This window comes from Pseudarthrobacter sp. O4 (genome assembly GCF_050157025.1).
In the GTDB taxonomy this organism is placed as follows: domain Bacteria; phylum Actinomycetota; class Actinomycetes; order Actinomycetales; family Micrococcaceae; genus Arthrobacter.
Map to the genome: position 1 here is coordinate 1988042 of NZ_CP189591.1, position 113577 is coordinate 2101618.

Below are 113577 nucleotides of genomic sequence, written 5' to 3' on the forward strand. Positions count from 1 at the left end.
CGCTTCCAGGGGAGCCGATGTTTCGCGTACCGTCATGACGTATTCCTCCTTTGTTTCTAGGGAAATCTGGGGAAATGCAGTGTTTCTAGCGCTGTTCGGCGATTGCGGCGGGGCGCGGCACCATAGTTCTGCCGCGGGGCCGTGGGCCTTGGATCAATCAGGTTGGCGCGCTGGCCATCCCCCGCCGCCCCGCCGTCGGGCCATTTCTCCGTTGAAATGGCCCACCTTGCAGACGTCGGCGGCTACCCGGGCGTTGCTCCTACAGCGAGCGGTATTCCGTCAGAGCGTTGATAGCCGTGTCGATGTCGGCGTCGGAGTTGTAGTAGTGAAGGGACATGCGCAAAAGTTCGCCTCGTGGGGCCGTCATGATGCGCCGTTCATGCAACCATGCGCCCAGCGCGACCGGGTCATCATCAAAAACGGCCACCTGCGGGCCGTGGCGGTCGCTGTTCTCGGATCGGCTGACCTTGAATCCGGCGGCCACGGCACCGGCAGCCAACTTGTCGGCAAGGCGCATGACGTGGGCGAAACCGGCAACCTGGTCAACCCGCTCCAACAGCCCCAGGCCGGCGACAGCGGCGTAGGCGGCCGGAATGGCAGGAGTCCCGGCTTCGAATCGGCGCGCATCCTTAGGGTAGTCCACCAATTCCGGGTCAAATGCAAAGGGATTTACGCGTCCGAACCAGCCCGTGAGTTCCGGATCCCGTTCTGAGTCAACGCCGTCCTTGACGTACAGGAAGGCTATGCCGGCCAGGCCCAGCATGTATTTGAGCGAGCCGGCCACAAGGTAGTCGCAATCCATTGCCTTGACATCGATCGGGACCACGCCAGCACCCTGATATGCGTCAACAAACATGCGGGCACCGCGCTGGTGGGCCAGCGCGGTGATTTCGGCGAGCGGCGGCCGCGCGCCGTCATGGTAGCTAATCAAGGGGGCTGAAACCAGGGCAGTTGACTCGTCGATGACGTTGTCCCAAGCTTCAACTTCCAAGGACTCAAAACGGTCGGAGACCATCTTGATTTTGGCGCCCTGGGCCTGCTGGGCCCGGAGCACGTGGCCCACGGACGGGAATTCCAGGGCGGACGTAACGATATCCGTCCTGTTGTTCCAGGCGAAGCTCGAGGCTACCTGGTAGGCGCCCTCGGATGCCGAACTGACGATGGCAATCTCACTGGGGTCTGCATTTATGAAACGTGCAAAGCGGGCCCGAGCCTCTTCCACCTTGTTCATCCACAGTTCCCACGGGGCTCCGGAGTTCTGTAGTGAGCCGGCGATGTCGAGCAGGCTGTAAGTTAGTTGGGCCGACAGAGCGCCCTGGCTGCAGCTGGCCAGGTGCGTCATGTTGGCCAGTGGCGGGAACTCCCGACGGAAGTCGGCGGGATCGAAGTCCACGCGATCATGTACCGTGAATTTATTCGTCGTCATGGTAAGACCATATGCACGAAGTTTAGTGTGGTCAATGGTTATTTAGTGCCACTGAATATGGCTCTGGCTTCAGCGATCCCGAAAGGAACACAATGGATGGCCTGCGCATACGCGAGTTGCGGAAGGAACAAGGGATGACGCTGGCCCAGCTGGCCAGTCAATCCGGCCTTTCCGAGGGGATGATCAGCCAGGTTGAGCGTGACCTAACCGACCCGAGTCTCGAAACGCTGCGAAAAATCTCCCGCGTCCTGAACCTGCCGCTCTTCCAGCTTTTCAATCAGGATGACGCCGCCCCCAGCAGGCTGGCCGTGCTCAGGAAGGGCCGTCAAGTCCAAATAACATCCCCGGCCACGAACATTACGTATCTCCGGCAGTCGGCGGGTTACGGTCAGCTCGAAGTCCTTCGCGGAACCCTCGCCCCGGGTGGCGCGTCGAGCGCGGAGCCGTGGAGCCATCCCGCAGAAGAGTGTGTCGTCGTCATATCTGGGTTGCTGGAAATCGAGATCCAGGGCGAACGCATCTCATTGGAGCCCGGTGACAGCTGCCACTTTGATTCGACCCTTCCCCACCGGCTGGTCAACACCAGCGACGAGCCCACGGTGTTCATTACCGCCGTGACGCCGCCGAGCTACTAGCGGCCGCAAGACGTACTGCGTCCATTGACGGGGAGGCCGCTGGGTAGTGTGGGCAAAATCGTGGCGTGGCACTTTGGTGACGATCGTCAAAATTTGGTTCAACAGAAGGGCAATCCTCGTGACTACGACAGGTACGACTCGGCTGGCTGAGGCTTTGCAGGCTATGGTGCGTGGAGACATTGAAATCATTGATCTCACGGCTCCGCTGAGCAGCAGCACGCCCGCATTGCGTCTTCCGGCACCGTTTGCAAACCTCATTGACTTCAGCCTCGATGAGGTCAGCGCGTACAACCAGCCCGGCCCCTATTGGCGCCACAACAACATTCATACCGGCGAGCACATTGGCACCCACCTCGACGCGCCCATTCATTGGGTGACCGGCTGGGACGGCCTTGATGTGTCTGAAATTCCGGTGCAGCGACTCATTGGACCCGCCGTCGTATTGGACTTCACTGAGGAAGCTGCCAACGATCCCGATTTCCTGATGGAAATCTCCCACGTCAAGGCCTGGGAAACCCGGCACGGCGCCCTTCCCGACCAGGCCTGGGTGCTCTTCAGGACCGGGTGGGACAAATACTCACGGACCGAAGAACAGTTCCTGAATGTCGATGAGTCGGGATCGCACACGCCCGGCGTATCCGCCGAGTGCGCCCAGTGGCTCGCCGAGGAAACCAACATCACCGGCTTCGGCGTCGAAACCGTGGGAATCGACGCCGGCAACGCCGTGGCCCTGGACCCGCCCTTCCCAGCGCATCACTTCCTGCTCGGCAACGACAAGTACGGCATCACGTCGCTTCAGAACCTGGACAAGCTGCCCGCCGTCGGCGCCGTCCTGATCGTGTGCCCGTTGCCAATCGTGGGCGGGACCGGAAGCCCGACTCGAGTGCTGGCGCTCGTGGACAAGACAGCCGCGGCCTAGGTCGCCCCGTCATATGCCCGGTTCTTCTTCCTCCGCCAGTCTGATCATGCGCAGTTCGTCCTCCACCGCGTGGGAAGGCCAATAGTCCTTCGCCAGCGTACTTGCCCGGACCTTGTCTGCTGCCGGTACGAGCTTGCCTAGCAGTCCGGCCGCCTGAAGCAGGGCGATCAGCGCTGTGGTCCTGGCATCGGGCTTCGCGGCATCAGGCTTCGCGGGAGCGGGCGCCCCTGCATCGGGTGTCCCGGCATCCAACCCTCCGGCATCGGTCGCCGTGGCATCAGACGCCCCGGGATCGGCTGGCGCACCGCTGAGTGCGGCCTGGATCTTTTTCAGGAGCGCCGCCTCCGGAGCGTGGTCCTTCTCCGGGTACCGCACGCTCCGGAACAGACCCACATGTTTTTCGCCGACATGTTCCACGATGCCCAGTGCCGCCATCCCCTCGTAGACCCGCTGCACTGCGGCGCGGCCCTCCAGCATGGAGACCCACCGCTTGGGAGTGTGGGGCCGAGACTTGCCCCGGATGAGCTCCAGCTCGTGCTGGAAGTCCGTTTGCGGGGCGGTGCCGGTAGCCCTGACGCGCTTCCCCTGCAGCCCGATTGCCCCGATCAGGTCCAGCTCGGCCAATACTGCCCGTGCGTACACCGGCACTTCAGGTGTGCCGTCTTTGTCGTTCGTTGCCAGAAGGAGGAAGGCCTGGGGAAGGTTCAGCTCCGCCGCCTGCGGCGTTTCAGCGTTCATACGAACATCGTGGCGCGGTTGGGCGGCCGCCACAATGAGGATTTACCAGCGTCGACGTCGGCGTCTGCGTTGCCCTGCCGCTGGCCAACCGCTTCCAAAAGTTTGCGGCCCCGGTGAACGGACGACGGCGGGAGCTTCCCGCCGTCGTCCGTTTGCGGCTGCCGTGGGGCAGCGTGGACCCTGGTCCTATGGCTGCTGGGCTTTGAGGAAGCTTTCCAGTGCTGCGAGGTCGTCGGTGTTGATGTGGTCAACACTTGCCCGGTGAAGCTCGGTCCAAAGAGCTTCGCGTGCCTCGCCCGGCTGGTCCGGAGTCGCCCAGAAGCGGACCCGGTGTCCCTTGGCGTGTGCGTCCGCGACGTAGGCGTGGAGTTTGGCGCGTTCCGCCTCGGGCATCGGGCCAACGCCCTGCCACGTGAACAGCTTGGTCCAGTTGTCACTGACCAGCGGCATGAGCGTTGAGGGCATCCCGGAGGCAAGGTCGGATGAGCGTCCGTCGAAGAACCCGTAGCGTTTGTCTTCCGCCTGCATGGTGGTCAGCGGCCTGTTGCCGCTGATCACGGCGGTCACCGGGCCCGTGCTGACTTTGCCCTTGCTGTAACGGGTCATGAGGGCCGGGTGCTTGCTCAGTTCCTGCTCGATCGCAGCGTAGGTGCTTTCGCCGTCGCTCTTGATGTCGATCAGCAGCTGCAGGCTGCCGTCCCAGCCCGGATAGACGCTGTGGCCTTCCTGCTGGACGAGGTTGTCCAGCGGTTCCAGGTACAGGCTCGCCAGGGTCTTTCCAGGCTGTGCGTTCTCCCGGTCGTGTGCGACGAGAAGTTCGCCGTCAACCAGCCAAACGTCCGCCTCGAGGCTGGTGAACCCATGCTCCAAGGCGTCAATCAGCGGACGGCCGTGCTCGTAGTCGTTGTGTGCATGGGCCTCCAGCAGCGGCTGGCCCAGCACAACATCCCGGGATGAGGTGGCGGCAGTTGAAGGAACGGCGATTCCGGTCAGGGACGTGAGGGCCACCAGCGCGGCGACAGCACTTTTGATAAGCACGGGGTTCTCCTTGGTGCGGTTCAGGGGGCATAGTTCAGCTCGACCGATCAGGCGCGCCGATGCCTCAAACAGGCTCCCCGATCCGTACCAACAGGGAAGGGCCACGCGGTGGAGGGCCGGTAAACAGCAGTGAACGGCCACGCTGCAGCGGTGACCCGCAGGCGCGGCGACGTGCACAGCGTTCAGCCCGCCGTTGTCAGCCTGACCCAGGCCACCGAAACCGGCAGCGTCTACACCCTCGACGAGCTGGCCGAACTGGCGGCGATCGCGCACGACGCCGGCCTTCGCGTCCACATGGATGGTGCCAGGTTCGCCAACGCTCTGGTCGCCCTCGACGCAACCCCGGCCGAGATGAGCTGGAAGCTCGGGGTGGACGTACTCTCCTTCGGCGCGACCAAAAACGGGGCGATGACCGCCGACGCCATCGTGTCCTTCGATCCTGCCCTGGCCACCGAACTCGCCTACCGTCACAAGCACGGCGGGCAGCTCACCTCCAAGATGCGGTTCCAAACCGCACAGCTCGACGCCTACCTCAGCGACGACCTGTGGCTGAACAACGCACGCCATGCCAACCAGACGGCCGCCCGCCTGCGCGAAGGAATGACCGGCGTCCCGGGCGTCTCGGTGCTGGGAGACGCGACCGCAAACATACTCTTCTGCCGGTTCCCGCAGCCCCTTTCAGACGCACTCCACGCGGCCGGGTTCGACTTCTACGACGACCGCTGGGAACCCGGCATTGCCCGCTTCGTGACCTCCTTCGCCCACACCGAAACCGACATTGACACGCTGCTGGCCGCAATCCGGGAACGCACCAGCACGCCGTGACAAGCACAAGCGGCCGGCACCACCGATTTCCGGTGGAGCTTCAGGAGTAGGTCAAGCTCAGCAGCAGTGCCTTCCGCTGCGCGTACTGCTCCGTGGCCATCCAGGCTTTCGCGGCGCCGGAGGACTGTCTTATGGGACACCGAGTGGACGGGGAAGAAGGCATTGATGAAAGTTTCTTCATGACCGTTTCATCCGTGCCTCATTGTTGTACTTCATTCTGGACGCACGGAACGGCTTGCGCCGGAAGAGCCTGCGTGTCGGGAAGAGGGGCATGGATGGACGGAGCATGGCTGTCTACTGTTGGGGGGCGGCACGGGACGCCTGGAACGCGTCACTCCACCGCGTCCTACCACTGGCTGGCGCCTCCACCGGATCCTGGAATTGATTCCATGGACTGGCCCTCCCCCGTTCCGACGTCTGCCGACGACGATACCGGCACATCCTGGCTGGTTCAGCGGGCGTGGCCAGACAAGACGCCAGGAGAATTTGTACTGGAGGTCCTTACACCGGGACGGCCCGGCGTCCGGGGAGCCCATCTGCGTCACGGGCACTTCGAGCTGATCCCGTTGGACGATCCGGGGCTGCCCGCCTTGCGGGGGGAAGCGCAGAAGGGGGAATTGATTTCGTACTGGCCCTACTGCCAGGCGGTCGTCCGGGCGGATGGCCGCTACATAAAGGTCTTCGAGCCCGGCGGCGCCGTCGTGCCGGCCGAGCGCTGCGCACAAATGGACGTCCTACTGGACGCCGGCAACTTCACAACACCCAGAATCCTCCGTAAGAGCTCCCAGGAAGACGTCATCGTTTTCAGCGCCATCGCGGGACCGACTCTGAACGAGCTGGGCAGGGAGCAGGGCGCCGTCAGCGATGAAGCGTTCGCCAGGGCGTGGGAGAAATGGTCGCGCGCCTGGGTCGCCGAACTGAACGGCTCTTATAATCCCGCAGCACAAATCGTTCTCGACAGCCTTCCGCTCCGTCCAGCAGAGTGGGAAGCCACGAAGATGTGGCGACGGGTGAACGACTGGTTGCGGCACAATGAAAACGTCCCGGAGTTGTCGTCTCAGCGCGATGCCTTGCGCGCCGCTGCAGAGCAAGTGGCCACGAACCTGCTTCGGACGGCACCGGATCCGCTGGTATGGTCCCACGGAGACCTTTACGACAAGCAAATCATCGTTCCTGACGGCGACATCCCGCCCGGCTTGCTGGACTTCGACAGTACGGCCCGGGCCGAGGCCGCTCGGGACCTGGCCGGCGTGGACGTTCGCCTGGAGCTTCATCTACGTCATAACCGCATGACGCCCGCACGATATCTGACGGCTCACACGCAGGTGCTGGCCGCCGCCGAGGAACTGCACGTCAGTCCGGTCCGGTTCGATGCGTATTCGGACGCCTTCTGGCTCCGTCTGGCACTTTCTCCGTTACCTGGCCGCTTCTCCCTGGCCATCGCCGTCGTCACGGAACGGGCAGCGCAGGAGTTGAGACAGTGAGCCGGCTACTTCTCCAGCAAGGCCGAGCTCATCTGGGGCGGCATGGAGCCGGTGATCGAGGCCTCGGGGCGGGTCCTGGATTCAGCCCGAGTCCAGGGCGGCTCCGGCGGCGACGTCCTGGCGGGACTGCGGGAGGCGGCGGTTGCCGGGGTTGCCGTTCTGCCGGACCTGGCGGTCACGCGCGGCCGGCTGCGGCTGATCGCCTAGCACCCCGAACCGGCCAGCCGGAGCTAAGTCCCTGTCGCCGCAGCGCGAACGGGCCCGGGCGTACCTGAGCAGCCGCTAGCCCGCTCACCACCGGCACATGGAAGTATTCACTTATGACTATCGAGAATGATACTGCCAACCTTCCGGCGTTAACTGACTCTCAGGGCATAGACGCCTCGACTGAAGTGAGCCGTAGCTGGGACCACATCGGGGCCATCATTGTCGATGCCACGCTGCAGCGCCGGCAGAACTACCACGCGACCGTCAAGCCGCGCGTTGTGGCTCTGGTTGCGGCATGGCCAGAAGCCGCCACGACTAGCGGACTCCGCCGGCGCCTCGCTACGGGCAAGCTCGCGGAAGTTATCAGCTGGCCCTCGCCTGGCCGTCTCGCCCAGGTAGAGGACATCATGTGCGTGTTCGAGCGTCAGGGCATCGAGACGGTATTGGAACTCCGAGGCGCACTCGATGACCCGGCCAGGAGAACCGTTCTCCGGGAGGCCCTTGCGGGCGTGCGGCATGTCAGTCCCAAAACGCTGGACTACATCGACACCCTGAGCGGAATCTCCACGGGTTCGGCCGCGACCTCCCTTGGGGACGACGCAAAACACCCAGTCTCTCCCCCGGGCGTGGCCGGCTGACCTCACCCGGGCCGACAAACCCGGCACCACCGGTTCGGGCATCGTCTACTTGATGCCGGTGGTGGCCACGCCCTTGAGCAAAAACTTCTGTCCGAACAAGAACACCAGGAACACGGGCAGCAGGGACACGACGGACATGGCGAACATCGGCCCCCAGTCCGAGGAACTCTGGGCATCGACAAACTGGCGCAGAGCGACGGGGACGGTGAACATGTCCGGGGAGGTCAAGTAGATCCGCTGGGTGAAGAAGTCGTTCCAGGTCCATATGAAGGTGAAGATGGCCGTGGTCGCCAGCGCCGGGACCATGAGCGGCAGGATGATTTTCAGGAAGATCCGCGGATGCCCGGCGCCGAAGCTTCCGCACCCTCGTCCCTCAGCGCGAGCCTTTCATTGGCGAGGGCCAATGACGCTCGAACCCATGCATCGTGAAATTGAACGCTTCACAAAGCCAGCACACCATCTAGATGCAGTGAGCGCATACGCATCCTTGTCGCTGCATGAATGCATCAGCAACGCTCTGTCGTGGCAGCCCACCTGGCTAAAGATCCTGTTCCTCGCGCGTGGAGGGCTTGCGCGCCTCATGCGCCTCGAGCACCCTTCAAGCCGTCCAGGCCGCCCGCTCCGGCCGGAGGAGATCAGCTTCCACCCTGGTGACAGATTCGGCTTCTTCACTGTTTCGGCCGGCAAGGAAGACGCATTCATAGTGCTCACGGCCGAGGACACGCATCTGGTCGGCCATTTAATCGTCGAAGGAGACCCGACGGATACGGGAACCGAGCACAGATTCCGGATCATCACTGCCGTCCACTACCGCCGCTGGACGGGGATGCTTTATTTCAACATCATCCGACCTTTCCACCACATCATCATGCATCGCATGATCGCCGCAGTAAGCAGGCCCGACCAACCCGTCCGGTGAGTCGAGATTGACCGGGTCTGTGATAGGCGGGGGGACAGTGGCCTGAATCGCGCTGGTCCTGGCCGATCCGGCCTTTCAGGGTCACGTCGGAGGCAGGGGCGCAGGCCAATAGCCGGCACATCCTTCGAACCTTTCATTGGACGGGGAGGGGAACATGGAGCGCCGATCCTACGCCGCGATGAACAGTGCCCAGTCAGGAAAGGGATCACCGGTAATGGCGGCCCGGTCTCTCCGGGTCCGACGGCGCCGGCAAGTACGTCGAGCCGGTCGGGCGGTTCCAACTCCCGGCCTTCACCCGCGTGGCCGCGGTGCTGCGGCCAGTGTGATGGTTCCAAGTCTTGTTGTTCGCTGGGATAGGAGCGTCCCGCAGGTGAGATCCAGCCGGGTGGCTGGTCCCGGGTCGCGTCAACCGGCCTCCACGCTGTGGTGTGTCTGAGTCGGTGGTCCCGCCGGCATGGCTGGCCCAGGTTGGTGACGCCGGTGCCGCCTCCCTCGGACCAAGCCAACAGATGATCCGCTTCGTTATCCAGGGAATGGTTATTACAGCCCGGAAAAGGGCACCGGCCGTCCCGAAGCCGCAACCATTGGCGCATCGCCTTCGGGACCCGGTAGCTGGTCCGTCCGATCTCCAGCGGCGCTCCGCTGCGCGGATCGGTCAGCACACGCAGGAACGATCCGGCGCCATCCCCCACAAGCCGGCGGGCGATGCTCGGCGGAACGGGACCATACCCGTCCAGCGTGGCCGGTTCCGTCACGGCGCCCAAAAGAGACAGCACCGGCACGGTCACCAGGACCTGCGCCTTGGGTGACGGAGTTCCTTCCGCCACCCCCGCCAGCAGCCAGTCAGCGGCGACGTCCGCACGGAGCTGGGTCAGGGTCCGGGATTCATTCGGCTCCTGCAGGGCACGGGCCGCTTCCGTGGCACGGGACCATCCAGCCACCGCCACATCCGCAGTCACATAGGCCGAGAGCCAGGCCATGCCGTCCCGGTCCGGCACATATTCCAGCCGACGGTCCTCGACACCCTTGCGGTGGCGCGTTTCGATGCTTACGGGATGGTGCAGCTCACGCCACTGCGCGCTTTGGCCCGGAACCTGCCCGGCACGAGCTCCCCCGCCGGGCAGCCACGCGCGGCAAAGGGAGCTTCGACGTCCAGGAAATGAGCCTCCAAAGCAGCCGCCGCAGCGGGGTCCAGACCGGACGTTTCATCACACATCACCCGCGCGTGTTGCCATGAAAAGCTCCCTGCCTGCAGCGCAGACAGCGTCAGGGGCAACCCAGTGGTCAGGGTGGCTGACTCCGCCAGGAGCGCCGCCGCCGATCTTTCACTCACGGTCAGAACACAGGCCACCTCTGCTGTCACCGCCATTTCCTGGGCGGTGCGCTCCTACGGGGAAACGGCTGGGCCCGCCATGGCGACGGCAGCGCGGGCATATCCGGCGGCGAAGTGCACTTTCAGCGCGGCCAGCCTGGCTTCCATGCTGCCCACCTCAGCCATACCGTCCAAGCACGCGTCCGCTTCGTCCCGAAGAGGGTCAGCGCCAGTCGAGGCCGCGTTCCCGGCTCCGCGACCGGCAAATACAGCCAACCTAGCAAGGGAGGCCTCCATGGCCTCCAACGTCTCCGCAGCTGCTCTGCCTTCCATACCCACAGCATGACAGGAGCCACTGACAATAACGCCGGCGTCAGAGTTGCAGGCGAAGTCCGTCATCCAGGATCTGCCTGATCCCGAACTTTCCTACGGCGAACATCCGCGGATTATCGTCGGAGTTGCTCAGCATGGCGGTGGACAGGATGAGGGCCCAACCGCGGGCCCTCATCCAGGTGTTCCCTTCCACTGCGGAGCCAAAGGCGCCCATGAAGCGGTGGCGAGTGCCGGCGTCGAACATCAGCCACCCCACCGCAAGATCGACAGCCGGGTCCCCTGCCCCGACGTCGCCGAAATCGATGACGCCGGCCAGGGAGCCGTCGTCCGCCAGCAGGATGTTGCCGGGGTGGAGGTCCCCGTGGAGCATCATCGCCGGACCATCCCAGGCTTTGGCGGCACAGGCCTGCGCCCACACTGCTCTCAGCGCTGCTGCCTGCGGGTAGCGTTCGTGGTCCCCGAGCCGTTCCACCAGCACAGCGTCACGGTCTGTCAGCGGCACGCCTCGGAAGGGGTTCACCGGGACGTCGGTTTCGGCGGGCATGTGAAGGGACAGTAGGAAATCGGCCAGGCCTTCAGCCGCCGGCCCGCGGCCTGCCGGGCCGACGTCGGCCGCAGCGGCTCCGGGGACCCACGGCACGATGCTCCACGGCCATGGAAAGTCCGACGTCGGCCGGCCGGCGTGGACGGGGACAGGAACAGCAACCGGGGAGCGGCGTGCTATGTCGGGAAGGTAGCGCTGCTCATGAAGTATCAGCGAAACGGCCTCCGCCCTGCGCGGCAGCCGGACGGCCAGGCCGTCACCGAGCCGGAAGGTCGCGTTGTCCCAGCCGTTCGCAACCCGCGCTATCGGACAATCGCCGAGGTCGGGCCGCTGGGCCCGGACGAGGCGCTGGACCACCGCGTTACTCACTTCCACCGTGGCTGGCGGCATTTCCGCCATTCAGAAATCCGCCTTCCTTTGTGCCCGCAATGCAGTCCGATCCTTTCCCCTGTCCGAACATAGTTCAAGACCCCAACAGCGGACGGGGCGCGGAACGACGTCAGCGTCGAAGGGTCCAAGGTGACCGCGACGCGGGGTCTGTGACTGACACGGTGTTGCGACGCAAGGAGTCCCGGCATGATCCAGCCCGCTGCAGGACATGGAAGCGGACGACGGCGGGACTCCCTGCCGTCGACCTGGGACAGCATGAAGTTGCGGCCAACTCATCCGGCGGGGACCACCGGATTCTCAGCGGTCAGCCCGCGCCCTGGCCCTCGCGGGCCACCTCTTCCAAAATCCTGGCTGTCGGCGCTGCCGTCATCAGCTGCCCAATCACCTCAGGTTTGTCCCACACCTGGCTGCGCAACTTTTCCAGAAAGCCGGTCGCGGCGTCCCTGGTGTCGAAGTCAAGGAGCACGGCCACGCTGTTCTGGTCCTCGGTATCCCGGAACAAGCGGACAGACCGGGCGCCCGAGGCGGCGCGGCCTGCGGGATCCGTGTCGAAGACCTTCTTGAAAGCCTCGTAGTCCCGGACCGGATAGCTAATCTGCAGGGTGAACATCGTCGTTCCTTTCCCTCGGGCTGTGGCAGGGACCACGATAGGCCGTCCAGCGTCTTTCCGGTAGGGCCGGAGGGCGGACTTGATCCGTCGCTGCGCTGCCCTCCTGAACGACCAGTTAACGAGGGACACCAGCGGACGACGGCGAGACCTCCCGCCGTCGTCCGGTTGGCCTTAGTGCCGCTCCCCCTACAGCGCCGACCAGCCGCCGTCGGACGCGAGGATGGCGCCGTTGACGTTGGTGCCGTCGTCGCTGAGCAGGAAGGTGATGGAGGCGGCGAGCTGGGCCGCGGTGTCGGGCGTCGGGACGGTGGCCTGCATCAGCGGGCCGAGGCGTTCGGCCGCGAGCTGGGATCCCCAGTTGGCCACGATGTTGGTGATGGTGGGGCCCGGGGGCTACGGCGTTGAAGCGCAGACCTCTGGGCCCGTACATCACGGCCGAGTTCTTGGTCAGGCCGACGACGGCGTGCTTGGACGCGGTGTAGGCGGCGCCGGCGGCGGACCCGCGCAGGCCGGCCTCGGAGGCGACGTTGACCACGGAGCCGGTGCCGGCGTCCAGCATCAACGGCACCACGGCGCGGGTGAGGCGCATGAGGGCGGTGACGTTGATCCGGAAGACGCGGTCCCAGAGGTCGTCGTCCACCTCGTGGATCGGGGCGAAGTTGTCCATGATGCCGGCGACGTTCGCCAGGGCGTCGACCCGCCTGCCGGCGGCAGCGACGACGGCGGCGACGGTCTCTTCGGTGGAGATCTCGCCGGCCACGGGGACCAGGTCCAGCCCGGCGTTCTCGGCAACCAGGTCGTCCAGGCGTTCCTTGCTGATGTCGGCGGCGATGACGCGGCCGCCTTCCTTGGCGATGCGCAGGGCGGTGGCCTGGCCGATGCCCGAGGCCGCGCCGGTGACGATGACGGTCTTGCCGGCAAAGCGGCCGGTGGTGGCGGCTTCCTGCCATGTAGCTTCGTTGCCCATGATGTCCTTCCAGACGTTGCTGACGGTGATGCGGTACACCTTATGACACCCTGTGTCATTATGTAAGGGTGAATACTGGTGGGATGCCTTCGGATGCCTTTACGACCACCGTTCCGCGCTCCACCGGGCGCCCGGTGACGATTGATCCCGACGCCGTGGCCGCGATCGCGCTGCGGCTGTTCGCCGAGCGCGGCTACGAGCAGACCTCCATGGAGGACATCGCGCGCGAGGCGGGCATCGGGCGCAAGAGCCTGTATCGCTACTTCGCCAGCAAGGCCGATCTCATCTGGGGCGGCATGGAGCCGGTGATCGAGGCCTCCGGCAGGGTACTCGATTCAGCCCGCGGTCAGGGCGCTTCCGACGGCGGCGTCCTGGCGGGGCTGCGCGAGGCGGCGGTCGCGGGGGTTGCCGTCCTGCCCGATCTCGCGGTCACCCGCGGGCGGCTGCGGCTGATCGCCGACCACCCTGAGCTGGCCAGCCGGAGCTACGAGTCCCTGGCGCCGCAGCGGGAGCGGACCCGGGCGTATCTGGTTTCGGCCGGCGTCGGCGAGGATGTGGCCCGGTATCTGTGTGCCGCGTTGATCGGCGCGACGTTCGAGGCCTGGATGCAGTGGGCTGCCGGAACGGATCCGGATCCTGTGCCGTATTTGGTGGCGGCTGTTGGGGGTTCTGCGGGCGCCGGAGGCTTAGATCGTCGGACCACACAAGAGAGTTACCTCTAGGTCCCAGAAGAGGGCTGCACTCTTGACGATTCAGGGAACGTGAGGCGCTTACTGGAGCCGAACGAACCGCTTCTCAAGATGGATCGCAAGAGGGTCCCATACCTTCCGATCACTCCCCCGTCGCGAAAGATCCATGCACATGCTGAAATCTGGGCATTGCGTATACCCGTCCCGCAAAACCGTCGCGCTTCGGTGACTCAACCGCGACAGCTGCACATCACCGCCTGGGCCCGAATCTCGACCAACAAACGACATCTGAACGCTGAGCGGAACGGGATCGGGGGCTCGGGGTGCCCAAGGACCGGATTTAAGTCGACCACGGATTGCCTGGGAGGAACAACGAACGGCCGGGCCTGCGGGAAGCTCGCCGCTGCGCGTGCCGACGACGCCCCGGTCGTCACCAATCTAGACCGGCCGCCCTATCGGCCGGATGCGGGGAGATCCAGCCGAGATGGCCGACCTGTTCAAGGTGGCCCGGAGCGCGATGTACAAGATTGTTGGGCGCGCATCTCCTTGGGTGCCACTGATTGGGCCCCCGTTAGCAGTCCAGCGCCTATGCGAGAGCTAATTGGTTCTTTCGGTCCAGTTGTCCCAGTAGCGTTTCGGCGTCATGCCGTTCAGGGATCCGTGGGGCCGTTCATGATTGTAGATAGCTTTCCATTCCTCGGCCAAATACTTGGCTTCGGCCATGGTGTCGATGATTTCTCCGGAGAGTTGCTCCCTTCTGAACTGGGCGTTGAATGATTCGATGAAGCCGTTCTGCCAAGGTGATCCCGGGTCGATGAACGCAGTATCCACCCCGGCGGTGTCGCACCAGTCGATCAGTGCCGCGGGGGTGAATTCTGGCCCGTTGTCACACCTGACGTAGGCCGGTGCGGCGCCGGTTTCTGCGATGATGTTCTCCATTACCGCGACGACGTCCGAGGCTTTAAACGACCGGCGCGGGACGACCGCCAACGCCGTGCGCGTGTATTCGTCGATGACGTTGGCCACGGCGCACAGCTGCGTGCGGAGCTCGGCTTCCTCGAAGCCCATGTCGGGTTTCTTCTTGCGGAACGCGGACCGGTTCTGCCCTATGACTTTGCACGCGAAGCGCTCGGATGCCCCGAACTTCTCCACCGCCATGCGCACGGCACGGCGGCGGGGTTCGGGGCTCAGAATTTTCCCTTCGCCACCTCGTTAAGGATGTCGATGGCCAGTTCCTTCTCCGCCAGCAGGCGCTTGAGCCGGGCGTTCTCCTTCTCCAGCTCTTTAGTTCGTTTTGACGCCTCGGCGTTCTTCTCGGACCCGTACTGGTTCAGCCACCGGTACCAGGTCGCCTCGGTGACCTGAAGCTCTTTGATGACCTCGACCATCGGGCGGCCGTCGTTGAGCATTTTCTGGCCCTGCCGGACTTTGGCGATAACCTGCTCGGGGTGTCTCTGCGTGCCATGATTCGTGAATTTCCTCCTGCGTCCATTCTCGGACACGAAACTCACACAAACACTGGACTTCTACCTGGGGACCCAACCAAAATGGCATGATCGGTGCGGCTGAGGGTGCCGTGGTACCGTTCCCGAGTTTGTGTGGCTGAACCAGACCGGCAGCGACGAAACTCCATCGATCGTCCGTGCCAAGGCGCCATTTGGGAGGCGAACCGTGAAGAGCCTTAAACATCCTCGAACACTACAAAGGAGTCTCGGGTGTTCCATCTCGGTGCTCCCTCTTGATCACCAGTGCGGCACGCAGCGCTGCTTGGGCGGGACCGGGAAGAAGGGGTCCATGAGGGTTCCTTAATGACCCTTTCATCGGCGCCTCATTGTTGTAGTTCATGCTGGGCGCACGAACCGGCTTGTGCCGGAAGAGACTGCGTAGGGGAGGACAGCAGGGTGAACATGTACGGACAGAGCTCGACTGCGCCACTTGTCTTGGCGGAACGGACCGCCAAGACTCCCACACTCTATGGCGTGGTACCGCTAGTTGGCATATCCGCCGGGTCCTGGAGCTGATCACATGGACTGGACCTCTCCCGTCCCCTTGTCCACCGACGACGATACCGGCACAACCTGGCAGGTCCGCCGGGCGTGGCCTGATAAGACGCCAGGATGCTACGTACTGGAGGTCCTGACACCCGGACGGGCCGGCGTCCGGGGAGCCCGCCTGCGTCAGGGGCACTTCGAACTCATCCCGCCGGACGATCCGAGGCTGCCCGCCTTGCGAGCGGAAGCGCAGCAGGGGGAAATCTTTGCGTATCGGCCCTACCGCCGGGCGGTCGTCCGGGCGGAGGGCCGCTACATAAAGATCTTCCGGCCCGGCAGCGCCGTCGTACCGGCCGAGCGCTGCGCACAAATGGACATCCTGCTGGACGCCGGCACCTTCACAACGCCCAGAATCGTTTCTCGGAAATCCCAGGACGTCCTCGTTTTCAGCGCCATCCCGGGACCTACTCTGTCGGAGCTGGGTACGAAGGGGGCCGCCGTCTCCGATGAAACGTTCGCCAACGCGTGGGAGAAGTGGTCGCGCGCCTGGGTGGCACAACTGACCGGCACACATGGGCCCGCAGCACAAAGCGTCCTCGACACCCTTCCACCCCATTTGGCAGGGCTGGAAGCAGCGGAGGTGGAGCGGTTGCTGAACCGCTGGTTGCGTCACCATGAAAACGTTCCGGAGTTGTCGTTTCAACGCGACGCTTTGCGCGCCGCTGCAGAGCAAGTGACGATGAACCTGCTTCGGACGGCACCGGATCCCTTGGTCTGGGCCCACGGAGGCCTACACGCCAAGCAAATCATCGTCACTGACAGCGATACCCCGCTGGGGTTGCTGGACTTCGACAGTACGGCCCGGGCCGAGGCCGCCCGCGACCTGGCCGACCTGGACGTCCATCTGGAGCTTCGCCTACGAGAAAACCGCATGCCGCCTGAACGTTACATCACGGCTCACTCACAGGTGTTGGCCGTCGCCGAGGAACTGCACGTCAGCCCGGGTCGGTTCGCTGCGTACTCGGACGCTAGATGGCTCCGTCTGGCATTCTCTCCGTTACCGGGCCGCTTGTCTCTGGCCGTCGCCGTTATCGCGGATCGGGCGAAGCAGCATCGGAGTATGCGGTGACCACCATGGCGGCCATCGGTCACGGCCTCACCTGGCCTTACTCCTGGCTCCCGCCGAGCGGCCAAGCGTAGAACCCGCTAAACCTCCGCCACCGGCGCCGCGAACTGCGCGGCATACAGCGCCGCGTACGCCCCGCCCGCCGCCAGCAGCTCGGCATGCGTGCCCTGCTCCACGATCTGCCCGGATTCCATCACCAGGATGAGGTCGGCGTCGCGGATGGTAGAGAGCCGGTGGGCGATCACGAAGCTGGTCCGGTCGGAGCGCAGCGCGCTCATCGCCTTCTGCACCAGCACCTCGGTGCGGGTGTCCACCGAACTCGTCGCCTCGTCCAGGATCAGCACGGACGGCCGGGCCAGGAACGCCCGGGCAATCGTCAGCAACTGCTTCTCGCCGGCGGAAACGTTGGCGCCCTCGTCGTCGAGCACGGTGTCGTAGCCCTCCGGCAGGGACCGCACGAACCGGTCCACGTACGTCGCCCGGGCGGCCTCCAGAATCTCATCCTCCGATGCAGCTGGCCGGCCGTAGGCGATGTTGTCCCGGATGCTCCCGCCGAACAGCCACGTGTCCTGCAACACCATGCCCATCCGCGAGCGCAGCTCGTTGCGGGTCATCGCGGTGACGTCCACGCCGTCGAGCGTGATCCGCCCCGCATCCAGCTCGTAGAAGCGCATCATGAGGTTCACCAGCGTCGTCTTGCCCGCGCCCGTCGGGCCCACGATCGCCACGGTCTGCCCGGGCTCCGCCACGAGACTCAGCGAAGAAATCAGCGGCTTGTCCGGCGAATAGGAGAACGAGACGTCCTCGAACACCAGCCGCCCCCGGCCACCCGGAGGAGACACCCCAGGAGCCGGATCCGGCGACTGCTCGTCGGTATCCAGCAGCTCGAACACCCGCTCGGCCGAGGCCACCCCGGACTGGAGCAGGTTCGCCATCGAGCCCAGCTGGGCCAGCGGCTGGGTGAACTGCCGCGAGTACTGGATGAACGCCTGCACATCGCCGAGCTGCATGGCCCCGGAGGCCACCTGCAGCCCGCCCACCACGGCGATCCCCACATAAACCAGGTTCCCAATGAACGTCATGGCCGGCATGATCAGCCCGGAAATGAACTGCGCGCCGAAACTGGCCTGGTACAGCTCCGCGTTCTTCTGCCGGAACCGCTCCTCCACCTCCCGCTGCCGGCCGAAGACCTTCACCAGCGCGTGCCCGGTGTACGTCTCCTCGATCTGCCCGTTCAGCTCGCCGGTGTGCTTCCACTGCGCCACGAACAGCTTCTGCGAGCGCTTGGCGATCATGGCCGTGGTCACGAGCGTCAGCGGAATGGTCACCAGCGCAATCAGGGCCAGCGTGGGCGAGAGGATGACCATCATCACCAGCACCCCCGCCACGGTCAGCACCGAAGTGACCGCCTGGCTGATCGACTGCTGCAGGCTCTGCGAGATATTGTCGACGTCGTTCGTCACCCGGCTGAGCAGCTCGCCACGCTGGATCGAGTCGAAGTAGCGCAGCGGCAGCCCGTTGATCTTCGCCTCGATCCGTTCGCGCAGCCGGAAGACCGTCCGTTGCACGACGCCGTTGAGCACGTATGCCTGCACCCAGCTGAACGCCGAGGCCAGCACGTACAGCGCCAGCGCCCACAGCAGCACGGCGGACAGGGCGGTGAAGTCGATTCCGGTGCCGGGCGTCAGCGCCATCGCGCTGAGCATGTCCGCCTTTTGGTTCTCCCCCGCGGCACGCAGCTGGGCGATCAGCTGGGCCTGGCTGACCCCGGCGGGCAGCTGCTTGGACACGACGCCGGCGAAGATCCGGTTGGTCCCCTCGCCCAGCAGCCGGGGCCCGATCACCGAGAACGCCACACTCACGACGGCGAACACCAGGACCAGCACCAGCCACAGCCGCTCCGGACGCAGCTGGCCCAGCAGCCGCTTCGCGGACACCCCGAAGTTCATCGCCTTCTCCGCCGGGATGTTCATCCCGGCGAAGGGTCCCCCGCGGCCGGGCCCGCCCGCGGGCCGCGGAATCCGCTCGACGGCGGGCGCCCCGCCGGGCGCCCCGGCAGGTCGCCCGGAAGCGGCCGGCGCCGGCGATGCCTTGTCCGTGGTGCTCATGCCGCCTCCTCCGCCGCGAGCTGCGAATTCACAATCTCCTGGTACGTCACCGAGGTCTCCAGCAGCTCCCCGTGCGTGCCCTGCCCGACGATCCGGCCGGCGTCGAGCACCAGGATCTGCTCGGCGTCGATGATGCTGGACACCCGCTGGGCGATGATCACCAGGGTGGCGCCGGCCGTGTGCTGCTTGAGGGCCTGCCGGAGCCGGGCATCCGTGGCGGTGTCCAGCGAGGAGAACGAATCGTCAAAAATGTAGAGCTCGGGCCGCTTGACCAGCGCCCGGGCAATCGCGATCCGCTGCCGCTGACCGCCGGAGACGTTGGTGCCGCCCTGCGAGATCGGCGCATCCAGCCCGCCCTCCATCTCCCGGACAAAGTCCTCCGCCTGCGCAATCCGCAGCGCCCGCCAGAGTTCGTCCTCGGTGGCGTCCGGTTTGCCGTAGAGCAGGTTGCTGCGGACGGTGCCGGAGAACAGGTACGGCTTCTGCGGCACCAGGCCGATGTGCCCCCAGAGCAGGTCCGGGTGCAGCTCCCGGACGTCGACGCCGTCGATCCGCACCGAGCCGGCCGTCGCGTCGAAGAGCCGCGGCATCAGGTTCACCAGGGTGGTCTTGCCGGAGCCGGTGCTGCCGATGATCGCCGTCGTCTCCCCAGCGCGGGCGGTGAAGCTGATCCCGCTCAGCACCGGCGCCTCCGCGCCCGGGTAGGTGAAGCCGACGCCGCGCATCTGAAGCTCGCCCCGGCCGGTGCGGCCGGAAAAGCCGACCGGGTGCTCCGGCGGCCGGACGCTGGATTCGGTGCCGAGCACCTCGCCGATCCGGTCCGCCGAGACGGCCGCGCGCGGGATCATGATCGCCATGAAGGTGGCCATCATGACGGACATCAGGATCTGCATAAGGTAGCTCAGGAACGCGATCAGGGTGCCCACCTGCATGGAGCCGTCCTGGATCCGGAAGGAGCCGAACCAGATCACGGCCACGCTGGAGACGTTGAGCACCAGCATCACGGTGGGGAACGCGAGCGCCATCAGCCGCCCGGCGCGCAGGGCCGTATCCGTGACGTCCTCGTTGGCCTTCCCGAAGCGGGCGGTCTCGATGTCCTCCCGGACGAAGGCGCGGACCACGCGGATGCCGGTGAGCTGTTCGCGGAGCACCCGGTTGACGGTGTCGATCCGGGTCTGCATCTTGCGGAACAGCGGGACCATCCGGGTGATGATCAGCCCGATCCCGATCAGCAGCACGGGCACGCTCACCGCGATCAGCCAGGACAGCTGCACGTCCTGCCGGACGGCCATGATCACGCCGCCGATGCTGAGCATGGGCGCCGCGACCATCATCGTGGCGGACATCAGCACCAGCTGCTGGACCTGCTGGACGTCGTTGGTGGAGCGGGTGATCAGGCTCGGGGCGCCGAAGCGGGTGACCTCCTGCTCGGAGAACTCCGCCACCCGGCTGAAGATCGAGCCGCGCAGGTCCCGGCCCAGGCCCATCGCGGCCTTCGCCCCGAAGTACACGGCGGCGATGGTGCAGGCGATCTGCAGCAGCGTCACCAGCAGCATCACGCCGCCGGTGCCGAGGATGTAGTCCGTGTTGCCCTTCGCGACGCCTTCATCGATGATGTCCGCGTTCAGGGTGGGCAGGTACAGCGAGGCGATGGACTGCGCCAGCTGGAGTACGACGACGGCGAGCAGCAGCCGCCGCTGCGGCCGCAGGTATTCGACGAGCAGTTTCCAGAGCATCCGTACTCCCAGCCACGTGTCACACGAAGTGATTCGAAGGTCAGTTTACGTCCGCTTGAGGGCGGCGGTTGGAGGCGGTTGCTGGGAGTTTGCCCATAGCTCCGGCGGACGCCCGGCTGGCAGCCGGAATGATCTCGTCAGCCGCTCACCCGCAGCGAATGTTCGGTTTTGACCATTGACGTTCTCAATTGATCGATTATGATACTTAATTATGTGAGCCGATTCACACCGTCCGTGTTTTTCAAAGGAGAAATCATGACAATGCATGAAGACGCTCTGCGCAGGGCCTCGAGCCAGGGTGGATGGGACCGCCGGACCCTGCTGAAGACGCTGGGTGTGGGTGCGGTTGCAATGGCCGGAGTTCCACTGCTTGCGGCCTGCACGGGCGGCAGCGCACCGTCCGGCAGCAGCGGCGCCAAGGTTCTCAGCTTCGGCTCCGGCTCCTCGGACGACGTGCCCAAGGCTGCCTACAAGGCGGTCACCGATGCGTTTGAGAAGAAGTCCGGCGTGAAGGTCAACACCAACGTCGTCCCCCACAACGACTTCCAGAACAAGATCAACACGTACCTGCAGGGCAGCCCGGACGACACTTTCACATGGTTCGCCGGCTACCGGATGCAGTATTACGCGGGAAAGGGCCTGCTGGCACCGATTGACGATGTCTGGGAGAAGGTCGGCGCAAACTACTCGGACGCCCTCAGGAAGGCCTCCACAGGCGCCGACGGAAAGATGTATCTGATCCCGAACTACAACTACCCGTGGGGCTTCTTCTACCGGAAGAGCCTCTGGGCCGAAAAGGGCTACGCCGTCCCCCAGACCTTTGACGAGCTGAAGACCCTCTGCGCGAAGATGAAGGGTGACGGCTTGATCCCGATCGAGTTCGCGGACAAGGACGGGTGGCCGGCCATGGGCACCTTCGACTACTTGAACATGCGGCTCAACGGATACCAGTTCCACATGGACCTCACCGCGCACAAGGAGAGCTGGGACCAGAAGAAAGTCAGCGATGTCTTCGACACCTGGAAGGCTTTGCTGCCCTTCCAGAATCCCAACGCCCTCGGCATGACCTGGCAGGACTCCGCGAAGTCGCTCGGGGACAAAAAGTCCGGCATGTACCTGCTCGGATCCTTCCTCACCCAGCAATACACCGATAAGACCGTTGCCGACGACATCGATTTCTTCCCGTTCCCGGAGATCGCGATGGAGGGCCAGGACTCGATCGAGGCCCCCATCGACGGCCTCCTGCTGTCCAAGAAGGGCGGCCAGAACCAGGCCGCGAAGGACTTCCTCGCCTACCTCGGAACGCCGGAGGGCCAGGACGTGTATGCCTCGGTGGATTCCTCGAACATCGCCACGGCGAAGGGTGCCGACACCTCGAAATTCACGCCGCTGACCAAGAAACTGGCGGATTCCATCAGCGGCGCCAAGAACATCAGCCAGTTCTTCGACCGGGATGCGCTGCCGGCCATGGCCAACAACGTGATGATCCCGGCCCTACAGTCCTTCATCAAGGACGGAAACATCGATGTGAAGAACCTGGAAGCCCAGGCCAAGTCGCTGTACGCCTCCCAGTAGCCACGACATGTTGCAGAGCAAGGAATGCCCATGAGCGTCTCGACCCATGCGCCCACCGACCGCGGGCGGGACTCACGGCCCGCCCCCGCCCGGCGGGTACGGCGGCTGTCACGCCGCGACAAGATCGTCCTCAGCATCATGGTGGGCATCCCCACCCTGATCCAGCTGGTGCTGGTCTGGATCCCCACCCTGCTGTCTGTCGGGCTGTCCTTCACCCGCTGGAACGGACTCGAGCTGACGGACATCAAACCCGCCGGCGTCGAAAACTACCAGTTCATCGCACAGGACTACCCGCCGTTCTGGCCCGCCGTCCAGCACAATGTGCTGTGGCTGGTCTTCCTGGCGCTGATCGCCACGCCCCTCGGGCTCCTGCTGGCGGTCCTGCTGGATCAGCAGATCCGCGGCAGTCGGATCTATCAGAGCATCTTCTTCACACCGGTGATGCTCTCGTTGGCCCTGATCGGCGTGATCTGGCAGCTGTTCTACAACCGTGACAGCGGGCTGCTCAACTTCCTGCTGGGAACGGCGGGAACCCCCCGGGCCGTGGACTGGTTCGGGGATTCCAGCGTCAACATCTGGGCGGCCCTCATCGCCGCCACCTGGCGCCACGCCGGCTACGTCATGATCCTGTATCTGGCCGGACTCAAGGGCGTGGACCCGACGCTGCGGGAGGCGGCCCAGATCGACGGGGCCAATGCCGTCCAGACCTTCTTCCGCGTGATTTTCCCTGCCATGCGCCCGGTGAACGTCGTCATCATCGTGATCACCGTGATCGAGTCCCTGCGGGCGTTCGACATCGTCTATGTGATCAACCGCGGCACCAACGGCCTGGAACTCATCAGCGCCCTGGTCATCCAGAACCTCGTCGGCGAGGGGCAGGTGATCGGCGTCGGCTCGGCCCTGGCCGTCATCCTGCTGGTCATTTCGCTGGTTCCCATCACGTTCTACCTGTCCCGCGCCTTCGGAAAGGACAAAGAGGCATGAGCATCGCACATCCCACCGACGCAGCGCCGGCGGGCACCGAAGCAGCAGCCAACGGCCGGGGCAGGGTCCGGCTGCAGCTGCGCGGAGGGCCCAACAACAAGCAGGGCAAACGGCACTACGGAACCCACATCTTCCTCAGCGTCATGGCCGCCATCTGGCTGGTTCCGCTGGTCTGGACGATTTTCACGGCGCTCCGGCCCAAGGCGGACACGGACAAGTACGGCTACTTCAGCGTCAACGGCACGTTCAATTTCGACAACTTCGCGCAGGCCTGGAACCAGGGCGGCTTCGCCAAGTTGTTCTGGAACTCCGTGCTGATCACGGTTCCTTCCGTGATCCTGATCCTGCTGTTCGCCTCCATGATGGCGTTCGCCGTCAGCCGGGTGAACTGGAAGTTCAACATCACGCTGCTGATCATGTTCACCGCCGGCAACCTGCTCCCGCCCCAGGTCCTCGCGGCGCCGCTCTTCGAGATGTTCAAGCACTTCGAGCTTCCCTACGCGGTCAGCGACTCCGGGAACCTGCTCAACACCTACATCAGCGTGATCGCGGTGGACACTGCATTCCAGATCGGCTTTGTCACTTTCGTGCTCTCCAACTACATGAAGGCGCTCTCGTCCGAACTGACGGAAGCGGCCCTCGTGGATGGCGCCGGCATCTGGCGCCAGTACTGGGATATCATCCTGCCCCTGTGCCGCCCGGCCCTGGCCGCCATGGGCACCCTCGAGGTGATCTTCATCTACAACGATTTCTTCTTCCCCCTGCTCTTCATCCAGAGCGGCGACCGCCTCCCGGTGACGACAGCTGTCAACAACCTCCAGGGCCAGTTCCTCTCGAACTACAACCTGATCGCGGCCGGCGCCATGATCACGGCCGTTCCCGCCCTGATCATCTACCTGCTCCTCCAGCGCCACTTCGTGGCCGGCCTGACTCTCGGCTCCAGCAAAGGATAAATGTGGACAGCACCAACACCGCCGCCATGGACTACATCACCGCGCGCCTCGGCTCCGAGGGTTCCCCGATGCTGGCGTTCGGCGGAGACTACAACCCGGAGCAGTGGCCCGAGGAGACGTGGGATGAAGATGTCCGGCTGATGCGCGAAGCAGGCGTCAACCTGGTTAGCGTCGGGATCTTCAGCTGGTCGCTGCTGGAACCGTCCGAGGGCGTCTACGAATTCGGCTGGCTGGACCGGGTCCTGGACCTGCTGCACGCCAACGGCATCCGGGTGGACCTGGCCAACGCCACGGCCTCGCCGCCGCCGTGGTTCAGCCACAAATACCCGCAGTCCCTTCCGGTGACAGCCGACGGCGTGCGGCACAGCTACGGTTCCCGGCAGGCCTTTGCCGCCTCCAGCCCCGAGTACCGGCGGGCCGCGGCGGCCCTGACCGAGAAGATCACCGCCCGGTACGCGGACCATCCCGCCGTCGTGATGTGGCATGTCCACAACGAGTACGGCTGCCACAACCAGCCGGACTACTCGGACGGAGCCGCCGCGGGCTTCCGGTCCTGGTTGGAACGACGCTACGGAACACTCGATGGCCTGAACGCCGCCTGGGGCACTGCATTTTGGTCCCAGCGGTACTCGGCGTGGGAGGAGATCCTGCCGCCGCGGACCTCCGGAACGTGGGTCAACCCCACCCAGCAGCTGGATTTCGCCCGGTATTCCTCTGATGAACTGCTGGAGTGCTACAAGGCCGAGGCGGCGGTCATCCGCTCGCATTCCCGGCATCCGGTCACCACCAATTTCATGGGCTTCAACATGGGCCTGCACCAGCCGGTGGACTACTGGCGCTGGGCAGAACAGATGGACGTGGTCTCCAACGACCACTATCTGATTGCCGAAGACCAGCGGAACTTCCAGGAGCTGGCGGCCACCGCGGACCTCACCCGCGGCTGGGCGCAGGGCAAACCGTGGCTGCTCATGGAGCACTCCACCTCTGCCGTCAATTGGCAGCCCCGCAACATCGCCAAGGCGCCCGGCGAAATGCTTCGCAACTCGCTCCAGCATGTCGCCCGCGGCGCGGACGGCGCACTCTTCTTCCAATGGCGGGCATCCCGGGCCGGCGCGGAGAAGTTCCACTCCGGGATGCTCCCGCATGCGGGGACTGACACCAAGGCGTGGCGGGAGGTCGTCCGGCTGGGGCAAGCGCTGCGCCGCCTGGCCGAGGTCACCGGTTCGGTGGTGACCGGTGCGTCCGGCAGCGTCGACGTCGCCATCATCCACGACACCGACGCCCGCTGGGCGTCGGAACTGGATTCGCACCCGAGCGTGGATGCGTCAAACATCGCGGAAACCCGGCGCTGGCACGATGCCTTCTTCCGTGCCGGAATCCCGACGGACTTCCGCCAAAGCACGGATGACCTTTCCGGCTACCGGCTCGTGGTGGCCCCGATGCAGTACCTCGTGACGGACGCCGGAGCAGCCAATCTGGATGGTTATGTGAGGTCCGGCGGCCACCTGGTGGTCACGTATTTTTCCGGTGTCGTCGACGAGAACGACCACATCAGGCTCGGCAGCTACCCCGGGGCGTTCAGTGAACTGCTGGGCGTACAGATGGAAGAGTTCTTCCCTCTGCGCGCCGGCGAATCCGTGCCGCTGAACAGTTTCGGACCGGGTTCCTGCTGGAGCGAGCTGGGCAGGGCAAGCACCGCCGAGGTGCTTGCCGCGGTGACCGAGGGGCCGGCCGCCGGATCCCCCGCCGTTACCCGAAACCACGCCGGAAACGGCCGGGCCTACTACGTCGCCACCACCTTGCCCCCGGAAGGCCTCGCGGAACTCCTGCCCGTCATGTGCGCCGACGCGGCGGTGGCGCCCCTTGTCCCGGATCTTCCGGCCAAGGTGGAAGTGGTCCGGCGCAGCAAGGACGGCACGGACTGGACGTTCTGCATCAACCATGGGACGGACGACGTGCGGCTGCCGCTGGCGGGTGTAGAAGTCATCAGCGGTGAGGAGCTCGACGGCGGTCTCTTCCTGGAAGCCGGCGCAGTCGCCGTCGTCCGTTCCCGCAACGCCCATTCACATCGCCAGTAATTCACCACGCCAGTAAGGACAAGAAATGCTTGCCGCAGCCCGCCACTCAGCCATCGTCGCGGAGGTCCAGCGCGAGCGGATCGTCCGCGTCGCGGACCTCGCCCGGCTGCTGGGCGTGTCCCTCATGACCGTCCGGCGGGACATCGAGGCCCTGGACGCGGCCGGCGCCGTGGAAAAGATCCACGGCGGGGCCAAGCTCCCCGGCGGCGTGAGCACCCACGAGCCCGGCTTCGAGCTGAAGGTGACCCAGCTGCAGGAGGAAAAAACCGCGATCGCGCACGAGGCCGCCGGCCAGGTCCGCGAAGGAATGGCGGTGGGGCTCAGCGCCGGCACCACCACCTGGGCGCTGGCCCGGCTGCTGGCCGCCGGGCCCCGGATCACCGTGGTCACCAACTCCGTACGGATCGCCGACGTCTTCCACCAGAGCACCTCCCCGTCCACCGTGATCCTCACCGGCGGCGAACGCACCCCCTCCGACGCCCTGGTGGGGCCGCTGGCCACGGCCGCCCTCAAACAACTGCACCTCGACGTGCTGTTCCTCGGCGTCCACGGCGTCGACGCCGACGCCGGATTCACCACCCCGAACGTGCTCGAAGCCGAAACGGACCGCGCCTTCGTCGCGGCGGCCCGCCGGGTGGTGGTGCTGGCAGACCACACGAAGTGGGGCATCCTGGGCATCAGCACCATCGCCGGCCTGGACGACGCCGACGAGCTCATCAGCGACGACGGGCTGCCCGGCGAAGCCCGCCGGATCCTCAGCGAACGCGTCGGCCGGCTGCGGCTGGCCATAACCGGCCCCGCCCGCACAGACGCCACCGCCACGCTGGAGCTGCCGTGAACCACCTGACTTCGACCACTGCATCCGAGGAGAACCCGCCTCTGGGACGGAGGTACGGACCGCTGCACTTGCGGCGCTCCGGCACCTCACTGCTCCTCGACTTCAGCACCGGGGAGCCGGCTGTGCTGCACTTCGGCGCCGACCTTGGCCCGGGGCTCCCTGACCTTTCGCTGCTGGCCGATCCTGTTCCGCGCTCAGCCCTGGACATCCCGGTGACGCTGGGCCTGATCCCGCAGGCGTCCTCCGGCTGGCGGGGACGGCCCGGCCTCCGCGGCCACCGGAACGGACAGTCGTTCTCTGCCCGGCTCCGCGTGGTGTCCGTAACGGTGCAGAACGGCAGCGTGCAGGACGGCAGCGAGCAGAGCGGCAAGGAGGGCTGCTCCGCCGTCATCACGCAGTCGGACCCCGCCGCCGGGATCACGGTGGACACCGAGATCCGGATCAACGACGGCGGACTGCTGCAGCTCCGGCACGGACTGCGCAACGACGGTCCGGACAGCTACTGGGTCGAGGAGCTGGCGGCGGTGCTGCCCGTGGGGCGTGCCGCAACCGAAATCCTGGACCTGACCGGCCGCTGGTGCCGCGAGTCCCACCCCCAGCGCCTGCCGATGCGGCAGGGCACCTGGGTACGTTCCGGCCGTCACGGACGAACGGGTCACGATTCCTCGCTGCTGCTGGCCGCGGGAACCCCGGGGTTCGGCAACCGGCACGGACGGGTCTGGGCCGTGCACCTGGGCTGGAGCGGCAACCACGAGAGCTTCGTCGAGACGATCGGCGACGGCCGTTCCGTCATCGGTGCCTCGGAACTGCTTGGCTCCGCCGAGGTCATCTTGGACCCGGGAAGCAGCTACGAGACGCCGTGGCTGTTTGCCGCCTACTCGGACGCCGGGCTGGACGGCATCAGCGAGGCGTTCTACGCCTGGTTCCGCGGACGGCCGCACCACCCCGGGGCACGGTCCGGGAAACCCCGCCCCGTGGTGCTGAATGTGTGGGAGGCGGTCTACTTCGACCACCGCCTCGCCACGCTGCTGGAGCTTGCCGAATCCGCCGCCGCGCTCGGCGTCGAACGTTACGTGCTCGACGACGGCTGGTTCCGGGGCCGCCGCGACGATCACGCCGGCCTGGGCGACTGGTACGTGGACGAACAGCTCTGGCCGGAGGGGCTTAGCCCGCTGATCGACGCCGTCACCGCGCAGGGCATGGAATTCGGCCTGTGGGTCGAGCCGGAGATGGTCAACGAGGACTCGGACCTTGCCCGCGCCCACCCGGACTGGATCTCCGGGCCGCGTCCGCACTCCCCCGGGGCCGCCACACCCGGGCGCCTGCCGGAGCGCTGGCGGCACCAGCAGGTGCTGGACTTGGTCAACCCGGAGGCGTGGCAGTACGTCTTTGACCGGCTGGACTCACTCCTGGGCGAGTACCGGATCAGCTACCTCAAATGGGACCAGAACAGGGATCTGGCCGAAATGGGCCACGAGGGGAGCCCCTCGGTCCATGCCCAGACGCTGGCCGTGTACAGGCTGCTGGACGAGCTGCGGGAGGCCCATCCGGAGGTCGAAATTGAGAGCTGCTCCTCCGGCGGCGCCCGCGTGGATCTGGGCATCCTGGAACGCACAGACCGGGTCTGGGCCTCGGACTGCAACGATGCCCTGGAACGCCAGACCATCCAGCGGTGGACCGGGGTGGTGGTGCCGCCGGAGCTGGTGGGATCGCACATCGGGCCCACCACCTCGCACACCACGGCACGGACCCACGAGCTGTCCTTCCGCGCCATCACCGCCATGTTCGGCCACTTCGGCCTGGAATGGGACGTGCGCCAAGTCCAAGGCGCTGAACGGAACGAGCTCGCAGCCGCCGTCGCGCTCTACAAGGAACACCGGGCGCTCCTCCACAGCGGGCGCATGGTGCGGGCCGATGAGCCGGACCCCTCGCTGATGCTGCACGGCGTCGTCTCCCACGACGGCTCCGAGGCGCTGTTTGCGCTGGTGTCGGTGGCGACGTCGTTTTCCGAAGTCCCCGGACGCGTGGCCTTGCCCGGGCTGCGGCCCGACGAAAAGTACCGGGTGCGGCTTGCCTATCCGGGCGCGGGGAGCGGGCGTACTTTCAGCCAGACGCGCCCGCCGGCCTGGCTGGCCGCCGGAGTCGAGGCCAGCGGCCGCTTCCTGGCCGAGTCCGGGCTGCCGATGCCAGTCCTGAATCCGGAACACGGCCTGCTCCTGAGCGTGCGGGCCGTTGTTGACGACGGCCCGCCGCGGTAATACTCCGAAATGCTTACGGCCAGGGGTAGCGCCAGCACCGATGCAGGAGCAGGATAGGGCTACCGGGTCCCACGCAAATAACGGACGCCGGAAAAACTCGCGCACGGACACTTGCGGTGTCCGCTCAACGCCCGAAGTCAGGGCGCGTCGAGGCCGCTGGGGCCTCCGATTACCTCCCAGCTCACGTGCAGGAGACGCCGCAGTTTTGGAGTAGGCCTGAAGTCCGGGAAATAGTGCCAGAAGCGCGGACGTGCGCTCCACTGGACAGTTCCGGTCCCGGGCTTTTCCAGGGGGTCACCGTGATCCGCATACTCATTGCCGAAGACGAAGAGCGCATCTACCGATTCATCGAGAAGGGGTTGCGGGCGGCTGGCTACGCCCCCACGGTCGTCGCGGACGGCGTCAAAGCCGTGGACTACGCGTCCAGCGGCGAGTTCGATCTCCTGCTCCTCGACGTCGGGCTCCCCCGCCTGGACGGCTTCACGGTCCTGTCAACGCTGCGCCGGGCGCAGATTGGCATCCCGGTCATTTTCCTGACGGCCCGGGGCTCGGCCGCGGACACCGTGGCCGCGCTGGAGGGCGGCGCGGACGACTACATGGTCAAGCCGTTCCGCTTCGAGGAACTTGTGGCCCGTATCAGGGCCCGGCTCCGCCCAGCGGAGAACGGCGATCCGTCCCCGGGCAACGTCCTGCACTACGGCGTCCTGGAACTGAACCTCCTCACGCGCACGGTGAGCGTCGGGGACAAGACCGTCGAGCTCTCGGCCCGCGAGTTCGCACTGGTCGAGATGTTCCTGCTCCACCCGGGGCAGGTCCTGAGCCGGCAACAACTCCTCAGCCACGTGTGGGGTTACGACTTTGACGGTACGTCCAACGTCGTGGATGTGTATGTGCGCCAGTTGCGGCTGAAGCTCGGCGCGGACCACATCGTCACCACCCGCGGCGCCGGATACAGCCTGGGCTAGGAAGGACAAGCCGTGACCGCCACCCTTGGCCGACTGCGCGAAAGCGCCCGGGCCGCGCGCGCTACGCCTCCGGTGCCTCCCGCCGGCTCCGATCCGGACCGGCCCGGTTGGAGCGCCAAGGCACATTCGGTGCGCTTCCGCGTGGTGGCCGCCATGCTGCTCATGATGCTCGCAGGGCTGGTGACCGCGGGAATCATCACGTTCGCGGTCCAAATCCAGGACTCCGACGCCAGAATGGACCAGGCCCTCCTGGACAAGGCCCACGCCGTGGTCAAACTGGTGCCGAGCGACAAGAAGACGGAGCGGGAGGCCCTCGAGCGTGGGCTCCATGAGGCCGCCGAGGACATCGAGCCGCGCAGCAACGAAGTGATGGCCGGCATCACCGAAGAGAAGGTCGACTGGACGGTGGACGGCAGCCCAGAGCAGAACCTCCTCGACAAGGACATGTACCCCGCGGCCGCCGCCCTGGCCGATGCTTCCGGCGCGGCCTTCGGCGACCTCGCCGCCCAGGGGCGCCCCTTCCGGGCTGTCGTCGTGCCGGTGAAGGGGCCGCCCGGACCGACGAGCTATCTCCTGGTCGGACGGGACACCGCAGACCTTCAGGAACATCTCGTGTCCACAGTCCAGACCTTCGTCCTGGTGTCCGCCTGTACGCTGCTCGCTGCCGCCGCACTCGGTAGCATGGTGGCCGGCAGACTGCTGTATCCCCTGCGCCGGCTGCGCGAAGCCACCCAGGTGGTCAGCCCCGAGGACATGACACAGCGGGTGGAAGTTCGGAAAGGCGCGGACGACGTCACGATGCTCGCGAAGACGTTTAACACCATGCTGGAAAGACTCGATGAGGGCGCGCAGGAGCAGCAGAAGTTCCTCGACGACGCCGGCCATGAGCTGCGGACCCCGCTGACGATTCTCCGCGGACATCTGGAACTCGTGTCGGTGGACGACCCCGCCGATGTGACCACCACGCGGGACATGCTGCTCGAGGAAGTGGACCGGATGCAGCGCCTCGTGGACGACCTGCTGCTGCTGGCCAACGCAGGCCACCCTGATTTCCTCAGGAGGGAGCCCATCCGGGTCCCCGAATTCCTCCATCAGGTGATGGAAAAGGTCCATGTCCTCGCGGACCGCCGCTGGCAGCTGGACGAGACGGCCGATTCCGTGCTGGAAGCGGACCCGCAGCGGCTCACCCAGGCCCTCGTCCAACTGGCCGCCAACGCAGTCAAATATACCGGGCCGTCCTCCACGATCGCCCTCGGCAGCCGGGTGGAGAGTTCGACGGCGCCGGACGGCTCGCCGCTGCCGGGTTCGGACACGCTGCAGCTGTGGGTGCGGGACACCGGGACCGGAATCGCTTCGGAGGACCAGCACCGGATCTTCGAGCGGTTCGGCCGGGCCCACCCCGGCCGGGGACAGGAGGGCTCCGGACTCGGCCTGGCAATCGTCTCCGCCATCGCCGAAGCGCATGGCGGGACCGCCGGCGTCGAATCCGAATACGGCGCCGGGTCCCGCTTCATGATCCGGATCCCGCTGCAGTCAATCGGGGCCGGCACTGAACCCCTGCCTGGCCTGTTCATGAAGAATCATTAATCTTCCCCTCATCCATTCCTCACGCTGCGGCCGCAGGCTGGTAGCAAAGGACAGGGCGGGGAGGATGGCCGTGGAGCCACTGCGGATAGTGCTGTACTCACATGATTCAGTGGGCTTGGGGCATGTGCGCCGCAATCTGGCACTGGCCCACGCACTCGCCAATCAGCTCCCGGGGCTGACTGGCCGCCCCGTCACCGGTATCCTCATCACCGGCACCTCGCACGCCCCCGGCTTCCCGGCCCCGAAGGGCTGGGACTGGGTACTGCTACCCGGCGTCGGTAAAGGCCCCGAGGGTTACCTGCCGCGGAACCTCAACCTGCCCATGGCCGAGCTCGTATCCCTGCGTTCCAGGCTGCTTCAGGGGGTGCTGGCTGGCTTCTGCCCGGACCTGCTGATTGTGGACCGCCACGCCACCGGGGTGCACCGGGAGCTGGAAAGCGCTCTGCGGCATGCCCGCGCGGACGGCCCCGTGCGCGTGGTGCTGGGCCTGCGTGAAGTCCTCGACGCCCCGGACGTCGCCTTCACCGAATGGGCCCGCTTCGGCGGACCACGGGTGGTCAAGACCCTGTTCGACGCGATCTGGGTCTACGGCGACCAGGCCATCCACGACCCGGTGGCGTCCGGCGAGATCCCGTTCTCGCTGCGCAAGCTCATCCGCTACACCGGCTACCTCGCCGCCGGGCGCCCTTCGGTCTCCGGCCTGAGTTGCATGGACGGCCCCTATGTGATGACCACCGTGGGCGGCGGCTCGGACGGACACGCCCTGGCGCGGCTCGCCGCAGCCACGCCGGTCCCGGCCGGGCTGGGCCACCTGGTCGTGGCCGGCCCGCAGATGCCCGCCGAGGAGTTCCAGGACCTCGAGCGCCACGCCCGCCCAGGGGTCAGGGTGGTCACGGCACTGGACGACATCGTCTTCCACCTCCGACACGCGGCGGCTGTGGTCGCGATGGGTGGGTACAACACGGTCTGCGAGATCATGAGCACCAACGTCCCCGCCCTCATTGTGCCCCGTACGCAGTCGCGGGCTGAGCAGCGCATCCGGGCCGCCTCCCTCGCCGAGGCCGGCTACCTTGAACAGCACGAGATCGGCACGCTGACCCCGGAGATCCTGGCCGACTGGCTGGCCGAACGGATCGGCACCACGGTGGACCGCCGGCGCGCTGTCCTGGACGGGCTGATCCGGGTCCCGCAGCTGGCCGCCGAGCTGCTGCAGCCCGCCGTCGCGGCCGGCGTCGCCGCGGACGACGCGGACGACGCGGACGACGCGGAGGTTCCCGCAGCCGCGAAGGGAAGTGCCGCCCGTGTTGCCGTCTGAACCGGGGACGGCCTACGTCCTCAAGATGTATCCACGCTTCTCGGAGACGTTCATCGTCTCCGAGATCCTTGCACGCGAAGCCGCAGGGGACCGGATCGAAATATTCTCACTGCGGCCTACGACCGATCCCCGGTTCCACGCCGAACTCGCCCGCGTGCAGGCCCCTGTGACCTACATCGACCGGCCCATCAAAACTGTGGCCCTGTGGGAGTGCCTCCAAACGGCCGTGGCAGCCGGCCTCACGCCAGCCCTGGGCCGGAACCTTGGCGAACTCGCCGCGGCCACAGCAGACGACGCCGTCCAGGCCATCAACCTGGCCACCGCCCTGCAGAGCCGGAACATCCGGCACATGCACGTCCACTTCGCCTCCGGCGCCACCACCGTGGCGCGGCTGGCCTCGGCCATCACCGGCATCCCCTTCTCCTTCACCGCCCACGCCGTGGACATCTTCCACGAGTCCGTCCGCGATGACGACCTCCAGCTGAAGCTCGAACAGGCCCACCACGCCGTGACAATCAGCCGCTTCAACCTTCGCTACCTGCGCCGCCGCTTCCCGACCTCCACCTCCCGGCTGCACCTGGTCCGCAACGGACTGGAGCTGGAGCGTTTCCCGTACCGGGATCCGCGCCCGCTCGAGACCCCGCTGCGCCTCGCCGCGGTGGGACGGCTGGTGGAGAAGAAAGGGTTCCAGCATCTGCTGCCGGCCGCCGCCGAACTACTGGGCCAGGGGGTCAAGCTGGAGCTGCGCATCGCCGGCACCGGCATCCTGGCCGAGGAGCTGGAGGCCAGCATCGGGCAGCTTCAGCTGCAGGACAACGTCCGCTTGCTCGGGCCCCAGACCCAGGACCAGATCCACGAACTGCTCGACTCCGCCGATGTCTTCGTGGCCCCCTGCGTCGTGGGCGCCGACGGCAACGCTGACGGCATGCCCACCGTCCTGCTCGAAGCCATGGCCACGGGAGTCCCCTGCGTCAGCACATCAGTCACCGGGATTCCGGAAGCCATCCGCAACGGCTCCACCGGCGTCCTGGTCCGGCCGGGAAATCCCCACGCGCTTGCCCGCGCCGTCCACACCCTCGCTTCGCCCGGCACCGACAGGGTGGCCTTGGCCCGCAACGCCCGCGCACTGGTCGAGGAGGACTACGACGTCCGCCGCCAGGCCGAGCTTCTGAGGGCACTTTCCCGCCCAGAGAGGCAAGTCGCATGACACGCGTGGCCTATCTCTGTGCAGACCCTGGAGTGCCCGTCTTCGGCACCAAGGGCTCCTCGGTCCATGTCCAGGAGATCGTCCGGGCGTGGCGGGGCACCGGTTCCGACGTCACGGTCTACTGCGCCCGCTGCGGCACGGACCGGCCCGCCGACCTGGTCGATCTCGACGTCGTGGAGGTCCCACCGAAGTCCGCCACGGCCGGCGCCGCCCGCGAACAGGCCAACGAGGACGCCGCGCTGGCCCTCGTGGATGAGGTACTCCACCGCGGCTGCGGCCTGGTCTACGAACGCTATTCGCTGTTCAGTCCGGCGCTCTCCGTGCTTGCCCCCGTGCTGGACATCCCGTCGGTGCTCGAGGTCAACGCCCCGCTGATCGAGGAGCAGCAACGCTACCGCCAGCTGGTGGACGTCAAGAAAGCCGAGACCGTGCTGCGGCGCAACGCCGGAACTGCCGACGTCGTCGCCTGCGTCTCCGAGCCGGTGGTCCGCTGGGTGCGGGAAAGGGTGCCGACCGCGCGGGCGGTGCTGGTGCCGAACGGCGTCAACGTCCACCGGATCACGCCCCGCCAGCCCGGCCGGCGCAACCCGAACCACCTCACCGTCGCCTTTGTCGGCACGCTCAAGCCCTGGCACGGGGTCCCGGGCCTGCTGCACGGCGTGGCCCTGGCCAACGCCCAAACTGCGGACCCCACGCGCCGCTGGCGGGTGCTGGTGATCGGTGACGGCCCCGGCCGCGAGGACCTCGAACGGCTCGCCGCCTCGCTCGGGGTCGAGGCCGAATTCACCGGCGCGGTGCCACCCGACGCCGTGCCCCGGCTCCTTGACCGCGCCGACGCCGCGGCCGCCCCCTACCCGGCCGACGTCGCGGGCGAGGACGACTACTTTTCCCCGCTCAAGGTCTACGAATACATGGCGGCCGCGCTGCCGATCATCGCGAGCGCCGTGGGCCAGATCCCGTCCATCCTCGAGCCGGGACGGACCGGGATCCTGGTGCCGCCCGGTGAACCGGCGGCGGTGGCCGAAGCCCTCACCCGGCTCGCCGAGGATCCCGCCCTGCGCGAACGGCTCGGCGCGTCCGCCCGGGCGGACGCGGTGCAGCGGTTCAGCTGGGACGGCGTGCTCACGCGCATCACCCGTTCGCTGCCACCGGTCCGGAGGGTCGCCGCCCAATGAGCACACGAACGAGGCAATCACCACGGCGGAGCTGGCGGACCTTCTGGCGGAGGCCTGCCGCCAAAGCGCCGGCGGCGCCGTCACCGTTGCGGCGGACCTTGCGGTGCGTCCGTCCGCACTTGCGCGGGCACAGGCTGCTGATCACGTGGGGCTTCATTGCCATGGCCGCAGAGGTCCTCCTCCGGCTTCTTGAACCGTGGCCGGTGAAGATCGTCCTCGACGCCGTCTCGCGCTCGCTTGGCGCCAGCCTACGCCGGTCTCCGTTCAGCGCTGAGGCGAGCGCAGAACTGCTCTTCCTCTGTGCCGGCGCGGTGGTCGCCATCAGTATCGTCCGGGCCATCGCGAGCTACTTCTCCGCGATCTCGTTCGCCCTCGTGGGGACGCGGATCTCGTCCGAGTTGCGCGCCCGGACCTTCCGGCATCTGCAGAGCCTGTCGATGCGGCACCACAGCCATGCCTCCACCGGGGACACCGTCCAGCGGCTGGTAGGAGACGTGTCGCGACTGCAGGAAGTGGCTGTCACCGCCGGCCTCCCCCTCATCGGCAACACCGTGTCTCTGATGGCCATGACCATCATCATGATCTGGCTCGATCCCCTGATCGCCCTCGTGACCTTCCTTGGCATCGGCATTTTCTTCCTGCTTTCGCGCAAGAGCTCGGGCTCAATCACCTCCGCCGCCCGCAAGTCCCGGAAAGGTGAGAGCGCACTGGCCACCACGGCCGCAGAGACCCTGGGGGCCATCCGGGAAGTCCAGGCATACGGGCTTGAAGACACCATCAGCTCCGGTTTCCGCAGCAGCAACCAGGCAGCCCTTGGGTCCGGCGTCGCCGCACTCCGGCTGTCCGCCAGCCTGCAGCGGAAAACCGACGTGCTGACGGGGATCGCGACGGCGGTGGTCCTGGCCGCCGGCGGGTGGCGGGTCATGCAGCACGCGATCACGCCAGGGGACCTCGTCGTTTTCCTCTTCTACCTGAAAACCGGAATGAGGCCGCTCAAGGATGTCGCCAGGTATACGAGCCGGGTGGCCCGCGCGACGGCCTCCGGGGAACGCGTCGCGGACCTGCTGGAGGCCCAGAGCGACCTGCCCGAAGCACCCCACGCCGTCGCACTCAAGAGCCCCCACCCGGACATCGTGTTTGACAACGTCTGGGCAGGCCACCTGGACGGGACCATGGTACTGAAGGGGATCAACCTGACCATACCGGCGGGCCAGCACTGCGCCCTGCTGGGGCCCTCGGGTGCCGGAAAGTCAACGCTGGCAAGCATGGTCCTTCGCATGGTGGACCCGTGGGAGGGGAGCGTCAGCTTGGGCGGCGAAGACCTGCGGGATGTCACGATCGCTTCGGTCCGCTCCCATGTCTCGATCCTGCTCCAGGACTCCGTGCTGTTCGGCACCACGGTCCGGGAAAACATCAGGTTCGGCCGCCTCGACGCCACGGACGAGGAGATCGAGGATGTCGCGGCCCTTGCCCAGGCCGACAGTTTCATCCGGGCACTGCCCCAAGGCTACGACACGGTCCTCGGCGAGTCGGCCAACGATCTCTCCGGGGGCCAGCGCCAGCGGCTGGCCGTCGCCCGCGCCATGCTCCGCAAGGCCCCAATCGTGATTCTGGACGAGGCCACCGCCGGCCTTGACCCTGCCTCCCGCGATTCAGTCCTCAGCGCCCTCGACCAACTCACCGAGGGCCGTACCTCCATCACGATTACCCACGACATCAACTCGGCGCGGTCGTGCGACCGGTTGATCTGGCTCGAAGACGGCGAAATCGTCGAAGAAGGGCCGCCGCTGTCGCTGCTGGCCAACCCCAGTTCCCGGTTCGCCGGGTGGGTCCGGCGGCAACAGACCAAGCAACCGGATGAGCTGTTCGAGGTGCCAACATGAGTAGCGCGCTGCAAGGGCAAGGTCAGGAGGGACAAGGGCTGCAAGCCCAGCGGCGCGAAGCGGACCGCGCCCTGGCGGCCAGGGACACCCGGATCCCGGCACTGAACTGGGTGCTCGACGACGAGCTGCTCTCGGAGCTGCTCGGCGAACAGGTCCGCATCACCAGGACCCGCTACAAGCCTGGAACTTCCGTTCTGGTCGCCTTCCGCCGTAGCGGCGGCGACGGGGCGGAAACATTCGGCTGGGCCTCAACCACAGCCGCCGAGCACGCCGGAAAACTGCACCGGAGGGCGGCAAGCACGCGGGGTCACGGCGGCGGGATCCGGCTGGTCCAGCCCGACCATCTCGACCCCGACGTCGTCGTCGCGGCCGGCCGCATCGAGGAAGACTGGCCGTTGCGCGCCAACCTGCGCTGGCTCCGGGATCACGGGCTCGGACGACTTGGAGCATTCCCCACGACACCGGGGCGATTCCTGGATCCCCCGGCCAGCGTGCTCAGATACAACCCGGAGCGCAGGCTCGTTGTCAGGCTCCCCTCCGGCACGCGTTCTGTCGTCGTCAAAACTGCCGCCCAACCCGACGACGAGGCCACCGGACTCCGGCTGCGGCAGCGGCTGCAGCGCCACGGCGTCCCGGTCCTTCCCGAACTCGCCGACGCCGAATGCACTCGGCACGGGGTCAGCGCCTCCCCCGGTTGGGGCGACGGAGACCTCAGCGGCATGAACAACGATGCGGCCGCCTTCCCCGCAGGCGAAGCCCTGGCGGTGCTCCACCGGATCCAGCCAGGACCCGACGCCGATCCCGCGGAGGAAGTGGGAAATCTGGTCCGCCAGCTCGCGGCGACCCGGTCCATGCTCGCCCAGTTGCTTCCTGACCTCGAGGTTCCGGTCAGCGAGCTCGCAAACCGGCTGCTGGCAAAAACGTGCAGCCCACGCGGCCACCAGAGCGTGCTGGTACACGGCGACTTCTCGGCGGACCAGGTCCTGGTGAATGGCGCGGCCATCCGCATCATCGATTTTGACCGTGTCAGGACGGCCGACGCGGCAATGGACCTTGGCTCCTTCGCTGCCGTGGAGGAAATCGCCGAGGCCTCCGGGGCGGGAGCACAGGCGGGTACCCCGGTAGGAGGCCGCAAGACGGCCCGGCTTATCGAGGGCTACCGCCAGGCTGGCGGTAGCGTCTCGCAGCCCGGGGTGGATACCTGGGCAGCCTTCCGGCTGTTCCTGAACAGCGTGGACCCGTTCCGGAACCGGGCTAGCGACTGGCCGGCCGACACTTCCTGGCACGTCCGCCGAGCGTTAGAGCTGATCGCATGAACTGGCACCCGCCGCTTTGGAATTACACCGACGACGCCGGCGCCGCGTGGCGCGTCCTCAAGGCGTGGCACGACAAAGAACCCGGAGAGTACCTGCTGGAGGTCGTGGCTGCGGAACGGCCCTGCGTCCGGGGAGCCCATCTCAGCCATGGCCACTTTGAGCTCCTGCCGGAGGACGATCCGGAGCTGCCAGCCCTTCGGACCGAAAGACAGCGCGGGGAAATCATCTCCCACTGGCCCTACAAGCGGGCGATCATCCGGGCGGAGGGCTGCTACATCAAGGTCTTCCGGCCAGGCAGCGCCCTCGTCCCCGCCGAGCGGTGCGCTCAGATGAACATCCTGCTGGACGCCGGCGCCTTCACGGCGCCCAAGGTGCTTCAGAGCTCCCCGGACATCCTCGTTTTCAGCACTCTCTCCGGACCAACGCTGGGCCAAATCGGCGAGGACTACGTCACGATCGGCGAAAAAGAGTTCGCCGGCGCATGGGAAAAATGGTCCCGCGCCTGGCTCGCCCAGCTGAGCGCGGCGTCTGACGCCAGCAGACGAACCGTTTTGAGCACCCTTCCGGTCCATTCCCCGGAGGTGGAAGCGAAGGCCGTGTCCCGTTGGTTGAAACGATGGCTGCGCCACGCGGAGGATGTCCCCGAGCTGGCGTCCCAACGCGAGACGTTACGCGCCAGGGCAGATTTCATCACGGCGAACCTGCTCGGCTCGGCACCGGACCCGCTTGTATGGGCCCACGGAGACCTGCACGACCGGCAGATCATCGCCGGCGACGGCCGATCCCCGTTCGGGTTGCTGGACTTCGACGATGCAGCCCAGGCCGAGGCCGCCCGCGACCTCGCCTACCTGGATTTCCATCTGGAGCGGCGCCTGTGGCGCAATAACCTGACGCCGGCGCGATACCTTAAGGCCCACACGGAGGTGCTGGCCGTCGCCGAGCAATTGCAGGTTAGCCCGGATCGACTCGATGCCTACGCGGACGCACGCTGGCTGCGCTTGGCCTGCTCTCCGCTCCCTTCGGGCTCATCGCTGGCGACCCGCGTTCTCGAGCAACGCGTGAAGCATCGTCAGTCCTTCGGATCCACCACACTGGTCGCCAGCCGGTCCCTCGGGTCCTGGAGCTGACCATGGGCTGGCACCCGCCCATCCCGGCCAGCATCCGGGACGTGGAGGACACCCGATGGCAGGTCATCAGGGCCTGGCCCGGCCTCACAGCGGAGGACTACATCCTGGAGCTTCTGGCACCGGACCGGCCAGGCGTCCGGGCAGCCCACCTCCGTTCCGGAGCGCTGGAATTGCTACCGGCGGGCCGGGACCGCCGTCTTCCCGCGCTCAGGCACATGGCGAAGCACGGTGAAGTGTTGGTGCACCGGGCGTACCGCCGTGCCGTGGTCCGCTCCGGGGACCAGTACGTCAAGATCTTCCGGCTCCGCCAGGCCGCCGACGCCACAGACAGGCATGCTTTGATGAACGGGCTTCTCGGCGCCGAGGACTTCCTCACCCCGGACATTGTGTCCTACACGCCGGGCTGCCTCACCCTCACCGGCCTGCCCGGACGTTCCCTGTTCGAACTCGGCAAGGATCCCGCGGTCAGCGACGACGTGTTCGAGAAGGCCTGGCAAAAATGGTCCGAGGGGTGGGTCCGGCAGCAATCGCTCGCCCGGGCCCTTCCACAGCGTCTCACCCTCGAGGCGCTCCCGCCCCGGCCCGCCGCCGTCGAACTGGCGAACCTTCGCCGCATCGTGAACCTGTGGATGCTGCACGCCCACGACGTTCCTGCGGCCGAAGGGCAGCGTTCCGCCGTCCGCACGGCAGCCACGCGGGTCGCCCAGGGGCTGCTGGGGACCGAGGCTGATCCCTTGGTGTGGTCGCACGGGGACCTCCACGACAAACAGATCTTCGTTCACAATCCCGACGATTCGTTGGGGCTGCTGGATTTCGACGAGTCCGGGCGGGCCGAAGCCGCGGCAGACCTGGCAAACCTTGCCGTGCACCTTCAGCTGCGGCTGCGGCAACAGCGGCTGAGCGTACAGCGGTACCAGACAGCCCGGCGGCACGTCATCGCGGCCGCCCAGGAACTGCGGGTGACGCCGGCGCGCTTCGACGCTTACGCCAACGCGACCCGCCTGCGGCTGGGGTGCCTCTATTCCTTCCGGCCCGAGTGGGCGGCCCTGGCCGAGGACTTCCTGTATCCGCCGGCCGCACCGGATACAGCCATATCCCCGGCCGGCCACTCGGCGGGCCGGGCCTGACCGGACGGCCAAGCGGGGGCGAAGCCGGGCCGACATGGCCGGGCCCAACCGGGAACACCGCCCCGGGCGGAGGCGTTGGCCCCTGTAGCGGCACCCACCGCTGGGACGCTCCTGCACGTACTGACTGCACACCGTACCGAGAGGACTGCTGACATGGCTCACATCAAGGTTGGAACAGAGAACAGCACCGACGTCGAGCTCTACTATGAGGACCGCGGGGCCGGGCAGCCGGTGGTTTTGATCCACGGCTACCCGCTGGACGGCTCCTCCTGGGAGAAGCAGACCACGGCGCTGCTGGGCGCGGGCTACCGCGTCATCACCTATGACCGGCGCGGCTTCGGAAAGTCCAGCAAGCCCACCGAGGGCTACGACTACGACACGTTTGCCGCGGATCTCAACACACTTTTGACCACGCTGGACCTGAACGGCGCCGTGCTGGTGGGCTTCTCGATGGGCACGGGCGAGGTGGGCCGCTACCTCGGCAACTACGGTTCCGAAAGGGTGGCAAAGGCCGTGTTCCTCGGCTCGCTGGAGCCGTACCTGCTGCAGGCCGAGGACAACCCTGACGGCGTCCCTCAGTCCGTCTTCGACAGCCTCACGGAAGCGGTGACCGCGGACCGCTATGCCTTTTTCACCGAGTTCTTCAAAAACTTCTACAACAGCGAGACGTTCCTCGGCACGCCGCGGCTCAGCGAGGAAGTCATGCGCGCCGGCTGGAACCTCGCGACGTCCGGCGGCGCCGCCGCGTCGGTAGCAGCCCAGCCCACCTGGCTGACCGACTTCCGCAAGGACATCCCCAGGATCGACGTCCCGGCACTGATTGTCCACGGCACGGCGGACAACATCCTGCCGATCGACAACACGGGCCGGCGCTTCGCCGAGGCCCTGCCGAGCGCCGAATACACGGAGATCGACGGCGCCCCGCACGGCATGCTGTGGACGCATGCGGCCGAGGTCAACGAGGTGCTGCTGCGGTTCCTCGCGAAGTAGGCGATTCCAGCCCCGCAAACAGGGCCGGCACATACGCCTTGACGGGGGCACGATGAAGGTACCGGATCCAGCGAATGCCCTGGCAGAATCCGGCGTCGAGCCCCCTCTAGCACGGGAGTGCCACATCCAGATCGGCTGGCTCGCGGGCCGGCCCCCACAAGGGGCACTTTGACACGAAACGCCGGGCCGACGTCGGACTTCCGGACCCCTGATGGCTCCAAAGCCGCCCCGGACCGCCTGGCGAACCCGCACCGGACGGCCGGATACTGCAATTACCGCCGGTGTTGTGTACCTCAGACCCTATTTCCATCGCCCGAAGGATCCTCATGAGCCCGAACCTGACTGTCAAGCTCCAGCCCGGCACCCCGGCCCCCGTCTTCACCCTGCCGGACGCCGCCGGCAAGCCGGTGTCCCTCGCCGATTACCGCGGCAAGAATGTCATTGTGTACTTCTACCCGCAGGCCGCAACGCCCGGCTGCACCACCGAGGCGTGCGATTTCCGCGACAGCCTCTCCTCGCTGCAGGGCTCCGGCTACGAGGTCCTCGGGATCTCCCCCGATGCCCCCGAGGCACTGGCGCACTTCACCGGCGACTTCGCCCTCACCTTCCCGCTCCTGGCGGACGAGGACCATGCCGTGGCGCTGGCCTACGGCGCCTGGGGCGAGAAGCTGGTCAACGGCGAGATCATCGAGGGCATTATGCGCTCCACGGTGGTGCTCGATCCCGAGGGCAAGGTGAAGCTGGCCCAGTACCAGGTCAAGGCCCAGGGCCACGTGGAGGCGCTCAAGGAAAAACTGGGCGTCTGATCCCTCGCCATCGCCCGGAGCGGCTCGTAGGCTCGGTCCAAAAGCCCCGGCCTGAGGCAGGCGCGTACCCCGGCTAAACCCTCGTTCCCGCCACAATCGTGGCGGTGGACCGGAGCCTGATGGCACCGCCGTGCTCGTAGCGGCCCAGCATCTGGAAGACATCCGAGCGGATCAGCTCCCGGGCTTCCCTGTCCGCCTTGGCCAGGCCCAGCACCACGGGGGCGGCGATGTCCGTCATGAACTCCCAATAGATCTCCGGCGACTCCTGCACGAGGTCCGTGCTGACCTTCCGCTCCGTCACATCGACAAGCCCGGCGTCCCTGAAGATCCGGCCCATGTAGCCCTGGGCGGCGCAGCGGAAAAGCCCGGGCGCACCGGCTGGCGGCACCGGCAGTTCGGTGTGCCGGGCAATGGTCCCCAGAATGAGGCTCGCCCAGGGGTTTTCCGCGGCGCGGCCCCAGACTGCCGCGGTGATCCGGGCGCCCGGCGCGGCCACCCGCACCATCTGCTGCAGGGCGGCGGTCATGTCCGGAAAGAACATGAAGCCGAAGCGGCAGAAGATCGCGTCGAAGGTGCCGTCCTCGAACGGCAGTGCGCCGACGTCGCTGACCCTGGTGCGCACATTGGCCAGGCCCCTCGCTGCGGCTTTCTCCGCCGCCACCCGGAGCATTCCTTCCGAAAGATCGGTCAGAGTGACGCTGCCCTGCGGAACCAGTGCTGCCGCCGTCAGCCCGGGCTCGCCCGTGCCGGAGGCGACGTCGAGCACGGTGGAGTCGGGGCGGAGCCTGGCCTCCTCAATGAGGGCGTCCCCGAAGGGGCCGTGCCAGCCGAGCACTTCAACGTCCCATTTCTTCCAGCCCGCCGAGAACGTATCCCAGATGCTCCGTTGCTGGTCACGGATCTGCTCGGCTGAGGCTGACATGGCGGTTCCTAAGCTTTGTCCGTACCTAGCCCTCCCCCACCCCTATAGTGTGCTCCCGTCGCCCGGCCGGATCAACGCGTTGTTCGCCGGAACCGTGGCAGGGAGCAGGGCAGTAGGCTTTATGCCATGTCTTCCCCAGAAACTCCTGCGCCCGGCCGGCGCGAAGTCACCGTCCGGCGGGCACCGAAGTACGTGCCGTTCCTGATCCTGGGCGGTCTGCTCGGCGTCGCCGTGGCCGCCATCCTCGCCTATGGTGTCCCGGGTAATGATAGCTACGACCCCGGCGCGGTTTTCGGTTTCTTCCTGGTCCTGTTCGCCGCCGGCGGCGCCGTCCTGGGCGCCGTCGCCGCCCTGCTCCTGGACCGCCTGAGCGTCCGCCGAGCGGAGCGCGCCGTCGTCGAAGCGATCCCGGACAGCGTCCCGGACTCCGGACCCGAAAACGACGGCCAGTCCGACGGCGGCCACGACGGCGGCACCGGCAGCCAGAACCGGCCCTGAGCCCTGCGCAGGTCATAAAGCAGCGGCCGGAAAAGTCTTAGCGCACAACGTGAGATAATCGACCAGTGGCACGCGGCGATGGAAAACTTTCTCATGATCTTCTCCCCGGCGAAAAAGGCCCTCAGGACGCATGCGGCGTCTTTGGGGTCTGGGCTCCCGGCGAAGAGGTTGCAAAACTCACCTATTACGGGCTGTATGCACTGCAGCACCGCGGTCAGGAGTCGGCTGGTATAGCCACCAGCGACGGCAAGCGGATTAACGTCTACAAGGACATGGGCCTCGTTTCCCAGGTCTTCGACGAGACCACGCTGAACACCCTGACCGGGCACCTGGCCGTCGGCCACTGCCGTTATTCCACTACGGGCGCCAGCCACTGGGCCAATGCCCAGCCCACCCTGGGCGCGACGGCGACAGGCACCGTGGCCCTGGCCCACAACGGCAACCTCACCAACACGGCCGAACTCAAAGCCATGATCGTAGACCGCAACGGCGGCCAGCTCACCGGTGAGATGAAGCAGGGAAACACCTCAGACACGGCCCTGGTCACCGCGCTCCTGGAGGGTGAAGAGGGCAAGTCCCTCGAACAGACTGCCATGGAGCTGCTGCCCGAGATCAAGGGTGGCTTCTGCTTCGTCTTCATGGATGAAGGCACCCTCTACGCCGCCCGCGACGCCTACGGCATCCGCCCGCTCTGCCTGGGCCGGCTGGAGCGCGGCTGGGTTGTCGCCTCCGAACAGTCCGCCCTGGCCACCGTCGGCGCGAGCTTCATCCGCGAGATCGAACCGGGCGAATTCATCGCGATCGACGAGGACGGCGTCCGTTCCCAGCGTTTCGCGGAGGCGACGCCGGCCGGCTGCGTATTCGAATACGTCTACCTCGCCCGCCCGGACGCCGCCATCGCGGGCCGCTCGGTCTACGAGACCCGCGTGGAAATGGGCCGCCAGCTGGCCCGCGAAAACACCCAGGAAGCGGACATCGTCATCCCGGTGCCGGAATCCGGTACCCCGGCGGCCGTGGGCTACGCCGAGGAATCCGGCATCCCCTTCGCGCACGGCTTCGTCAAGAACTCCTATGTGGGCCGCACCTTCATCCAGCCCTCGCAGACCCTGCGCCAGCTCGGCATCCGTCTCAAGCTCAACGCGCTGGAATCCGTGATCCGCGGCAAGCGCGTGGTGGTGGTGGACGACTCGATCGTCCGCGGCAACACCCAGCGGGCCATCGTCCGGATGCTGCGCGAAGCCGGCGCCAAGTCCGTCCACATCAAGATTTCCTCGCCGCCGGTCAAGTGGCCGTGCTTCTACGGCATCGACTTCGCTTCCCGTGCGGAGCTCATCGCGAACGGCGCCACCGTCGAAGAGATCACCCAGGCGATCGGCGCCGATTCGCTGGCCTACATCTCCGAAGACGGCATGATCGGTGCCACCCAGCAGCCGCGCGAACGCCTGTGCACCGCCTGCTTCACCGGCAAGTACCCGATCGAGCTTCCCGGCGCGGACAAGCTGGGCAAGAACCTGCTGGAACGCACCGACCTCGGCGGTCTGACCGCGGCTGCCCCGGCAGCTGCCGACGCCGAGCCCGGCACCTCCCTGGACGAGGATCCGGCCGAGAAGCCCGGCGCCACCGGCTGCGATCCGGGACCGGACGCCGAATTCGAAGAACTGCTCACCGATGCCGATCGCGTCAACCCCGCCGATCGTTCCATTGCTGCCGACAAGAAAGAGCCCGTATGACTTCCGCCTCCCCGGCCGCTGACATGAACGCCGCCCAGAACGCCGCAGGCATCACCTACGCCTCTGCAGGCGTGGACGTCGAAGCGGGCGACCGCGCCGTCGAACTCATGAAGGACGCTGTTAAGGCGACCCACAACGCCTCGGTGCTTGGCGGCGTCGGCGGCTTCGCTGGCCTCTACGACGTCTCGAAGCTGCTCACCTACAAGCGCCCGCTGTTGGCCACGTCCACCGACGGCGTCGGCACCAAAGTGGCTATCGCGCAGGCCATGGACATCCACGACACCATCGGCTTCGACCTCGTGGGCATGGTGGTGGACGACATCGTGGTGGTGGGCGCCGAGCCGCTCTTTATGACCGACTACATCGCCTGCGGCAAGGTGGTCCCGGAACGGATCGCGGACATCGTCCGCGGCATCGCGGCCGCCTGCTCAGTTGCCGGCACCGCCCTGGTGGGCGGCGAAACGGCCGAACACCCCGGCCTCCTTGGTGAAAACGAGTACGACGTCGCCGGTGCCGCCACCGGTGTTGTCGAGGCCGACTCCCTGCTGGGCCCGGACCGCGTCCGCGCCGGCGATGTGGTGATCGGCATGGCCTCCTCCGGCCTGCACTCCAACGGCTACTCGCTGGTCCGCCGCGTCATCAACCACGCCGGCTGGGCCCTGGACCGCCAGGTCTCCGAACTCGGCCGCACCCTGGGCGAGGAACTCCTCGAGCCCACCCGTGTCTACGCGGCCGACTGCCTGGACCTGGCCCGCACCTTCCCGGTGAACTCATCCCCTGCCACAGGCGGCAAAGCTGTGCACGGCTTCAGCCACGTCACCGGCGGCGGCCTCGCGGCCAACCTGGCCCGCGTCCTGCCGCAGGGCCTGCTGGCCACCGTGGACCGCGCCACCTGGGAACTGCCTGCCATCTTCAAGCTGGTCGCCGAGCTGGGCAACGTCCCGCTGGCCGACCTTGAGCGCACCCTGAACCTGGGCGTCGGCATGGTCGCGATTGTTTCCCCGGAAGCCGCCGACGCCGCTGTGGAGCGCCTCAACGACCGCGGCCTGCCGGCCTGGGTCATGGGCACCGTGGAGGAAAATTCGGACTCGGTCCTCAAGACCGGCCCGGATTATGTGCAGGGCGCCAAGGGCGTCGACGGCGGCGCGGTCCGCTTGGTCAACGCCTACGCCTGACTCTTTTTAGAACGAGTGCCCCAGAACCGCCGTTTTGTCAACAGTTTTGTCAACGGCGGGTGTGGGGCACTCGTTCTGTTTCCGCTGCGGCTCAGACCTCCAGCAGGCTGAACACGCCGCCCTGCGGGTCCTTGAGCGTGGCGATGGTGCCGGCTTCCTCGTCGTCCGGTACTCCCTCATCCGGTTCCACCAGCACGACGCCGCCCGCGGCCACCGCGGCTGCCACGGCATCCGCCACACTGGAGACGCCGAAGTACACCTGCCAGCCGGGCCTGAGCGCGCCCTCGGCATCCGCCGGCACCGCCGCGATGCCGGCGACTTCCGCGCCGTCCACCATGAGCGTGGTGTAGGTCCCGCCGTCGTCCTGCGGATACTCGGTGACCTCGTGACCGAACAGCTGCTGGAAGAACCCGACGGCGGCCTGCGGCTCGGGCGTGAGCAGCTCGGCCCAGGCCAGGGCTCCGGGTTCCTCGCTGCGGGCGGTGCCGAAGTGTGTTCCGGCCTGCCATGCGCCGGTGGTGCCGCCGCCGGGCGGTGCAAAGAAGACCATCACGCCGGTTTCGCCCACGGCCTCGGGGCCGAATTCGAGGGTCCCGCCCGAGTGCGCCAGCTCCGCGGAGAGGTCCTGGGCGTCGTCGGCGGCGAAGTACACGTTCCATTGGCCGGGAGCCCCGGCGGCTTCCTGCTGGGGGTTCTGCGGGGCGATGACGGTCACCAGCCCGTCGCCCACGAACGCCTGCGCGTAGCTGCGGCCGTCCGGTGTGGGCAGGTCCTCATAGCGCCAGCCGAAGACCTCCGAGTAGAAGGACTTGGCAGCCTCCACGTCCCTGGTCTGGAGGTCGGTCCAGCAGACCTCGCCTGCAGCAAACCCTGTGCGCTTGGTCATGGTGTTCCTTCCGGTATATTCGCAGAGTGAAGCCGCTCCGCCATTTCGACGATTCCCTGACGGATTCGATGCTTCCATACGTATAGCAGGCAGGGAACCGTCCATACGGCGACGGCGCGGCGGCCCTGGCCAGCACGCGGCCAGAAAAAAGGCCCGCCGGCCGCACCTCTGAAGGGCGCGGCCGACGGGCCTGAAAATCAATGGCTGGAAATCCGGTACGGATAGGATTGCCGGAAAGAGGTGTCGACTAACCTATGCGGCGGGAATCAACCTCGTCGTCGTCTTCTTCCAAATCGTCCGCGTACTTATCCACATAGGCAGAATAGTCCGGCTCGACCGGGTCATCCGCGAAGTGGCTCGTGGCACGACTTCCCGGGCCCGTGAGCTCGCGCTGAAGGGCCGAATAGTCAGTGTTCGGGGAGTAGTACTTGATATCCCGAGCCTGCTTGGTAGCTTTTGCCTTTTGACGGCCGCGCCCCATGGCGTGACCCCCTTTTGTACTTGGACCGGAGGTGGTCACCTTGGCGATCGGTGAGGCCCCGGAATGTTTGGTCAATTTGTCGTACACCTAGATTACATGCTTTCGGCAGCAACTGCTCGCCAGTGCGGCTGCAGTGGACAGAGTGGCCCCACAGGCAGCCCCGGTCGTCGGGCCGGGCTGCATGCAGCCCGGCCTGAATCTTAGATAGAGTTTCGTAGTGGACCCCCAGAAACGGACCACTACGCCGGGCCTCGCGCCGAGGCAAAGATGCACGAAAGTGGTGAATTCCCAGTGACCGAAGAGAACACAAGGCACGGCGACGCCGGCACGCCTGACGTTCCCCGTGCCGGCGTGCCCGGCGAGCGGTCCGCCCCTGCCATTCCGCCGCGCCCCTCCACACCGCCGACGTCCGCGACGCCGCATGTCCCACCGGCTGTCCCGCCGGAGGACCTGCCTTCCGCGGCGCCCTCCACCCCTCCGCGGCCAATGCGTCCTTCGGTACCGCCGGTGTCCGGCGAGAGCAGCCGCAAGGCTGGCCCGCGCTGGTCGGACGCCGGCGCCGTGCTAGCCCGGAGGGTTGCCCTCCTGGACGGCTGGGTCAGGCGGCAGGGCATGCAGCGGATCGTAGCTGCCGGGGCCGTCGTGCTGGGGCTCCTGGTCTGGTTGCTCTCCGCGACGCTTATCGGCTCGAAGCCCTCCGCAGCGGAAAGCTCCCCCGCTCCGGCTGCAGCCTCTTCCTCGCCTGCTCCTGCCAGCCGCGGGACACTGCCGCTGGAAGGCGTCAGCCCGTTGGATTTCCAGCTCGGCGACTGCTTCAAGAATTTTGACCCGGATGCGCCGCAGTCCACCGTGGTGGCCTGCGACACCGGCCACTCGGCCCAGCTCATCGCCGTCCACCACTACCAGGGCTCCGACGCCTATCCGGGCCTGAAGGCGCTGAAGGACAAAGGCCGCGAGACGTGCCGTAATGCGCGGCTGGCGGCTGCTGCCACCAACTACGAATTGTTGCAGCGTAACGCCTACCCGAGTTCCAGCAGCTGGGAAAAGGGCGACCGCCGGGTGGACTGTTACGTCGTCGCCAACACCGGAAACGTCATCATGGAGTCCCTGCGTCTCTGACCGGGGCTCCATGAGAGCCCCCGGCCGGACCCGAAGGCCCGGCAGGGGGACTTTGCGCCACAGCAGTCTTGCCGCCTACTCCTTCCGTCGGACCGAGAGCCCGCTGCCGGCGGGAGGCCCGCCGTCGGGCCCGACGAGGGCCTCAAGCCCCTCAACGGTGAGTTCCTCGACGTCGGCAGCGGTGTCCACCAGCACGGTGTCGCCGTCGGCGATCTCCCCCGCCAGGATGGCCTTGGCCAGGCGATCGCCGATTTCCTTCTGCACGAGCCGGCGCAGCGGCCGGGCCCCATAGACGGGGTCGAAGCCGGACATGGCCAGCCAGGCCCGCGCGCCGTCCGTCACTTCGAGGCTCAACCGACGGCCGTGGAGGCGGCGGGACAGCTCGGCCACCTGCAGTTCCACAATCCGGGCCAGTTCATCCACGGTCAGGGCATCGAACAGCACAATCTCGTCGAGCCTGTTCAGGAACTCGGGCTTGAAGGAGGCGTTGACGGTGGCCATGACGGCTGCTCGCTTCGCCGCCGCGTCCATGGTCTGGTCGATCAGGAAATGGCTGCCCAGATTGGACGTGAGCACCAGGATCACGTTGCGGAAGTCCACGGTGCGGCCCTGCCCGTCCGTCAGCCGGCCGTCGTCGAGCACCTGCAGGAGGATATCGAAGACCTCCGGGTGGGCCTTCTCCACCTCGTCCAGCAGCAGCACGGAGTAAGGCCGGCGCCGGACGGCCTCGGTCAGCTGGCCTCCCTCCTCGTAGCCCACATACCCGGGAGGGGCGCCGACGAGCCGGGCCACGGTGTGCTTCTCCCCGTATTCGGACATGTCCAGCCGCACCATGGCGCGTTCGTCGTCGAACAGGAAGTCGGCAAGGGCCTTGGCAAGCTCGGTCTTGCCCACGCCCGTGGGGCCCAGGAAGAGGAAGGATCCGGTGGGCCGGTTGGGGTCGCTGATGCCGGCACGCGCACGGCGGACGGCATCGGATACGGCGGCCACGGCCTTCGACTGGCCGATCAGCCGCTTCCCCAGGATCTCCTCCATGTGCAGAAGCTTCTGGCTTTCGCCCTGCAGCATCCGGCCGGCCGGGATCCCGGTCCAGGCCGAAATGACCTCGGCGATGTCCTCTGCTGTGACCTCGTCGGCCACCATGAGTTCATGCTTGGGGGCGCCGCCGGCCACCCGGGCCGACTCCGCTTCCGCGGCGGCATTGAGCTCACGCTCCAGCGCGGGCAGTTCGCCGTACAGGATCCGGGAGGCCGCCTCGAGGTCGCCTTCGCGCTGGTATTTGTCCGCGGCAGAGCGGAGTTCGTCCAGCCTGGCCTTCAGCTCGCCCACCCGGTTCAGGCCGGCCTTCTCGGCTTCCCAGCGGGCGTTGAGGGCGGCCAGTTGCTCCTTCTTGTCCGCCATGTCCGCTCGGAGTGCCGCGAGCCGTTCCACTGAGGCGGCGTCTTTTTCGTTGGCGAGGGCCAGCTCCTCCATGGTCAGCCGGTCCACGGCGCGGCGCAGCTGGTCGACCTCCTCCGGCGCCGAGTCGATCTCCATGCGCAGCCGGGACGCGGCCTCGTCCACCAGGTCAATGGCCTTGTCCGGCAGCTGGCGCCCGGAGATGTAGCGGTTGGACAGTGTCGCGGCTGCCACGAGCGCCGAGTCCGCAATGGCCACCTTGTGGTGCGCCTCGTACCGTTCCTTGAGCCCACGCAGGATGCCGATGGTGTCCTCGACGCTGGGCTCACCGACGTAGACCTGCTGGAATCGTCGCTCCAGGGCCGGATCCTTCTCGATGTGCTCGCGGTATTCGTCCAGGGTCGTTGCGCCGATCAGCCGCAGCTCACCGCGGGCCAGCATGGGCTTGAGCATGTTGCCGGCGTCCATGGAGCTCTCCCCCGTCGCGCCCGCGCCCACCACCGTGTGGAGCTCGTCGATGAAGGTGACGATCCGGCCCTCCGAATTCTTGATTTCCTCCAGGACAGCCTTGAGCCGCTCCTCGAACTCACCGCGGTATTTGGCGCCCGCGACCATGGAGGCGAGGTCCAGGGCGACGAGGGTCTTGCCGCGCAGGCTTTCGGGCACGTCGCCGGCCACGATCCGCTGGGCGAGTCCCTCGACGACGGCCGTCTTGCCCACGCCGGGCTCACCGATGATCACGGGGTTGTTCTTGGTGCGGCGGCTCAGCACCTGCATGACGCGCCTGATCTCCGTATCGCGCCCGATCACGGGGTCCAGTTTCCCCGCACGGGCCATGGCGGTCAGGTCCGATCCGAACTTCTCCAGCGCCTTGAAGGTGTTCTCCGGGTCCGGGTTGTCCGCCTTGCGGTTACCGCGGACGCCTGGCAGGGCGGCGAGCAGCGCCTCATGGGAGGCACCGGCGTCGCGCAGGAGCTTGCCGACGCCGTCGCTCCCGGCCGAAAGCCCCAGCAGCAGGTGCTCGGTGGACACGAAAGTGTCCCCGAGCCGCTCCGCCTCGTTCTGGGAGTTCTTGATGGCCTGCATGGCGCTCCGGGAGAGCTGGGCCTGCTGCACGGAACTGCCCGACGTGGCGGGGAGCGCCTTGATGGCGGTGCTCGCCTGGACGCTGACGGCATCAGGGTCCGTGCCCGTGGCGCGGAGAAGCGCGACGGCGACACCCTCCCGTTGGTCCATGAGCGCCTTGAGCAGGTGCGCTGGTTCGAGCTGCGGGTTCCCTGCCGTCGAGGCGTTCATGGCTGCTGCCGAAAGAGCCTCCTGGCTCTTGGTGGTGAATTTGGCGTCCAAAGGGAGCTCCTGCCGGAATGGTGCTGTTATCAGAGTTGAGTCTAACCCGCTCAACTCCGTCCTGACACGTTTGGGTCCATGTTTGCCCACGGCGAATCCACTGTCCAGTGCCGGACGGCCCCGGGCTTGCGGGACGGGCCGGCTGGCCGGGCCGGTTGGTCGGGCTGGTTGGCCGAGCTGGCGGGTCGGGCTGGCGCGGACCGCGGGACATGCCCCCCGCTAGGCCTGGCGCGGACCGCGGGACATGCCCCCCGCTAGGCCTGGCCACTGGGCATAGTCCCGCCATGCCCATTGTCCGGGGCTTGGAGTGGACATGTCCCTAAGGATTGGATCGAAAGAATGGACATGTCGCCCTAGGGCCCGACGACGGCCAATGGACATGTCCCCCGCCACGCCCCGCCAGCGGATAAAATTACTTAACGTTGCTTAACGCTCGGGCGCTTACCTAATGTAACTGAGGTCACAGGGACAACAACGAGAGCGAAGGAGGACGGAGATGCGCAAGGACGCCACCAGCGTTGCCGCTGATCGCCCCGCTACGCCGGTATCCGCCGCTTCCGTTGCCCGGGCCGCAGGGGTTTCCTCAGCGGCGGTGTCCTACGTACTCAACGGCAAGGGCGGCGTTTCGCCGGAAACCCGACGCCACATCATCCATGTGGCGAACGAGCTGGGCTTCAGGCCCCGTAAGTCCTCGCAATCAACCGACCTTCAGCGGACCCGCGTGATCGGCCTGATCCTGCCGAATATCATCAACCCGATGTTTCCGCGCTGGGCCCAGGGCATCATTTCCGCCGCCGCCGAATCCGGCTACGAAGTGTTTGTCGCCACCACGCAGGACGATCCCGAAGTCCTCGCCCAGGTCACCGCGACGCTCGCTCACCGCAATGTGGACGGGATCATCCTGGCCGCATCACTCCGGGATGACGCCACGGCCCTGCGTACCCTGCGGGCGGCCCGGATCCCGTATGTTTGCCTCTCGCGCCGCGCCGACTTCCTCGACTCGGACTTTGTCGGAATCGACGACGACGCCGCGGCAACGACACTGATGCAGCACATGCTGAGCCACGGTTTCACGGAGATCGCCACCGTGATCGGCCCTCGATTCTCCACCGCATCCCTGGCCCGCGAACAGGCCTTCGTTCGCACTGCCGCCGCGGCCGGCATCACCATCAGCGGTGACCGAAAAATCAGTACCCGGGTCAACAACGAGGGCGGCCGGCTGGCGGCCGAACGGCTATTCTCCAGCGGCAGGCCCCCGCAGGCCGTGGTGTGTGGCAGCGACGAACTGGCCATAGGCGTGATGGAATACGCACTGTCCAAGGGCTTGCGGATCCCGGAGGACGTGGCCGTCGCAGGCTGCGATGGACTGCCGCACAGCCGCTCCGGGCTGATCAACCTCACCAGCATTGTCCAGCCGCAGCAGGAAATGGCCCACGAGGCCTTCACTATGCTGCTCAAACGCATCGAAGCCCCGTCCAGCACCTACAACACCAAGGTGTGCCGGCACCGCCTGCATATCGGGCGGACCTGCGGCTGCACGCCGCCCGCCGGCTAGCCACACTCCATCACCTGCTCCCGGGCAGCCGCCCGGCCCCAATGAGGCTGCCCGGCCACCGGGCTGCCCACTGTTCCTGGCCACCAACCCTGACCCCAAATTCAAGGACGAAGACCCATGTCAGTTGTATCCGCACCAACGAAGATGCGCACACCGCAGGAAATTAACGGCGTGATTCTCCGCCGAGTCATGCCGCTCCTGATCGGCGCTTACATCATGGCTTTCCTGGACCGCACCAACATCGGCATGGCCAAGGACCGGTTGGAGATAGATCTCGGCCTCTCCGCCACCGCCTTCGGCATCGGTGCCGGGCTGTTCTTCCTGACCTACGCCCTGTCAGAGATCCCGTCCAACCTGATCATGCACAAGGTCGGCGCGCGCTTCTGGATCATGCGGATCATGATCACTTGGGGCATCATCTCCGCCTGCATGGCGTTCGTGCAGGGCGAATGGTCCTTCTACATCATGCGGATGCTGCTCGGCGTGGCCGAGGCCGGGCTCTTTCCCGGCGTCATGTACTTCCTGACGCAATGGTTTGTGGTCAAGGACCGCGCCAAGGCCAACGGCATGTTCCTGCTGGGCGTCTCCATCGCCAACATTGTCGGCGCACCGCTAGGCGGCCTGCTGCTGACCCTCGACGGCTTCGCGGGCCTGCACGGCTGGCAGTGGATGTTCATCATCGAAGGCCTGCCGGCCTGCGTCCTCGCCTACGTCGTCTGGAAGAAGCTTCCGGACCGGCCCACCAAGGCCACGTTCCTCACCGCCGAAGAAGCCACCGACCTCGAGGCCCGCATCGCTGCCGAAGAGAAGGCCGGCGCGGAAGCTTCCGGCAACCACCGCCTCCGCGATGTCCTGAAGGATAAGCAGATCCTCCTCGTGGTGGGCATCTACTTCACCCACCAGATCGCCGTCTACGCGCTGTCCTACTTCCTGCCCTCCATCATCGGCACCTACGGCAAGCTCAATCCACTGCAGATCGGCCTGCTCACGGCCATCCCGTGGATCTTCTCCGCTGCGGGTGCCCTCCTGGTCCCGCGTTTCGCCACCGACGGCCGGCGCTCCCGGATGCTCGTTACGGGAACGATGATCGGCATTATCGCCGGCTTCACCCTCGGCGCCGTCGGCGGCCCCTTGCTCGGCATGATCGGTTTCTGCCTCGCCGCCTTCAACTTCTTCGCTTTGCAGCCGATCCTCTTCACCTACCCAGCCACCCGGCTCACCGGTGCCGCCCTCGCCGGCGGCATCGCCTTCGTCAACACCATCGGCCTCTGCGGCGGCTTCCTCGGCCCGTACGTCATGGGCCTGATGCAGGACGCCACGGGCTCCAAACTCTCCGGGCTCTGGTTCATCGTCGGCATGTGCACCCTCGGCGCGCTCCTGTCGCTGTTGCTCAAGCGGGGCACGGAGAAGCCCCAGGGCATCCCGTCCGCGCACTGACGCAGCCGGTCCGCCGCTTTCCCTCAGCTACCCCAACCCAAGGATTAGTCATGGATTTCACCTCAAAAAGGGTCCTCGTCACCGCCGGTGCCAACGGCATCGGCCTGGCGATCGCCAACAAGTTCCAGGAACTCGGCGCCACCGTCTTCGTGACAGACATTGACCCCGACGCCGTCGAGAAGGCCCGCGTCAACGGCCTCGCCGCGGCCGTCAACGACGTCTCCGACGAGGAGCAGGTCCGCTGGCTCATGGCCACCGTCAAGGAAGAACTGGGCGGCCTGGACATCCTCGTGAACAACGCCGGCATCGCCGGGCCCACCGGCCCGCTGGAGACGCTGGACACGGCGTCCTGGAAAGCGACCTTCGACGTCAACATCCACGGCCAGTTCTTCTGTATCAAACACGCCCTGCCGATGCTGCGGCAGGGCCGGGACGCGTCGATCGTCAACCTCTCCTCGGCCGCCGGGCGGCTGGGAATGGCCGGGCGCAGCGCCTATTCGGCATCGAAGTGGGCCGTCGTCGGGCTGACCAAGACGCTCGCGATCGAACTCGGTCCGGACCGGATCCGCGTCAACGCCATCTGCCCCGGTGCCGTCAACGGGCCCCGGATCGACGCGGTCATCGCGGCCAAGGCCCGGATGCTGGACCTGCCGGAGGACCAGGTCTCCGGGCTCTATCTCAACCAGTCCTCGCTGGGACGGCTGATCGAGGCCGAGGACATCGCCAACATGGCGGCCTTCGCCGCCAGCGATCTGGCCCGCAACGTCAACGGCCAGGCGCTGGCCGTCGACGGCAACACCGAAAAACTCTACTGATCCAGCCCACCTAAGACCTGGCCTACCCAAGGAGACCTTCCCATGGCTGCTGCACGCAAAGTCATCATCACCAGCGCCGTTACCGGCGCCATCCACACCCCGTCCATGTCCCGGTACCTGCCGGTCTCCCCAAATGAGATCGCCGACGCCGCCATCGGCGCCGCCGAGGCAGGTGCCGCGATCGTGCACATGCACGCCCGCGATCCCAGGGACGGCCGGCCATCCCAGGACCCTGAGCACTTCGCCCCGATCCTGGACAAGCTCAAGCGCAACACCGACGCCGTCATCAACATCACCACCGGCGGCTCGCCCCACATGACGGTGGAGGAGCGTATGCAGCCGGCGGCGCTGTTCAAGCCGGAGCTCGCCTCGCTCAACATGGGGTCGATGAACTTCGGGCTCTACCCGATGCTTGAGCGCTTCAGCGAGTTCGGACACGACTGGGAGCGGGAGGGGCTCGAGAAGAGCCGCGACCTGGTTTTCAAGAACACCTTCCAGGACATCGAGACCATCCTCGGCATCGGCAATGCGAACGGTACGCGCTTCGAGTTCGAGTGCTACGACATCTCGCACCTGAACAACCTGGCCCACTTCCACGCCCGCGGCCTGGCCAAGGGGCCGCTGTTTGTGCAGTCAGTCTTCGGCCTGCTCGGCGGGATCGGCGCACACCCGGAGGACCTGATGCACATGCGCCGCACAGCCGACCGGCTGCTGGGCGGGGACTACGAATGGTCCATCCTGGGGGCCGGGAAGAACCAGATGCCGCTGGCCACGATCGGCGCGGCCATGGGCTCCCACGTCCGGGTGGGCCTGGAGGATTCCCTCTGGATCGGCCCTGGCCAGCTGGCCACCTCCAACGCCGAGCAGGTCACGCGGATCCGTACCATCCTGGAAGCCCTCAACTTCGAGATCGCCACCCCGGATGAGGCGCGTCAGATGCTGCAGCTCAAGGGTCGGGACAAGGTAGGTTTCTGAACGCATGACCATCCTCGTAGCCCCGGACAGCTTCAAGGGGACCTTTACCGCGGCCGAAGTCTCGGCGCACATTGCCGCCGGGATCCGCTCGGCCGGCGGCACCGCCGTCGAACTGCCCGTGGCCGACGGCGGCGAGGGAACCTTCGAGGTGCTGGTCCGGGGCCTGGACGCCCGGCCGCGGAGGATCAGCACTGTGGGGCCGTGGGGCGACGCCGTCGAGGCTGCGATCGGCCTGACCGACGACGGCACCGCCGTCGTCGAGCTGGCCTTTGCCAGCGGGCTTAACCTGCCTTCCGCCGGGCACCGGGATCCGATGACCGCCAGCACCTACGGCACCGGAGTTCTGATGGCGGAGGCCGCCCGGCTCGGAGCCCGCCGGCTGCTGGTCGCCGCCGGCGGGTCCGCCACGACCGACGGCGGCGCCGGCGCCATCGCCGCGATCGAGGAGCGCGGCGGCCTCAGCGGTGCGGAAGTTGTGATCCTCAGCGACGTCACCACCCGCTTTGCCGACGCCGCCCGAGTGTTCGGTCCGCAAAAGGGAGCCGGCGAGGCCGCGGTGGACGCGCTCACCCGCCGGCTCGAGCTGCTTGCCGGGCGCTTTGCCGTCCAATACGGCCGTGACCCCCGCCCGGTGGACCGGACCGGCGCGGCCGGCGGGTTCTCCGGCGGGATGTGGGCCCGCTACGGAGCCAGGCTGGTGTCCGGCGCGGACTATGTGCTGGACCTGCTGGATTTCGATGCGCAGCTCACCGCCTGCACGGCCGTGGTGGTCGGCGAGGGCCGGCTGGATTCCCAGACCGGTCAAGGGAAGATCATCGCCGCCGTCCTCGCCCGCTGTGGCACCAAGCCGGTGTACGCCGTCGTCGGCTCGGTGGACGCAGACCTGGGCGGCTACGCCGACAGCTTTGCCGGCATCATCGTCGCCGGTGACGCGGCTGCCATGGCGGCCGCGGGCGCGCAACTCGTGCGGACCACTGGACATGCCCCCCGATAACCCCTGTCAGCGGACATACCTCCCTCGCACCACTGGACATGTCCCCCGCCAGCCCCGGCCACCGGACATGATCCCCATATGCCCATTGCCTGGGGCAAGGACTGGACATGCCCCCCGGAATGGGCTCGGAAGACTGGACGGTGTCCGGTGCTGCCCCCTGGCCGCGCCCACACGCCGAACGCACCACTGGACATGTCCCCCGAGGCCCAAGGGCGGCCACCGGACATGCCCCCCACTAGCTCTGGCCACTGGACATAACCCCAACATGCCCAATTCCTGCGCCAAGGACTGGACATGTCCCCACCTGGGCCCAGACGAGACCAGACCAGTGGACATGTCCCGCGCGTGGGGACGTTCGCCCTCAAGAAAGCGATCCGGTGGTCGGCTCCCCCAAGGAGCCGATCACCGGATCGGGGATCTTCCGCCCGCAAAGCTTGTCACATGTTTGACAAATTTGTCACGCAACACTCGGGCGGCCGTAGGGCAGCGTGGGTAATCTGGGAACCATGGACCAACCGACGGCGCCGCGCGATACTCCAGCACGAAGTGTTTTCCTCGACAAGGAACACCCCGCGGCCTGGCGTGCGCTCAACGGGCTGGGGCTGAAAGCCAAAGAAGCCGCCGAGGAGGCAGGCCTGGACCGGACGCTGATTGAACTGTTGAACGTCCGCATCTCCCAGATCAACGGCTGCGCGTACTGCCTGGACCTGCACGTCGGCGATGCGGTGAAGAACGGCGAAACGGCCCAGCGCCTGGCCGTGCTTCCCGCCTGGCGTGACACCGCGCTGTTCACGGAGAAGGAACGCGCAGCGCTGACGCTCGCCGAAGCCGTTACGAATATCTCCGATGCCCACGCCCGGGAACGCGAAGGTTCCGCCGCCAGGAAGCACCTCACGGCCCAGGAATTCTCCGCCGTGAGCTGGCTCGTCATCACCATGAACGCGTTCAACCGGGTCTCCATCGTCAGCCAGCACCCGGTCCGCAGCACCCGCGAGTAGCCCGCTACGCCGGGTAGATGGCCACCGCGGCGGCCTTGACCACAAAGTAGACGTCCAGGCCGGGCGCCAGGCCCAGGTCTGCCGAGGCCGCAGGCGTCACATCGGCGGACAGTTCCCCGGCCCGGACCCTGATCTGATCCCCGTGCGGCTCCAGATCCGTGATGGTCACAGGGTAGGAGTTCCGCGGGCTGCCGTGCGCCTCGTTCAGGAAAACGGACACGGCCGACGGCGGGAAGGCTGCCACTCCCGCCTGCCCTGCGGCGAGCGGGGCGTCGTGCTGGCCGGCGAACTCCAGGCCCTCCGTGGAACGAATCCCCGTTGAGGTCACGGTTCCGGATACCAGGTTGAGTCCCGCGAGTCCCGCGGCGAAGCTGCTGCGCGGCCGCCGGAGGACATCACGGGTGGGGCCTTCCTCGGTGATCCGGCCGCCCTCCATCACAACCACGCGGTCCGCCAGCATGTACGCGTCCAGCACGTCGTGGGTGACGATGATGGCCCGCCGGCCGACGAGGACCCGTTTGAGCAGCCGGCGCAGCAGCGGTGCGGCGTGGATGTCCAGGGCGGCCATCGGCTCATCCAGCAGCAGCACCTCAGGGTTGGCCGCGAGCGCACGGGCCACCGCCACGCGCTGGGCCTGCCCTCCGGAGAGCTCCGCGGGGCGTCGTGCCGCGAGGTCAGCAGCGTCGACCTCGGCGAGCCAGTGCCGGGCGGCCTCCCGCGCTTCGGCCTTGGGAACGCCCGCGCTCCGCGGCCCGAAAGCCACGTTCTCGAGCGCGCTCAGGTGCGGGAAAAGCAGGGCCTCCTGTGCCAACAGGGCCGTCCCGCGGCGGTGCGGAGCGGTCCAACGTCCTGGGCCGTTCGGCTGCAGGTCGAACAGGACCTTGCCGTCCACCTCGGCCCGGCCGGTGTCCGGGCGGAGCAGACCCGCAATCACCGAGAGCAGGGTGGATTTACCGGCCCCGTTCGGTCCGAGCACGGCCACTGTCTCCTCCGGTCCCAGGCTCACAGAGACCTCGAACCGCCGGGCGGCGACGGCGGCATCGACAGTGAATGTCATGAGCCCACCCGCTCCCCTGCGCCGGCGCTGCGGACCGCTGCATTCCTGGAACCTGGGCTGCCGGACCCGGCAGGTGCCGGGCGCCGGTAGGACAGCCCGACCACGATCACCGCCACCGCGACGAGCAGCAGGGAGAGCGCGACGGCGGCGTCGGCGTCGGTCTCCCGCTGCAGGTAGATCTCCAGCGGCAGGGTCCGGGTGACCCCCTGGAGGCTGCCGGCGAAGGTGAGGGTGGCGCCGAATTCGCCGAGGCTCCGCGCGAACGAGAGCACCGCGCCCGAGGCGAGCCCGGGAAGGACCAGCGGTACCGTGACGCGGCGCAGCACCGTGGTGGGGCGCGCGCCGAGCGTTGCGGCGACAGCCTCGTACCGGCTGCCGGCGGAGCGCAGGGCGCCCTCCAGGCTGACCACGAGGAACGGCAGGGCGACGAAGGTCTGGGCCAGCACGACCGCCGTCGTGGAGAACGCGATCTGGATTCCGGCCGCCTCGAGGCTCTTGCCCAGCAGGCCCTGCCGGCCGAAGGTGTAGAGCAAGGCGATGCCGCCCACCACCGGGGGCAGGACGAGCGGCAGCAGGACGAAGGAGCGCAGCAGCGACTGCCCGCGGAAGTGGCCGCGGGCCAGAACCAGCGCCAGCGGCACCCCGAGCAGCACGCACAGCACGGTGCTCGCGGCCGCGGTGCGGAGGCTGAGTCCCAGGGCGGTGAGGGACGCCTCCGAGGTGACCAGCGGGATGAACTGGGGCCAGTTGACCTTGGCCACCATCGCCGCGAGGGGCAGCAGCACGAACAGTGCCCCGACGGCGGCCACGGCCATGACCCAGCGCGGAATCCCGCTGTAGGCGCTGACGGTCCGGTGGTCCATTCGCAGCCTACGGGGTGCCGAAGCCGGCATCGCCGAGGACCTTCTTGCCCTCGGGACCGGTGACCGTCGCGATGAAGGCGGCCGCGAGCTCCTTGTTCTTGCTGGTCCGTACCGCGGCGATCGGGTAGGTGTTCACGGCCGTGGCCGCCTCGGGGAAGGGGACTTCCCTCACCTTGTCCCCGGCGGTCCTGACGTCCGTGACGTAGACCAGCCCGGCGTCGGCCTCTCCCGAGGTGACCTTGCCCAGGACATCGGTGACGGACGATTCCTCGCTGATCGGCTTCAGGGTGATTCCGGTTTCCTTTTCGGCCGTCTTTGTGGCCGCGCCGCAGGGCACCTGGCTCGCGCAGATGACGACCTTGACCCCCGGTCTGGCCAGGTCCGCAAAGGAGCTGACCGACGCCGGGTTGGCCGGGGGCACGGCAATGGCCAGCATATTGGTGGCGAAATCCTCGGGCGCCCCTTCCACGAGAGATGCGTCGGAGAGCTTGGCCATGTTCTTGGCATCGGCGGAGGCAAACACATCCGCCGGCGCCCCCTGGGTGAGCTGGGTGGCCAAGTCGGATGAACCTGCGAAGCTGAACGTTATTTTGGTTCCCGGATTCTTGGCCTCAAACGCGGCGGCGATCGCTGTAAAGGGTGCTTTGAGTGAGGCCGCCGCGAAGACGGTGAGGGTCTTGCCGGCGCCGCCGTCTCCGGCGGGTGCCGCGCAGCCCGCGAGCACCGCTGCCAGGGACACCGCCAGCAGCAGGGCGGCAGCTTTCATGGCGCGCCTCAAATGACTCCCTTGCCTTTCGGCGTCTCGATGATCACCGTGGTGGCCTTGACGACGGCGGTCGCGACCGATCCGAGCTCCAGTCCCAGCTCCCGCACAGCCTCGCTGCTCATCAGGGACACAACCCGGAAGGGCCCACACTGCAGCTCCACCTGGGCCATCACGGTGTCCGCGGTGATGGCCGTGACCAGCCCGACGAAGCGGTTCCGGGCGGAGCTGCCCACCCGGGCCGGATCATCCGGCAGCTGTGCCTGCTCCCGCGCAAGCTGTGCGAGCTCCAGCCCGTCCACGGCGAGCCGCCCGGCGTCGTCCTTCAGAGGCGTCAGGCTTCCGTTCTCGGTCCAGCGCCGGATGGTGTCATCGCTGACGCCCAGGAACCGGGCCGCCTCGGAAACGCGAATATTAGGCATGATCCAACTCTAACCCGCAAATGCGGATTCAGGGCATCTAATTATCCGCAGATTCGAGCCGCGGCATCGCGACTTCGGGGCTGTCGTCTTCTTGGCCGGTGACGCGCTCCACCGTGCCCGTGAGACGGTTGCTGGGTAACCACTTGACCATCCGACACGGGAGAAACAACAGCATGGGCAGTCCGGAACAGACAACCCCCTGGACCGACAGCCTCGGCCGCGCCAGCATCAGGACCGCACAGGTCCTGATGCTGCTGGTCCTGGCTACGGTGGCAGCGTATGCACTGATCCAGGTGCGGCTCGTCGTGATTCCGGCGGTGCTGGCGCTGATCCTTGCCGCCGCGATCGCACCCTTTGTGCACTGGCTGCGCCGCAAGGGGTGGCCAGGCACTGTCGCAACCACATTCTCCTTCCTCATCCTCCTGCTGGCTTTCGGCGGCCTCATCACCGGCATCGTTTTCGCCGTCATGGGCCAGGCGGGCGAACTTGCCAGCAAGGCCACCGAGGGCTTCGACAAGGTCCACGCGTTCGTGCGCAACGGGCCCATCCCGGTTGACGACCAGCAGATCCAGCAGGCGAGGGACGCCTTCGTCGACTTCGCCACGAGCAGCACCGTGGGCGCCGGCGCCATCACCGGGCTGAGCGCCGCCGGAAACTTCGTCACCGGCGCCCTGCTCATGGCCGTCATCCTGTTCTTCTTCCTCAAGGACGGCGAGCGCATCTGGGCCTTTGTACTGCGCGCGTTCAAGGGCGAGCGTCTCGTCAAGGCACGTCGGGTGGGGCAGAAGAGCCTCACCGTGCTCGGCGGCTACGTGCGGGGCACCGCCATCGTGGCGTTGGTGGACTCATTCTTCATCGGCCTGGCCCTGCTCGTCATGGGTGTACCCCTGGCCCTCCCGCTGGCCGCGATCGTCTTCATCGGCGCCTTCATCCCGCTGATCGGCGCCACACTGGCGGGCGTCCTCGCAGCCCTCGTGGCATTGGTCGCAAACGGTCCGGTCGCTGCACTCATCGTCGTCATTGTGGTGATCGCCGTCAATCAGCTCGAGGGGAACTTCCTGCAGCCCGTCGTCATGGGCCAGGCGCTCAACGTGCACGCCCTCGTCATCCTGCTGGCCCTCACGGCCGGAACCATCCTGGCCGGGATCATAGGGGCCATCCTGTCCGTGCCCCTGGTGGCGGTCGGCTGGGCAGCGATCAAGGCCTGGAATTCCGGCGGTGCCGAGCACTTCACGCCCGGGGCCATCGAGCAGGCAGAGCACGAGACGCGGCTCAATGAAAAAGGCCAGGGCCTGCGCAGCCGGCCGCACCGTCAGCGGCCGGCAGCCGCCGCCGGCTCCGGCTCCGGTACCGGGCAGGACTAAGCCGCCCGCACTAGACTTCCCCCATGGCCGTCTACCTGGATCCCCCGCTCTGGCCTGCCCATGGAACCCACTTCTCGCACCTGATCTCGGACACCTCCCTCGAGGAACTGCACGCCTTCGCGGCGGCGGCCGGCATCCCGGAACGGGCCTTCGACGGCGACCACTACGACGTCGCCGAGGCCCGGTACGGCGCCCTCGTGGCGGCCGGGGCCGTCCCGGTGGAGGGGCGGATCCTGGTCCGCAAGCTGATCGCCAGCGGCCTGCGGATCCCGGCCCGCCGGAGGAGCGGCTCCCTGAAACTCCCGCTGCTCAACCGCTGGAACGTGGTCCTCCCGGACCACGATGCGCTCTTCCTTGACCTCCTGGACCGCTGGGGTGAGGAGCACCGCCGGTACCACGGCCGCACCCACCTCCTGGCCGTCCTGGAGGCCTTGGATCTGCTGACGGAGCCCGCCGCCCCACCCCGCACCGTGCTACTGGCCGCCTGGTTCCACGACGCCGTCTACCGCGGCATCGCCGGCCAGGACGAGGAGGAGTCCGCCCGGCTGGCCGAGGACCGGCTCCGGCAGGCGGGGCTGCCTGACGGCGAGGCGGAGGAGGTGGCCCGCCTGGTGAGGAAGACGGCGGACCACTGCCCGGACCCCGGGGACGACGCCGCCGCCCTGCTCAGCGACGCGGACCTCTCCGTTCTCGGCGGGGAACCGGCAGCCTACGCCCGCTATCTGGCCGCCGTCCGGCAGGATTTTGCGCACATCGGCGACGACGACTTCGCCGCCGGGCGCGCCGCCGTCGTCCGCCAGCTTCTGCAACTCGATCAGCTCTTCCACACGAACCTGGCCCGCGAGCTCTGGCTGAAGGCGGCGCACCGGAACCTGCAGGGCGAACTCGTGTGAGCGGTCCGTAGCCGGCGCCGGCAGCTGCCGGCAGCGCTGGTGCGGCACTTGGCTCGGCAGGTCAAGCTGTCAACTTAGCAGCCGTCCCGTTCACGGATTTGAGGTCGATAGGGGTCCGGTCTACCTGGCCATCGCCAAGCTGGGTATCTTGGCGTATGTTGGCGTTACGGGGGCTCTATTCGCAGATACCTGTCGGGTGGGGCTCAAGAATTTACTGTCAGCATGGGGGATTTAGGAAGTGGGGATTAGATGTCTCACGCAATTCCCTCGGGGGCCAGTCCACGTCTCTACAACGAGGACCTCGCGCCGGCCGAACATCGTACGTGGGGTTTTTACTCCCTGTTCGCGATGTGGATGTCCGACATCCACTCACTTGGCGGTTACACCTTCGCCGCTGGCCTCTTCGCGCTGGGCCTGGGCGCCTGGCAGGTATTCCTCGCACTGGTAGTGGGGATCATCCTCGTCTTTTTCCTGATGAACCTCTCCGGCTACGCCGGCCAGAAGACAGGCGTTCCCTACCCGGTGCTCGCGCGGGTCTCGTTTGGAACGTTCGGCGCCAACCTGCCGGCACTGCTTCGTGCCCTCGTGGCAATCGCCTGGTACGGCATCCAGACCTGGCTCGCCTCCCGCGCCGTCATCATCATCGCCCTGAAGATCTGGCCCGAGCTCAAGGGTCTGACGGAGAACAACTTCCTCGGCGAATCCACCCTTGGCTGGCTGGCCTTCCTGCTGATGTGGTCGCTCCAGCTCCTGCTGCTTCGAAACGGCATGGAGACGATCAGGAGGTTCCAGGACTGGGCCGGCCCGGCCGTCTGGGTGGTGATGGCCCTGCTGGTCGTCTACATCCTGATCAACGCGGGCTGGAACATTTCCTTCGACTTGCCCGGCGGACAGGCGGAATGGGGCGTCACCCATGCCTTCTTTGCCGCCATAGCGCTGACGGTGACGTACTTCTCCACCCTGATGCTCAACTTCTGCGACTTCTCCCGCTTCGCGCCATCCCGCAAAGCGGTGCGCGCGGCGAACGTGTGGGGGCTGCCGGTGAACTTCATTGCCTTCTCCGTGGTCTCCGTCGTCGTCACCGCCGGAACATTCAAGGTCTACGGGGAGCACATCTACGACCCGGTCGAGATCGTCGGGCGGATAGACAGCATCTGGGCGCTTCTGCTCGGGGCGGTCACTTTCGCTGTCGCAACGCTGGGCATCAATGTCGTGGCGAACTTCGTCTCGCCAGCCTACGACCTCGCGAACGTCTGGCCCTCGAAGATCGACTTCAAACGCGGTGGCCTGATCGCCGCAACGATCGCGCTCGTCATCACGCCCTGGAACCTGTTCAACAGTCCCGTCGTGATCAACCTTTTCCTCGGAGGGCTCGGGGCACTGCTCGGGCCGCTCTTCGGGATCATCATGACCGACTACTACGTGCTCCGCAAGCAGCGCGTGCTGGTTCGAGACCTGTTCAGGGAACAGGGGTACTACACGTATACGCGCGGCTGGAATCCCAAGGCCGTCATCTCGTTCCTCGTCTCGGCCGTCCCGGCAGTGATCTTCGCGCTCGGTCCACTATTTGCCGCCCTCTCTGCCTTCTCGTGGTTCATCGGAGCAATCCTGGCGGCCGCGGTGCATTACTTCATCTCGCGCAATGACACGACACTGGCCGAATCGATCGCGGCCGCGGCCGCGGAAGAAGCTGAGCCGGGTGCGGCATGGACGCAGGTTCCGGCGTAAGGCGCACGCATTCACCGAGAGGAACATTACTCACGGGTGAGCCTCGTGGCGACGGAAATAGTTCACTTTCCACGCGGAGACTGAAAAGGCCGCCGCTCGTCTAAGGACTCATTTCTTTCCCCGCGAATCCGGCCGTTCGCTCTCCGCTCGGTTTGCTCCTGTCTTGGTTTGCTCTTGTCAGGACCGTCGCCGGGCTGCCGAAGGCTGACCCGGGACTTTGGACCCCTGGCGTGCCTTAGATTCCGCCGCGGCGGAGGAGGTTGCCGGTGGGGGTGTGGTCGTTGATCAGGGTGCCGCGGAGGTAGGTTTTGCGGACCACGCCGGAGAGGGCCTTGCCGTCGTAGGGGGTGATGGGGTTTTTGTGCTTGAGTTTGGTGACGTCAACGACGTAGGCCTGGTCGGGGGCGAAGACGGAGAAATCGGCGTCGTAGCCGAGCGCGAGCTGGCCCTTGTTGGTCAGGCGGGCCAGTTCCGCGGGTTTGGCGGCCATCCAGGACAGGACCTGTTCCAGGGTGATGCCGCGGTGCCGGGCCTCGGTCCAGATCAGGGACAGGCCCAGCTGGAGCGAGGACACCCCGCCCCAGGCGACGGCGAAGTCGCCGTTTTCCAGGTCCTTCAGATCCAGAGTGGACGGGGAGTGGTCCGAGACGATGCAGTCGATGGTGCCGTCCTGCAGGCCCTTCCAGAGCAGTTCCCGGTTGGAGGCCTCGCGGATCGGCGGGCAGCACTTGTAGGCGGTGGCGCCGTTGGGGATTTCCTCGGCCATCAGGGTGAGGTAGTGCGGGCAGGTCTCCACGGTGAGGTGGACGCCGTCGCGCTTGGCGGTGGCGATCATGGGCAGCGCGTCCGAGGAGGAGAGGTGCAGGATGTGCGCGCGGGCGCCGGTCCAGCGGGCCCGTTCGATGACCTCGGCAATGGCCTTGTTCTCGGCCCCGCGCGGGCGGGAGGCCAGGAACTTCCCGTACTGGTCGCCCTCGGCGGACGGTGCGTGGTCGATCGCGTGGGAGTCCTCGGCGTGGACGATCATGAGCGAATCGAAGGACTTCAGCGCGGCCATGTCCTCCTCCATCTCGTCCGCCTCCAGGTGCGGGAACTCGTCCACGCCGGAGTGCAGCAGGAAGCACTTGAACCCGAACACGCCCTCGTCGTGCAGGGGCCGCAGGTCCGCCTGGTTTCCCGGGATGGCACCGCCCCAGAAGCCGACGTCCACGAACGCCTGGTCCGCGGCGACTTCCCGCTTGAGTTTGAGGTTTGCCACCGTGGTGGTGGGCGGGATGCTGTTCAGCGGCATGTCGATGATGGTAGTCACCCCGCCGGCCGCGGCGGCCCGGGTCGCGGAAGCGAACCCCTCCCACTCGGTCCGGCCGGGCTCGTTGACATGGACATGGGTGTCCACCAGCCCGGGGATCAGGGTCTCGTCGTCCGCGAGCTCGATGACCTCAGCTCCGGCCAGGCCGTTGCCCAGCGGCTCGATCGCCACGATCTTCCCGCCCCGGACCCCGACCTCCCGGGCCGCGATCCCGGCAGTAGTGAGGATGTGCCGGCCACGGATGACCAGGTCATAGTCTGGTTTGGACGATTCACTCATTGATTTTTCCTCTGCACTTCTGGTCGTTGGGTTGTCTGGGTTCAAGGGAAGATCCCCTGCGGGAGATTTTTCTACCGGGCGCCGGTTCGGGCTTCAGCGCCGCCGGTCGTCGGAGCGGAAGAAAACGGCCATCCGGTGACTACCTTGGGGCGGGGCGGGGCGAAGGTGCGGATTTTCGATGTGCTCAGCCCCAGGCGGACGAGCGACTCGGCGATCGTCACGGCGGCTGCGACGCCGTCGACGACGGGGACGCCCAGACGTGTGCGGATTTGCTCGTCTAGTCCGGACATACCGCCGCACCCCAGGACGATGACCTCTGCCTTATCGTGCTCGACGGCGCGTTGGGCCTGGTCCAGGATTGCCTCGACGGCACGCCCGGGGTACTCCTCAAGTTCCAGTACACCGAGGCCACTGGCCCGGACAGACGCGCAGCGGGCATCCAGTCCGGCGAGTTTGAGCCGGTCCTCAATGAGCGGAACCGTGCGGTCCAAGGTGGTGACTACCGAATACTTGTGACCGAGGAACATGGCGGTGCTCGCTGCCGCTTCGGTGATGTCGATGACCGGCACGTCAAGGAGTTCCTGGAGTCCTTCTCTGCCATGCTCGCCATAGCCGGCCTGAATGACGGCATCGAACGGTTCAGGATAGGCGAGGACAACGTCCATGACGGCAATGGCCGCCAGATAGCTTTCGAAGTTACCCTCACACGAATCCGCACCGAATCGCGGCGTGAGACCTATGATCTCTGTCCCGGCTGCGGCTGCCGTGCGGGCCTGTGCAGCGATTGATTCTGTCATGGAAACAGTGGTGTTGACGTTGGCGACGAGGATGCGCATGATGCCTTTCGGGTTCTGTGGTGCTGTGGTGCGGGGGTGACGGCCGGTCCGCCGTGCCGCGGCGGACCGGCCAGGATGCTACGCGGGTCAGTGCAGGCTGGGGACGGCGATGGGCTCCCCGGAGACGTCGTGGAATTCCCGGTTGCGGTCCGCGACGATGAAATACGCGAGGGCTCCGATTCCGGCGCCGATGAACCAGGAGAAGGCCGCGACCGGCTGCAGTGCCGGGATGAACGCAATGAGGAGTGAAATGAGCGCGGCCGGGATAAACGCCGCCACCGCCCTCATATTGACGCCCTTGCTGTAGAAGTAGGACCCCTGGCTGACTTCGGTGTAAAGCTCCGGGACGTTGATCCGGGTGCGCCGGATGAGCCAGTAATCGGCCATGATGACACCGAACAGCGGGCCGAGCAGTGCGCCCAGGCCCCCGAGGAAATAGACGATGACCGCCGGGTTGTTGTAAAGGTTCCAGGGCAGGATCACCAGCCCGATGATCGCGCTGAGCAGGCTGGCGCGGCGGAAGTCGAGCCGTTTGGGCATGAGGTTGGTCAGTGCGTAGATCGGCGCGACGAAGTTCGCCATCAGGTTCACCGCGATGGTCAGAACCAGGAGAGCCAGCGCTGCCGCCACCAGGAGGAAGGTGTTCGGGATCGACTGGACGATATCCGACGGGCTGCCGATCACGACGCCGTTGATTTTGAACTGGGCCCCGGTGATAACGACGACGATCAGGCCAAAGAAGAGCATGTTGACCGGGATTCCCCAGAAATTGCCCTTGATGATGGATTTGCGGGTCGTCGAGGAGCGGGTGAAGTCGCAGAAGTTCAGGACAAACGTGGCGTAGATGGAGACCCAGAGCGCGCCACCGGCGAAGATCTCCCGCCACATCTCACCCCCGGTCAGGGCATCCATAGTCGAGAGCGCAATGGAACCTCCGGCCTGCAGGAACATCCACGCGGCCAGCGCGGCCATCGTGACGAGGATGATCGGCCCGGCGAAAGCCTCGTACTTGCGGATCATGTCCATCCCGTACCGGACGATGATGACCTGCACGATCCACAGGGACAGGAACGATACCCAGCCCAGGGTCGAAAGTCCGAGAATGGAATCCTTGTCGAGATCCGCGAGGCCGGGCGCCAGGGCAATCAGCAGAACGCGGAGCACCAGGGATGCCAGATAGGTCTGGATCCCGAACCAGGCTATCGCGACGCCGCCACGGATGAGGGCCGGGATCTGCGCGCCATGAATCCCGAACGCGATGCGGCTCATGACGGGGAACGGGACGCCAGTCTTATGCCCCATGAATCCCGACAGCGTCAGCAAAAGGAACAGCAGGACCGCGCCTACTCCCAAGGCGAGCAGGATCTGCCACGCACCGAGGCCAAGCGCGAACATGCCGATGGCGAACCCGTAATTACCCAAGCTGTGCACATCGTTGGCCCAGAGCGTGAAGATGCTGTAGGCCGTCCATCGGCGTCCCTTCATCAGGGTGGGCGCGAGGTCCTGATTATAAAGCCGCGTACTCGTCGGTGAGAGGCCCAGGTCGTCTGCGGTGGGGGGCTCATCGAAGCTAGGCTGGGGACGTTCGTGATGCCCGTCAATGGTTGGCGCTATGGCCGGCGATGCTGACATGGAGTGACCTCTCGGGGGAACCATAAGTAAGGGGCCTGCGGAAGCGCAGGCGGGTCGAGGATGCGGCTGCTGACCGTTTCCTCCATCCCTGGCGGCCAGGGAACGCACGCCGCGGGCCGGAGCAGCCCGACGGCGTGATGGGACGACGCAACGATGGTGACGGCGGTGTTCTCGTCAGATCAGGTCCTCGGGTGTGGCGATCTGCCCCGAGGAACAACTGGTTTCGCCGCGGGGACCGGTGGTGGCGAACCCGCACGGCGGCTCGGGACCCTTCAGAGTGGGTCGAACATTTCCGAGAACGAGAAGGGCTTGCAGCAAGATCCTGACCAATCATTTGTCTCGGGCCACTCTTCTTTGAGGGACACAACAAATGTAAGCCGGATCACAGCATTCCACAAGGGGGGAATCTATTTCCACAGTGTGGAATTGTCTATACCTACTTGGGCGTAGCGGATGGCAGCGACCTCCGGATGTGGCGTCAGAGCACTGGGCATCCGGCGGTCGTGTTCGCCGTGACAGGCCGGCAGCTGGGCACGCCGCGCCGGGAGCTGATCGACGCCGGCTCGGTCTCGCCGCAGTTCACCAGCGACGAGAAGCTGGAACCGGTTGCCGGGCGACTGGCCGGTGCGGGCTTTGAGCCTTCCGTCATCATTGACGAAACATTCGGCCGCTACTTCACCGTTTCGGACCCTGACGGCTACCTCCTGCAGGTCAACGAGGCAGACGAAGAACTGCGGAGCATCCCCTACGAGACGCGTGTGTCCGCGGCGCTGAAGCAGTAGCCTCGAATTGGCAGAATAGGCGCCGTGCCCCGGCTATCAGTCCCTCGGCCGGAGATGCTCGGCCAGACGGTCGAACGACTCCCGCCAGCCGACGCCGTTGCTGTCACGGTTGTCCAGGGTGTCGAACGGGCCTTGCCTGAAGGTCATCCGGGTGCCGCCGTCGATCTCCTCCAGTTCGAACGTCACCTCGGTTTCGAAGCCGCGGGTGCCGTCCTGTTTGTCCCAGGCATGGGTGAACACAAAGAGGTTCGGCGGCTCGATGTCGGTGTGGACGCCGCTCCACCAATACTCCTGCCCCGTGCTGTCCTGGATCATGCAGGCCCGGTAGAGGCCGCCGATTTCCAGATCCGCGTCGATGCTCTCGCGCGGGGTGTGGAAGCCGCGGGGCCCCCACCAAGCAGGAGCCTGGTCCGGATCCGTCAAGGCCGACCACACTCTGCCGAGCGGAACCTGGAATTCGCGGGTGACGACCAGCATCAGGTCGTCCGATAGTGCCGCCGACCCAGGTCCTTCATGGTCAGGGACTGCCGCTTCAGCGGTGACATGTTCAGACATTGCGGTCTTCCTCCTTCTCGGCCTAGCGATAGGCCTTGCTGTAAGCCGCCACGAACGGCCGGTCGCTCGGGACTATCTGCTTGCCCAGCGGCATGAGGGACACCGGGATGAGCTTGAGGTTGGCGATGGCCAGCGGGATCCCGATGATGGTGATGGCCATGGCGAAGGCCGTGACCACATGCCCGATCGCGATCCAGATGCCCGCCACGAGCAGCCAGATCACGTTGCCGAGCAGCGAGAATACGCCGGTGCCGCCAGGCCGGTCCACCACGGTGCGGCCGAAGGGCCAGAGCGCGTAGGAGGCGATCCGGAAAGAGGCGAGCCCCCAGGGAATGGTGACGACTAGCAGGCAGCATACGATCCCGGCCACGAAATAGCCGATCGCCAGCCAGAGCCCGCCGAAGAGCAGCCAGATGATGTTGAGCAATGTCTTCATGGCTCCATTCTCTCCCGCCCGGCGCAGATCAGGCCTAGGGGTTGGCCCTGAAAAATCCCTGACTTGGCTCGCCGGGACACCGGCCCGGGCCCGCGCGCTTTGAGATCACCGGGATCCGCACAATACTTGAACAATGCCTGCACTCCTGAAGCTTGCCCTGATCGTCGCCGTCGTCCTGCTGGGCGTGGGCCTGGCTGTGAAAGCCGTGCAGTTCCTGCTTTACGTGGGTCTGCTGATCCTGGTGGCCGCCGGCATTGCGTTCTTCCTGCGCCGCATGCGCAGCACACGTTGACGCTGCGGGCCCGGCCTGTCGGATGACCACGGTCGGGGGCGCTTTCGGCCCGATTCTGGAAGTCATGACGTGGGTGGGGTTCGTCCTGGGCCTGCCGTTGCTCGCCTGGGGCTGGATCGCCATACGGAGACACTGCCAGTGGACCCAAACCACAGCCCAGGTGTTCAGCGCCGGAGGCTTCAAGGGGTACCACTGGACGGACCACCAGAACGCCGATCACCGCTCCCTGCTTCCCGACGCCGAATCGCCCGGGCTGGCGGACGGGGCCGACGTCGTGCTTTATTACGATGTATGTCACCCCTCGCGGTGGGGGCTGGCACCGCCCAAACCGGACAACCCGGCATGGACCCTCGGATGGGTCCTCACCGGGGTCGGTGCCATTTCCACTGCCCTGGGTTTTGTGTTGCTCTTCCTCTGAGACCAGCTAGGGCTGCTTCACCATGGCGGCCTCGACAGTGATCTTGACCTTGTCGCTGACCAGCAGTCCGCCCGCTTCGAGGGCGGCATTCCAGGTCAACCCGAATGCCTTGCGGCTGATTTCCGCCTCGGCGCTGAACCCTGCCCGGGTAGCACCGAACGGATCCACCGCGACGCCGGTGAACTCGACCTCCAGGTCCACCGGTTTGGTGACATCGCGGATCGAGAGGTCGCCGGTCAGGACGTAGTCCTCGCCGTCGCCCCTGATGGCGGTGGCCCGGAACGTCATCTCCGGGTACTTTTCGACGTCGAAGAAGTCGGGTCCGCGGACGTGGGCGTCACGGTTGGCGTCGCCGGAGTCGAAGCTGGCGGTTTTGATGCTGGCGTGCAGGCTGGCATCCGCCAGGGAGTCCCTGACCCGGGCCTCCGCTGAGGACTCGTTGAAGCGGCCGCGGACCTTGCTGATGCCGGCATGGCGGACGCTGAATCCGACCTCGCTGTGGGACATGTCCAGCGTCCAGACGCCGGGGGTCAAACCTTCGGGCAGAGTCACAACGGTCTCCTTCGAGAGGGTGGCGGGCCGGACCCGCCGGGTCATCGGGGTACTCCCCCAAGGAGAATGCTAACGAGGTAGCCGTCCCCCGGCTAGGGAGCGACCCGACGGCGTGACGCCAGGAGCCCCGGTCCCTTCGGGGGGCCAGGCGCAATGGCATCTGGTCTTCGATCCCGCGCAGCGTTAGTCTGGCCTGTAAAATTACCTAGCTTTCATAGAAGCCTGATCCACCCAATCATGTGAGGGGCATCGTGGCCGGATCGCTGCGCAAACGCGCTGACTTCAAACTTGCGGCTGGGCTTCTGGCCTTGGGCCTGCTTTTGGCCGCGTGCCAGTCCGGACCGCCGGAGCCTCCACGGCCGTCCCCCTCGGGCTCACCGGAGCCCTCACCCCCGGTTTCGTCGGAGCCGTCCCGGTCCCAGCAGTCCCCGCAGTCCCCGGCTGGCACCGTGCATTTCACAGCCCAGGGGGATATGGGTGTGGGCTCGGGAGCCAAGAAGGTGCTCGACGTCGTCGCGGGACTCAAGCCTCAGCTGAATCTTGCCCTCGGGGACTTCACATATAAGGCCGGAATCGAAAAGCAATTCTGCGATATGGTCACGGGCAAACTGGGCACCGAATTTCCTTACCAGCTCGTGACCGGAAACCATGAGAGCGACGGCCACGAAGGAGACATCCAAAACGTCGTCCGGTGTCTGCCCAATAAACTGCCCGGGATGCAGGGCGAATACGGGACACAGTGGTACGCGGACGTCCCGGAAAAGGATCCCGTCGTCCGTTTCGTGATGGTCTCCCCCGGCATCGACTTTCGCGATGGACCGCTCGACTACTCGAGGGACAGCGAACGGTGGCGCTGGACCACCGACGCCCTCGACGGGGCAAAGTCGCAAGGTATCCCCTGGACCGTCGTCGGCATGCACGTCCCCTGCTTCAGCGTGGGCCGTTATGACTGCCAGGCCGGTGAGGAATTCACCAACATGCTGATCGAGAAGAAAGTCGATTTGGTGCTGAGCGGACACGACCACGTCTATCAACGGACCCATCAGCTGGGTCCGGGCTCCAACTGCCCGGGCCTCAAGGCCGCTGCCTTCTCCAATGGCTGCCTGACCGACTCGGACAGCAGCATGGTGCAGGGCGCGGGGACCGTGTTCGCCACCATCGGGGTCGGCGGGGTAGGGCTCTACGACGTCAACAGCAAGGATGTGGAAGCCGGCTATTTTGCGACGTGGTCGGGCAGAAACCGGAACCCCTCCTTGGGCACACTTGACGTCGCGGCGACAACCGGAGACTTGACCGCCAGGTTCGTTCCCGCCGAGGGCTACAGCCTCACGGACTCCTTCAGGATCCAGCGGAAATAGTGCGGTGCGTGTTCGACGCCGGAAGCCCTGAGGACGCCGCCGACTCAAACGTCACGGGTGGATGCCCGTCCGGCCTTGTGGGCCTCTAGGCCGGTACCCACATGCTGATCCAGTCCAGATAGACGTGACCCTGGGTTTCGGGAGCAGGACAGATGGGCAGGCAGGACTCGGTCTGCAGGATAAAGTGCATTGGCGTCGAGGGTGCGGCAATGGTACTCGCACCGAGGGATCGCCCGTCGAGAAAAAACTCAACCCGTCCCGGGCTCCACTCCATGGTGGCGACATGCCACGAGCTGACGGACTGGTCCGAGTCAAACTTTTCGAAGGCGTCGGCACCGGACCTTTCAAAATGCGCTGCACCGTAAATAATCTGGGCGAGATCGCCCTCAGGAAAGTCGATCTCACCATCCCTCGGCCAGATGCCGCTGTCCGGCCAAAGGAGCCACGCCGTCTTGAATCCGGGCATCGGATCAGCCCTGTAGCGCACGGAGTACCGCCCGTACAGGAGGCTGTTGGCACGTGGCGGGTTAGCGCTGGAGTTTGGAATTTTTGGCGTGGGCGCCGCCCCCATGGAGATCCCGTTTTCCGAGCGCAGGAACCAGTCCAAGGCGCCGTTTTGAACGCTGAGCACCTTCGACGGGTAGTAGCCGGATTTGCCGCCATTGGCTTGTCCTGCCGTGTCCGGCGTCCCGTCCTTGTAGCCCGCGCTCCACCGCTCCTGGTAGAGGGGGCCCGGGAAGGCGCCCAGCGGGACGTCGCCGGCGGAGAAATCCTCCACGAAAACATTTTTCCACCCGGGCAGATCGCCGCTCTGTGCCAGATCAGTTGTCCGGATCGGGGTAGGGGTCGGGGTAGGGGTGGATCTGAGGGCTGAACCGGGCGCGGCGCTGAAGGGCCGCTCGACCCTGGGGGCCGGCTCGGCCCCGCAACCCAGTAGAACAAGGACGACAGCGGGAACGAGCATTATCCGGGAGTTGCGGAGGCGCCGGGTACTGCTCCGGGCAGCGCCCCCTTGAACGGGTGTCCGCATGCGGTCAGTCTTGCATGTACGGAGCCGGGCAATCAACTGATTTTGTCAAGTATCCGGTGTCCTGCCCCGGTCCACGAGGGTCAAGAGTTCGAGAAGTAGAAACTTCAACTAAACCCAAGGTTTCCGAAAGGTGCCGGGACCAGTATTTATCAGGGGGAATTTTACTTAATTGCCTACAACCCACCGGCGAAATAGCTGGGCTCTCGGGTCCATGCGCAGGGGGAAGCAGTGGTTTGGGGCAGCAGACAACGTCATTGAGTGGTGAGGCTGATGTCCATCCCAAATCTCAAACCCAAGTTGCGCCCCCAAACGACGCCGCCCCAGTCTGGCCCATCAGTAAGCGTGGTGATTCCCACCCTCAATGAGGCCATGAATCTTCCCTGGGTGCTTCGCCGGATGCCCACGTATGTCGACGAAGTTGTGATCGTCGACGGCCGTTCCCTGGACAGTACCGTAGACGTCGCCCGGGCGCTCCGTCTGGACGTCGTCGTTGTTGCCGAGCCCCGCGCCGGCAAAGGCAACGCGGTGCGGGCCGGATTCGCCGCGGCGTCGGGCGACATCATCGTCATGCTGGACGGCGACGGCAGCATGGATCCACAGGAAATCGGCTGGCTGGTGACACCCCTCCAGCATGAATACGATTTCGTCAAGGGCTCGCGCTACGTCACGGGCGGCGGGTCGGATGACCTGACCATACTGCGGAGCTCGGGCAACCGCATGCTGACGTGGCTGGCCAACGCCGTCCTGCACAGCGACTATTCGGATCTCTGCTACGGATACATAGCACTTCGCCGGGAATGCGTTGAGATCCTGGAGCTGCAGTCCGACGGCTTTGAAATCGAGACGGAGCTGATCGTGCGGGCTTCCAGGGCCGGCCTTCGGATCGCCGAGGTCCCCAGCCACGAGCTGTGCCGGATATCCGGGAAGTCAAACCTCCATACCTTCCGGGACGGGTGGCGCGTGCTGCGAACCCTTGCCCGTGAACGTATCAGTTGGGAAGCGCCCACCGCCGGAGCCCGGCCCGAGGCCCTGCGACGGGTGAAATACAAGTATCCGAGTGTCATGTTCCCGCACATCCCCACGGACCCCCAGAGCGTTCTGGGATTGCGGCCAGGGGCCTGAGATGTCCCAGATCGCAGGGTTTCCGACGATTTCTGTAGTTATCTGCTCCTACGCGGAGGAGCGTTGGGATCTGTTAATGGGTGCTCTGGACTCGGTCCGGGCCCAGACTCATCCCCCGCAGCAGACGATCGTGGTTGTTGACTACAACATGGATCTTTACAAGCGGCTCATCTTCACGGTGTCGGACGTTGTGATCGTCGAAAACAGCGGACCCAAGGGCCTCTCCGGCGCGCGCAACACCGGAGCGGGGGTCGCGAACGCCAGAGTAGTGGCCTTCCTCGACGACGACGCCGAAGCCGCCCCGGATTGGCTCGAACGCATGGCTGCAATGTACGACGATCCGGACGTTCTGGCGGTGGGTGGCCGTGTTGAGCCGCTGTGGATGGCCGGCCGCCCAGGGTACTTCGCTGAAGAACTGGACTGGATCGTTGGCTGCACCTACCGGGGCATGCCCAAGGTCGCTGCTGAGGTCCGCAACGTCATCGGGGCGAACATGTCATTCCGGGCCGATGTCCTCGACCGCGTCGGCGGGTTCAACACGTCACTGGGCCGCCAGGACGCCGTTCCCCTCGGATGTGAAGAGACCGAACTCTGCATACGGGCGGTCATGGGCGCCCCTGGCTCCCGGGTCGTCTACGAACCCGCGGCCCTCGTGCATCACCATGTTCCCGCGGAGCGTGGCAGCTGGCGGTACATGCTAGCGCGCTCCTGGTCCGAAGGCATCTCCAAGGCACAAGTGAGCCGGATTGTCGGCCACAAGCGCGCCCTTGGCCCTGAACGGCGTTATGTCCGGCAGGTCTTGCCGCGCGCCGTTTTTGCCGGAATCCGTGACTGGAGCCGGGGCAAGGACGCCGCAGGCCTGAGCCGGGCGGGCGCAATCATCGCAGTGCTCGCATCCACGGCCTCCGGGTACATTCGCGGACGCCGCCTGCCACCGGGCTCCTTGCCTCCGGAAACAAGCGTGGTGTCACAGGACGAGCTGTGGAGAGAAGTCCAGTGATTCAGGTGCACGCACCCCGAAACATCGCCGTCCCGAAGATTGCCGTTGCGGCAGTCCTGACGTCAGGAAGATCCCGACATGAGCCAGTCTGAGAGAGACGTCATCCAGCACTCCGGCGCCGCCAGCGGGGCCGGCTTCGACATCCATGGCGTGGTGGGCATTGAAGTGGCGCCCGGAACGCCTGGTGAGTCGCAGTTGCGGGACATGCTTGCCCCGTTCCTGGGGAAATCCGTCGCGTCCCGGCGGATATCCATCAGCGAGCAAATTTCGCCGGTCTCCGGTCAGTCGCATGCCGAAGACGCCTATCGCTTCACTGAGGACTCGCTCTACCTGCCCGGCGACCGCGTCCAGATCATCGAAACGCCGGAAGGCTACCGGATCGAGGGCAGCGGTGAGTTGCTGACCGCGGTCATCCCTTTGCTGGACCGGCTATGCGTCCAGGAAGAGACCGCGATGATCCATGCCGCGGTGGTCGATTTCCGCGGTTCGGGCGTTCTGCTGCCGGCATGGGGCGGAGTCGGGAAAACAAGCACGGTGGCAAAACTGGTTGCCATGCCGGATGTCCGTTTCATGGCGGATGACTGGGCCTTCCTGGGCGCTGGCGGCATGCTCATGGGGTACGCGAAGCCCATGTTCATCAAGCCACACCACCGGGCCATCTACCCCGAACTGTTCCACGGAACACGCAAGCCCTTGGCGCCGGGCTGGCTCACCACCCCCGTGGCCCATCTGGCCACCGCCGTCCACCCCGTGATTGTGCGCTACCCCAAGACTGCCGCTTTCACAAGACGCTGGTCTCCCGAACACCGGATGGTGCACCCGGAACAGGTCTTCGGCCCGGAGCGGATCTCATCAGCGGCACCGGCCCAGCTTGCCATCTTCCTCGAGCGTTTCGACGGGGTGGAAGCACGGCTTGAAGCCCGCAGCGCCGACTGGATGACGTCCCGCATTGTCGGGAACTTCCATTCCGAGCTCCCGATGGTTTCCCGCCGGCTCGTCGAGGCTTTGGGGGCGTCCGGGCTGGTCCCCCTGGAGGAACATTTCGGCGAGAAGGCCGCCGTGGTGCGGCGGGCCCTGGAAGACGTGCCGTGCTCGCTGCTTCGTCTCCCTGTCTCGTGGTCCGCGGACCAGGCCTCAGATTTCGTCGCGAACGTGGTGCGTTCAAAGCTCGACGGTTGAGGTGAGGGACGTGGTCGATCTTGATGTGTCGGTGATCGTTCCGGCGCGAAACGCCGCCGCTTGGCTGGGCGAGTGCCTGGAGTCCATCACCGGTCAGGGTCCGCGCGAAGTGATCGTGGTCGATGGCTGTTCAACCGACGACACGGTCGAGATCGCGCGCTCCTTCGGTGCTCAGGTCATTTCCGATGAGGGCCGGGGCCTGCCTGCAGCACGAATGCTGGGTGTCCAGAGCGCCCGCTGCGACGTCGTCACCTTGATAGACGCCGACGTCGTCCTCCCGCCGGGCAGCCTGGAGCGGCTGCTGGGCGAATTCGAAACGGGCGGCTTCGACGGTCTGCAGTTCGGGCTGGCCAGCGAGGCCGACGGGCCCGGCTACTGGGGATCAGCCCTGGCCTGGCACCACAACCACAGCCGGGTGCGGTCATGGTTCGGCGTCTGCGCCACGCTCATACGCCGGGACCTATTGCTTTCGGTCGGATTCGATGACTCCTTCCGCTCCGGCGAGGATGTTGAGTTGCGGATCCGTCTGGAAAAGGCCGGTTATCGGCTTGGAGTGTCCCCCACGACAGTGGTACGGCACCGGTTTGCCGACACCTTTGACGGGGCGCGGGACCAATGGGAGCAGGACGGCGCCGGAATGGCGCGTACAATCCGCAAACATCCAGGCCGCGCGGGCTGGATGGTTGTGCTCCCCCTGCTGGCGACCGTCCGAGGGGTGGGAATGTCCCTTGTTCGCGCACCCCGATACTTGCCCTATTGGCCGGGCTTCTTCCTCTATAACTACCGGTCCATGATCGGTGAGATCCTGCGCCCGGCAGGCCAGCCGCTCTCCGTTGGCGGAAACGCGGCTTGGCTGGCCGCTGCCAGGGTGGCCCCCATGCTCACGGGTTTCCTCTTCTGGGCACTGGTGGCTCTCGTACTTCCCCCCGCCCAAACTGGTTTGGGGTCGGTGGTGATATCGGCGGCACTCCTGACGGTGCAATTGGGTATGTTCGGCGTTGGACCGGCCACATTGACCCTCCTGCCCGCGCAATCGGACGGCGGCCGCCGCCTCATCGCCACGAGCCTGCTTACCGTTGCGACCTTCTCACTTGCGGTGGCCGCAGGACTTGCAGCAATAACACACTCCTTCGGTTCGGGGGTCGGCGAGGCCTGGAACGACCCACTGGTCACAGCCATATTCCTCGCCACGGCTGTCTTCGCCGCAGTCGCCTATCAGCTGGACCACATCGGCGTCGCCCAGGAGCGCGCCGACCGCGCACTCACCCGCAGCATCGTGCAGAGCATCGTCCAGCTCGCCGTGGTGGCACTCGCCTTCGTGCTCGGAATCCACGAACTGTCGGTAGTGGTCGGCGCAGTTGCAACCGGTGCCCTGGCCAGTGTGGTGGTGGGACTGCGCCAACTCCGCCGCGCCAGGGTCTCTCCCGACTGGCGGCACGGACTGCGGCCCCGGCACGCACTGAAACTCTTGAAACCCGGGCTGCCAAACCACGCCCTGATGCTTGCCGACCGGGCACCCGGCTACCTGTTGCCCCTGATCGTCGCAGCAACGCTCGGCCCAGCGGCGACAGCGGCCTGGTACATCGTCTGGATGATGGCCTCGGCAGTGTTCTTCGTGCCGCAGTCCGCGGGTTTTTCCCTCCAGACGGCGCTGGCCGGAACGCGTTCCAGGCCCGGCCTTGTCGTGTCCGCCATCCGGGCCAGCCTCCTGCTCACTCTGGTGGCCGGCGGACTGCTTATCTTTGTCGGGCCCCTCCTGCTCCGTTTTCTTGGGCCGGATTATGCCTCGGCCTGGGTGCTGATTCCCATTCTCGTCCCGGCGCTCCTCCTGAGCTGCGTCACCCAGGTCTACTACGGGTTGTGCCGGGCCCAGGGGCGTCTTTTTGAATCCACATCGGTCGCCGCAGTGGCCGCGGCCCTGGTGCTGGGGCCGGCTCCCGCCGTCGCCCAATTACACGGCCTCACCGGCGTCTCCCTGCTCTGGTCCGTCGCGCAATCTGTGGTGGCCCTGATTGCTAGCTGGCGCCTGATAGCACTGACCCATACCAAGGCCTCTTCCGCGGCCGTCCAGATTCCTTCGTCGGCGCGCCAAGAGCCGACCGGAATGGAGACACCATGACTCACGAAACTGCAGCAGCAACTGTCCCCCTGACTACCCGGGACGCTCCAATGGACGATATCCGGCGCGCGGGTGCGAAACCGCCCGCCGGCACCGGCCCCGGATTGACTCCCATCTGGCACATCGGCGCGCTCATCGTCCTCGGCGCTCTATCCCTGATTCTCGGAATCTGGAGCCTGAGCACGGTCGATCCCCGGCAGATCGGCGGTTCCGGCCTCATTGGAGCACTGCCCCCCGCTTATTTCGTGGCTCTCGCCCTCAGCCTGGTCGGATTCGTCGCCGCCCTGAACCTTCCCCGGTTCAATGCGGTCCTCCAGACCTGGCAGATCTTGGTCACGGTGCTGATCCTGCATGGCGCCGACCCGATCATCCATGGCCTTCCGCGGCTCGAGGCAAGTTACCGGCATCTCGGGATTGCCGACACGATTGCCCAATCCGGACAGCTGGACCCGACGTTGGACGCCTACTTCAATTGGCCGGGCTTCTTCGACCTGCTGGGAATGCTCTCGGGCGCGACCGGGGTGAAGGACCTGATGGGCGTGGCCACGTGGGCACCCATCGGAGTCAACATAATCCTGCTCGCTCCACTGCTGGCACTGGCGACAAGGCTGACTGCCCATCGCCGCCAGGCCTGGGCCGCAGTGTGGCTCTTCTATTTGACCAGCTGGGTCGGCCAGGACTACCTGGCGCCGCAGGCTTACGCCTTCGTGCTGCTGATCACCCTCATCGCCTGCATCCTCAGTAGCTTCACCGGGTGGGCATGGCGGACGGACCGGAACCGCTTCACCATCGCTTTGGCGCGGATCGTCGGCAGGCTGGACGCAGCCAGTCCCCGGCAGGGCCTCGCGGTTCCATCCCGAGGAAATGCGGCCATCCTCGTCGTGGTCTGTTCGGTGATCCTCTTCGCCATGACCGCTTCACACCAACTGACTCCCTTCGCGGCAATCCCGATCCTGGCCGCCTTAATGCTGACCGGCCGCCTGCGACTCCGCTTTCTTCCTGTTCTAGCGTTGATGCTGCCGTTGGGATGGCTGGTCTTTGCGGCATCAGCGTATTTGCAGGGACACTATGAGGAGCTGTTTAGCTCGTTTGGCGACATCGGCGCAAACACGTTCGGCACGCTGAGCTCAAGAGTCTCAGGCAGCAGCTCCCACATGTTTGTGGTCTACACCCGCCTGGCCGAGGTGGCGCTGCTGTGGATACTGGCTGCGGTGGGCGCCGTGGTGGGCCGGCGGCGGAGGGCGCCCTGGCTCACGGCCGCGGTATGTGCGCTGGCGGTGCTGGTCCTCGTCCCGGTCCAGCCCTATGGAGGCGAGCTGCTACTTCGGCTCTACCTCTTCAGCCTGCCGTTCACGGTGTGCCTGGCGGTGCTTCCGCTGATGTCGGACAAGCCCAATGGCCCGGGTCTGCGTCGCGGCATCGCCCTCTTGCTGCTGGGGGCTGTTCTCGCCACGACCACCATCGTGACCAGATACGGCAACGAAATCATGGAGAGCTTCACTACCGACGAAATCGCCCTTGTTAACCGCCTCTACGAGACCGCACCCGCCGGGTCCGTGCTCATCGAGGCCGTGCGCAATACACCGTGGAAGTTCCAGCACTACTCCGGATACGACTACCGGGCGCTGGCTCCAGCCGAACCGAGGCCTGGCGCAAACCCGCTGACGTGTGAAGCCGCCAATCAAATAGCCGCCCGTTCCGGGGCCTACTTGATCGTCACGGTGAGTCAGCTTCACGCCGCGGAACTGCGCGGCTCAACGCCCTTGGGGGACCTGCAGAACTTGGTCGCCACGTGCGGCACCAGCCCCGGCTGGACGAGGGTTGCCGAGAACGACGACGGCGTGATCTTCCATATCGAAGGAGCAAGAAATGGCAATTGAACGACGTTACGTAAGCTTTGCGACGGCCGCCGTCGCGATAGCCGCCGTGCCGCTGTCATTTTTCGGCCCCGAGGGCCTCCGCCTGGCCGTCATCGGGCTGCTGATGCTCGCCGGCCCGGGAACGGCTCTGGTCCTGCTGCTACGGTTCGGTCCGCCGCCCTCCGCGCAGAGCAGTGGAGCGCTACCTCTCGCCATCGCCATCGCCATTGCCTTCAGCCTCGCGATGTCCACACTCGTATCGACGGCGATGGTCTACGCACGTCTCTGGTCACCTCCGGCAGGCGTGTGTCTCCTGTCCCTCGTCACACTTGGCTTGCTGGCACTCGAGGTCAACCGTTCCCGCGTCTCCCCGGCAGGTGCAAAATGATGGTTTTCCTGACCGGGCTAGCTGCCATCACCTCGCTGGTGACCTGCGATGTATTGCGGGTATTAAACCCCGACAAACCACTCCCGCGGGCCGCGGCCTATGCGACGGCGGCCCTTCTTTCCGTAGCAGGTGTCTCGGTAGTAGCGCAGCTGATGCGCCTCCTGTAAGCGGCACCAGTCTGCCCATGCCGCTGGGCCAGTTCGCACCCGTCGAACTACTGACAGTAATCAACAACTGATACTGAGAGTAAATCAATGAGAACACTAAAAGCACTCAGCACTGCGGGAACGTTAGGGCTGCTCGTAGCCGGTTCCCTTGTTTTCGGTTCCGCCCAAGCCGCTACCGCCGCAACCTGCAGTCCCGCGCCGAAAATCTCCTATCCCGGAAGCGTCGTATTAGCGACGAGCTTTGAGACCGGCGGCTTTTGCGGCCTTGTCCCGAAGGTGTCGGGAACCGGCACAGCGACTCTTTCGAGTACGTCGCCGCACACCGGGTCCAAGTCAGCCAAACTGCATGTGACCACCGATTCCGGTTCCCTCGCCAATTTTTCCACGCCTTCCTTCCCCTCGGGCACCAAGACTGCCTACGCAGACGGCTGGTTCAATATCACCGCCGCCGGGGTCTCCGGCAACGATGTACCGTACTTCCGGTTCTTCTCAGGCACCACCCGGATCGCCGATATCTACCGGTACAACAGCAACGGGCAGCTGTGGCTGCGGGTCACCGCGCCCAGCGGGTCGTTCGTCTACACGAAGCTGATCTCCGGAAGCATCTCCTTGAAGGCCTGGCATCACGTCACCATGCGTGTCACGACAAACGGCTCTAAGTCAACGGTCCAGGTGTGGTTTGACGGAGTGCAGAAATACTCCAGCAGTGCAGTCAGTATGGCCGGCACCAGCCTGAGCAAGGTTCAGCTGGGGGCCGAGCACTACCGGCAGAAGGGCGATGAGTACATCGATGACGTCGTCATCACGCGCTCGCCCTGACCGTAGGAGCCTGCCTGTCTGAGAGGTATGCCGATCCTGCACAACCATGAAGGGCGGTGGCCGGGGAAATTCCCCGGCTACCGCCCTTCGTCCGCGTTCGAACAGCCCTAGGCTGACTTGGCCGATTTCACGAACACACTGATCTTGGCCAGGTCTTTGACACCGCGGGTTGATTCGACGCCGGAGGACACGTCAACGCCCCACGCCCCGGCCTGTGCCGCCGCGTCGGCAACATTGGCGGGATCCAGCCCCCCGGCGAGCAGCCAGTTCCGGCCTTCCAGCCCCTTGGCCCGGACGGACGAGTAATCCCATGCCTCGCCGGAACCCGGCACCGCGGCGTCGATGAGCAGCAGTTCCTCACCCCAACTGGCAAACGCCTCCGCGTCTGCGTCCATGGACACTGCCCGGATGACTTTCAGGCCGGCGTCGTGCACGGACTGCACGTCCGCCGGGGTGCGGTCGCCATGCAACTGGACCCACTCCAGCCCCGCTTGGCGGGCCAGGGCGACGGTGTCCGCCGCTGTCTCGTGCCGGAAGACGCCGACCGCGGCAACCCCGCCGGGAACATGCGCCAGAAGTTCCCGGGCTTGCGCCGGGGTCACTTCGCGGGGGCTGCGCGTCAGGACGAAACCGACGGCGTCAGCCCCGGCCGCGACCGCGGTCCGGACCGACTCAGCGGTACTGAGTCCACACACTTTGACAAACATTTGGCTCCTTCTGCAACGCTCCTGACTCTGACGTTAGCAAGATGCGGCAGCCAGCGGCAGCGTTACGTGTTCCCGTCGCCTGCCGTGCGTGCTGCTGCTCCACCGGGTCAGCGGATAGGCTGGGGCAATGGAGATCATCCGCTACGCCGAGCTGAATGCCCAACCCTGGCGCAACGGCGGCGGGGCGACCCGCGAACTGGCCCGGCGCCCGAGGCCTGCCGCAGAGGCCGCCACTGTTGATGCCGGAAGGCCGGACAGCGCATGGGACTGGCGGGTCAGCATCGCTGAGGTCTCCAAAGCCGGTGCCTTTTCCGCCTTCCCCGGCATGGACCGGGTACTCACCGTGATCGAAGGGGAACTCCTGCTCCTGAGCGTCGACGGTGCCGAGCATCCGCTAGAGAAGTACCGCCCTTTCCGGTTTTCAGGGGACGCAGACTCCGCCGGCGCACTGCCCACCGGCGACATCCGCGACCTGAATGTCATCACCCGCAACGGCAGCTTCAAGGGCTACACCTCCATCATCGAGCTCTCCAAGAAGCGGGCGCATCCCGTGTTCGAGGGCCAGTTCGGCATCCTGCTAGAGGGCCAGGCAACGGTAAGCCCCGGCACTGCGGGCTCCGAACCCGGCGTGGCGCCCGGCAGAGGGACAGCCGCCGTCACGGCGCCGGCTGCCGCCGTCGAGTCCCAGGCGCTGAACCGCTACGACGCCGTCGTCGGCTCTGACGCGGCGACGCCGGAAATCCTGGGCCGCGGCTTCCTCGCCGTCGTCTCGATCGACCAGGTGGCTGGGTAGCTCCAGCGGGCTGGCTTTCCGACGTCTTCACGCGGGCGGCGCCCACGCCCACCGAGTCCGCCGACAGCCGCTGCGCGAGCCAGCTGGGGACGATCGAGACGACGATCAGGCCCACGGCCACGCCGTTGACCACCGGCGCCTGGTTGGGCCGGAACAGGTTCTGCAGGATCCAGATCGGCAGTGTGGTGTCGCCGGCCCCGATCGTGAAGGTGGTCACGATCATTTCATCGAAGCTCAGCGCAAACGCGAGCAGCCGCCGGCGAGCAGGGCGGACCGGAGCTGGCGGAACGTCACCAGCCTGAACGTGGTGAACACGCCGGCGCCCAGACCGGCGGATGCCTCCTCCAGTCCCCGCGCATCCGGCGGAGCCGGGCGATGACGTTGTTGAACACGGTAGCCATGCCGAAGGTGGCCTGCGCGATCACCACGGTCCACAGGGTTAGCGGGACTCCGAGGATGGTAGTTCGCCGCCCCGCGCGGGGGTTGCTACTCTGGGTCCCAGGCCCCTTCTCCGGGTCTCCGGACGACGGTTCAGTACCCGGCACGCGACAAGACTGGCCACGGGAGCCGTCATGTCATGGATCATCCTCATATTCTCCGGGGCGCTCGAAGCCGTCTGGGCCGCCGCCCTGCACCGCACCTCGCAGGCCACGGGCCGCCGCCGGCTGCTTCCGGCCCTGATCTTCCTCGTCTCCATCCTCGCCAGCACCGGCGGGTTGGCCATCGCCATGCAGTCGATTCCGACCGGCACGGCCTATGCGGTGTGGGTGGGGGTCGGCGTCGTCCTGACCTCCGGCTACGCGATGATCACCAAAATTGAACGCGCGACTGCCGTGCGGATCCTGCTGCTCGGCGGGATCGCCGCGTGTGTGGCCGGCCTGAAGCTGGTGGCGTGATCATGGCAACCAAACCGGCGCCGGGATCAGCAACCCGCTGGCTCTTCCTGCTCGCCTCTGCCGTGCTGGAGGCGGTCTGGGCCACGGCCCTGGGCCTTTCCGACGGGTTCAGCCGGCCGCTGCCCACCGTGGTCTTCGCCGTGACGGCCACGCTGAGCATGGTCGGGCTGGGCCTTGCTGTGAAGCGCATTCCGCTCGGGACGGCTTATGCCGTCTGGGTGGGGATCGGCGCGGCCCTGACGGTCGGCTGGGCAATGGCGAGCGGCGTCGAGCCCGCCAGCCCGCTGAAACTGCTCTTCATGGCAGGGATCGTGGGCTGCGCTGCGGCACTGAAACTGCTGCCGGCCGGGGCTCCGGCCAGAGACCCGGCCGCACCGCGGCCGCCGTCCCCCGCAGAAACTCCCCACGTCTGAGCCAGTACGACGGCGTGTCCCCCGCGACGCGCCGTCGTACTGGCCACGCCACATTCAAAGGTGGGGAGAATCTTCCGGCCGGTCCGGCAACCGGGGGCGGAATACTCCTGCGCCGGGCGGGGTTCTTGGCTGGGACGGCATTTCCCGCAGCACGGCCTTTCACGGCAGCACCGACAGCGAATGGAGACCCACGATGGCAGCAGCATCAGTCCAGCTCGGCGACGGACTAAGAGTCAGCCCGCTCGGATTCGGCGGCATGGCCCTGACCCCGGTGTACGGCGAGGTGGACCCGGCCGAGGCCCTGCGGACCCTGTATCACGCGGTGGATACCGGCGTCAGCTTCATCGACACGGCGGACATCTACGGCGGCGGCAGCAACGAGGAGCTGATTGCCCGGCTGCTCAAGGAACGCCGCGGCGAAGTCCAGCTGGCCACCAAGTTCGGCCTCGTGGGCACACCGTCGGCGGGCTACACGGACATCCGGGGCGACGCCGCCTACGTGCGGCAGGCCGTGGACCGCAGCCTGCAACGGCTGGGCACCGACTCGATCGACCTGTACTACATGCACCGCCGTGACCTCCGCGTTCCGATAGTGGAAACCGTGGAGGCCATGGCGGGGCTGGTGCAGGCCGGCAAGGTGCGGCATCTCGGCCTGTCAGAGGTGACGGCCGAGGAGCTCCGTGTTGCCAGCAGCATCCACCCGATCGCCGCGGTCCAGAGCGAATGGTCCATCTGGAGCCGCGATGTGGAACGCAACGTGGTTCCCGCCGCGGCCGAACTCGGGGTGGGCTTTGTGCCCTATTCACCGCTGGGCCGGGGATTCCTCACCGGCACCGTGGACGCCTCAACGCTGGGCGCCAACGACTTCCGCCGCAACATCCCGCGCTTCGCCGAGGACGCTGCCGACGCCAACCAGGCCGTGGTGGCAGCCGTGCGGACTGTCGCCGCAGAGCTCACCGTCGCCGGGCGCAGTGCAACACCGGCCCAGGTGGCGCTGGCCTGGCTCCTAGCGCAGGGACGGAAGCTGGGCCTGCCCGTGGTCCCCATCCCCGGCACGCGCAAGGCGGACCGGATCGACGAGAACCTGGGCGCCCTGGCGCTCGACTTCTCCGCAGCGCAACTCGAGAGGCTCGACGCCGCCGCGGACGCCGTCGTCGGCTCCCGCTCCGCGGACCCCAGCTGGGTGTCCGAGGGACGTGAATAGCGCCTCCGTAGACTGTTGCCCATGGACTCGCTCATTCGCTCTTTACGTGACATCACCATCCGCCGGATTTCGGTCGGCGAGATGGACAACAACGTGTATCTGCTCACCAGCAAGGCATCCGGCGCGCAGCTCCTGATCGATGCGGCCGATGATCTGGCCGCCATCCAGGAGCTGCTCGCGGACGCCGCCGCAGATACTTCAGCGACGCCGAAGCTGGCGCTGATTGCCACCACGCACCAGCACTGGGACCACGTCCGTGCGCTGCCGGGCCTGGTGGAAGCCACCGGTGTGAAAACGGCGGCCGGGACGGATGATGCCCCGGAGCTGCCGGTGCCGGTGGATGTCCTGCTGGAGCACGGGGACGTCGGCAACTTCGACGGCTTCGACGTGACGGCAGTGCACCTGCGCGGCCACACTCCGGGCTCGATCGCCCTCGTGTACCAGGACCCGGAAGGCCCGGCGCACATTTTCTCCGGCGACTCGCTGTTCCCGGGAGGCGTGGGCAACACCCAGAACGATCCTGAGCGTTTCGCCCAGCTCATTACCGATGTGAGCGAGCGGCTTTTCGATGTGTACCGGGATGACACCATAGTGCATCCGGGCCACGGCAAGCCGACCACCCTGGGGGCGGAACGCCCGCATCTGTCTGAGTGGCGCGCCCGCGGCTGGTAGGCCTACGGTTGCCCTGCGCCTAGCTGCTGGCGCTGCGCTTTCGGACGGACGCTACGGGAATCCCCGTAGCGTCCGTCCGTTTCTGTAGCGAAAACCCGTGTGGCGGAAAACCGAAACCGTTAGCGGCTGCGGCGTTCGTTCGACGCCGGTGCGGACGCGCGGCGGGGGCCGCCGCTGCGTGCCGGACGGCCTTCACCAGAGCGGCCGTTGCCGCCGCCTGCGTAGGAGCCGCCGGAGGTGCCGCCGGTGTTGGATGACCAGACAGCCGCGCTTGCTCCGGTTTTGCTTCCTCCGGTTTTGCTTCCGGCGGATTGGGCGCCGGCAGCTGCACGCTGGCCCGTCGCCGGACGTCCGCCGCGCTGGCCGCCAGTCGAAGCACCCGTGCGGGGTGCGCCGCTGCGCGGTGCGCCGCTGCGTCCTTCTGAGGCGCGTCCGTCCGAACCGCGGCCTGCCGCGGCGCGGCCGCCCGCTGCCGGTACATCGTTGCGGTGAGTGCCATAGGAAGTTGACCGGCCGCGGGCGTTGCGGCGCTCGGCGCGCTCGGCATCCATGCGGTCCTCGTTCTTCTCGATGACACGCTCTGCAGCGTTGCGCGCAGCCGCCTGGCCTTCGTAGGCCACGGCACGGCGCTCGGCACGGGGAAGATCGGTGCGGGGAGCCTCGGTTCCGACGCGTCCGCGTCCGCCACGTCCACCACGGCCACCCGCGGTGGGTGCCGCCTGGGTGGTGCGGCGGGCGCGCTTGCGCTCGGCGTTGGCACCGGTGGAGCTGCCGCCGCCCTGATTGGACTTGGCGGCCAGCAGCGCGGCGCGGGTGCGCGGATCGATCTTGTCGGCAATTTCGCCAACCAGTTCGGCGACCAGCGGGGAGTTGGCGGTGACGCGCTCGAAGTTGACCTCGACGCCGGCAGCCTTCATCAGCTTCTTGACGTCGGACTGCTGCTCCGGCAGGGTCAGCGTGACCACGGTGCCATCGGAACCGGCGCGGGCCGTTCGGCCCGAGCGGTGCAGGTAAGCCTTGTGCTCCGTGGGCGGATCCACGTGGATGACCAGTTCGACGTCGTCGACGTGGACGCCGCGGGCTGCGACGTCGGTGGCCACCAGGACGCGGACGTCGCCGGAGGAGAACTCGGCCAGGTTGCGGTCACGGGCGTTCTGCGAGAGGTTGCCGTGCAGATCGACGGCGGGGATGCCGGCGTCGGTCAGGGTCTTGGCCAGCTTGCGGGCGTGGTGCTTGGTGCGCATGAACAGCATCCGGCGGCCGGCACCCGAGGCGAGCTCGACGATCAGCTGCTTCTTGACGGTCTGGTCGTTGACAACCAGCACATGGTGTTCCATGGTGGTCACCGCGGCCTGCGGATCGTCCACGGAGTGGGTCAGCGGGTTGGACAGGTAGCGCTGGACAATCTTGTCCACGCCGTTGTCCAGGGTGGCGGAGAACAGCAGGCGCTGGCCCTGGCTGGGGGTCATGTCCATGAGCTTCTTGACCACCGGCAGGAAGCCGAGGTCCGCCATGTGGTCGGCCTCGTCCAGCACGGTGATCTCGACGGCCTCGAGGGTCAGGATGCGCTGGCGGATCAGGTCCTCCAGGCGGCCCGGGCAGGCGATGACGATGTCGACGCCGGCGCGCAGGGCCTTTTCCTGGCGGGCCTGGGAGATGCCGCCGTAGATCACGGTGGTGGTCAGGCCCATGGCCTTGGCCATCGGCTCGATGGTCGCGTTGATCTGGGTGGCCAGTTCACGGGTGGGGGCAAGGACCAGGCCCATCGGGCGGCCGGGCTTGCGGAAGTGCTTGGCTTCCCGCTCGGCGAGTCGTGCCACAAGCGGGATGGCGAAGGCGATGGTCTTGCCGGAGCCGGTGCGGCCGCGGCCCAGGACGTCGCGTCCGGCCAGGGTGTCCGGGAGAGTCTTGACCTGGATGGGGAACGGTTCCAGGATTCCCTGTGCAGTCAGGGTGTCGGCGAGTGCCTTGGGCGTGCCGAGGGCAGCAAAAGTAGTCATATAGTCAAAGGTCTTTCAGGCGGTATCCATGCGGATATCGGCCCCCGGTGCCGGTTGGCCCAGGGGTTCGCCGAAGAAAAGTCAGGTGATCAACCGGGCTGCCACCAACCTTGCGGCAGCGGCGGCCGGGACCAAATAGAACGCGTTCATCGACGCAGGATGTGCCTCTCACATGAAAAAAACCCACTCCTTGCGATCGGATTCCGGGAGGAATCCAGCAGGGGAACCGGTTGATGAACCGGAACTGATCAATCAAGACCATAGGTGGGCATCACTGCACATCAAGTTCCACCACTCTATCATCCGGGCAGGGTTGGGCCCGCTTCCGCGGCCGGGCCCCCTCAACCAGACCGGCCCGGTCCCCTGATACGACGTGGGCGCGGCACCATCCGGCGCACGGATCTGGCCGCGAACGGCTCCGCCTGCAGCCTGCACCCGGAACACCTCGGCAGCGATTCCGCACGGTGATTCCCTGTTCCGCCAACCCGGGCCGGACTGCCATGATGTGTGAAGCGACCAGGAGGAGAACCATGACGGAGCACCAGCACGACGGCGGCACGGACGAAAGCACAGCGGCGCAGCTGTGGGACGAGAGATACAGCAGCCGCGTCAAAGTGTGGAGCGGACGGCCGAATCCGCAACTGCTCGCCGAGGCGTCCGAGCTGCCGCCGGGCCGCGCCTTGGACCTGGGCTGCGGCGAGGGCGCCGACGCCATCTGGCTCGCCAGCCGGGGCTGGACCGTTACCGCACTGGATGTCTCCGCCGTCGCGCTTGAACGGGCAGCTGCCCATGCCCGGGAGACGGGTCACACCGGAAAGATCGAGTGGGTGCAGCAGGATCTTGCCACGTGGGTGCCGGAACGGCTGTACGAGCTGGTCACCGCCCAGTTCCTGCACTCGACGCTGATGCCGTGGCAACAGGCGCTGCAGCTGGCCGCCGCTGCAGTGCGGACGGGCGGCACGCTGCTCGTGGTCGGCCATCACCCCGAGGGACTGCCGCCGTGGGGAAACCACCACTCAGGAAATCACCACCCAATCGAGAAGTACTTCACCGCCGAGGAGGCGGCACGGGAACTGGGGATCGAGGCACCCGAGTGGCACGTCGACGTCCTGGAGAGCCGGCGCCGCAGTGCGACGGGCCCGGACGGCGAGGCTGCCGGGCTCACAGATGCCGTGCTGCGCGCCACCCGGCTCGCCGCCCGCTGAGCTCCGATTCCCGGGCCCCGGCCGGCGCGGCCGGCCTTTCCCGTCGCAGGCGTGGTGGGTTTAAGTGCTCGGCCTGCCCCGGAACGCCTGACCACGTGACCGTCAGGCTCGGTCCAGCGTTTCTTGTAACGAGCCACATTTTCAAGTCAGCGGGTGGCGGGCAATCTATTTGGGAGGCATGCCCTGATCCTCAGGGGATGGAACTGGTCCGAGGATGCCGGTCGGCGTCAGGTCCACGTGTCCGGCGCCCGCGTTCGCGGGCTTGAAAATCCAGTGCTTGTAGAGGAGAAAATTCCAGGCAGTGGTTGCGACCGTCGCGGCCACCTTGCCGATGGCGTAGGACTGTCCGGAAGCCGCAATGAGATTGACGACCAGGTCTGTGGCCACGAGGTTGAAAACCACCAGGGTCCCATACTTCAGAAAGCTCAGGTGGGCCCGCGAGTTCGACTGGAAAGTGAACTTACGCTGGATGAAGAAATTGAACACGAGACTGGCCAGGAACGCGATTGGCGTGGCGATCCACAGATCAACCCCGCCCACTTCGTGCAGCAGGGCAAGCAAACCGAGGTCGATTGCGAAGGAAGCCACCCCCACCACAAGGAACTTCACCAGGTGTCCATTGCGCACAGAAGCTTGGACACGCCTCAGGAGCCTCGTGAAAGATTCCCGAATGATCTGAATACCGCCCGTGTAGTTGAATTGCCCGACGTTCCGTCATTCAGGACACCAAAAGAGTCTATGCCAGGCACCCCCTTGTCCATATCCAGCATCCAAGCGCGGCCGGACCGTGCTCGCTGTACGACAAGAAAGACCAAGTAGGGTTAGGAACTTAACCGCAGTCGAAACAGGGAGATGCCAACCCCCAGTGAAATCAGGAAAAGAGTCCCGGGGGCTCCTGCGCTTCCTCGCCCTGTTTGCCCTGGTCGGCCTGTTAACGACTCTTTGGTCCTTGGCCAGCCCGCTCATCTCCGTCCCGGACGAACAAGCCCACGTCATTAAGGCGGCAGCCGTGGTGCGCGGGCAGCTTCGAGGCGATTCCGGTGTGGCTCAAGGCGAACGAACACAGGTACTGGTTCCCCAGTACATTGCATCCACGGACAAGCTACAGACCTGTTACGCGGGCAACGCTCTGTTGACGGCCGATTGCAGCCCCAGCCTCCCGTCCGACACCACAATCGTTCGCGCCCTCACGAGCGCCGGCAGCTACAACCCCATGTACTACGCGGTCGCGGGCATCCCCAGCCTCTTCATGTCCGGCGACGAAGCCGTCTATACGATGAGAATTGTCAGCGGCCTGTTCACTGCTGCGTTCATTGCAGTGGCTCTGTTTTCCCTGAGTGGCCTGCGCCGGTGGAGGGCTCCACTGTTCGTCGGAACATTCGCAATAACTCCAATGGTCCTGTTTCTCTCTGGGGCCGTGAATCCCAATTCCCTCGAGGTCGCAACCTCCATGGCCATGTTCTGCGCGCTCTCCCTGACCTGGGAACGAGTCGAATCCAGGGCTTCCTGGAAGGTTCCCCTGGCGCTTGCCGCAATGTCCGCTGTGGTGCTGGCTAACACCCGCGCCGCGTCACTGTTATGGCTGGCGCTGGGGGTGACGGCTTCCTTGTTGATATTCGGTTACCGGCCCATGGTGTCCGTGCTGCGGCACCGGTTTGTCTGGGCCATGGCAGCTGTAGTTGCACTCGGCTGCGCACTGTCGCTGATATGGCTGAGGTACGCCAACAGCCTTCAGAACTTAGTAGGGAATGGCTCTGAGGACCCTCCGGTGCAGATCGTGGCGGTCATGCTCGATCGGACGTTCGACTTCGCAACGGGCTATGTTTCCTATCTGGGCTGGCTCGACACCTTAGGCCCGACGGGGGTGCTCGCCGTCTGGGCTGCCCTGATCATCGGTGCGGTGTGTGCAGCCTTGTCTATTGGCAACAGACCCGGGCGGCTCGCGGTGGGCTTTCTCCTGACAGCAGTCGTCGCCCTCCCCCCGATCCTTCAGATTCCCCTGGCGAAGGACGTCGGCATCATCTGGCAAGGGCGCTACATCCTGGCACTGGTTGTGGTGCTGATTGCGGCAAGCGGCATAGCCGTACGGTCCTTCACCGTTGGCCAGGCCGATTCTGCGCGCCGCGCCAGCGCCGTGCTGCTCACGGTAATGGTGTTCGGCCACTTCTACGCCTTCATTAATGGGATGCGCCGCTATGTCATCGGACTGGAAGACCGATCCAATTGGAGTGACATGGTCACCGCACCACGGTGGGAGCCACCTCTAGGATGGATTACCCTCACGATCGCTTACCTGGCCGTACTCCTGGTGGCCGCCGTGCTCCTGCATCATTGGGTCTCAAGGCCTGCCGGGATGCTCCCGGAGGAATCCGGAGTCCAGCCCACCGCGCGGAGTGTCAGCCCGATGCGGAGATTGCGGACCGAAAAGAAAAATGCAGAACGCGTCAAGGCACCTGCCGCTGACGCTCAGCGGCCGGAGGCTTAGTGCCTTCCGGCTGGGGTTGCTGAAGATCGAGGGAGACGCCACGCCCTAGGCCCCGGAGCTGCCGGCGGAAGGCGCGGCCACGCGCGGGGCGACCACAACGGCGGCGACGCCGATGGCAGCGGTCAGCGCGAAGACCCCGGCAAAGGAGGCCGCCGTCGTCGTGAATGTGGCAAAGACGACTCCCGTCGTGGCGAGTGCCAGCGCGCCGCCGAGGGAATCGGAAATCGACATGGCCGAGCTGTTGAAGCCTTCGGTGTCCTTGGTCGACAGGGCCAGGGTCATCACGCTCAACCGCGGGTACATCAGCCCCATGCCCCCGCCGGCAAACAGCCACCCCGTGATCGCGACGGCGGCCGGCCAGCCAAGCACGGTGGTCACCAGGGCCAGGACGACGGCGCCGAGCACCAGCCCCGCACCGATCCGGACCGCGCGCCGGTGGTCCAGTCGGGGTCCGAGCCGGCCCTGGATGGCGGACGCCGCGGCCCATGCGAGGGCTCCGCCGGTGAGGGTGAGGCCGGCAAAGGCCGGTGCGAAGACGTAGCGTTCCACCAGCAGGTAGGGCAGGTACACCTCAGCGCCGAAGAAAGCCGCCGACGCCAGCCCGCGGGTGAGGATCACGCTGGGGAGCCCGCGGCGCGCCGTGAGCGTGCCGCGGGGCACGAGCGGACGGACGGCGACGAGCGCCACGGCGACGGCGGCTGCCGCGAGCACGCCGCCGGCGACCGGGACCTCGGCGGACAGGTTCAGGCCCAGCACGGCGAGCGCGGCCAAGGCTGCCCAGGCCAGCCGCCCATAGCCCCACGGCGCCCGGCCCGGCTTGGACGTCGGCTCGCTCTCCGTCAACTCGCCCGCGGGGGTGCCGTGCAGTCCGCGCAGGGCCGGAACGATCATGAGCAGCGCCGGCACCACCAGGCCCACGACGCCGAGGAAGACCCAGTGCCAGCTGGCGAGCTGGGCCACGAGTCCGGCGGCGAAGGGGCCCACGAGGGAGGGGATCACCCAGGCTGCGGCAAACGCGGCGAAGATCTTCGGGTGCAGTACCGGCGGATAGATCCGGGCCACCACGACGTAGAGGGCCACCGTCATGGCGCCGCCGCCGAGGCCCTGCACCAGCCGGCCGGCCACCAGGGCGGCCATGCTCCCGGCCGTTCCGGCGATCAGGAGGCCCAGCACGAACAGGGCCACGGAGGCGTACAGGGGTCCGACGGGACCCCGTCGGTCGGACCAGTTGCCGGCCGCCACCATACCGATGACCCCGGTGGCGAGAGGACCGGCGAACGCCAGCGCGTAGAGCCCGGCGCCGTCCAGCTCGCGGCTGACGAGCGGCATGATGGTGGTGACCGCCATGGACTCGAAGGCGGCCAGGAACACCAGGGCGCAGGCGCCCAGGGTCACCAGCAGGTAGCTGCGGTGGAAGATGCCGGCCGATTCCGGGGCCGGGGCGGGGGCGGTACGGGGCAAGGGCGTGGCCTGATCGATAGTCATGGACGCAACCGTAGGACCTCAACTAAAGTTCAGGTCAAGGCCCGTCCTCCCGCGGTTTCGCTGGGGAGTTTTCGGCGAAGCTTGGGTGAAGGCTAAAGGGGAAGCATGCCACAGCTGGCGGGCGGTGCGCACCACCTGCTGAGTATCGGCGAGGTGTCCGAGCGCAGCGGCGTGGCGCCGTCGGCCCTGCATTTCTACGAACGCAACGGGCTGATCTCCTCCACCCGCAACTCCGGCAACCAGCGGCGGTACCGGCCCCCGACGCTGGGAGAGCGCCCCCAATTAGCGCAGTTGTTGTCGTTTAGGGCGCGCGGAACGACAACTATTGCCGGCCAGTTGGGCTAACCCTGCACGTCGAGGCCTTGGGCGGGGACGACGACGGCGCCGCTCGCCGTCGAGTCCGGGTTCAGCATCCAGCCCACGCGCTTGACGGTGCTGAGCATCACGACGCTCTCGGCCAGCTCGATGCCCGGCACCCGCTGCCGCAGCGCCAGTTCGGCATTCATCACCTCCGCCAGCGAATGCAGCCACATGATGATCACGAAATTCGTCCGGCCCGTGGTGGAGGCACTCAACCGGACGTTGCGCAGGCCGCGGAGCTGCGTCGCGGCGGCCTCGTGCTGGCCCGCCGGGACGTTGGCGAACCACTGGCAGGTCACCGGGTAGCCGGAATACTTCTGCGCCACCTCGCACCGGAAGGACAGTATTCCGCTGGCCAGGACCCGGTTCAGCTGGCGCTGCACCGTGGCGGGGTGCCGGCCCAGGGCGCGGGCGATTTCGGCCGACGTCGCGCGCCCGTCCCGGGACAGGAAAGGCAGCAGGGCGAGATGGCTGGCGGGCAGCGGCGGACCGACGGGTTTCGCCGGCAGCAGCCCCGCGGTTTCCGGACCCGCCAGCGCACGAAGCGCCGCCTGCTGGGAGCGCTCCAGAACGTTGAGCCGCCAGGCGTCGCCGCCGCTGTGCAGCCGGGTGCAGAGCGCGGTCTGGTACTTCAGCAGCCCATTGATGTCCTTGAACCGGGCCACGACGTCGGCGCTGAACGCCTCCAGGGAGGGCGTGATCACGGTCAGCATCAGGTCGCGGTTGCTCGCGGCCTCCTCGACGGTCACCACCGCGGGAAGGGCGGCGAGCGCGGCCGTGACCTCGGCCCGTCGGTGCATCTCACAGTCGATATCCACGAAGGCCAGACACATCTGCTTCGGATCACCGATCAGGTGGGCCGTCACCCAGGAGGCGCCGGCTGAGCGCAGTCGCTCCCAGCGGGCCGCGAGCGTGGTGGCGTGGACGCCCAGGACGTCCGAGGCGTCCTGCCAGCTCAGGCGCGGAGCTATCTGCAGCGCATTGATGAGCGCCAAGTCTTCCTCGCTGAGCTCCATTGCACCTCCAAACCTTCGCCGCTGCGTGAAAACGCATCATTTGCCCTGTTCCTTGCATTATTCCAGCGAGTCCGTGGAATGTGAGGCGCGCCACTGCAAAATGGAACGAACGGAGTAAGAAACCAAGAGTCCGGGTATCCGGACGGACCAACCATAGACCAGGAGGACGGATGCCGATCGCCGCAGACGCCAAGGAACTGCAGAGGGACCTCGCCCGGTTCCGGCACGAACTGCACCGGGAACCGGAGATCGGCCTGGATCTGCCGCGGACCCAGGAGAAAGTGCTCAAGGCCCTCGACGGGCTCCCGTACGAGATCACCCTCGGCCAGGACACGACGTCGGTCACTGCGGTCCTCCGCGGACAGGGACCGTGGCGGGAGGCCGCCGACGGGCAGGCACACCGGCCCGCAGTGCTGCTCCGGGCGGACATGGACGGCCTGCCCGTCCAGGAGAAGACCGGCGCGGCGTTCACCTCGCGGATCGACGGCGCCATGCACGCCTGCGGGCACGACCTCCACACGGCCATGCTCACCGGAGCCGCCACCCTCCTGGCCGAGCGGCGGCACGAACTCGCCGGCGACGTCGTCCTGATGTTCCAGCCCGGCGAGGAGGGCTTCGACGGCGCCAGCTACATGATCCGCGAGGGCGTCCTGGAAGCGTCCGGACGCCGGGTGGACGCCGCCTACGGCATGCACGTGTTCTCCTCCCTTGAGCCGCACGGCACGTTCTGCACGAAGCCGGGCGTCATGCTCAGCGCCTCCGACGGGCTGGTGGTCACCGTGCTGGGCGCCGGCGGCCACGGCTCCGCGCCGCATTCGGCCAAGGATCCGGTCACGGCGGCCGCCGAAATGGTGACGGCCCTGCAAGTCATGATTACCCGTCAGTTCAACATGTTCGATCCCGTGGTCCTGACCGTGGGGGTGCTCCACGCCGGCACCAAACGCAACGTCATCCCGGAAACCGCCCGCATTGAGGCCACCATCCGGACCTTCTCCGAAGAGTCCCGGCAGAAGATGATGGAATCCGTACCCCGGCTACTCAAGGGAATCGCCGCCGCGCACGGCCTCGAGGTGGACGTGGACTACCAGCAGGAATACCCCCTCACCATTACGGACGAGGACGAAACGCACACCGCCGAAAGCGTCATCGCCGGCATGTTCGGCGATTCCAGGCTCTCCCGCTGGGCAACGCCGATAAGCGGCTCCGAGGATTTCTCGCGCGTCCTGGCCGAAGTCCCCGGCACATTCGTGGGCCTCAGTGCCGTCGCCCCCGGCGCGGACCACACGGCCACCCCGTTCAACCACTCCCCCTACGCCACGTTCGACGACGGGGTCCTCGCCGACGGCGCGGCGCTCTACGCCGAACTGGCCCTGCAGCGCCTTACGGCCCTGGCCGCCGGCTCCGGCTCGGCCGCTGCAGCCGCAGCTCCCGCCATCCGCAACTGACCCTAGAGAGATCCAATGACAACCACGCTCAACCCGCAGCGCGAAGCCCGGGCCCTCCGGAAAACCATCGTCGGAACCGGCATCGGCAACGCCGTCGAATGGTACGACTGGGCCATCTACGCCACCTTCACGCCCTTCATCGCCAGCCAGCTCTTCAGCAAGGCGGACCCCGCCTCAGCGGTGCTGTCCACCCTGGCGATCTTCGCCGTCGGCTTCGTGGCACGGCCGTTCGGCGGGTTCCTGTTTGGCTGGATCGGCGACCGGGTGGGCCGCAAGACATCGATGACGCTCGCCGTCGGGCTGGCCTCGCTTGGCAGCCTTCTGATCGGCATTGCCCCCACCTTCGCGGCCGTCGGCGTCTGGGCGTCCCTGATGCTCCTCGTGGCCCGGCTGGTCCAGGGGCTCGCGCACGGCGGTGAGCTGCCGTCGTCGCAGACCTACCTGTCCGAGATCGCGCCCAGGGAACGCCGCGGGCTCTGGTCGACCCTGATCTACACCTCCGGCACCGTGGGAATCCTGTTCGGGACGCTGCTGGGCGCGGTCCTGAACATGAGCCTCAGCACCGAAATGATGAACGCCTGGGGCTGGCGGATCCCGTTCCTGATCGGCGCCGTGATGGGCCTCTACGCCCTGGTCATGCGCGCCCGGATGCACGAAAGCAGCGTCTTCGAGGGTGAATCCCCGGCCGAGAAGCGCGAACCGATCTGGCCGCAGATCGTCCGGCACCGCAAGCAGGCGTTCCAGGTGATCGGCCTGACCGTCGGGCTCACCGTCATCTACTACATCTGGGGCGTCGTGGCGCCCAGCTACGCCACCACCGCGCTGAAGATCGACCGCGGCGAAGCGCTGTGGGCCGGTGTCATCGGCAACGTGGTCTTCATCGCCGCCCTGCCGTTCTGGGGAAAGCTCTCGGACCGGATCGGGCGCAAGAAAGTGCTGTGGGCCGGTGCCACCGGCGCGGCTGTGCTGCACTTCCCGATGACGTGGCTGCTCAAGGATTCGGCCTGGCAGCTGGCGGTCAGTATGTCCGTGATGCTGATCTTCATCGCTGCGAGCGCCGCGATCGTTCCAGCCGTGTTCGCCGAACTGTTCCCGACCAGCATCCGCACGGTCGGCGTCGGCGTCCCCTACTCGATCTGCGTGGCCGCGTTCGGCGGAACCGCGCCGTACCTGCAGCAGTGGCTCAAGGACATCAACATGGCCCAGGCCTTCAATCTCTACGCCGTGGTCCTGCTGGTCATCAGCATCCTGTTCATCTTCAGCATCCCGGAGACCAAGGGCAAAGACCTGCGCGGCTGAGGACTCCTTCCGGTCCCCAACTGACTAGCACTAGTTGTCGTGTTGAGCGCCCAGAACGACAACAACTGCTAGTCAGTTGGGCTGGGAGGGCTGGCTGAAGGCGGTCAGCCGCCGATGAATCGGTTCCGCCCGGCACGGTAGCCGAACACCGCGCCGAGGGCACCGACGGCGAGGAACAGGATCCCGGCCGCGGCAAAAGACCCGGTGGACTGGTGCAGTTGGCCGACCAAGAGCGTGCCGGTGGACCCCAGCCCGTAGCCGACGCCCTGCATCATGCCGGACAGGTGGGCGGCGGTGTGGCCGTCGCGGGTGCGCAGCATGATCATGGTGAGCGCGACGGCCGTCAGGCTGCCCTGGCCCAGGCCGAGCAGCCCGGTCCACAGCCAGATCAGCTCCAGCGGGCCGAAGATGCTCAGGGCGAACCCGCCACCGGTCATCAGCGCCACCACGGTGTTGATGGCGCGCTGGTCACGGAACCGGGCGGCCAGGGCCGGGGCGAAGAGGGAACCGAGCATCTGCAACACGATCGAGGCGGAGACGATCAGCCCGGCCGTAGCTCCATCCACCCCGCGTTCGCGCAGGATCGGCGCCAGCCAGGCAAATACGCTGAAGGACATCATCGCCTGCAGGACCATGAAGATGGTCACCTGCCAGGCGATGGCCGAGCGCCACACCTTGACGCCGTCGGCCACCCGCTGGTGCTGGCCGTGGCGCTGCCGCACGGCCAGCGGCAGGAACAGCACAAGGACGACGCCGGCGGGCAGCGCCCAGAACCACAGCGCCACCGTCCACTCCCCCGTCGCGCTGAAAACCGGGTAGGTGAAACCGGCGCCGAGGGCCGCCGAGGCGCAGATCGCTGTCGTGTAGAGGCCGCCCATCAGGCCGAGCCGGTGCGGGAAGTCCCGCTTCACGAGGCCCGGGAGCAGCACGTTGCAGAGCGAAATCGCGGCGCCGCAGGCCGCCGTTCCGGCCAGCAGCGCGGGCAGATGTCCGGCCCCCGCGGCGTCCAACGGCCGCAGCAGCAGTCCGGCGGTCAGTACCGCCATGGCACCGAGCAGCACGCGCTCCGCGCCGAAACGGCGCGCCAGTACCGGGGCGAGCGGGGCGAACACCCCGAGCAGCGTCACCGGCACCGTGGTGAGGACCACCACCGCCCAGCCCGGCAGTCCGGCGTCGGCCGTCACTTCGGGCAGGACCGCAGAGAAACTGGCGAAGACTGTGCGGAGGTTCAGTCCGATCAGGACCAGGCACAGGCCCAGGTAGACCAGCGCGCGGCGGCTGCCGACGCTGGTGGGCGCGGCCGCGGGCACGTCGTCGATCTCGGCATCCACGAGCGTGCTGGGGCGGTCCCTGAGGCCGGGCCTGCTGCCGAGCGCGGAGTCCGGGGCGTTCTTGGGTCGAGTCACGGACCCATTCTGGCAGGCCGGAGCGCACCGCCCCTGCCGAGAGCACCGTCAACCCCGCCCGCGGGAAGGAGGCCGCGACGCCGGGCGCCGGTATTCTGGATGTGATGAGTGAATCCCCAGAAACACCCCAGACGCCGGAGCCAACGCAGCCGCCCCGCCCGGTGACTCCCGGCACCCAGGCCTCCTTCGGCACCTACGGGGGACGCCCGGTCAGCTTCGTGCGCCGCGGCACCCGACTGCAGGGCCGTCGCCAGGCCGCCTGGGAAGAGCATTCTGACCGCTGGGCCGTCGAGGTCCCGCGCCACATCGCCAACACGTCCGTCCACCCGGACTACGTGTTCGAGGCCGAAGCCGAATTCGGCCGCACCGCCCCGCTGATCGTCGAGATCGGCTCGGGACTGGGCGACGCCGTCTGCCACGCCGCCGAGGAGAACCCGGATACGGACTTCCTCGCCGTCGAGGTGTACACCCCCGGCCTGGCCAACACACTAATCAAGATCAACAGCCGCGGCCTGAGCAACGTCCGCGTCGTGGAGGCAAACGCGCCCGAGGTCCTCGCCACCATGCTCCCGACAGGCTCCGTGACGGAACTGTGGGTCTTCTTCCCCGACCCGTGGCACAAGTCCCGGCACCACAAGCGCCGCCTCATCCAGCCGGCCTTCGCCGAGCTTGCCTCGCGCGCCCTCAAACCGGGCGGCATCTGGCGCATCGCGACCGACTGGTCCAACTACGCCGTCCACGTCCGCGAGGTCCTGGCGGACTCCCCCGATTTCGAGAACCTGCACGAAGGTGAGCGCAACGGTGCGGAAAGCCCCCTCACCCAGGTCTGGGAATCCGGCGTCGAGTCCCTCGTGGGCGGGGCGCCGGTCAAGGAAGGCCGTGCACCGGTCAGCACGGAACATACAGGCCCCAACGAAGGCATCGATCAGGCCGGCGGCTGGGCTCCCAGATTCGAGGGCCGGATCCCGACCAGTTTCGAGAACAAGGCCCATGAGGCCGGGCGGCTCATCTTCGACCTCAGCTACCGGCGGCGCTAAGCCGCACCACAGCGTTGCCCGCAGGCGTCAACCCGCCAGGGCACGGCTCCCCAGGCCACTGTCCGGATACAGCCTAAGCCCGAAGCCCCGGATGCTTTTCCCGGACGGGCCGGCGTGGCACGATTAGCTAAGATGCATGCCCCGGGCGGAGCCCTCGTCCGGCCGAACAACCGAGTCAGTTGAGGGATCCGCCATCAAAAAGGAACTGAAGGACGTCGCCGATGCGACCGAGGACGCCACCAACTCGCGCGCGCTGGAAGTAGTGGCGCGGGCCGGGTTTGCGGTCAGCGGCATCCTTCATTTCCTGATCGGTCTCGTTGCCATCCGGCTCGCCACGGGCGGCACGGGGAAGGCGGATGTCAGCGGCGCCGTGGAGCAACTGGCCGGCCAGCCGGCGGGTCCACTGCTGCTGTGGGGCTCGTTCGCGGCCTGCGTTGCGCTGGCGCTCTGGCAGACCAGCGACGCCATCTTCGATTTTGAACACCTCCCGGCCAAGAAGAAGCTCGGGAAGAAGCTCAAGGCCGCCCTCCAGGCCGTGGTCTACGCCGGTCTCGCCGTGACCCTAGCGTCCTTCGCCATGGGCGCCGGCAAGGAGAACAGCAGCTCCACGAGCGACCTCACCGTCACCGTGATGCAGGCCCCCGGCGGGTACGTGCTCCTGCTCGCCATCGGGGCCGCGGTTGCCGTCACCGGAATCATCTATGCCATCCGGGGCTTCCGCCAGTCCTTCAAGAAGTACCTGAGGCTCCCTGCATCTCAGCAGGCGCAGTCCGCGGTGAAGGCACTGGGCGTCGCGGGCTACGCCGCCAAGGGCATCGCCCTGCTGCTGGCGGGCCTGCTGATCATCATTGCCACTGTGAGGGTCCATCCCGAAGAATCGACCGGGCTCGACGGCGGCCTGAAGGCGCTGCGTGAACAGCCCTTCGGTGTCTACATGCTGGCGGCCGTGGGCGCCGGCCTCATTTGTTACGGCGTCTTCATGATCGTGCGCGCCAAACTCGCCAAGATGTAGCTTGCCTCAGCCGCCGGCCTGCCGCTCCAGGCAGTCCGTACGGGACGGGCCTGCCGTCCCCGGCAGTCCGTACGGCGACAGGCCCCCCGCTGGCTCAGGGCTTGCAGTCGTCGTGGACCACGACCCGGGACAGTTCGATAGTGCCGTCCGGGAGCTTCCAGAAGTGCAGCCGGCGGGCCGCCGGCACATTCTGTTCGATCGCGGCACGAAAACACTTGGCGCCGTCCTCGCGGCGGAGCTGTGGTGCGTCGCCGCCGGCGTTCTCCCGTAAGGGATGGATCTCGCGGGCCGTGCTGCGCGTTGCAGTGCGCTCCGCGGTCCCTGTGAGGATCCCCACCGCCGCTTTCAGCGCCTTCGCAACGACGCCCGGTTCAGTGAAAGCGTAAAGGGAGGCTGCGAAGCCGGGCCCTGCCGCCCATTCCCGCGGCAACGGCTGCCGGGCCTTGTCGGTCGGCAGGGTGTTCCTGGCCCAGGACAGATAGACATCGTGCCGCAGGCGGTCGTCGGACGTCACGAACAGCCCGTCCGAATCTGCGGCCGCCCGCTGCAGCGCCTGTTGGGATTCGCGGTTGCGGGTACGGAGCCTCCGGAGATCTTCCCGGTGCTTGGCAACCCTGCCCCGCTCCGTCTCCAACTCGGCATGGAGCGCACCGGCGAGCTCCCGCTCCGCCTCCAGCAGCAGTTTGAGCTCGTCATGCTCCTGCTGGAGCCTGACCAGCCCGGCCCCGGCCCGGCTGGTGGCAGACACGAGTTCCTGGAGGCCGGCAATTTTCCGCCGTCCGCTCTCGAGCTGCAGGAGGGCCGACCTCAGCGCGGTCGAGGGCTTGGCCGGCAGCGGGAGGGAGTCCGCTGCGGTGCTGCCCGGATCGGGGGTACCGGCCCCGCCAGGGTGCCCGATCGAGGCGGCAGGGAAGGTCCTGCCTGCGGTGGACTGTTCGGCAAGATGCCGTCCGGCCTGAAGCCAGGGGGTTCCGCCCATGAGCAAGGCCGGCGCCGGCTGGACCTCGGCGCCGTCATCCACGTCGAGCAGGGACAGCACGACTGCCCCGCGCTCCCGGAGGAAGCGCGCCACGACCACTTCACCCTCCGTCACGAGGCTGTCGGCCGTGTCGAGTGGATTCGAGGAGATGCGGGCCGCGGCTACGGCCCAGCTGGATCCCGGATAGAGGGTGAGCTTGGCGCTGTTCGCGCTTACCTGTTCGGCAAGGGCCAGGACGAGGTCGCCGGAACGGTAGAGTTCCGCGAGCCGCGGAACGGACTTCAGTCTGTTGATGTCAAGGGTTTTGTCCTCGTCATTGAGCTCGCCCTCAACGGACTGCCCGAGCGAAAGCATCCAATCGAGCCGAACGGGAGGTACAACGCGTTCCCGCTGAATGGAACAGCACGAGCCGTCTGGCAGTTCGACGATGGCCCGGGATCCCGCGCTCTCGAAGGCCTTGATCGTTCCGCGGACCCGCCGCCCTGCGCTGCGCGCCGGCGTCGCTTTAGGGGGGACCACAGTGATGAGACTCAGGACGTCCTCGATGACATCTTCGGCCGCACGGGCTGCCGCCGGCCGGTCCCGGGCCAGGCGCAACGGGCTCTGAAACACGTCCTGCATCCACCGGAGGTCGGCCGAGTAGACTCGTGCCGCGTTACCGAAGACATGGGCCCCTGCTGGCAGGTGATCGCCGAAGGCGTAGCTTTCCGGACCGTTTTCCAGCCAGAAAACGTCCGCGAGACCCCTTACTTCCCGGACGATGCCGCTGACATCGATGCGGTTTTGCTCCTGCTCCGGATGCCAGGAGATGACCACCGCCGGCTTGGTCCTTCCCGGTGCGGTGATGCGGAGTGCCAGGTTTTTCCCTGAGCTGACAACTTCATAACCCTGTTCCATAACGAATCCCCATTCGCCGGTGCGGTTGTGCTGGTCCGCAGATGTGGGAGGAGCTCACCACCCCTCCGCCATCAGTAGAGCAGGGGGGTGCGACAGGAAAGGGAACCAGGCACTGGATTCCGGCCGGCGCCCGGGAGACGGACGGGGCCGGGCCGTATGGAGAGAGCTGCTAGGTGCGTGGCACGGCGACGACGGCCACCGTCTGCTGCTGAGCGTTGCGCATCTCGACGCTGACGATACTGGCGAGCTGTACAGGGGTGGCGCCGGTGATCTTGACCCTGCCGCTGGGGGTAGCCGTCCAGGCGCACGCGCGGTCTTCGCCGCCGTCGCGGTCCTTTACCCAGAGCGAGAAGGTGCCGTCCACCGGCAGGCTCCGGCCGTCGACCGCGAGCTCTGTTCCCCAGGTCTTCTTGACCAGGCCCACGGTGAACTGCACTCCGTCGCCGGCCTGGACGGAGTAGCTGGCGTCCGGCTTGGCCGGCTGGTTGAGCAGCGGTCCGGCCAGGACCCCTAGCGCGAGGCAGGCCGCGGCGACGGCCGCCACCGCTGCCGACCACCGGCGTCGTACCTTCCGGCGGCGGGCGGACAACTCATCGAGCAGCCGCTTGGGCACGGGAACAGCCCCGGCTGCCCGCGCCTGTCCGGGGCCTGCCGCGACAGCCACGGCGGTGAGGGCGACGGCCTCGGTCACTGGAACCGCATCCAGCAGAGCGGGGAGGCTTGCGAGTTCGTCGAGCTCCTGCCCGCACACAGCACAGGATTCCAGGTGCTGCTCGAAGGCTGCGGCGTCGGCGGGCTCGAGTCCGCCCAGCAGATAGGCGCCGAGCAGCTGGTGGAGGTCCGTTCCGTTCACCGCTGCACCCCCATTTCGTCAAGGATCGTCCGCAACGCCCGCACGGCGTAGAACGCCCTGGACTTCACTGTTCCGCTGGGGATATTCAACGTCTTCGAGGCCTCCTGAACCGTGTAGCGGCGGTAGTGGAGGGCGACCAGGACGCCCCGGTGCTCGGCGCTGAGCCGCAGCAGCGCCTCCTCCATGAGGACCCTGTTGAGGAGTTCGTCGACGCGTTCAGCAGCGTCTACAGGATCAGCCAGATCGCGCTCCGTGGCTTCGAGGGGCCTGCGCTGGGCTTTTCGGTAGTTGTCGATCATGATGTTGCGGGCCGTCCTGAACAGGTAGCTGCGCAGGCTGCCGGTGATCTCCGGCGCCTGCTGCCAGACGCGCAGTACGGTCTCCTGCACCACGTCATCCGCCAGGTGCGGATCTCTGGAGGCACCGAGGACAAAACGTTTCAAGGCCGTCCCGTGATCGCGGTAGATCGCGGCCACGACGTCTTCGTCCAGCGACATGCCATGCCTCCCCGGCCTCGTGTGGTTCTGCTCTTCTGCCCCGTACGACGTGCGGGGCGCCGGAAAAGTTCAATGCCCCCGCCGTGAACCATTTTTCACCCGGCGGCGTCATATGGGTTAACGCCGGACTCTGAGTTGGCCGGCACGAGTCAAGGAGCAGCACATGAAGAAGCACCTCAGCATTGGCCTGTCCGCTTTCGCCCTCGCAGCACTGCTTTCCGGCTGTGCTGGCGGCGGCGGCACCACAACACCGACGACGACGGCGGCTGCGCCGGCAACCAGCGCTCCCGCCGCTTCAGCTCCTGCGACCTCCGCGGCCGCCAGTTCGGCTCCCGCCTCGGCCATGGCGGCAGAGCTCAACGTGGCCGAGTCCAAGCTCGGCAAGATCGTGGTGGACGGCAAAGGCATGAGCGTCTACTACTTCACGAAGGACACAAAGGATTCGGGGACCAGCGCCTGCACCGGCGGATGCCTCACCGCGTGGCCTCCCGTCCTCACCACCTCGGACGCCCCGGCCGTCGAAGGCGTCACCGGAACCCTGGGAACCATCACAACCCCCGAGGGCAAGAAGCAGGTCACCATCAACGGCATGCCCATCTACTACTTCGAAAAGGACAAAGCTGCAGGGGACATCCTGGGCCAGGACGTCAACAAGGTCTGGTACCTCGTGGCGCCCTCCGGCGAAATGATCACAACAGCCGCCGGCTCCTACTAAAGACTGCCGGGTTCGCGGAGGAGAGTCTCCTGCCTAGGCGTCTTCCTCCGCGAACTCGACGGCGGCCACGATCTCTCGGGTTTCCGGGTGGATCATGAAGGCTTCGTCGTCCTCTTCGACCATGAGGAACTCGCCCTGGTCCGTGGTGAAGTGCCAGGCCAGGGCACGGTGGCCATCGTGGTCGTAGTTGGGGTCGCCCATGGTGACCTTCAGCAGCGTGTGCCCCGCAACGTCGCACAGTTCACGGATGATCAGCTCGAATCCCGGAGCGTTCATCAGCTCATCTTCCGCCGCCTCGGCCTGGCGTTCCTCCAGATTCGGGATCCGGGAAACACGTTCGGCGATGTGCCGGTCGAGTTCCTCCTCGTCCAGGATGAGGAGATCCTGCTGGGCGCGAAGCCAAGCCGCGTTAAGCGCGGTGATGTCCTCGGTCTCCACGAGCGATTCGAACTCGGCATCGAGCTCTTCCAGCCGCTGCACCGCATGCGTGGTGCCTTGGCTCCGGTCCGTTGCCCCCTCCGGGCCGTCCGCGTCCAGCTCCGTATCCCCGTCAAGATAGGCGTCGGCTTCCTCCTCGGTGAGCGATTCGAATGCCGCCACGGTGCGGTTGAAGAGCTCCAGATGCCCCACGGCCCCCATCCCTGACAGCCCGTCGCGAACGTAAGGGTCAATATCCTCGCGCTCCGGCGCGGTGAACACGTACTGGGCGAAGCCGCCGGCCAGGGACTGTGTCAGGTAGAAGTCCACGTAGTAGCTACGGAGTGCGTTCGGGGCGATTTCCTCGACGTCGAGGAGCTCCGCGTACATGGTGTTGACCACGTCCACGTTCGCGTCGACCACCTCCGCGTCGCCACCGGCGAGGCTGTGCCGGGTCAGGACCGGGGCGTAGTCAGTTGCGGACAGGCTGATGGAAGGGCTGTTGCTCATAGGAAATCCTCACCGTTGAATGCAGATGGCGCTCCGAACCATTTCACCGTATTTGCTCCGGCCGCCCGGCAGTTGAGTCGGAGCTGAACGTCAGGCGAAGTTTGGGTGCACGTTCCTGCCGCCGGCCACCACTTTTCCACACAGCCCCGGGACGGGACCGGTCTCGCCGCGGGGCGGGGCTAGTCTCGGGCCATGGCCGCCCTTCCGGACATCCCCCCGTCCAAGGACGAAACCGCAAGCCACTCCACGGCTCGCTAAGATGGATCTGATGACCAACTGCCGAAAGTAGTGCGCACATGCCTTCCCACCCGGACGAGAGTGCGGCACTGGCAATACAGACACCCGCGATCAACGACCGCTCCCTTGCGGCCGGGCTTGCCTACGCCATGGGGAGCCGGGTCTCCGCAATCTCCTTCGACGCCGCCACCGGCCTGATGCTCGGCAAAGTGCGGGGCGGCTCCGACGTGCCCTATTCGACGACGGCGAAGCTGGTCCGGAAAGCGGGCGGCTGGAGCTGCACCGTGGGCGTCTGCAGCTGCCCGGTCCGGAAGGACTGCAAGCACGTGGCCGCCCTGCTGTTCGCGGCCGAGGACAACCCCGCAACGCGGGTCCAGTTGCTGACCCCCGCCGATGTTTCGCGGACCTCCCGCCAGACGCCGGCCCTCGAGGTGCCGGACTGGGAACAAGCCCTCAGCCCGCTGATCGAGCGCCCCGGCATCACACAGTCCACCAACGGGATTCCGCTGGCGCTCCAGTTCGAAATCGAGGAACCCGCTCCGCATTTCTCCTATACCGGCCGCAGGGATCCTCTCCGCAGCGTCCGGCAGCTGAAGGCCCGGCCCGTGATCATGGGCGCCAAGGGCAAGTGGATCCGCGGGGACGTTTCCTGGAACACTCTGAGCTACCTGAACTACCGGCGCGAGTGCAACGAGGCCCACGTCGAGTGGATGCAGGAATTCCTCGCCTCGCACACGGCCCTCGCCAACCGCCAGCACTCCGGCACCGCGCCCTGGCTGGGGCTTAACACCTACGCCGGCAAAAACCTGTGGAGCCTGCTGGCCCAGGCCCGGAAGATGGGCGTCGCCCTGGTTCACGGCCGCGGCCAGGAGCCGGTGCGGGTGGTGGAGCAGCCTGCCGCCGTCGGACTCAATCTCGCCCGCGACGGGCGGAACCCGGCCGGCACGGACGGCCCCGTCTCCTCCGCTGGCACCGGCGGGGATCAGAACGGCGGGCTGTCGCTCGCGCCCACCATCACGGTCGAGGGCGTCGTGGTTGATCCTGCGAGCGTCGGAACCATCGGCCGTCCCGCCCACGGGATCTTCCTGACCTCCGGCGGAGACGCCCTCCCCGGCGTCGCGCCGGATGAGTCGATCATCACCCTCGCACCGCTGGAAAGCGGGCTCAGCGAGGAGCTGTTGACCTTTGTGACTGCCGGGACCACCCTGCACATTCCCGCCCGGGATGAGAGCCGGTTCCTGACCGGCTTCTATCCAAAACTCAAGCAGTCCGCCCGGGTCACGGCGTCCGACGAGTCCGTCGAACTGCCCACACTGGCCGTCCCCACACTGTCCCTGCTCGCGAACTACGGTGCGGACCACCGGGTGCGGCTGCACTGGGAGTGGCACTATACGTCCGGGAAGCTCGTCACCGCGCAGCCGCTGTGGCGCCACCGCGGCGATCACGGCTACCGCGATGATCCCGCGGAGGCCGGCATCCTGGAAACCCTGGGGCAGCCCTGGGATGTGGTGCCCGCACTGGGCGAGTCAGCCACCGGCGGCTGGGGGACGCCGCGGCTGGCGGCCTCGGCCGAACTGGGCGGCCTGGACACGCTGGCCTTCACCGAGGAGGTCCTCCCCCGGCTCAGCGAGCTGCCCGGCGTCGCGGTGGACACCGCCGGCGAGATTGCCGACTACCGCGAAGCCGAAGAGGCTCCCGTGGTGGCGATTTCGACCAAGGCCACCGACAGCCGGGACTGGTTCGATCTTGGCATCGTCATCACCCTGGAGGGCCAGCCGGTGTCCTTCGCGGCCCTGTTCTCCGCCCTCGCGGCCGGCCAGACCCGCATGCTGCTGCCCAGCGGCGCCTATTTCTCCCTCGACCTGCCCGAACTGCACCAGCTCCGGGCACTGATTGATGAAGCCCGGTCGCTGCAGGACAACAAGGACGCCCCGCTGCAGATCAGCCGCTTCCAGGCCGGCCTCTGGGACGAGCTGGCCCAGCTCGGGATCGTCGATGAGCAGGCCGCAGCGTGGCGCGCGGCTGTCGGCGGGCTGCTGGAGGGCGGCGTGAAGGGCCTGCCGCTGCCGTCGACGCTCAACGCCGATCTGCGCCCGTACCAGCTGGAGGGCTTTAACTGGCTCAGCTTCCTCTACCGGCATGGCCTGGGCGGGGTGCTGGCCGACGACATGGGCCTGGGCAAGACTGTCCAGGCGCTGGCGCTGATCTGTGCAGCCAAAGAGGCAGCGAAGGAGCCGGCCAAGCAGCCGCCCGCGGCGTCCGGAACAGGGCCCGACGCCGGTTCAGCGGACTCCGGTTCAGCGGGCGCTGCAGGTTCCGCACCGGCCGCAGCCGCGGGGGGTGCGCCGTTCCTCGTCGTCGCCCCCACGAGTGTTGTGGGGAACTGGGAAGCCGAGACCGCCCGGTTCGCGCCGGGCCTGACGGTGCGCGCCATCAGCGAGACGTTCGCGAAGAGCGGCTCGATGCCGGCAGAGGCGATGGCCGGCGCGGACATCATCATCACCTCCTACGCCCTGTTCCGGATCGACTACGATGCTTATGCCTCGCTGGAATGGGCCGGCTTGGTCCTTGACGAAGCGCAGTTCGTGAAGAACCACCAGTCCAAGGCCTACCAGTGCGCCCGGAAGCTTCCGGCGGCCTTCAAACTCGCCATCACCGGCACGCCCCTGGAAAACAACCTGATGGAGTTCTGGGCCCTCACGTCGATCGTCGCGCCGGGTCTCTTTTCGAGCCCCAAGCGGTTCGCCGAGAACTACCAGAAGCCGGTGGAAAAGAACGGCGACAAGGCGCAGCTGGACAAGCTCCGCCGCCGGGTCCGGCCACTGATGATGCGCCGCACGAAGGAGCAGGTCATCCACGATCTGCCGCCGAAGCAGGAGCAGATCCTCGAGGTGGTGCTGAACCCGCGGCACCAGAAGGTCTACCAGACGCACCTGCAGCGTGAGCGGCAGAAGATCCTGGGCCTGATCGACGACGTCAACAAGAACCGCTTCACGATCTTCCAGTCCCTCACGCTGCTGCGGCAGCTCAGCCTGGACCCCTCGCTGATTGACCCCTCGCTCTCGGGCGTGCGGTCCAGCAAGCTCGATGTGCTCTTCGAGCAGCTGGAGGACCTCGTCGCCGAAGGCCACCGGGCCCTCATTTTCAGCCAGTTCACCGGTTTCCTGGGCAAAGTCCGCGAGCGGCTCGTCGAGGAGAATATCGAGTTCTGCTATCTCGACGGCAGCACCCGCAACCGCACCGACGTCGTCAATGAGTTCAAGAACGGTGCCGCCCCGGTGTTCCTGATCAGCCTCAAGGCCGGCGGCTTCGGCCTGAACCTGACGGAGGCGGACTACGTGTTCCTGCTGGATCCGTGGTGGAACCCGGCGTCGGAAGCGCAGGCCGTGGACCGCACGCACCGGATCGGGCAGGCCCGGAACGTCATGGTCTACCGGCTCGTCGCCAAGGACACCATCGAGGAAAAAGTGATGGCGCTCAAGGCCAGGAAGTCCCAGCTGTTCGCGGACGTCATGGAAGGCGATGCATTGTCAGGCGGCGCGCTCACGGCGGAGGACCTGGCCGGGCTGTTCAACGACTAGCGGCACTAACCCTTCGGGAGTTCGAACCGGGCGCCCAGGTCTGTGAGCGCACCATAGACATCGGGCACGCCCCACCATTCGGCGGCCAGGCCGTTCTCGAAGCGAAGCAGGTGCATGGCGGTGACCGTCACCGGTTTGCCGGTGGCCGGCAGGCCCAGGAAGGTCCCCGCGTGGGTCCCCCGCCACGTGACCCGGCCCGCAACTTTGTCTCCCTCCACCACGGTGTCCTCGACCACGCCGGTGAGGCCGGAGAGACCGGAGTGCATTCCCCGCATCCAGAACACTATGCCCTCCAGGCCCGGCGGCTGGCCCGGTACGGGGCCGTGGTCCACGATGTCCGGGCTGACGATCCCGGCCAGGGCGTCCGGATCGTTCGCTTCGACGGCCGCGATGAGGCGTCCGTAAGCCTGCCGAAGTTCGTCTCCATTGCGCATGAGTCCTCCCGGGATGGCGCTCCAGCAAGCGGAAAGTTTTAGAAGCCGAACAGGCCGGCACTTCAAGTCTGGACGCCGCCGTGTCCGCAAACAAGGGGCTCAGTCGGTCCCGCGCGGCCTCCACACCACCAGGGCCTGGGAGCGGGCCCTGGGCCGCTTGCCGCGGGCGAGGCTGACGACGTCGCCGGCGGTGCCTGCCGCGAAAACGCGGGCGTCCAGTGCGCGGGGGCGCCGTTCGAGTTCTTCGCTCAGCTCACCGACCCGGCGCTGCAGGGCGGCCACCTGGTTCTCCAGCTGCAGGATCCGTTTGATGCCCTCGAGGGAGACGCCTTCCTGCGAGAGCCGCTGCACTTCGCGGAGCATCATGACATCCCGCTGGGAATACCGCCGGGATTTGCCCGGGGCGCGGCTGGGCGAGACGATGCCCAGCCGGTCGTACTGCCGCAGCGTCTGCGGGTGCATGTCGGCCAGCCCCGCGGCGACGGAGATGACGAAGATCGGCTGGTCGAACTCGATGTCCATCGCAGGACCCCGTTCCTAGAGCCGGGCCTTGGCCGCCAGGCCGGCGCGGGCATCCTCGCCGGCGGTGGCCGCGGCGAACGCCTTCACGGCGTCCTCCGCTTCCTTGCTGAGCTTCCGCGGAACGGCGAC

Annotated in this window: 99 protein-coding genes, 5 pseudogenes and 1 riboswitch (2 of these 105 only partly in view); of the genes and pseudogenes, 64 read left to right on the forward strand and 40 right to left on the reverse strand. The window is 66.6% G+C overall.

The genetic code is table 11. The annotated features are described in order from the left end of the window. Positions 1-36, reverse strand: the 5' end (the start) of a protein-coding gene (locus ACQCSU_RS09145) for an amino acid permease (RefSeq protein WP_426979423.1). 1461 nt of this gene lie to the left of the window's left edge; only the first 36 of its 1497 coding nucleotides appear in the window; it begins with the start codon at positions 34-36; its stop codon lies beyond the left edge, outside the window. A 223-nt stretch (positions 37-259) separates the two neighbouring features. After that, positions 260-1426 (reverse strand): aminotransferase class V-fold PLP-dependent enzyme, encoded by a 1167-nt coding sequence (locus ACQCSU_RS09150; RefSeq protein WP_426979424.1) that lies wholly within the window; start codon positions 1424-1426, stop codon positions 260-262. A 92-nt stretch (positions 1427-1518) separates the two neighbouring features. On the opposite strand from ACQCSU_RS09150, the gene ACQCSU_RS09155 reads away from it, so the two are divergent. Both ACQCSU_RS09155 and ACQCSU_RS09160 read left to right on the forward strand, forming a co-directional pair. Beyond that, positions 1519-2061, forward strand: a complete 543-nt coding sequence (locus ACQCSU_RS09155) for a cupin domain-containing protein (protein ID WP_426979425.1) — start codon at positions 1519-1521, stop codon at positions 2059-2061. Between the two features lie 163 nt (positions 2062-2224). Next, positions 2225-2980 (forward strand): cyclase family protein, encoded by a 756-nt coding sequence (locus tag ACQCSU_RS09160; protein WP_426979426.1) that lies wholly within the window; start codon positions 2225-2227, stop codon positions 2978-2980. Between the two features lie 9 nt (positions 2981-2989). Here the strand turns inward: ACQCSU_RS09160 and ACQCSU_RS09165 are convergent, their stop codons facing one another. Further along, a complete protein-coding gene (locus ACQCSU_RS09165; RefSeq protein WP_426979427.1) occupies positions 2990-3718 on the reverse strand; it encodes a GOLPH3/VPS74 family protein in 729 nt (242 codons plus the stop codon). Positions 3719-3904: 186 nt separating this feature from the next. Continuing rightward, a complete protein-coding gene (locus ACQCSU_RS09170) occupies positions 3905-4756 on the reverse strand; it encodes a phosphatidylinositol-specific phospholipase C/glycerophosphodiester phosphodiesterase family protein (RefSeq protein ID WP_426979428.1) in 852 nt (283 codons plus the stop codon). A 171-nt stretch (positions 4757-4927) separates the two neighbouring features. Here ACQCSU_RS09170 and ACQCSU_RS09175 point away from each other — a divergent pair, with 171 nt between their 5' ends. From ACQCSU_RS09175 to ACQCSU_RS09190, 4 genes are all read left to right on the forward strand, one after another. After that, complete coding sequence (locus ACQCSU_RS09175) at positions 4928-5581, forward strand: threonine aldolase family protein (RefSeq protein ID WP_426979429.1); 654 nt, start codon at positions 4928-4930, stop codon at positions 5579-5581. Between the two features lie 566 nt (positions 5582-6147). Next, positions 6148-7065, forward strand: coding sequence for a phosphotransferase (locus tag ACQCSU_RS09180; protein WP_426979430.1), 918 nt, complete (start codon positions 6148-6150; stop codon positions 7063-7065). A gap of 42 nt (positions 7066-7107) precedes the next feature. After that, complete coding sequence (locus ACQCSU_RS09185; RefSeq protein ID WP_426979431.1) at positions 7108-7272, forward strand: hypothetical protein; 165 nt, start codon at positions 7108-7110, stop codon at positions 7270-7272. Between the two features lie 185 nt (positions 7273-7457). Further along, positions 7458-7910, forward strand: coding sequence for a hypothetical protein (locus ACQCSU_RS09190; protein ID WP_426979432.1), 453 nt, complete (start codon positions 7458-7460; stop codon positions 7908-7910). A gap of 45 nt (positions 7911-7955) precedes the next feature. Here the strand turns inward: ACQCSU_RS09190 and ACQCSU_RS09195 are convergent. Next, positions 7956-8261 (reverse strand): annotated as a pseudogene (locus ACQCSU_RS09195) (carbohydrate ABC transporter permease); the annotation flags it as partial. Positions 8262-8313: 52 nt separating this feature from the next. Here ACQCSU_RS09195 and ACQCSU_RS09200 point away from each other — a divergent pair. After that, the gene (locus tag ACQCSU_RS09200) at positions 8314-8829 is read left to right on the forward strand and encodes a DUF2867 domain-containing protein (RefSeq protein WP_426979433.1); all 516 of its coding nucleotides are present in this window, start codon (positions 8314-8316) and stop codon (positions 8827-8829) included. Between the two features lie 168 nt (positions 8830-8997). Here ACQCSU_RS09200 and ACQCSU_RS09205 read toward each other — a convergent pair. From ACQCSU_RS09205 to ACQCSU_RS09220, 4 genes and pseudogenes are all read right to left on the reverse strand, one after another. After that, positions 8998-10438, reverse strand: a pseudogene (locus ACQCSU_RS09205) (DUF222 domain-containing protein). A gap of 76 nt (positions 10439-10514) precedes the next feature. Continuing rightward, on the reverse strand, positions 10515-11417 hold the full coding sequence (locus tag ACQCSU_RS09210) for an aminoglycoside phosphotransferase family protein (RefSeq protein ID WP_426979434.1): 903 nt from the start codon (positions 11415-11417) through the stop codon (positions 10515-10517). Positions 11418-11712: 295 nt separating this feature from the next. Then, positions 11713-12018, reverse strand: a complete 306-nt coding sequence (locus tag ACQCSU_RS09215) for a hypothetical protein (protein ID WP_090580274.1) — start codon at positions 12016-12018, stop codon at positions 11713-11715. A gap of 186 nt (positions 12019-12204) precedes the next feature. Further along, positions 12205-12985 (reverse strand): annotated as a pseudogene (locus ACQCSU_RS09220) (SDR family NAD(P)-dependent oxidoreductase). 83 nt (positions 12986-13068) lie between these two features. Here ACQCSU_RS09220 and ACQCSU_RS09225 point away from each other — a divergent pair. After that, entirely contained in the window at positions 13069-13707 is a 639-nt protein-coding gene (locus tag ACQCSU_RS09225) for a TetR/AcrR family transcriptional regulator (RefSeq protein WP_426979435.1), read from the forward strand. A 564-nt stretch (positions 13708-14271) separates the two neighbouring features. Here ACQCSU_RS09225 and ACQCSU_RS09230 read toward each other — a convergent pair. Continuing rightward, positions 14272-15083: pseudogene (locus ACQCSU_RS09230) on the reverse strand (integrase core domain-containing protein). A gap of 616 nt (positions 15084-15699) precedes the next feature. Between ACQCSU_RS09230 and ACQCSU_RS09235 the strand changes: the two are divergent. Then, the gene (locus ACQCSU_RS09235; RefSeq protein WP_426979436.1) at positions 15700-16794 is read left to right on the forward strand and encodes a phosphotransferase; all 1095 of its coding nucleotides are present in this window, start codon (positions 15700-15702) and stop codon (positions 16792-16794) included. Between the two features lie 77 nt (positions 16795-16871). Here the strand turns inward: ACQCSU_RS09235 and ACQCSU_RS09240 are convergent, their stop codons facing one another. Next, on the reverse strand, positions 16872-18899 hold the full coding sequence (locus ACQCSU_RS09240; protein ID WP_426979437.1) for an ABC transporter ATP-binding protein: 2028 nt from the start codon (positions 18897-18899) through the stop codon (positions 16872-16874). Continuing rightward, positions 18896-20635 (reverse strand): ABC transporter ATP-binding protein, encoded by a 1740-nt coding sequence (locus tag ACQCSU_RS09245; protein WP_426979438.1) that lies wholly within the window; start codon positions 20633-20635, stop codon positions 18896-18898. Before ACQCSU_RS09245 ends, ACQCSU_RS09240 begins: the two co-directional genes overlap by 4 nt. Positions 20636-20890: 255 nt before the next feature. Between ACQCSU_RS09245 and ACQCSU_RS09250 the strand changes: the two genes are divergently transcribed. From ACQCSU_RS09250 to bcp, 17 genes are all read left to right on the forward strand, one after another. Next, positions 20891-22210 carry an ABC transporter substrate-binding protein gene (locus ACQCSU_RS09250; protein ID WP_426979439.1) on the forward strand — a complete coding sequence of 440 codons (1320 nt, stop codon included), beginning with the start codon at positions 20891-20893 and terminating at the stop codon, positions 22208-22210. A 30-nt stretch (positions 22211-22240) separates the two neighbouring features. Beyond that, a complete protein-coding gene (locus tag ACQCSU_RS09255) occupies positions 22241-23194 on the forward strand; it encodes a carbohydrate ABC transporter permease (protein ID WP_426979440.1) in 954 nt (317 codons plus the stop codon). Then, positions 23191-24147, forward strand: a complete 957-nt coding sequence (locus ACQCSU_RS09260) for a carbohydrate ABC transporter permease (protein ID WP_426979441.1) — start codon at positions 23191-23193, stop codon at positions 24145-24147. Before ACQCSU_RS09255 ends, ACQCSU_RS09260 begins: the two co-directional genes overlap by 4 nt. 2 nt (positions 24148-24149) lie before the next feature. After that, positions 24150-26225, forward strand: coding sequence for a beta-galactosidase (locus tag ACQCSU_RS09265; protein WP_426979442.1), 2076 nt, complete (start codon positions 24150-24152; stop codon positions 26223-26225). Between the two features lie 25 nt (positions 26226-26250). Further along, positions 26251-27063 (forward strand): DeoR/GlpR family DNA-binding transcription regulator, encoded by an 813-nt coding sequence (locus ACQCSU_RS09270; protein ID WP_426979443.1) that lies wholly within the window; start codon positions 26251-26253, stop codon positions 27061-27063. A gap of 5 nt (positions 27064-27068) precedes the next feature. Then, positions 27069-29321 (forward strand): alpha-galactosidase, encoded by a 2253-nt coding sequence (locus ACQCSU_RS09275; protein ID WP_426979750.1) that lies wholly within the window; start codon positions 27069-27071, stop codon positions 29319-29321. A 299-nt stretch (positions 29322-29620) separates the two neighbouring features. Continuing rightward, entirely contained in the window at positions 29621-30286 is a 666-nt protein-coding gene (locus ACQCSU_RS09280) for a response regulator transcription factor (protein WP_426979444.1), read from the forward strand. A gap of 12 nt (positions 30287-30298) precedes the next feature. Then, the gene (locus tag ACQCSU_RS09285; RefSeq protein WP_426979445.1) at positions 30299-31873 is read left to right on the forward strand and encodes a sensor histidine kinase; all 1575 of its coding nucleotides are present in this window, start codon (positions 30299-30301) and stop codon (positions 31871-31873) included. 64 nt (positions 31874-31937) lie between these two features. Further along, positions 31938-33188, forward strand: coding sequence for a glycosyltransferase family protein (locus ACQCSU_RS09290; protein ID WP_426979446.1), 1251 nt, complete (start codon positions 31938-31940; stop codon positions 33186-33188). After that, the gene (locus ACQCSU_RS09295; protein ID WP_426979447.1) at positions 33175-34395 is read left to right on the forward strand and encodes a glycosyltransferase; all 1221 of its coding nucleotides are present in this window, start codon (positions 33175-33177) and stop codon (positions 34393-34395) included. Before ACQCSU_RS09290 ends, ACQCSU_RS09295 begins: the two co-directional genes overlap by 14 nt. After that, positions 34392-35570: a glycosyltransferase family 4 protein gene (locus ACQCSU_RS09300; RefSeq protein ID WP_426979448.1), complete on the forward strand. Its 1179-nt coding sequence runs from the start codon at positions 34392-34394 to the stop codon at positions 35568-35570. Before ACQCSU_RS09295 ends, ACQCSU_RS09300 begins: the two co-directional genes overlap by 4 nt. Positions 35571-35731: 161 nt before the next feature. Continuing rightward, entirely contained in the window at positions 35732-37453 is a 1722-nt protein-coding gene (locus ACQCSU_RS09305) for an ABC transporter ATP-binding protein (RefSeq protein ID WP_426979449.1), read from the forward strand. Further along, positions 37450-38769, forward strand: coding sequence for a phosphotransferase family protein (locus ACQCSU_RS09310; protein ID WP_426979450.1), 1320 nt, complete (start codon positions 37450-37452; stop codon positions 38767-38769). The genes ACQCSU_RS09305 and ACQCSU_RS09310 overlap by 4 nt, the downstream gene beginning before the upstream one ends. After that, positions 38766-39896 (forward strand): phosphotransferase, encoded by a 1131-nt coding sequence (locus tag ACQCSU_RS09315; protein WP_426979451.1) that lies wholly within the window; start codon positions 38766-38768, stop codon positions 39894-39896. The genes ACQCSU_RS09310 and ACQCSU_RS09315 overlap by 4 nt, the downstream gene beginning before the upstream one ends. 2 nt (positions 39897-39898) lie before the next feature. Continuing rightward, complete coding sequence (locus tag ACQCSU_RS09320) at positions 39899-41023, forward strand: phosphotransferase (RefSeq protein WP_426979452.1); 1125 nt, start codon at positions 39899-39901, stop codon at positions 41021-41023. Positions 41024-41176: 153 nt separating this feature from the next. Next, positions 41177-42013 carry an alpha/beta fold hydrolase gene (locus tag ACQCSU_RS09325; protein WP_426979453.1) on the forward strand — a complete coding sequence of 279 codons (837 nt, stop codon included), beginning with the start codon at positions 41177-41179 and terminating at the stop codon, positions 42011-42013. Between the two features lie 326 nt (positions 42014-42339). Beyond that, complete coding sequence (gene bcp / locus ACQCSU_RS09330) at positions 42340-42819, forward strand: thioredoxin-dependent thiol peroxidase (RefSeq protein WP_426979454.1); 480 nt, start codon at positions 42340-42342, stop codon at positions 42817-42819. A gap of 73 nt (positions 42820-42892) precedes the next feature. Here bcp and ACQCSU_RS09335 read toward each other — a convergent pair whose 3' ends face one another. Further along, positions 42893-43741 carry a class I SAM-dependent methyltransferase gene (locus tag ACQCSU_RS09335; RefSeq protein WP_426979455.1) on the reverse strand — a complete coding sequence of 283 codons (849 nt, stop codon included), beginning with the start codon at positions 43739-43741 and terminating at the stop codon, positions 42893-42895. A 126-nt stretch (positions 43742-43867) separates the two neighbouring features. On the opposite strand from ACQCSU_RS09335, the gene ACQCSU_RS09340 reads away from it, so the two are divergent. The 3 genes from ACQCSU_RS09340 to purM all read left to right on the forward strand — a co-directional run bounded on the left by ACQCSU_RS09340 (position 43868) and on the right by purM (position 47144). Next, positions 43868-44239 carry a hypothetical protein gene (locus tag ACQCSU_RS09340; protein WP_426979456.1) on the forward strand — a complete coding sequence of 124 codons (372 nt, stop codon included), beginning with the start codon at positions 43868-43870 and terminating at the stop codon, positions 44237-44239. A 65-nt stretch (positions 44240-44304) separates the two neighbouring features. Continuing rightward, positions 44305-45969, forward strand: a complete 1665-nt coding sequence (purF, locus tag ACQCSU_RS09345; RefSeq protein ID WP_426979457.1) for an amidophosphoribosyltransferase — start codon at positions 44305-44307, stop codon at positions 45967-45969. Beyond that, complete coding sequence (gene purM / locus ACQCSU_RS09350) at positions 45966-47144, forward strand: phosphoribosylformylglycinamidine cyclo-ligase (RefSeq protein ID WP_426979458.1); 1179 nt, start codon at positions 45966-45968, stop codon at positions 47142-47144. Before purF ends, purM begins: the two co-directional genes overlap by 4 nt. A gap of 91 nt (positions 47145-47235) precedes the next feature. On the opposite strand, the gene ACQCSU_RS09355 is transcribed toward purM, so the two are convergent. Beyond that, complete coding sequence (locus ACQCSU_RS09355) at positions 47236-48030, reverse strand: VOC family protein (protein WP_426979459.1); 795 nt, start codon at positions 48028-48030, stop codon at positions 47236-47238. A gap of 247 nt (positions 48031-48277) precedes the next feature. Further along, positions 48278-48511 carry a DUF3073 domain-containing protein gene (locus ACQCSU_RS09360; RefSeq protein ID WP_426979751.1) on the reverse strand — a complete coding sequence of 78 codons (234 nt, stop codon included), beginning with the start codon at positions 48509-48511 and terminating at the stop codon, positions 48278-48280. 291 nt (positions 48512-48802) lie between these two features. Between ACQCSU_RS09360 and ACQCSU_RS09365 the strand changes: the two genes are divergently transcribed. Beyond that, on the forward strand, positions 48803-49630 hold the full coding sequence (locus tag ACQCSU_RS09365) for a septum formation family protein (protein ID WP_426979460.1): 828 nt from the start codon (positions 48803-48805) through the stop codon (positions 49628-49630). Positions 49631-49705: 75 nt separating this feature from the next. On the opposite strand, the gene clpB is transcribed toward ACQCSU_RS09365, so the two are convergent. Beyond that, positions 49706-52375 carry an ATP-dependent chaperone ClpB gene (gene clpB, locus ACQCSU_RS09370; RefSeq protein ID WP_426979461.1) on the reverse strand — a complete coding sequence of 890 codons (2670 nt, stop codon included), beginning with the start codon at positions 52373-52375 and terminating at the stop codon, positions 49706-49708. A 496-nt stretch (positions 52376-52871) separates the two neighbouring features. Between clpB and ACQCSU_RS09375 the strand changes: the two genes are divergently transcribed. The 6 genes from ACQCSU_RS09375 (at position 52872) to ACQCSU_RS09400 (ending at position 59149) form a co-directional block, all read left to right on the forward strand. Continuing rightward, entirely contained in the window at positions 52872-53930 is a 1059-nt protein-coding gene (locus tag ACQCSU_RS09375; RefSeq protein WP_426979462.1) for a LacI family DNA-binding transcriptional regulator, read from the forward strand. Positions 53931-54047: 117 nt separating this feature from the next. Next, entirely contained in the window at positions 54048-55367 is a 1320-nt protein-coding gene (locus ACQCSU_RS09380) for an MFS transporter (protein WP_426979463.1), read from the forward strand. 50 nt (positions 55368-55417) lie between these two features. Next, on the forward strand, positions 55418-56182 hold the full coding sequence (locus tag ACQCSU_RS09385; protein WP_426979464.1) for an SDR family oxidoreductase: 765 nt from the start codon (positions 55418-55420) through the stop codon (positions 56180-56182). A gap of 42 nt (positions 56183-56224) precedes the next feature. Continuing rightward, positions 56225-57157: a 3-keto-5-aminohexanoate cleavage protein gene (locus ACQCSU_RS09390; protein WP_426979465.1), complete on the forward strand. Its 933-nt coding sequence runs from the start codon at positions 56225-56227 to the stop codon at positions 57155-57157. A 4-nt stretch (positions 57158-57161) separates the two neighbouring features. Further along, on the forward strand, positions 57162-58151 hold the full coding sequence (locus ACQCSU_RS09395; RefSeq protein ID WP_426979466.1) for a glycerate kinase: 990 nt from the start codon (positions 57162-57164) through the stop codon (positions 58149-58151). 506 nt (positions 58152-58657) lie between these two features. Continuing rightward, a complete protein-coding gene (locus tag ACQCSU_RS09400; RefSeq protein WP_426979467.1) occupies positions 58658-59149 on the forward strand; it encodes a carboxymuconolactone decarboxylase family protein in 492 nt (163 codons plus the stop codon). Positions 59150-59153: 4 nt separating this feature from the next. On the opposite strand, the gene ACQCSU_RS09405 is transcribed toward ACQCSU_RS09400, so the two are convergent. Genes ACQCSU_RS09405 through ACQCSU_RS09420 form a run of 4 tightly spaced genes read right to left on the reverse strand, consistent with a single transcriptional unit; the run spans position 59154 to position 62254 of the window. Further along, a complete protein-coding gene (locus ACQCSU_RS09405; protein WP_426979468.1) occupies positions 59154-60206 on the reverse strand; it encodes a sulfate/molybdate ABC transporter ATP-binding protein in 1053 nt (350 codons plus the stop codon). Further along, complete coding sequence (locus ACQCSU_RS09410) at positions 60203-61069, reverse strand: ABC transporter permease (protein WP_426979469.1); 867 nt, start codon at positions 61067-61069, stop codon at positions 60203-60205. Before ACQCSU_RS09410 ends, ACQCSU_RS09405 begins: the two co-directional genes overlap by 4 nt. Before the next feature lie 7 nt (positions 61070-61076). Next, positions 61077-61835, reverse strand: coding sequence for a molybdate ABC transporter substrate-binding protein (modA, locus tag ACQCSU_RS09415; RefSeq protein ID WP_426979470.1), 759 nt, complete (start codon positions 61833-61835; stop codon positions 61077-61079). An 8-nt stretch (positions 61836-61843) separates the two neighbouring features. Next, positions 61844-62254, reverse strand: a complete 411-nt coding sequence (locus ACQCSU_RS09420; RefSeq protein ID WP_426979471.1) for a TOBE domain-containing protein — start codon at positions 62252-62254, stop codon at positions 61844-61846. Between the two features lie 173 nt (positions 62255-62427). Between ACQCSU_RS09420 and ACQCSU_RS09425 the strand changes: the two genes are divergently transcribed. From ACQCSU_RS09425 to ACQCSU_RS09435, 3 genes are all read left to right on the forward strand, one after another. Continuing rightward, complete coding sequence (locus ACQCSU_RS09425) at positions 62428-63618, forward strand: AI-2E family transporter (protein ID WP_426979472.1); 1191 nt, start codon at positions 62428-62430, stop codon at positions 63616-63618. A gap of 23 nt (positions 63619-63641) precedes the next feature. Then, positions 63642-64511: a DUF4031 domain-containing protein gene (locus tag ACQCSU_RS09430; protein WP_426979473.1), complete on the forward strand. Its 870-nt coding sequence runs from the start codon at positions 63642-63644 to the stop codon at positions 64509-64511. Between the two features lie 249 nt (positions 64512-64760). Continuing rightward, on the forward strand, positions 64761-66239 hold the full coding sequence (locus ACQCSU_RS09435; protein ID WP_426979474.1) for an NCS1 family nucleobase:cation symporter-1: 1479 nt from the start codon (positions 64761-64763) through the stop codon (positions 66237-66239). Between the two features lie 235 nt (positions 66240-66474). On the opposite strand, the gene allB is transcribed toward ACQCSU_RS09435, so the two are convergent. The 3 genes from allB to ACQCSU_RS09450 all read right to left on the reverse strand — a co-directional run bounded on the left by allB (position 66475) and on the right by ACQCSU_RS09450 (position 70295). Further along, entirely contained in the window at positions 66475-67827 is a 1353-nt protein-coding gene (allB, locus tag ACQCSU_RS09440) for an allantoinase AllB (RefSeq protein ID WP_426979475.1), read from the reverse strand. 71 nt (positions 67828-67898) lie between these two features. Further along, entirely contained in the window at positions 67899-68663 is a 765-nt protein-coding gene (locus ACQCSU_RS09445; protein ID WP_426979476.1) for an aspartate/glutamate racemase family protein, read from the reverse strand. 87 nt (positions 68664-68750) lie between these two features. Beyond that, on the reverse strand, positions 68751-70295 hold the full coding sequence (locus ACQCSU_RS09450) for an NCS1 family nucleobase:cation symporter-1 (RefSeq protein ID WP_426979477.1): 1545 nt from the start codon (positions 70293-70295) through the stop codon (positions 68751-68753). Between the two features lie 503 nt (positions 70296-70798). Between ACQCSU_RS09450 and ACQCSU_RS09455 the strand changes: the two genes are divergently transcribed. Beyond that, positions 70799-71077, forward strand: a complete 279-nt coding sequence (locus tag ACQCSU_RS09455; RefSeq protein ID WP_426979478.1) for a hypothetical protein — start codon at positions 70799-70801, stop codon at positions 71075-71077. A gap of 36 nt (positions 71078-71113) precedes the next feature. Here ACQCSU_RS09455 and ACQCSU_RS09460 read toward each other — a convergent pair whose 3' ends face one another. Next, positions 71114-71632 carry an SRPBCC family protein gene (locus ACQCSU_RS09460; RefSeq protein ID WP_426979479.1) on the reverse strand — a complete coding sequence of 173 codons (519 nt, stop codon included), beginning with the start codon at positions 71630-71632 and terminating at the stop codon, positions 71114-71116. A 22-nt stretch (positions 71633-71654) separates the two neighbouring features. Continuing rightward, positions 71655-72068, reverse strand: a complete 414-nt coding sequence (locus ACQCSU_RS09465; RefSeq protein WP_354241405.1) for a YccF domain-containing protein — start codon at positions 72066-72068, stop codon at positions 71655-71657. 133 nt (positions 72069-72201) lie between these two features. Between ACQCSU_RS09465 and ACQCSU_RS09470 the strand changes: the two genes are divergently transcribed. Further along, positions 72202-72360: a hypothetical protein gene (locus ACQCSU_RS09470; RefSeq protein WP_426979480.1), complete on the forward strand. Its 159-nt coding sequence runs from the start codon at positions 72202-72204 to the stop codon at positions 72358-72360. A 22-nt stretch (positions 72361-72382) separates the two neighbouring features. Continuing rightward, positions 72383-72778 carry a hypothetical protein gene (locus ACQCSU_RS09475; protein ID WP_426979481.1) on the forward strand — a complete coding sequence of 132 codons (396 nt, stop codon included), beginning with the start codon at positions 72383-72385 and terminating at the stop codon, positions 72776-72778. 6 nt (positions 72779-72784) lie between these two features. Here ACQCSU_RS09475 and ACQCSU_RS09480 read toward each other — a convergent pair whose 3' ends face one another. Then, the gene (locus ACQCSU_RS09480) at positions 72785-73330 is read right to left on the reverse strand and encodes a YceI family protein (RefSeq protein WP_426979482.1); all 546 of its coding nucleotides are present in this window, start codon (positions 73328-73330) and stop codon (positions 72785-72787) included. 449 nt (positions 73331-73779) lie between these two features. Here ACQCSU_RS09480 and ACQCSU_RS09485 point away from each other — a divergent pair, with 449 nt between their 5' ends. Beyond that, complete coding sequence (locus ACQCSU_RS09485) at positions 73780-74688, forward strand: metallophosphoesterase (protein WP_426979483.1); 909 nt, start codon at positions 73780-73782, stop codon at positions 74686-74688. Positions 74689-74773: 85 nt separating this feature from the next. On the opposite strand, the gene ACQCSU_RS09490 is transcribed toward ACQCSU_RS09485, so the two are convergent. After that, the gene (locus ACQCSU_RS09490) at positions 74774-75466 is read right to left on the reverse strand and encodes a glycoside hydrolase family 16 protein (RefSeq protein ID WP_426979484.1); all 693 of its coding nucleotides are present in this window, start codon (positions 75464-75466) and stop codon (positions 74774-74776) included. A 594-nt stretch (positions 75467-76060) separates the two neighbouring features. Between ACQCSU_RS09490 and ACQCSU_RS09495 the strand changes: the two genes are divergently transcribed. The 7 genes from ACQCSU_RS09495 to ACQCSU_RS09525 all read left to right on the forward strand — a co-directional run bounded on the left by ACQCSU_RS09495 (position 76061) and on the right by ACQCSU_RS09525 (position 84371). After that, positions 76061-76840: a glycosyltransferase family 2 protein gene (locus ACQCSU_RS09495; protein WP_354245773.1), complete on the forward strand. Its 780-nt coding sequence runs from the start codon at positions 76061-76063 to the stop codon at positions 76838-76840. A 76-nt stretch (positions 76841-76916) separates the two neighbouring features. Next, the gene (locus ACQCSU_RS09500) at positions 76917-77840 is read left to right on the forward strand and encodes a glycosyltransferase family 2 protein (RefSeq protein WP_426979485.1); all 924 of its coding nucleotides are present in this window, start codon (positions 76917-76919) and stop codon (positions 77838-77840) included. A 78-nt stretch (positions 77841-77918) separates the two neighbouring features. Continuing rightward, a complete protein-coding gene (locus ACQCSU_RS09505; protein ID WP_426979486.1) occupies positions 77919-79019 on the forward strand; it encodes a hypothetical protein in 1101 nt (366 codons plus the stop codon). A gap of 10 nt (positions 79020-79029) precedes the next feature. Continuing rightward, positions 79030-81138 carry a glycosyltransferase gene (locus ACQCSU_RS09510; protein WP_426979487.1) on the forward strand — a complete coding sequence of 703 codons (2109 nt, stop codon included), beginning with the start codon at positions 79030-79032 and terminating at the stop codon, positions 81136-81138. Further along, complete coding sequence (locus tag ACQCSU_RS09515) at positions 81135-83018, forward strand: hypothetical protein (RefSeq protein WP_426979488.1); 1884 nt, start codon at positions 81135-81137, stop codon at positions 83016-83018. The genes ACQCSU_RS09510 and ACQCSU_RS09515 overlap by 4 nt, the downstream gene beginning before the upstream one ends. After that, on the forward strand, positions 83008-83385 hold the full coding sequence (locus ACQCSU_RS09520; protein ID WP_426979489.1) for a hypothetical protein: 378 nt from the start codon (positions 83008-83010) through the stop codon (positions 83383-83385). Before ACQCSU_RS09515 ends, ACQCSU_RS09520 begins: the two co-directional genes overlap by 11 nt. A gap of 515 nt (positions 83386-83900) precedes the next feature. Beyond that, on the forward strand, positions 83901-84371 hold the full coding sequence (locus ACQCSU_RS09525; protein WP_426979490.1) for a hypothetical protein: 471 nt from the start codon (positions 83901-83903) through the stop codon (positions 84369-84371). Between the two features lie 107 nt (positions 84372-84478). On the opposite strand, the gene ACQCSU_RS09530 is transcribed toward ACQCSU_RS09525, so the two are convergent. Continuing rightward, positions 84479-85078 (reverse strand): phosphoribosylanthranilate isomerase, encoded by a 600-nt coding sequence (locus ACQCSU_RS09530; protein WP_426979491.1) that lies wholly within the window; start codon positions 85076-85078, stop codon positions 84479-84481. A 127-nt stretch (positions 85079-85205) separates the two neighbouring features. On the opposite strand from ACQCSU_RS09530, the gene ACQCSU_RS09535 reads away from it, so the two are divergent. The 5 genes from ACQCSU_RS09535 to ACQCSU_RS09555 all read left to right on the forward strand — a co-directional run bounded on the left by ACQCSU_RS09535 (position 85206) and on the right by ACQCSU_RS09555 (position 89056). Then, positions 85206-85871: a HutD/Ves family protein gene (locus tag ACQCSU_RS09535; RefSeq protein WP_426979492.1), complete on the forward strand. Its 666-nt coding sequence runs from the start codon at positions 85206-85208 to the stop codon at positions 85869-85871. Between the two features lie 496 nt (positions 85872-86367). Then, a riboswitch (guanidine-III (ykkC-III) riboswitch) is annotated at positions 86368-86434 on the forward strand. Between the two features lie 9 nt (positions 86435-86443). Next, entirely contained in the window at positions 86444-86767 is a 324-nt protein-coding gene (locus ACQCSU_RS09540; protein WP_426979493.1) for a DMT family transporter, read from the forward strand. Positions 86768-86769: 2 nt separating this feature from the next. Beyond that, positions 86770-87180, forward strand: a complete 411-nt coding sequence (locus tag ACQCSU_RS09545; RefSeq protein ID WP_426979494.1) for a DMT family transporter — start codon at positions 86770-86772, stop codon at positions 87178-87180. Positions 87181-87373: 193 nt separating this feature from the next. After that, complete coding sequence (locus tag ACQCSU_RS09550; protein ID WP_426979495.1) at positions 87374-88384, forward strand: aldo/keto reductase; 1011 nt, start codon at positions 87374-87376, stop codon at positions 88382-88384. Between the two features lie 21 nt (positions 88385-88405). Next, the gene (locus tag ACQCSU_RS09555; RefSeq protein ID WP_426979496.1) at positions 88406-89056 is read left to right on the forward strand and encodes an MBL fold metallo-hydrolase; all 651 of its coding nucleotides are present in this window, start codon (positions 88406-88408) and stop codon (positions 89054-89056) included. A 119-nt stretch (positions 89057-89175) separates the two neighbouring features. Here the strand turns inward: ACQCSU_RS09555 and ACQCSU_RS09560 are convergent, their stop codons facing one another. Further along, entirely contained in the window at positions 89176-91056 is a 1881-nt protein-coding gene (locus tag ACQCSU_RS09560) for a DEAD/DEAH box helicase (RefSeq protein ID WP_426979497.1), read from the reverse strand. A gap of 530 nt (positions 91057-91586) precedes the next feature. Between ACQCSU_RS09560 and ACQCSU_RS09565 the strand changes: the two genes are divergently transcribed. Next, the gene (locus ACQCSU_RS09565; protein WP_426979498.1) at positions 91587-92261 is read left to right on the forward strand and encodes a class I SAM-dependent methyltransferase; all 675 of its coding nucleotides are present in this window, start codon (positions 91587-91589) and stop codon (positions 92259-92261) included. Between the two features lie 165 nt (positions 92262-92426). Here ACQCSU_RS09565 and ACQCSU_RS09570 read toward each other — a convergent pair whose 3' ends face one another. Further along, positions 92427-92870, reverse strand: coding sequence for a GtrA family protein (locus ACQCSU_RS09570; protein ID WP_426979499.1), 444 nt, complete (start codon positions 92868-92870; stop codon positions 92427-92429). 256 nt (positions 92871-93126) lie between these two features. Between ACQCSU_RS09570 and ACQCSU_RS09575 the strand changes: the two genes are divergently transcribed. Then, a complete protein-coding gene (locus ACQCSU_RS09575) occupies positions 93127-94746 on the forward strand; it encodes a DUF2142 domain-containing protein (RefSeq protein WP_426979500.1) in 1620 nt (539 codons plus the stop codon). Positions 94747-94791: 45 nt separating this feature from the next. On the opposite strand, the gene ACQCSU_RS09580 is transcribed toward ACQCSU_RS09575, so the two are convergent. Beyond that, a complete protein-coding gene (locus ACQCSU_RS09580; RefSeq protein ID WP_426979501.1) occupies positions 94792-96231 on the reverse strand; it encodes an MFS transporter in 1440 nt (479 codons plus the stop codon). A gap of 105 nt (positions 96232-96336) precedes the next feature. Between ACQCSU_RS09580 and ACQCSU_RS09585 the strand changes: the two are divergent. Continuing rightward, a pseudogene (locus tag ACQCSU_RS09585) lies at positions 96337-96498 on the forward strand (MerR family DNA-binding transcriptional regulator); the annotation flags it as partial. A 74-nt stretch (positions 96499-96572) separates the two neighbouring features. Here the strand turns inward: ACQCSU_RS09585 and ACQCSU_RS09590 are convergent. Then, positions 96573-97607 carry an Lrp/AsnC family transcriptional regulator gene (locus tag ACQCSU_RS09590; RefSeq protein WP_426979502.1) on the reverse strand — a complete coding sequence of 345 codons (1035 nt, stop codon included), beginning with the start codon at positions 97605-97607 and terminating at the stop codon, positions 96573-96575. A gap of 170 nt (positions 97608-97777) precedes the next feature. On the opposite strand from ACQCSU_RS09590, the gene ACQCSU_RS09595 reads away from it, so the two are divergent. After that, a complete protein-coding gene (locus ACQCSU_RS09595) occupies positions 97778-99052 on the forward strand; it encodes a M20 metallopeptidase family protein (RefSeq protein WP_426979503.1) in 1275 nt (424 codons plus the stop codon). A 15-nt stretch (positions 99053-99067) separates the two neighbouring features. Next, positions 99068-100351 carry an MFS transporter gene (locus tag ACQCSU_RS09600; RefSeq protein WP_426979504.1) on the forward strand — a complete coding sequence of 428 codons (1284 nt, stop codon included), beginning with the start codon at positions 99068-99070 and terminating at the stop codon, positions 100349-100351. A gap of 104 nt (positions 100352-100455) precedes the next feature. Here ACQCSU_RS09600 and ACQCSU_RS09605 read toward each other — a convergent pair whose 3' ends face one another. Beyond that, complete coding sequence (locus ACQCSU_RS09605) at positions 100456-101682, reverse strand: MFS transporter (RefSeq protein ID WP_426979752.1); 1227 nt, start codon at positions 101680-101682, stop codon at positions 100456-100458. A 179-nt stretch (positions 101683-101861) separates the two neighbouring features. On the opposite strand from ACQCSU_RS09605, the gene trmB reads away from it, so the two are divergent. Then, on the forward strand, positions 101862-102794 hold the full coding sequence (gene trmB, locus ACQCSU_RS09610) for a tRNA (guanosine(46)-N7)-methyltransferase TrmB (RefSeq protein WP_426979505.1): 933 nt from the start codon (positions 101862-101864) through the stop codon (positions 102792-102794). A 136-nt stretch (positions 102795-102930) separates the two neighbouring features. Next, entirely contained in the window at positions 102931-103806 is an 876-nt protein-coding gene (locus ACQCSU_RS09615) for a DUF1206 domain-containing protein (RefSeq protein ID WP_426979506.1), read from the forward strand. 94 nt (positions 103807-103900) lie between these two features. Here ACQCSU_RS09615 and ACQCSU_RS09620 read toward each other — a convergent pair whose 3' ends face one another. The 3 genes from ACQCSU_RS09620 to ACQCSU_RS09630 all read right to left on the reverse strand — a co-directional run bounded on the left by ACQCSU_RS09620 (position 103901) and on the right by ACQCSU_RS09630 (position 107032). After that, on the reverse strand, positions 103901-105682 hold the full coding sequence (locus ACQCSU_RS09620; protein ID WP_426979507.1) for a hypothetical protein: 1782 nt from the start codon (positions 105680-105682) through the stop codon (positions 103901-103903). A gap of 169 nt (positions 105683-105851) precedes the next feature. Continuing rightward, positions 105852-106535 carry a zf-HC2 domain-containing protein gene (locus tag ACQCSU_RS09625; protein WP_426979508.1) on the reverse strand — a complete coding sequence of 228 codons (684 nt, stop codon included), beginning with the start codon at positions 106533-106535 and terminating at the stop codon, positions 105852-105854. Continuing rightward, positions 106532-107032: a sigma-70 family RNA polymerase sigma factor gene (locus ACQCSU_RS09630; RefSeq protein WP_426979509.1), complete on the reverse strand. Its 501-nt coding sequence runs from the start codon at positions 107030-107032 to the stop codon at positions 106532-106534. The genes ACQCSU_RS09625 and ACQCSU_RS09630 overlap by 4 nt, the downstream gene beginning before the upstream one ends. Positions 107033-107195: 163 nt before the next feature. Here ACQCSU_RS09630 and ACQCSU_RS09635 point away from each other — a divergent pair, with 163 nt between their 5' ends. Further along, entirely contained in the window at positions 107196-107747 is a 552-nt protein-coding gene (locus ACQCSU_RS09635; protein WP_426979510.1) for a COG4315 family predicted lipoprotein, read from the forward strand. A 33-nt stretch (positions 107748-107780) separates the two neighbouring features. On the opposite strand, the gene ACQCSU_RS09640 is transcribed toward ACQCSU_RS09635, so the two are convergent. Further along, on the reverse strand, positions 107781-108674 hold the full coding sequence (locus tag ACQCSU_RS09640) for a DMP19 family protein (RefSeq protein ID WP_426979511.1): 894 nt from the start codon (positions 108672-108674) through the stop codon (positions 107781-107783). Between the two features lie 296 nt (positions 108675-108970). On the opposite strand from ACQCSU_RS09640, the gene ACQCSU_RS09645 reads away from it, so the two are divergent. After that, on the forward strand, positions 108971-112492 hold the full coding sequence (locus ACQCSU_RS09645) for an SNF2-related protein (RefSeq protein WP_426979512.1): 3522 nt from the start codon (positions 108971-108973) through the stop codon (positions 112490-112492). A 5-nt stretch (positions 112493-112497) separates the two neighbouring features. Here ACQCSU_RS09645 and ACQCSU_RS09650 read toward each other — a convergent pair whose 3' ends face one another. The 3 genes from ACQCSU_RS09650 to ACQCSU_RS09660 all read right to left on the reverse strand — a co-directional run. Then, the gene (locus ACQCSU_RS09650; RefSeq protein WP_426979513.1) at positions 112498-112926 is read right to left on the reverse strand and encodes an ester cyclase; all 429 of its coding nucleotides are present in this window, start codon (positions 112924-112926) and stop codon (positions 112498-112500) included. A gap of 99 nt (positions 112927-113025) precedes the next feature. Then, positions 113026-113448, reverse strand: coding sequence for a heat shock protein transcriptional repressor HspR (locus ACQCSU_RS09655; protein WP_426979514.1), 423 nt, complete (start codon positions 113446-113448; stop codon positions 113026-113028). Positions 113449-113463: 15 nt separating this feature from the next. After that, positions 113464-113577: the final stretch of a DnaJ C-terminal domain-containing protein gene (locus tag ACQCSU_RS09660; RefSeq protein WP_426979515.1), read on the reverse strand. Its footprint extends 870 nt past the window's final position; the window shows 114 of its 984 coding nt (coding positions 871-984); its start codon lies beyond the right edge, outside the window — the gene reads right to left on this strand; it ends in the stop codon at positions 113464-113466.

Bases quoted from the DNA above. Each gene is read 5' to 3' on its own strand.
- ACQCSU_RS09150 (WP_426979424.1), bottom strand. From the start codon at position 1,426: ATGACGACGAATAAATTCACGGTACATGATCGCGTGGACTTCGATCCC.
- ACQCSU_RS09155 (WP_426979425.1), top strand. From the start codon at position 1,519: ATGGATGGCCTGCGCATACGCGAGTTGCGGAAGGAACAAGGGATGACG.
- ACQCSU_RS09160 (WP_426979426.1), top strand. From the start codon at position 2,225: ATGGTGCGTGGAGACATTGAAATCATTGATCTCACGGCTCCGCTGAGC.
- ACQCSU_RS09165 (WP_426979427.1), bottom strand. From the start codon at position 3,718: ATGAACGCTGAAACGCCGCAGGCGGCGGAGCTGAACCTTCCCCAGGCC.
- ACQCSU_RS09185 (WP_426979431.1), top strand. From the start codon at position 7,108: ATGGAGCCGGTGATCGAGGCCTCGGGGCGGGTCCTGGATTCAGCCCGA.
- ACQCSU_RS09200 (WP_426979433.1), top strand. From the start codon at position 8,314: ATGACGCTCGAACCCATGCATCGTGAAATTGAACGCTTCACAAAGCCA.
- ACQCSU_RS09210 (WP_426979434.1), bottom strand. From the start codon at position 11,417: ATGGCGGAAATGCCGCCAGCCACGGTGGAAGTGAGTAACGCGGTGGTC.
- ACQCSU_RS09215 (WP_090580274.1), bottom strand. From the start codon at position 12,018: ATGTTCACCCTGCAGATTAGCTATCCGGTCCGGGACTACGAGGCTTTC.
- ACQCSU_RS09225 (WP_426979435.1), top strand. From the start codon at position 13,069: ATGCCTTCGGATGCCTTTACGACCACCGTTCCGCGCTCCACCGGGCGC.
- ACQCSU_RS09235 (WP_426979436.1), top strand. From the start codon at position 15,700: ATGGACTGGACCTCTCCCGTCCCCTTGTCCACCGACGACGATACCGGC.
- ACQCSU_RS09240 (WP_426979437.1), bottom strand. From the start codon at position 18,899: ATGAGCACCACGGACAAGGCATCGCCGGCGCCGGCCGCTTCCGGGCGA.
- ACQCSU_RS09245 (WP_426979438.1), bottom strand. From the start codon at position 20,635: ATGCTCTGGAAACTGCTCGTCGAATACCTGCGGCCGCAGCGGCGGCTG.
- ACQCSU_RS09250 (WP_426979439.1), top strand. From the start codon at position 20,891: ATGACAATGCATGAAGACGCTCTGCGCAGGGCCTCGAGCCAGGGTGGA.
- ACQCSU_RS09255 (WP_426979440.1), top strand. From the start codon at position 22,241: ATGAGCGTCTCGACCCATGCGCCCACCGACCGCGGGCGGGACTCACGG.
- ACQCSU_RS09260 (WP_426979441.1), top strand. From the start codon at position 23,191: ATGAGCATCGCACATCCCACCGACGCAGCGCCGGCGGGCACCGAAGCA.
- ACQCSU_RS09270 (WP_426979443.1), top strand. From the start codon at position 26,251: ATGCTTGCCGCAGCCCGCCACTCAGCCATCGTCGCGGAGGTCCAGCGC.
- ACQCSU_RS09290 (WP_426979446.1), top strand. From the start codon at position 31,938: ATGGCCGTGGAGCCACTGCGGATAGTGCTGTACTCACATGATTCAGTG.
- ACQCSU_RS09300 (WP_426979448.1), top strand. From the start codon at position 34,392: ATGACACGCGTGGCCTATCTCTGTGCAGACCCTGGAGTGCCCGTCTTC.
- ACQCSU_RS09305 (WP_426979449.1), top strand. From the start codon at position 35,732: ATGGCCGCAGAGGTCCTCCTCCGGCTTCTTGAACCGTGGCCGGTGAAG.
- ACQCSU_RS09310 (WP_426979450.1), top strand. From the start codon at position 37,450: ATGAGTAGCGCGCTGCAAGGGCAAGGTCAGGAGGGACAAGGGCTGCAA.
- ACQCSU_RS09315 (WP_426979451.1), top strand. From the start codon at position 38,766: ATGAACTGGCACCCGCCGCTTTGGAATTACACCGACGACGCCGGCGCC.
- ACQCSU_RS09320 (WP_426979452.1), top strand. From the start codon at position 39,899: ATGGGCTGGCACCCGCCCATCCCGGCCAGCATCCGGGACGTGGAGGAC.
- ACQCSU_RS09325 (WP_426979453.1), top strand. From the start codon at position 41,177: ATGGCTCACATCAAGGTTGGAACAGAGAACAGCACCGACGTCGAGCTC.
- bcp (WP_426979454.1), top strand. From the start codon at position 42,340: ATGAGCCCGAACCTGACTGTCAAGCTCCAGCCCGGCACCCCGGCCCCC.
- ACQCSU_RS09335 (WP_426979455.1), bottom strand. From the start codon at position 43,741: ATGTCAGCCTCAGCCGAGCAGATCCGTGACCAGCAACGGAGCATCTGG.
- ACQCSU_RS09340 (WP_426979456.1), top strand. From the start codon at position 43,868: ATGTCTTCCCCAGAAACTCCTGCGCCCGGCCGGCGCGAAGTCACCGTC.
- purM (WP_426979458.1), top strand. From the start codon at position 45,966: ATGACTTCCGCCTCCCCGGCCGCTGACATGAACGCCGCCCAGAACGCC.
- ACQCSU_RS09355 (WP_426979459.1), bottom strand. From the start codon at position 48,030: ATGACCAAGCGCACAGGGTTTGCTGCAGGCGAGGTCTGCTGGACCGAC.
- ACQCSU_RS09360 (WP_426979751.1), bottom strand. From the start codon at position 48,511: ATGGGGCGCGGCCGTCAAAAGGCAAAAGCTACCAAGCAGGCTCGGGAT.
- ACQCSU_RS09375 (WP_426979462.1), top strand. From the start codon at position 52,872: ATGCGCAAGGACGCCACCAGCGTTGCCGCTGATCGCCCCGCTACGCCG.
- ACQCSU_RS09380 (WP_426979463.1), top strand. From the start codon at position 54,048: ATGTCAGTTGTATCCGCACCAACGAAGATGCGCACACCGCAGGAAATT.
- ACQCSU_RS09385 (WP_426979464.1), top strand. From the start codon at position 55,418: ATGGATTTCACCTCAAAAAGGGTCCTCGTCACCGCCGGTGCCAACGGC.
- ACQCSU_RS09390 (WP_426979465.1), top strand. From the start codon at position 56,225: ATGGCTGCTGCACGCAAAGTCATCATCACCAGCGCCGTTACCGGCGCC.
- ACQCSU_RS09395 (WP_426979466.1), top strand. From the start codon at position 57,162: ATGACCATCCTCGTAGCCCCGGACAGCTTCAAGGGGACCTTTACCGCG.
- ACQCSU_RS09400 (WP_426979467.1), top strand. From the start codon at position 58,658: ATGGACCAACCGACGGCGCCGCGCGATACTCCAGCACGAAGTGTTTTC.
- ACQCSU_RS09405 (WP_426979468.1), bottom strand. From the start codon at position 60,206: ATGACATTCACTGTCGATGCCGCCGTCGCCGCCCGGCGGTTCGAGGTC.
- ACQCSU_RS09410 (WP_426979469.1), bottom strand. From the start codon at position 61,069: ATGGACCACCGGACCGTCAGCGCCTACAGCGGGATTCCGCGCTGGGTC.
- modA (WP_426979470.1), bottom strand. From the start codon at position 61,835: ATGAAAGCTGCCGCCCTGCTGCTGGCGGTGTCCCTGGCAGCGGTGCTC.
- ACQCSU_RS09420 (WP_426979471.1), bottom strand. From the start codon at position 62,254: ATGCCTAATATTCGCGTTTCCGAGGCGGCCCGGTTCCTGGGCGTCAGC.
- ACQCSU_RS09425 (WP_426979472.1), top strand. From the start codon at position 62,428: ATGGGCAGTCCGGAACAGACAACCCCCTGGACCGACAGCCTCGGCCGC.
- ACQCSU_RS09430 (WP_426979473.1), top strand. From the start codon at position 63,642: ATGGCCGTCTACCTGGATCCCCCGCTCTGGCCTGCCCATGGAACCCAC.
- ACQCSU_RS09435 (WP_426979474.1), top strand. From the start codon at position 64,761: ATGTCTCACGCAATTCCCTCGGGGGCCAGTCCACGTCTCTACAACGAG.
- allB (WP_426979475.1), bottom strand. From the start codon at position 67,827: ATGAGTGAATCGTCCAAACCAGACTATGACCTGGTCATCCGTGGCCGG.
- ACQCSU_RS09445 (WP_426979476.1), bottom strand. From the start codon at position 68,663: ATGCGCATCCTCGTCGCCAACGTCAACACCACTGTTTCCATGACAGAA.
- ACQCSU_RS09450 (WP_426979477.1), bottom strand. From the start codon at position 70,295: ATGTCAGCATCGCCGGCCATAGCGCCAACCATTGACGGGCATCACGAA.
- ACQCSU_RS09460 (WP_426979479.1), bottom strand. From the start codon at position 71,632: ATGTCTGAACATGTCACCGCTGAAGCGGCAGTCCCTGACCATGAAGGA.
- ACQCSU_RS09465 (WP_354241405.1), bottom strand. From the start codon at position 72,068: ATGAAGACATTGCTCAACATCATCTGGCTGCTCTTCGGCGGGCTCTGG.
- ACQCSU_RS09470 (WP_426979480.1), top strand. From the start codon at position 72,202: ATGCCTGCACTCCTGAAGCTTGCCCTGATCGTCGCCGTCGTCCTGCTG.
- ACQCSU_RS09475 (WP_426979481.1), top strand. From the start codon at position 72,383: ATGACCACGGTCGGGGGCGCTTTCGGCCCGATTCTGGAAGTCATGACG.
- ACQCSU_RS09500 (WP_426979485.1), top strand. From the start codon at position 76,917: ATGGGTGCTCTGGACTCGGTCCGGGCCCAGACTCATCCCCCGCAGCAG.
- ACQCSU_RS09505 (WP_426979486.1), top strand. From the start codon at position 77,919: ATGAGCCAGTCTGAGAGAGACGTCATCCAGCACTCCGGCGCCGCCAGC.
- ACQCSU_RS09515 (WP_426979488.1), top strand. From the start codon at position 81,135: ATGACTCACGAAACTGCAGCAGCAACTGTCCCCCTGACTACCCGGGAC.
- ACQCSU_RS09520 (WP_426979489.1), top strand. From the start codon at position 83,008: ATGGCAATTGAACGACGTTACGTAAGCTTTGCGACGGCCGCCGTCGCG.
- ACQCSU_RS09530 (WP_426979491.1), bottom strand. From the start codon at position 85,078: ATGTTTGTCAAAGTGTGTGGACTCAGTACCGCTGAGTCGGTCCGGACC.
- ACQCSU_RS09535 (WP_426979492.1), top strand. From the start codon at position 85,206: ATGGAGATCATCCGCTACGCCGAGCTGAATGCCCAACCCTGGCGCAAC.
- ACQCSU_RS09540 (WP_426979493.1), top strand. From the start codon at position 86,444: ATGTCATGGATCATCCTCATATTCTCCGGGGCGCTCGAAGCCGTCTGG.
- ACQCSU_RS09545 (WP_426979494.1), top strand. From the start codon at position 86,770: ATGGCAACCAAACCGGCGCCGGGATCAGCAACCCGCTGGCTCTTCCTG.
- ACQCSU_RS09550 (WP_426979495.1), top strand. From the start codon at position 87,374: ATGGCAGCAGCATCAGTCCAGCTCGGCGACGGACTAAGAGTCAGCCCG.
- ACQCSU_RS09555 (WP_426979496.1), top strand. From the start codon at position 88,406: ATGGACTCGCTCATTCGCTCTTTACGTGACATCACCATCCGCCGGATT.
- ACQCSU_RS09560 (WP_426979497.1), bottom strand. From the start codon at position 91,056: ATGACTACTTTTGCTGCCCTCGGCACGCCCAAGGCACTCGCCGACACC.
- ACQCSU_RS09565 (WP_426979498.1), top strand. From the start codon at position 91,587: ATGACGGAGCACCAGCACGACGGCGGCACGGACGAAAGCACAGCGGCG.
- ACQCSU_RS09580 (WP_426979501.1), bottom strand. From the start codon at position 96,231: ATGACTATCGATCAGGCCACGCCCTTGCCCCGTACCGCCCCCGCCCCG.
- ACQCSU_RS09590 (WP_426979502.1), bottom strand. From the start codon at position 97,607: ATGGAGCTCAGCGAGGAAGACTTGGCGCTCATCAATGCGCTGCAGATA.
- ACQCSU_RS09595 (WP_426979503.1), top strand. From the start codon at position 97,778: ATGCCGATCGCCGCAGACGCCAAGGAACTGCAGAGGGACCTCGCCCGG.
- ACQCSU_RS09600 (WP_426979504.1), top strand. From the start codon at position 99,068: ATGACAACCACGCTCAACCCGCAGCGCGAAGCCCGGGCCCTCCGGAAA.
- trmB (WP_426979505.1), top strand. From the start codon at position 101,862: ATGAGTGAATCCCCAGAAACACCCCAGACGCCGGAGCCAACGCAGCCG.
- ACQCSU_RS09615 (WP_426979506.1), top strand. From the start codon at position 102,931: ATGCCCCGGGCGGAGCCCTCGTCCGGCCGAACAACCGAGTCAGTTGAG.
- ACQCSU_RS09620 (WP_426979507.1), bottom strand. From the start codon at position 105,682: ATGGAACAGGGTTATGAAGTTGTCAGCTCAGGGAAAAACCTGGCACTC.
- ACQCSU_RS09630 (WP_426979509.1), bottom strand. From the start codon at position 107,032: ATGTCGCTGGACGAAGACGTCGTGGCCGCGATCTACCGCGATCACGGG.
- ACQCSU_RS09635 (WP_426979510.1), top strand. From the start codon at position 107,196: ATGAAGAAGCACCTCAGCATTGGCCTGTCCGCTTTCGCCCTCGCAGCA.
- ACQCSU_RS09640 (WP_426979511.1), bottom strand. From the start codon at position 108,674: ATGAGCAACAGCCCTTCCATCAGCCTGTCCGCAACTGACTACGCCCCG.
- ACQCSU_RS09645 (WP_426979512.1), top strand. From the start codon at position 108,971: ATGCCTTCCCACCCGGACGAGAGTGCGGCACTGGCAATACAGACACCC.
- ACQCSU_RS09650 (WP_426979513.1), bottom strand. From the start codon at position 112,926: ATGCGCAATGGAGACGAACTTCGGCAGGCTTACGGACGCCTCATCGCG.
- ACQCSU_RS09655 (WP_426979514.1), bottom strand. From the start codon at position 113,448: ATGGACATCGAGTTCGACCAGCCGATCTTCGTCATCTCCGTCGCCGCG.